At 73.2% G+C, this 115,343-nt stretch carries 93 protein-coding genes and 1 pseudogene (1 of these 94 running past the window's edge); 12 read left to right on the top strand and 82 right to left on the bottom strand.

Features of this window, described 5'->3' with window-relative positions:
* From ACYQ02_RS10985 to ACYQ02_RS11265, 57 genes are all read right to left on the bottom strand, one after another.
* On the bottom strand, positions 1–710 hold the beginning of the coding sequence (locus ACYQ02_RS10985; protein WP_460040459.1) for an NADH-quinone oxidoreductase subunit N. 817 nt of this gene lie to the left of the window's left edge; only the first 710 of its 1,527 coding nucleotides appear in the window; its start codon is at positions 708–710; its stop codon lies off the left edge, out of view.
* Positions 711–712: 2 nt separating this feature from the next.
* Positions 713–2,263 carry a complex I subunit 4 family protein gene (locus ACYQ02_RS10990; RefSeq protein ID WP_460040460.1) on the bottom strand — a complete coding sequence of 517 codons (1,551 nt, stop codon included), beginning with the start codon at positions 2,261–2,263 and terminating at the stop codon, positions 713–715.
* The gene (gene nuoL / locus ACYQ02_RS10995; protein ID WP_460040461.1) at positions 2,263–4,155 is read right to left on the bottom strand and encodes an NADH-quinone oxidoreductase subunit L; all 1,893 of its coding nucleotides are present in this window, start codon (positions 4,153–4,155) and stop codon (positions 2,263–2,265) included. The genes ACYQ02_RS10990 and nuoL overlap by 1 nt, the downstream gene beginning before the upstream one ends.
* Before the next feature lie 34 nt (positions 4,156–4,189).
* On the bottom strand, positions 4,190–4,504 hold the full coding sequence (gene nuoK, locus ACYQ02_RS11000; RefSeq protein WP_460040462.1) for an NADH-quinone oxidoreductase subunit NuoK: 315 nt from the start codon (positions 4,502–4,504) through the stop codon (positions 4,190–4,192).
* Positions 4,504–5,223 carry an NADH-quinone oxidoreductase subunit J family protein gene (locus ACYQ02_RS11005; protein WP_460040463.1) on the bottom strand — a complete coding sequence of 240 codons (720 nt, stop codon included), beginning with the start codon at positions 5,221–5,223 and terminating at the stop codon, positions 4,504–4,506. Before ACYQ02_RS11005 ends, nuoK begins: the two co-directional genes overlap by 1 nt.
* A complete protein-coding gene (locus ACYQ02_RS11010; RefSeq protein ID WP_460040464.1) occupies positions 5,220–5,699 on the bottom strand; it encodes a NuoI/complex I 23 kDa subunit family protein in 480 nt (159 codons plus the stop codon). Before ACYQ02_RS11010 ends, ACYQ02_RS11005 begins: the two co-directional genes overlap by 4 nt.
* Before the next feature lie 16 nt (positions 5,700–5,715).
* The gene (gene nuoH, locus ACYQ02_RS11015) at positions 5,716–6,678 is read right to left on the bottom strand and encodes an NADH-quinone oxidoreductase subunit NuoH (protein ID WP_460040465.1); all 963 of its coding nucleotides are present in this window, start codon (positions 6,676–6,678) and stop codon (positions 5,716–5,718) included.
* Positions 6,678–7,853 (bottom strand): NADH-quinone oxidoreductase subunit D, encoded by a 1,176-nt coding sequence (locus ACYQ02_RS11020; RefSeq protein ID WP_460040466.1) that lies wholly within the window; start codon positions 7,851–7,853, stop codon positions 6,678–6,680. Before ACYQ02_RS11020 ends, nuoH begins: the two co-directional genes overlap by 1 nt.
* Before the next feature lie 64 nt (positions 7,854–7,917).
* Complete coding sequence (locus tag ACYQ02_RS11025; RefSeq protein WP_460040467.1) at positions 7,918–8,577, bottom strand: NADH-quinone oxidoreductase subunit C; 660 nt, start codon at positions 8,575–8,577, stop codon at positions 7,918–7,920.
* A 295-nt stretch (positions 8,578–8,872) separates the two neighbouring features.
* Entirely contained in the window at positions 8,873–9,454 is a 582-nt protein-coding gene (locus tag ACYQ02_RS11030; RefSeq protein ID WP_460040468.1) for an NADH-quinone oxidoreductase subunit B, read from the bottom strand.
* Positions 9,445–9,813: an NADH-quinone oxidoreductase subunit A gene (locus tag ACYQ02_RS11035; protein ID WP_460040469.1), complete on the bottom strand. Its 369-nt coding sequence runs from the start codon at positions 9,811–9,813 to the stop codon at positions 9,445–9,447. The genes ACYQ02_RS11030 and ACYQ02_RS11035 overlap by 10 nt, the downstream gene beginning before the upstream one ends.
* A gap of 174 nt (positions 9,814–9,987) precedes the next feature.
* Positions 9,988–11,817, bottom strand: a complete 1,830-nt coding sequence (locus ACYQ02_RS11040) for an ABC transporter substrate-binding protein (RefSeq protein WP_460040470.1) — start codon at positions 11,815–11,817, stop codon at positions 9,988–9,990.
* Between the two features lie 61 nt (positions 11,818–11,878).
* Entirely contained in the window at positions 11,879–12,403 is a 525-nt protein-coding gene (locus tag ACYQ02_RS11045; RefSeq protein WP_460040471.1) for a metallophosphoesterase family protein, read from the bottom strand.
* A gap of 49 nt (positions 12,404–12,452) precedes the next feature.
* On the bottom strand, positions 12,453–13,331 hold the full coding sequence (dat, locus tag ACYQ02_RS11050) for a D-amino-acid transaminase (protein WP_460040472.1): 879 nt from the start codon (positions 13,329–13,331) through the stop codon (positions 12,453–12,455).
* On the bottom strand, positions 13,306–14,061 hold the full coding sequence (locus ACYQ02_RS11055; RefSeq protein ID WP_460040473.1) for a geranylgeranylglyceryl/heptaprenylglyceryl phosphate synthase: 756 nt from the start codon (positions 14,059–14,061) through the stop codon (positions 13,306–13,308). The genes dat and ACYQ02_RS11055 overlap by 26 nt, the downstream gene beginning before the upstream one ends.
* Before the next feature lie 188 nt (positions 14,062–14,249).
* Entirely contained in the window at positions 14,250–18,011 is a 3,762-nt protein-coding gene (locus ACYQ02_RS11060) for an efflux RND transporter permease subunit (RefSeq protein WP_460040474.1), read from the bottom strand.
* Positions 18,012–18,163: 152 nt separating this feature from the next.
* Positions 18,164–19,762 (bottom strand): Asp-tRNA(Asn)/Glu-tRNA(Gln) amidotransferase subunit GatB, encoded by a 1,599-nt coding sequence (gatB, locus tag ACYQ02_RS11065; protein WP_460040475.1) that lies wholly within the window; start codon positions 19,760–19,762, stop codon positions 18,164–18,166.
* Positions 19,759–21,225 carry an Asp-tRNA(Asn)/Glu-tRNA(Gln) amidotransferase subunit GatA gene (gene gatA, locus ACYQ02_RS11070; protein WP_460040476.1) on the bottom strand — a complete coding sequence of 489 codons (1,467 nt, stop codon included), beginning with the start codon at positions 21,223–21,225 and terminating at the stop codon, positions 19,759–19,761. Before gatA ends, gatB begins: the two co-directional genes overlap by 4 nt.
* Complete coding sequence (gene gatC / locus ACYQ02_RS11075) at positions 21,225–21,518, bottom strand: Asp-tRNA(Asn)/Glu-tRNA(Gln) amidotransferase subunit GatC (protein WP_460040477.1); 294 nt, start codon at positions 21,516–21,518, stop codon at positions 21,225–21,227. The genes gatA and gatC overlap by 1 nt, the downstream gene beginning before the upstream one ends.
* Positions 21,519–21,788: 270 nt before the next feature.
* On the bottom strand, positions 21,789–22,970 hold the full coding sequence (locus ACYQ02_RS11080; RefSeq protein WP_460040478.1) for a M24 family metallopeptidase: 1,182 nt from the start codon (positions 22,968–22,970) through the stop codon (positions 21,789–21,791).
* Between the two features lie 93 nt (positions 22,971–23,063).
* The gene (locus ACYQ02_RS11085) at positions 23,064–24,428 is read right to left on the bottom strand and encodes a M20/M25/M40 family metallo-hydrolase (RefSeq protein ID WP_460040479.1); all 1,365 of its coding nucleotides are present in this window, start codon (positions 24,426–24,428) and stop codon (positions 23,064–23,066) included.
* Positions 24,429–24,525: 97 nt separating this feature from the next.
* A complete protein-coding gene (locus tag ACYQ02_RS11090; protein ID WP_460040687.1) occupies positions 24,526–25,593 on the bottom strand; it encodes an ABC transporter ATP-binding protein in 1,068 nt (355 codons plus the stop codon).
* A 2-nt stretch (positions 25,594–25,595) separates the two neighbouring features.
* Positions 25,596–26,597 (bottom strand): ABC transporter ATP-binding protein, encoded by a 1,002-nt coding sequence (locus ACYQ02_RS11095; RefSeq protein WP_460040480.1) that lies wholly within the window; start codon positions 26,595–26,597, stop codon positions 25,596–25,598.
* The gene (locus tag ACYQ02_RS11100) at positions 26,594–27,109 is read right to left on the bottom strand and encodes an ABC transporter permease (protein WP_460040481.1); all 516 of its coding nucleotides are present in this window, start codon (positions 27,107–27,109) and stop codon (positions 26,594–26,596) included. The genes ACYQ02_RS11095 and ACYQ02_RS11100 overlap by 4 nt, the downstream gene beginning before the upstream one ends.
* Positions 27,110–27,424: 315 nt before the next feature.
* Positions 27,425–28,471, bottom strand: a complete 1,047-nt coding sequence (locus ACYQ02_RS11105) for an ABC transporter ATP-binding protein (protein ID WP_460040482.1) — start codon at positions 28,469–28,471, stop codon at positions 27,425–27,427.
* A gap of 3 nt (positions 28,472–28,474) precedes the next feature.
* Positions 28,475–29,485 carry an ABC transporter ATP-binding protein gene (locus ACYQ02_RS11110; RefSeq protein ID WP_460040483.1) on the bottom strand — a complete coding sequence of 337 codons (1,011 nt, stop codon included), beginning with the start codon at positions 29,483–29,485 and terminating at the stop codon, positions 28,475–28,477.
* Between the two features lie 14 nt (positions 29,486–29,499).
* Positions 29,500–30,471: an ABC transporter permease gene (locus ACYQ02_RS11115; protein WP_460040484.1), complete on the bottom strand. Its 972-nt coding sequence runs from the start codon at positions 30,469–30,471 to the stop codon at positions 29,500–29,502.
* Between the two features lie 4 nt (positions 30,472–30,475).
* Positions 30,476–31,405 (bottom strand): ABC transporter permease, encoded by a 930-nt coding sequence (locus ACYQ02_RS11120; protein ID WP_460040485.1) that lies wholly within the window; start codon positions 31,403–31,405, stop codon positions 30,476–30,478.
* Between the two features lie 244 nt (positions 31,406–31,649).
* Complete coding sequence (locus ACYQ02_RS11125) at positions 31,650–33,404, bottom strand: peptide ABC transporter substrate-binding protein (RefSeq protein WP_460040486.1); 1,755 nt, start codon at positions 33,402–33,404, stop codon at positions 31,650–31,652.
* A gap of 355 nt (positions 33,405–33,759) precedes the next feature.
* Positions 33,760–34,788 carry an ABC transporter ATP-binding protein gene (locus ACYQ02_RS11130; RefSeq protein ID WP_460040487.1) on the bottom strand — a complete coding sequence of 343 codons (1,029 nt, stop codon included), beginning with the start codon at positions 34,786–34,788 and terminating at the stop codon, positions 33,760–33,762.
* Positions 34,785–36,026 carry an ABC transporter ATP-binding protein gene (locus tag ACYQ02_RS11135; RefSeq protein WP_460040488.1) on the bottom strand — a complete coding sequence of 414 codons (1,242 nt, stop codon included), beginning with the start codon at positions 36,024–36,026 and terminating at the stop codon, positions 34,785–34,787. The genes ACYQ02_RS11130 and ACYQ02_RS11135 overlap by 4 nt, the downstream gene beginning before the upstream one ends.
* A 451-nt stretch (positions 36,027–36,477) precedes the next feature.
* On the bottom strand, positions 36,478–38,727 hold the full coding sequence (gene ligA, locus ACYQ02_RS11140) for an NAD-dependent DNA ligase LigA (protein ID WP_460040489.1): 2,250 nt from the start codon (positions 38,725–38,727) through the stop codon (positions 36,478–36,480).
* A gap of 44 nt (positions 38,728–38,771) precedes the next feature.
* Positions 38,772–41,156: an ATP-dependent helicase gene (locus tag ACYQ02_RS11145; RefSeq protein ID WP_460040490.1), complete on the bottom strand. Its 2,385-nt coding sequence runs from the start codon at positions 41,154–41,156 to the stop codon at positions 38,772–38,774.
* A gap of 37 nt (positions 41,157–41,193) precedes the next feature.
* Positions 41,194–44,181 (bottom strand): ATP-binding protein, encoded by a 2,988-nt coding sequence (locus tag ACYQ02_RS11150; RefSeq protein WP_460040491.1) that lies wholly within the window; start codon positions 44,179–44,181, stop codon positions 41,194–41,196.
* Between the two features lie 267 nt (positions 44,182–44,448).
* Complete coding sequence (locus tag ACYQ02_RS11155; RefSeq protein ID WP_460040492.1) at positions 44,449–44,622, bottom strand: hypothetical protein; 174 nt, start codon at positions 44,620–44,622, stop codon at positions 44,449–44,451.
* Positions 44,623–44,847: 225 nt separating this feature from the next.
* On the bottom strand, positions 44,848–46,422 hold the full coding sequence (gene guaA / locus ACYQ02_RS11160) for a glutamine-hydrolyzing GMP synthase (RefSeq protein WP_460040493.1): 1,575 nt from the start codon (positions 46,420–46,422) through the stop codon (positions 44,848–44,850).
* A 255-nt stretch (positions 46,423–46,677) separates the two neighbouring features.
* Positions 46,678–48,297 carry a chaperonin GroEL gene (gene groL, locus ACYQ02_RS11165; RefSeq protein WP_460040494.1) on the bottom strand — a complete coding sequence of 540 codons (1,620 nt, stop codon included), beginning with the start codon at positions 48,295–48,297 and terminating at the stop codon, positions 46,678–46,680.
* Positions 48,298–48,315: 18 nt separating this feature from the next.
* A complete protein-coding gene (groES, locus tag ACYQ02_RS11170; RefSeq protein ID WP_006904573.1) occupies positions 48,316–48,642 on the bottom strand; it encodes a co-chaperone GroES in 327 nt (108 codons plus the stop codon).
* Between the two features lie 385 nt (positions 48,643–49,027).
* On the bottom strand, positions 49,028–49,795 hold the full coding sequence (locus ACYQ02_RS11175; protein ID WP_460040495.1) for a MogA/MoaB family molybdenum cofactor biosynthesis protein: 768 nt from the start codon (positions 49,793–49,795) through the stop codon (positions 49,028–49,030).
* Positions 49,796–49,890: 95 nt separating this feature from the next.
* A complete protein-coding gene (gene moaC, locus ACYQ02_RS11180) occupies positions 49,891–50,454 on the bottom strand; it encodes a cyclic pyranopterin monophosphate synthase MoaC (RefSeq protein WP_460040688.1) in 564 nt (187 codons plus the stop codon).
* Positions 50,455–50,507: 53 nt separating this feature from the next.
* Entirely contained in the window at positions 50,508–51,866 is a 1,359-nt protein-coding gene (locus ACYQ02_RS11185) for a molybdopterin molybdotransferase MoeA (RefSeq protein WP_460040496.1), read from the bottom strand.
* 18 nt (positions 51,867–51,884) lie between these two features.
* A complete protein-coding gene (locus tag ACYQ02_RS11190) occupies positions 51,885–53,069 on the bottom strand; it encodes an acetyl-CoA C-acetyltransferase (protein ID WP_460040497.1) in 1,185 nt (394 codons plus the stop codon).
* Positions 53,070–53,229: 160 nt separating this feature from the next.
* Positions 53,230–54,729, bottom strand: a complete 1,500-nt coding sequence (locus ACYQ02_RS11195) for a bifunctional folylpolyglutamate synthase/dihydrofolate synthase (RefSeq protein WP_460040498.1) — start codon at positions 54,727–54,729, stop codon at positions 53,230–53,232.
* A 50-nt stretch (positions 54,730–54,779) separates the two neighbouring features.
* Positions 54,780–56,321, bottom strand: coding sequence for an IMP dehydrogenase (guaB, locus tag ACYQ02_RS11200; RefSeq protein ID WP_460040499.1), 1,542 nt, complete (start codon positions 56,319–56,321; stop codon positions 54,780–54,782).
* Between the two features lie 188 nt (positions 56,322–56,509).
* Complete coding sequence (gene murC, locus ACYQ02_RS11205; RefSeq protein WP_460040500.1) at positions 56,510–57,943, bottom strand: UDP-N-acetylmuramate--L-alanine ligase; 1,434 nt, start codon at positions 57,941–57,943, stop codon at positions 56,510–56,512.
* A gap of 398 nt (positions 57,944–58,341) precedes the next feature.
* On the bottom strand, positions 58,342–59,049 hold the full coding sequence (locus tag ACYQ02_RS11210) for an acyltransferase (protein WP_460040501.1): 708 nt from the start codon (positions 59,047–59,049) through the stop codon (positions 58,342–58,344).
* A gap of 196 nt (positions 59,050–59,245) precedes the next feature.
* Positions 59,246–60,307 (bottom strand): tRNA (adenosine(37)-N6)-threonylcarbamoyltransferase complex transferase subunit TsaD, encoded by a 1,062-nt coding sequence (gene tsaD / locus ACYQ02_RS11215; protein ID WP_460040502.1) that lies wholly within the window; start codon positions 60,305–60,307, stop codon positions 59,246–59,248.
* Positions 60,304–61,008: a ribosomal protein S18-alanine N-acetyltransferase gene (rimI, locus tag ACYQ02_RS11220; RefSeq protein ID WP_460040503.1), complete on the bottom strand. Its 705-nt coding sequence runs from the start codon at positions 61,006–61,008 to the stop codon at positions 60,304–60,306. Before rimI ends, tsaD begins: the two co-directional genes overlap by 4 nt.
* Positions 61,009–61,112: 104 nt before the next feature.
* Positions 61,113–62,144, bottom strand: a complete 1,032-nt coding sequence (gene tsaB, locus ACYQ02_RS11225) for a tRNA (adenosine(37)-N6)-threonylcarbamoyltransferase complex dimerization subunit type 1 TsaB (protein WP_460040504.1) — start codon at positions 62,142–62,144, stop codon at positions 61,113–61,115.
* On the bottom strand, positions 62,141–62,659 hold the full coding sequence (gene tsaE, locus ACYQ02_RS11230; protein WP_460040505.1) for a tRNA (adenosine(37)-N6)-threonylcarbamoyltransferase complex ATPase subunit type 1 TsaE: 519 nt from the start codon (positions 62,657–62,659) through the stop codon (positions 62,141–62,143). Before tsaE ends, tsaB begins: the two co-directional genes overlap by 4 nt.
* Entirely contained in the window at positions 62,656–63,819 is a 1,164-nt protein-coding gene (locus ACYQ02_RS11235) for a uracil-DNA glycosylase (protein WP_460040506.1), read from the bottom strand. The genes tsaE and ACYQ02_RS11235 overlap by 4 nt, the downstream gene beginning before the upstream one ends.
* A gap of 126 nt (positions 63,820–63,945) precedes the next feature.
* Positions 63,946–64,971, bottom strand: coding sequence for an asparaginase (locus ACYQ02_RS11240; RefSeq protein ID WP_460040507.1), 1,026 nt, complete (start codon positions 64,969–64,971; stop codon positions 63,946–63,948).
* A 99-nt stretch (positions 64,972–65,070) separates the two neighbouring features.
* The gene (locus tag ACYQ02_RS11245; protein ID WP_460040508.1) at positions 65,071–65,421 is read right to left on the bottom strand and encodes a type II toxin-antitoxin system PemK/MazF family toxin; all 351 of its coding nucleotides are present in this window, start codon (positions 65,419–65,421) and stop codon (positions 65,071–65,073) included.
* Position 65,422: 1 nt separating this feature from the next.
* Positions 65,423–65,698, bottom strand: a complete 276-nt coding sequence (locus ACYQ02_RS11250; RefSeq protein ID WP_460040509.1) for a DEAD/DEAH box helicase — start codon at positions 65,696–65,698, stop codon at positions 65,423–65,425.
* Positions 65,699–65,855: 157 nt separating this feature from the next.
* Positions 65,856–67,040 (bottom strand): alanine racemase, encoded by a 1,185-nt coding sequence (gene alr, locus ACYQ02_RS11255; protein ID WP_460040510.1) that lies wholly within the window; start codon positions 67,038–67,040, stop codon positions 65,856–65,858.
* Between the two features lie 158 nt (positions 67,041–67,198).
* Positions 67,199–69,430 (bottom strand): bifunctional ADP-dependent NAD(P)H-hydrate dehydratase/NAD(P)H-hydrate epimerase, encoded by a 2,232-nt coding sequence (locus tag ACYQ02_RS11260; RefSeq protein WP_460040511.1) that lies wholly within the window; start codon positions 69,428–69,430, stop codon positions 67,199–67,201.
* On the bottom strand, positions 69,427–69,822 hold the full coding sequence (locus tag ACYQ02_RS11265) for a holo-ACP synthase (RefSeq protein WP_460040512.1): 396 nt from the start codon (positions 69,820–69,822) through the stop codon (positions 69,427–69,429). Before ACYQ02_RS11265 ends, ACYQ02_RS11260 begins: the two co-directional genes overlap by 4 nt.
* Positions 69,823–69,952: 130 nt before the next feature.
* Here ACYQ02_RS11265 and ACYQ02_RS11270 point away from each other — a divergent pair, with 130 nt between their 5' ends.
* Both ACYQ02_RS11270 and ACYQ02_RS11275 read left to right on the top strand, forming a co-directional pair.
* Complete coding sequence (locus ACYQ02_RS11270) at positions 69,953–71,692, top strand: flavin monoamine oxidase family protein (RefSeq protein ID WP_460040513.1); 1,740 nt, start codon at positions 69,953–69,955, stop codon at positions 71,690–71,692.
* An 11-nt stretch (positions 71,693–71,703) separates the two neighbouring features.
* On the top strand, positions 71,704–75,813 hold the full coding sequence (locus ACYQ02_RS11275; RefSeq protein WP_460040514.1) for a hypothetical protein: 4,110 nt from the start codon (positions 71,704–71,706) through the stop codon (positions 75,811–75,813).
* Between the two features lie 43 nt (positions 75,814–75,856).
* Here the strand turns inward: ACYQ02_RS11275 and ACYQ02_RS11280 are convergent, their stop codons facing one another.
* The 6 genes from ACYQ02_RS11280 to ACYQ02_RS11305 all read right to left on the bottom strand — a co-directional run bounded on the left by ACYQ02_RS11280 (position 75,857) and on the right by ACYQ02_RS11305 (position 81,298).
* A complete protein-coding gene (locus tag ACYQ02_RS11280) occupies positions 75,857–77,326 on the bottom strand; it encodes a YVTN family beta-propeller repeat protein (RefSeq protein WP_460040515.1) in 1,470 nt (489 codons plus the stop codon).
* A 417-nt stretch (positions 77,327–77,743) separates the two neighbouring features.
* Positions 77,744–78,517, bottom strand: a complete 774-nt coding sequence (locus ACYQ02_RS11285; RefSeq protein WP_460040516.1) for a sulfite exporter TauE/SafE family protein — start codon at positions 78,515–78,517, stop codon at positions 77,744–77,746.
* A gap of 115 nt (positions 78,518–78,632) precedes the next feature.
* On the bottom strand, positions 78,633–79,031 hold the full coding sequence (locus tag ACYQ02_RS11290; RefSeq protein WP_460040517.1) for a DsrE/DsrF/DrsH-like family protein: 399 nt from the start codon (positions 79,029–79,031) through the stop codon (positions 78,633–78,635).
* A 75-nt stretch (positions 79,032–79,106) separates the two neighbouring features.
* Positions 79,107–79,715, bottom strand: a complete 609-nt coding sequence (locus ACYQ02_RS11295) for a sulfurtransferase TusA family protein (protein ID WP_460040518.1) — start codon at positions 79,713–79,715, stop codon at positions 79,107–79,109.
* A 15-nt stretch (positions 79,716–79,730) separates the two neighbouring features.
* A complete protein-coding gene (locus tag ACYQ02_RS11300; RefSeq protein ID WP_460040519.1) occupies positions 79,731–80,942 on the bottom strand; it encodes an MBL fold metallo-hydrolase in 1,212 nt (403 codons plus the stop codon).
* 14 nt (positions 80,943–80,956) lie between these two features.
* A complete protein-coding gene (locus ACYQ02_RS11305) occupies positions 80,957–81,298 on the bottom strand; it encodes a rhodanese-like domain-containing protein (RefSeq protein WP_460040520.1) in 342 nt (113 codons plus the stop codon).
* Between the two features lie 344 nt (positions 81,299–81,642).
* On the opposite strand from ACYQ02_RS11305, the gene ACYQ02_RS11310 reads away from it, so the two are divergent.
* The 4 genes from ACYQ02_RS11310 (at position 81,643) to pdo (ending at position 84,932) form a co-directional block, all read left to right on the top strand.
* Entirely contained in the window at positions 81,643–82,008 is a 366-nt protein-coding gene (locus ACYQ02_RS11310) for an ArsR/SmtB family transcription factor (RefSeq protein ID WP_460040521.1), read from the top strand.
* Positions 82,009–82,174: 166 nt separating this feature from the next.
* Positions 82,175–82,576, top strand: coding sequence for a DUF302 domain-containing protein (locus tag ACYQ02_RS11315; RefSeq protein WP_460040522.1), 402 nt, complete (start codon positions 82,175–82,177; stop codon positions 82,574–82,576).
* 113 nt (positions 82,577–82,689) lie between these two features.
* The gene (locus tag ACYQ02_RS11320) at positions 82,690–84,069 is read left to right on the top strand and encodes an FAD-dependent oxidoreductase (protein WP_460040523.1); all 1,380 of its coding nucleotides are present in this window, start codon (positions 82,690–82,692) and stop codon (positions 84,067–84,069) included.
* A 212-nt stretch (positions 84,070–84,281) separates the two neighbouring features.
* Positions 84,282–84,932 carry a protein disulfide oxidoreductase gene (pdo, locus tag ACYQ02_RS11325; protein ID WP_460040524.1) on the top strand — a complete coding sequence of 217 codons (651 nt, stop codon included), beginning with the start codon at positions 84,282–84,284 and terminating at the stop codon, positions 84,930–84,932.
* A 124-nt stretch (positions 84,933–85,056) separates the two neighbouring features.
* Here pdo and ACYQ02_RS11330 read toward each other — a convergent pair whose 3' ends face one another.
* Entirely contained in the window at positions 85,057–85,698 is a 642-nt protein-coding gene (locus tag ACYQ02_RS11330; protein WP_460040525.1) for a class I SAM-dependent methyltransferase, read from the bottom strand.
* A 218-nt stretch (positions 85,699–85,916) separates the two neighbouring features.
* Here ACYQ02_RS11330 and ACYQ02_RS11335 point away from each other — a divergent pair, with 218 nt between their 5' ends.
* Positions 85,917–87,023 carry an aminopeptidase gene (locus ACYQ02_RS11335; RefSeq protein WP_460040526.1) on the top strand — a complete coding sequence of 369 codons (1,107 nt, stop codon included), beginning with the start codon at positions 85,917–85,919 and terminating at the stop codon, positions 87,021–87,023.
* Positions 87,024–87,208: 185 nt separating this feature from the next.
* On the opposite strand, the gene ACYQ02_RS11340 is transcribed toward ACYQ02_RS11335, so the two are convergent.
* The 5 genes from ACYQ02_RS11340 to ACYQ02_RS11360 all read right to left on the bottom strand — a co-directional run bounded on the left by ACYQ02_RS11340 (position 87,209) and on the right by ACYQ02_RS11360 (position 92,251).
* A complete protein-coding gene (locus tag ACYQ02_RS11340; protein ID WP_460040527.1) occupies positions 87,209–88,111 on the bottom strand; it encodes an MBL fold metallo-hydrolase in 903 nt (300 codons plus the stop codon).
* Between the two features lie 252 nt (positions 88,112–88,363).
* Positions 88,364–89,281 carry a deoxyribose-phosphate aldolase gene (deoC, locus tag ACYQ02_RS11345; protein WP_460040528.1) on the bottom strand — a complete coding sequence of 306 codons (918 nt, stop codon included), beginning with the start codon at positions 89,279–89,281 and terminating at the stop codon, positions 88,364–88,366.
* 25 nt (positions 89,282–89,306) lie between these two features.
* Positions 89,307–90,260, bottom strand: coding sequence for a nucleoside hydrolase (locus ACYQ02_RS11350; protein ID WP_460040529.1), 954 nt, complete (start codon positions 90,258–90,260; stop codon positions 89,307–89,309).
* A 66-nt stretch (positions 90,261–90,326) separates the two neighbouring features.
* A complete protein-coding gene (locus ACYQ02_RS11355; RefSeq protein WP_460040530.1) occupies positions 90,327–91,271 on the bottom strand; it encodes a ribokinase in 945 nt (314 codons plus the stop codon).
* A gap of 107 nt (positions 91,272–91,378) precedes the next feature.
* Positions 91,379–92,251, bottom strand: coding sequence for a GntR family transcriptional regulator (locus ACYQ02_RS11360; protein ID WP_460040531.1), 873 nt, complete (start codon positions 92,249–92,251; stop codon positions 91,379–91,381).
* A gap of 422 nt (positions 92,252–92,673) precedes the next feature.
* Here ACYQ02_RS11360 and ACYQ02_RS11365 point away from each other — a divergent pair, with 422 nt between their 5' ends.
* Together ACYQ02_RS11365 and ACYQ02_RS11370 are read left to right on the top strand one after the other, a co-directional pair.
* Positions 92,674–94,470, top strand: a complete 1,797-nt coding sequence (locus ACYQ02_RS11365; RefSeq protein ID WP_460040532.1) for an ABC transporter ATP-binding protein/permease — start codon at positions 92,674–92,676, stop codon at positions 94,468–94,470.
* A gap of 97 nt (positions 94,471–94,567) precedes the next feature.
* Positions 94,568–95,875, top strand: coding sequence for a chromate transporter (locus ACYQ02_RS11370; RefSeq protein WP_460040533.1), 1,308 nt, complete (start codon positions 94,568–94,570; stop codon positions 95,873–95,875).
* 24 nt (positions 95,876–95,899) lie between these two features.
* On the opposite strand, the pseudogene ACYQ02_RS11375 reads toward ACYQ02_RS11370, so the two are convergent.
* From ACYQ02_RS11375 to ACYQ02_RS11435, 13 genes and pseudogenes are all read right to left on the bottom strand, one after another.
* Positions 95,900–96,283, bottom strand: a pseudogene (locus tag ACYQ02_RS11375) (HXXEE domain-containing protein); the annotation flags it as partial.
* Between the two features lie 152 nt (positions 96,284–96,435).
* Positions 96,436–98,265, bottom strand: a complete 1,830-nt coding sequence (gene glmS, locus ACYQ02_RS11380) for a glutamine--fructose-6-phosphate transaminase (isomerizing) (RefSeq protein WP_460040535.1) — start codon at positions 98,263–98,265, stop codon at positions 96,436–96,438.
* Between the two features lie 848 nt (positions 98,266–99,113).
* A complete protein-coding gene (glmM, locus tag ACYQ02_RS11385) occupies positions 99,114–100,478 on the bottom strand; it encodes a phosphoglucosamine mutase (protein WP_460040536.1) in 1,365 nt (454 codons plus the stop codon).
* Positions 100,479–100,514: 36 nt separating this feature from the next.
* Positions 100,515–101,600 carry a CdaR family protein gene (locus ACYQ02_RS11390; RefSeq protein WP_460040537.1) on the bottom strand — a complete coding sequence of 362 codons (1,086 nt, stop codon included), beginning with the start codon at positions 101,598–101,600 and terminating at the stop codon, positions 100,515–100,517.
* A complete protein-coding gene (cdaA, locus tag ACYQ02_RS11395) occupies positions 101,600–102,424 on the bottom strand; it encodes a diadenylate cyclase CdaA (RefSeq protein ID WP_460040538.1) in 825 nt (274 codons plus the stop codon). The genes ACYQ02_RS11390 and cdaA overlap by 1 nt, the downstream gene beginning before the upstream one ends.
* A 153-nt stretch (positions 102,425–102,577) precedes the next feature.
* The gene (locus ACYQ02_RS11400) at positions 102,578–103,333 is read right to left on the bottom strand and encodes a redox-sensing transcriptional repressor Rex (RefSeq protein ID WP_460040539.1); all 756 of its coding nucleotides are present in this window, start codon (positions 103,331–103,333) and stop codon (positions 102,578–102,580) included.
* A gap of 105 nt (positions 103,334–103,438) precedes the next feature.
* Positions 103,439–104,434 (bottom strand): polyprenyl synthetase family protein, encoded by a 996-nt coding sequence (locus tag ACYQ02_RS11405; RefSeq protein ID WP_460040540.1) that lies wholly within the window; start codon positions 104,432–104,434, stop codon positions 103,439–103,441.
* An 82-nt stretch (positions 104,435–104,516) separates the two neighbouring features.
* On the bottom strand, positions 104,517–105,533 hold the full coding sequence (gene whiA, locus ACYQ02_RS11410; protein ID WP_460040541.1) for a DNA-binding protein WhiA: 1,017 nt from the start codon (positions 105,531–105,533) through the stop codon (positions 104,517–104,519).
* A 32-nt stretch (positions 105,534–105,565) separates the two neighbouring features.
* Positions 105,566–106,954 carry a gluconeogenesis factor YvcK family protein gene (locus ACYQ02_RS11415; protein ID WP_460040542.1) on the bottom strand — a complete coding sequence of 463 codons (1,389 nt, stop codon included), beginning with the start codon at positions 106,952–106,954 and terminating at the stop codon, positions 105,566–105,568.
* A gap of 3 nt (positions 106,955–106,957) precedes the next feature.
* Positions 106,958–107,842, bottom strand: coding sequence for an RNase adapter RapZ (rapZ, locus tag ACYQ02_RS11420; RefSeq protein ID WP_460040689.1), 885 nt, complete (start codon positions 107,840–107,842; stop codon positions 106,958–106,960).
* Positions 107,843–108,179: 337 nt separating this feature from the next.
* Positions 108,180–109,121 carry an endonuclease/exonuclease/phosphatase family protein gene (locus ACYQ02_RS11425; RefSeq protein ID WP_460040690.1) on the bottom strand — a complete coding sequence of 314 codons (942 nt, stop codon included), beginning with the start codon at positions 109,119–109,121 and terminating at the stop codon, positions 108,180–108,182.
* 52 nt (positions 109,122–109,173) lie between these two features.
* Positions 109,174–109,452 carry a hypothetical protein gene (locus ACYQ02_RS11430; RefSeq protein ID WP_460040543.1) on the bottom strand — a complete coding sequence of 93 codons (279 nt, stop codon included), beginning with the start codon at positions 109,450–109,452 and terminating at the stop codon, positions 109,174–109,176.
* A 117-nt stretch (positions 109,453–109,569) separates the two neighbouring features.
* Positions 109,570–110,556 carry a 2-hydroxyacid dehydrogenase gene (locus tag ACYQ02_RS11435; protein ID WP_460040544.1) on the bottom strand — a complete coding sequence of 329 codons (987 nt, stop codon included), beginning with the start codon at positions 110,554–110,556 and terminating at the stop codon, positions 109,570–109,572.
* Between the two features lie 777 nt (positions 110,557–111,333).
* Here ACYQ02_RS11435 and mgtE point away from each other — a divergent pair.
* From mgtE to ACYQ02_RS11450, 3 genes are all read left to right on the top strand, one after another.
* The gene (gene mgtE, locus ACYQ02_RS11440) at positions 111,334–112,680 is read left to right on the top strand and encodes a magnesium transporter (protein ID WP_460040545.1); all 1,347 of its coding nucleotides are present in this window, start codon (positions 111,334–111,336) and stop codon (positions 112,678–112,680) included.
* 232 nt (positions 112,681–112,912) lie between these two features.
* A complete protein-coding gene (locus ACYQ02_RS11445; RefSeq protein ID WP_460040546.1) occupies positions 112,913–114,229 on the top strand; it encodes a hypothetical protein in 1,317 nt (438 codons plus the stop codon).
* A gap of 214 nt (positions 114,230–114,443) precedes the next feature.
* Entirely contained in the window at positions 114,444–114,887 is a 444-nt protein-coding gene (locus tag ACYQ02_RS11450) for a HutP family protein (RefSeq protein WP_460040547.1), read from the top strand.
* The last annotated feature ends 456 nt before the right edge of the window (positions 114,888–115,343 follow it).

Raw genomic sequence — 115,343 nt, forward strand, 5'->3', positions numbered from 1 at the left:
AGGCCCGCCAGGACGAAGGCGATGCCCAGGGCCAGGACCGGCGCGGGCAGCGGGCCCGCGGTGGCCCCGCCCTGCAGCGCCTGGCCCACCTGCTGGGCCAGTTCCACCAGGTCAAAGGTACCCGTGGCTCCGTAGAGCAGGGAGATGCCGAACAGGAGGATTCCCGAGCTCAGGGCGCCGTTGAGGAAGTACTTGAGCGACGCCTCCTGGGAACGGGGGTCGGTGCGCATCAGCCCCGCCAGGGCGTAGGAGCTCAGGGACAGCAGCTCCAGGCCCAGGTAGAAGGTCAGCAGGTTGGCCGCCCCGGCCATGAACAGGGCGCCCGTGGTCGCCAGGAGCAGCAGGCTGAAGTACTCGCCGGCGGCGATGCCGCGGGCCGCCACGTAGTCGATGGAGATCAGCGCGACCAGGGCCGTGGCGATCAAGAAGACCGCCTTGAAGAAGGCCGCGTAGCCGTCGCTGGCCACCATGCCGCCCAGGATTGGCCCGGGCTGGGTCAGGTCGCGCCGGATCAGGATCATGGCGACGACCACGCCCAGCACGGCCAGGTACCCGATCCAGTCCCGGCGCGTTCCCGCCGTCCCGGGGGCGCCGGCCGCCCCCTCACGCCCGCCGGCGAAGGCGTCGGCCAGGAGGAGGATCATGGCCGTGAAGGCCAGCACGATCTCGGGCAGGAGATAGACCAGCTCTCCGGCCGAAAGGACCGGCATCGTCACATCCCCCCCAACTTGGCGACGAATTGCGCGACGGGCGTGCTCAGCACCTGGGTCAGCAAGCCCGGCATCCACCCCAGCAGCAGCATGGCGGCCACCAGGGGTACGAAGGTCACCAGCTCGCGGGCCGTCACGTCAGGCAGTCCGTGCCACTCGGGCTTGGGACCGCCCATGGTCACCCGCTGCAGCATGGTCAGGTTGTACATGGCGGCCCCCACCAGGCCGACCAGCGCCACGTACACGGCCACCGGGAACACCGGCAGGGTCCCCATGAGGGTGAAGAACTCGCCGATGAAGGTGCTGAAGCCCGGCAGGCCCAGGTTGGCGAAGGCGGCGATGCCCAGGAAGGTGGCCGCCACGGGCGTGGTGCGGAACATCCCGCCCAGCCGGTCGAAGTCGCGGGTGTGGGTCCGGTCATACCAGAAGCCCACCAGCAAGAACAGCAGGGCCGACGCCAGGCCGTGGGCCACCATCATGAACACCGCCGCCATGGTGGCCGACTGGCCGGCCTCGAGGACCACCTGCGGGTCCCGGCCCGCCACCTGGGCCGCCTGGGCCGCCGCGGGTGCCGCCGCGGCCGCCGCCAGGGCCAGGACCACGAAGCCCATCTGGCTCACGGACGAATAGGCCACCAGCCGCTTGAAGTCCCGCTGGCCCAGGGCGGTGAAGGCGCCGTAGAGGATGGCGATCACCGCCAGCACCGCCAGGGTTCCCGCCAGGTCGCGGGCCACGTCGGGCAGGGTCGGCCAGGTGATCCGCATCATGCCGTAGGTCCCCATCTTCAGCAGGACCGCGGCCAGGATCACGCTGATGGGCGTCGGCGCCTCCACGTGGGCGTCGGGCAGCCAGGTATGCACCGGCCACATGGGCGTCTTGATGGCGAAGCCGGCGAAGAGCAGCAGGAACAGGGGCAGCTTCAGCGCCTGGGGCACGGCCGCCGGGGCCCGGCGCGCCAGTTCCACCATGTCGAAGGTGCTGGCGCCCGTCAGGAAGTACAGCCCCAGGATGCCCACGATCAGCACAATGCTGCCGACCAGGGTGTAGATGAAGAACTTCAGCGACGCGTAGTCCCGGCGCGGCCCGCCCCAGATCCCGATCAGGAAGTACATGGGGATCAGGGAGAGCTCGAAGAACACGTAGAACAGCAGGTAGTCCAGCGCCAGGAACACGCCGAAGATCCCGGTCACCAGGATGCCCAGCAGAACCCAGTACTCCTTGACCCGGTGCTCGATCCCCCACGAGGCCAGGGCCGCCAGCGGCGCGATCAGGGCCGTCAAGGCGACCAGGGGCAGCGAGAGCCCGTCCACGCCCAGGTAGTACCAGGCGCCCAGGGTGGGGATCCAGCGGTAGCGCTCGACGAACTGGGGCCCGCCGGCCGCGGGGTCGAACCCGGCCCAGACCGCCGCCACCAGCAGCAAGGGCAGGGCCAGGGCGATGGTGCCCAGCAGGCGGATGGCCCGGTGGTTCTCCCGGGGGATCAGGAGGGTCAGCAGCGCGCCCGCCGCCGGCACCCCCAGGATCAGGCTCAGGTAGGGCAGCGACGCGGACATCACCTCAGGCCTCCCGTCACTTCCAGGATCAGCAGCGCCAGCGCCACCACGCCGGCGAAGAGGGTCAGCATGTAACCCTGCACCAGGCCCGTGGACCAGCGCCGCACCACCTCGCCCACGCCGGCCACCAGGCGCGCCACGCCGTTGACGATCCCGTCGACCACCAGCCGGTCGAACCCGGCCGCCAGCCGCGCCACCGCGGACGAACCGGCCAGGACGACCACCTGGTACGCCCGGTCGAAGAACCACTTCTCCTGCAGGACGAAGTAGGGCGTGGCGAAGGCCGCCCGCAGGGTCTCGGGCGAGATCCAACCCAGACCGTAGACCACGACCCCCAGCAGGATCCCGCCGACGGCGAACAGCGTGCCGAGCAGCACCACCACCGACTCGGGCTCATGACCGGCCACGTGCTCGCCGAAGGTGATGAACTCGTGGACCGGCGCGCCAAAGAGGGCCGGCGCCAGGAAGCCCGCGGCGAAGGCCGGGATGGCCAGCAGCAGCAGCGGCCAGCGCAGTTCCGGCCCGCCCTCGTGGGCGTGCTCGTACTTGTGCTCGTCCCGCGGCCGGCCGAAGAAGGTCAGCACCACCGCCCGGGTCATGTAGAAAGCCGTCAGCCCCGCCGTCACGGTGCCCACCCAGAACAGCACGGGGTAGGGCGAGTGGTAGGCCGCCAGGAGGATCTCATCCTTCGAGTAGAAGCCCGAGAACGGCCAGATGCCCGCCAGCGCCAGGGTGCCGATGATGAAGGTCAGGGCCGTCCACTTCATCTTCCGGGCCAGGCCACCCATCTCCCGCATGTCCTGGGTGTGGACCGCGTGGATCACCGCGCCCGAGCCCAAGAAGAGCAGGGCCTTGAAGAAGCCGTGGGTCCAGAGGTGGAACATGGCCGCCGTGTACCCGCCGACGCCCAGGGCCATCACCATGTAGCCCAGCTGGCTGACGGTCGAGTAGGCCAGCACCTTCTTGATGTCCGTCTGCACGACGGCGATGGTGGCGGCCAGGAAGGCGGTGAAGGCCCCCAGGAAGGCCACCACCGCCAGGGCCGTGGCCGACTCGGCGAAGATGAAGTAGGTCCGGGCGACGAGGAACACGCCCGCGGCCACCATGGTGGCGGCGTGGATCAGGGCACTGACGGGCGTGGGACCGGCCATGGCGTCAGGAAGCCACACGTGCAGCGGCGCCTGGGCCGACTTCCCCACCGCGCCACCGAAGATCAGGAGGGCCGCTACGGTCATGGCCCGGGCGAAGTCCGGGGCCCCCGCCCCCGCCTGGTGCTCCACCCAGGCCTGCCAGTCGGCGAAACGCAGGCTGCCCGTCAGGTGGAACATGTACCAGAAGCCGGCCATCATCAGCACGTCGCCGATACGGGTGGTGATGAAGGCCTTGTACGCCGCCGCCTGGTTCTCCCGCTCCTCGAACCAGTGGCCGATGAGCAGGTAGGAGCAGGCGCCCATGATCTCCCACCAGATCAGCCAGAAGACGGCGTTGTCGGCGATGACCAGGCCGAGCATGCCCGCGGTGAACAGGGAGATCAGGGCGAAGTAGCGGTTGTACCGCGCGTCCCCGTGCATGTAGCCCAGGGAGAAGACGTGCACCATCAAGCTGACGAAGGAGACCATCAGCAGAAGGGTCGCTTCCAGGTTGTCGACCCGGAACCCGACCTGCAGCTCGAAGGAGCCGAACTGCAGCCACCGCCAGGCCGCCGTGTAGGCCTCCGGTCGGGCGACGGCATCCCGGAACACGCCCAGGGACAGGACCGTCGCCGCCAGCATGCCGGCGATGCCGATCCAGCCCGCCCGCTCCCCCAGCCGGCGGCCGAAGAAGACCGTCAGCACGAAGGCCGCCAGGGGCAACAGCGGGATCAACCAGGCCGACTCCACCACGCCGCTCACCTCGCAGTCCCGTCCAATGCCCGCAACCCCAACGTCAACCGCGCATCAGCCGGATCTTGTTGATGTCCACCTCGCCGCGCCGGCGGACCACCATCAGCACGATGCCGATGCCGATGGCCGCCTCGGCCGCCGCGATGGCGATGATGAACAGGCCGAAGATCTGCCCTTCCACCGAGCCGGGGTCCAGGTACCGGTTCAACGCCACCAGGTTCAGGTTGACGGCATTGAGCATCAGCTCGATGCACATCAGGATGCGGATGGCGTTGGTGCGCGTTAGCGCGCCCCAGAGGCCCAGCCCGAAGAGCAGGGTGCCGACCACCAGGTAGTCCATCAGCGGGATGCCGCCCATCAGCGACCCACCTCCCCGGCTGCACCGGCCGCGCCGGACGAACCGGCCACCGCCCGCGCCTGCCCGCCGGCCCCGGCGCCGGCCGGAGCGGCCGGCGTCGCCTCACCGGCGGCCGCCACCCGCCCGGGCGGCGTCACCGGCGCGGCACCGGCAGCCCCGTCCCGGGCAGCCCGGCCGCGTTCCTCCCCCGGCTCCCGGCGGGTCAGGCCGATGGCCCCGATCAGGGCCGCCAGCAAGGCTGCCGACGCCACCTCGAAGGGGATGGCGTAGCGGGTGAACATCTCACCGCCGATGGCCCGCAGGTCGTCGGCCACGGGCTCGCCCAGGGGCACCCGGGGCAGCTGGGCCGCGGCCAGGCCCGCCAGCACCACCGCGACCAGCAGGGCGGCCACCACCACCGGCACCCAGCCGTAGTACGGGGAGAGGAGCCGGCGCCGCAGGCGCTCGCCCGGCGGCAGGTCGCCCACCCCGCGCAGGTCCTCGGGGTCGGACAGCATGATGGCGAAGACGACCACCGTCAGGATGGCGCCCACGTACACCAGCACGTGCAGCAGGGCGAAGGTCGGCGCCTGGAGCAGGATGAACAGGCCCGCCATGCCGACGAAGGTCAGCCCCAGGAACAGGGCGCTGTGGGCGATCTGCTCGCTGGTCACCACCCGCCAGGCGCCCAGCAGCACCACCGCCGCCAGCACGGCGAAGATCACGGCCGTCCCGCTCATGGCTTCTCGCCTCCAGCCAGCCGGACGGCGTCGTACTGCTTCCAGATCTCCGCCAGCTGCTCCTTGTTGAAGATCAGATTGGGCACCGAGTAGTCGGCGATCTCGAAGTGGTTCGCCATCTCCAGGGCGTCGAAGGGACACGCCTCGACGCAGAGGTTGCAGACCATGCAGCGGGACATGTCGATGTTGAACACCTTGGGCCGGCGCAGGCGCTTGCCGTTCTCGTCGGTCTCCTCGATGACCTCGATGACGTTGACCGGGCAGGACCGGGCGCACAGGCCACAGGCCGTGCAGTTGAGGTCGCCCGTCTCCAGGTTGGTCTTCAACACCGGGATGCCGCGGTAGCCCTTGGGCAGATCGGGCCGCTCGTCAGGGTAGTTCACCGTCACCGGCGGCCGCGCCGCCGAGCGCCAGGTCACGGCATGCCCCACCGCCAGGCTCTTCGCCGCCTTCCAGATCTCGGCCAGGACGCTCATCCGTGGTCACCGCCTTTCAGACCAGGAACAGCCCGGTGATCACCAGGTTCAACAAGCCCACGGGGACGAGGAACTTCCAGCCCAGGTCCAGCAGCTGGTCGATGCGGATGCGGGGCAGGGTCCACCGGATCCACATGGCCAGCAGGACGAAGGCGTACGCCTTGATCAGGAACCACACCACCGGCGGCAGGATGGGCCCGTTCCACCCACCGAAGAACAGGCTGGCCGCGATGGCGGACATGGTGAACAGGTTCGTGTACTCGGCGAACATGAACATGCCCCAGCGGATGCCGCTGTACTCGGTGAAGTAGCCGGCCACCAGCTCCGACTCGGCCTCCGACAGGTCGAAGGGCGTCCGGTTCAGCTCCGCGATGGCGGCGATGAGGAAGACGATGAAGCCGAGGAACTGGGGGAACACGAACCAGTAGCGCTTCTGGGCCTCGACGATGTCCTGCAGGCTCAGGCTCCCCGCCAGCATGACGACCCCGAGCACCGCCAGGACCAGCGGGATCTCGTAGGCCATGAGCTGGGCGGCGGCCCGCATGGCGCCGATCAGGGAGTACTTGTTGTTCGAGCCCCAGCCGGCCATGAAGATGCCGAACAGGGTAAAGGACGACACGGCGCTCAGGAACAGCAGGCCCAGGTTGAAGTCGGGCTGGACACCGAAGTTCGGCCCCACCGGCAGGATCACGAACAGCAGCACGGCCGGGGCGAAGACCACCACCGGCGCGGCCGCCCAGACCCAGCGGTCGGCCGCCGCGGGCATGATGTCCTCCTTGGAGAACATCTTGATCGCGTCGGCGAACAGCTGCGCCCAACCGTGGGGCTTGCCCACCCGGTACGGGCCCACCCGGTACTGCATCCGGGCGGACACCTTGCGCTCCAGCCACACCAGGAACATGAAGTTCACGCCGATGAAGGCGAGGGCAATGGTGGCCTTGAGGATGGCCCACAGCACCGCCACGAGCCACTCCGGCATCAGCGGTCGACCTCCCCGAGGACGATGTCGATGCTGCCGATGATGGCCACCACGTCGGCCACCAGGTGCCCCCGCGCCAGCAGCGGCAGCAGCTGGAGGTTGACGAAGCACGGCGAGCGCCAGCGGGCCCGGTAGGCGTTGGTGTCCCCGGCGGCGACCAGGTACACGCCCACCTCACCCCGCGGGCCCTCCACCCGGTGGTAGACCTCGCCGTAGGGCCGGATGGCCCGCGGCACCTTGGCCATCACGGGGCCGTCGGGCAGCTCCTTGACCGCCTGGCGGATGATCTTGACGCTCTCCAGGATCTCGTACATCCGCACCAGGGCCCGGTCGTAGACGTCCCCGTTGGTCCCCACCGGGATGTCGAACTCGAAGCGGTCGTAGGGCAGGTAGTTGTCCGCCTTCCGCACGTCGTACTTGATGCCGGAGCCCCGCAGCACGGGCCCGCTGGCCCCGTAGGCGACGGCCACCTCCGGCTTCAGCACGCCGATGCCCCGGGTGCGGCGGATGAAGATGGCGTTATCGATGAGCAGCCGCATGAATTCCGGCCAGTAGGTGTTCTCCAGCTGGTCCAGGAAGGACAGCAGGTCCTCGATCCACCCGTCGGGCACGTCGTTGCGCAGGCCGCCGATGCGCAGGTAGGCGTAGAGGAACCGCGCCCCCGTCGCCCGCTCGAAGAGGTGGTAGCAGTACTCGCGGGCGGTGAAGGCGTGGAGGAAGGCCGTCACCGCGCCCAGGTCGAGGCCGAAGGTCCCGAACCAGAGGAGGTGGCTGGTGATCCGCTGCAGCTCCGAGAAGATCACCCGCAAGATCTGGGCGCGCTCGGGCACCTCCAGGCCCGTCAGCTTCTCCACCGCCTGCACCAGCGCCAGCTCGTTGGTGATGGCGGCCAGGTAGTCATTGCGGTCCGAGAAGGGGACCGTCATCGCATAGGTCATGTACTCGGCGATCTTTTCCCAGTTCCGGTGCAGGTAGCCGATGTCCGGCTGGGCGTCGACCACCGTCTCGCCGTCCAGGCTGAGCACGACCCGCAACACCCCGTGGGTGCTGGGGTGCTGGGGGCCCATGCTCATCGTCATGGTCTGGCGCCCGCCGTCCAGGGTCTCGATCCGCACCCGATCCCCCAGGCGCGGGTCGAGCTCCAGCGGCTGCACCGGTTCCCGCGTCAGGCTCACGGCCCTCACCTCACCTTCCATGCGCCCGTTTGCCGGCATCCCGCCCGCCCGTCCGCCGCCCCGCTCACCGCGGCCGCACCTTGCGCTCGCGCTTGGGCCGGCGGTCGACGAAGTCCTTCCGCAGCGGGAAGACGTCGTCGGGCGTCCACGGCGGCATCAGGATCCGGCGCAGGTCCGGGTGGCCGCTGAAGCGGATGCCGAACATGTCGAAGGCCTCCCGCTCGTGCCAGCCCGCGCCCGGCCAAACCTCCACCACGCTGGGCACCTCGGGGTCGTCCTTGCCCGTGTTGACCTTCACCGTCAGGCGCCGGTCGTGGCCCACGCCCCGCAGCTGGTAGACCACCTGGAGGGCGTCCTTGTAGTCGACCCCGCAGAGATCGGACAGGTAGTCGAAGCCCAGCTGGGGGTCGTCGCGGAGGAACCGCGCCACCTCAAGCCACCGCTCCTTCGGCACGGTGACGATGGGGCACCCGTCGGCGGTGGCCGCCACGGGATCGAAGCTCACGTCGGGGAACGCCTCGCGCAGGCGGGCGACCACCGGGTCGACCGCCGCACCCTCGGCGGCGGCGTCCCCGGCCGCGGCCTTCTTCTTCGCCTTGGGATCGACGAAGGTCCCCTCCGCCGGCAAGGGCAGGGCCTCCAGCAGGGGCTTGTCGTCCTGGTGGGTGTGCAGCGGGCGGTCGTCCCGGGCTTGGGCGGGCGCCGCCTCAGAGTGCTCGGCCACAGGTTCTTCCCCCCATCCTTCCGGCACACCCGGTCTTGTGGCGGGCGCCGGGACCGCCGCGGATCGCTGCGCTCGGCCGGGCCGCCGTGGGCCCCGCCGGCTCGTCCCGCCCGCCTGCACCCGTGGAACCCGGCGACCGGGCGATCCGGGCCCGGCCGGCAGGTCCGCGGCCGGCGGCCGCTGGCCCCCGGCGGGCCCGTGGCAGCGCCACCGCCCGCCACGGCACCCGCCCGGTCCGGTCACGGCGCCCAGGCAAACGCCAGCCCCGCTCCCCGCGGGGCTGCGCCGTCGGATCTCAGGCCGGCAGGTTCGCCCGGGCCACCTTGTCTTGCAACTTCATGATGGCGTAGATCAGCGCCTCGGGCCGCGGCGGGCATCCCGCCACGTAGACGTCGACGGGCACGATCTTGTCGACCCCGTCGACCACGTTGTAGCCCTGGTAATAGGGTCCGCCGTTGGAGGCGCAGGCCCCCATGGCGATCACGTACTTGGGCTCAGCCATCTGATCGTAGAGGGTCTTGATCACCGGCGCCATCTTCTCGGTGACGGTCCCCGCCACGATCATCATGTCGGCCTGCCGCGGCGAGGCCCGGAAGACGGAACCCAGGCGGTCCAGGTCGATGCGGGAGGCGCCGGCCGCCATCATCTCGATGGCACAGCAGGCGATGCCGAACAAAAGGTACCAGAGGGAGTTCTTGCGACCCCAGTTGACCAGGGTCTGCAGGTTGGTGGTGATGACCCCGGGCAGGTACTCCCACACGCCCGGCAGGCGCTCCGCCGCCCGGTCGATCAGGTGGTCGGGATCCGTCTCGTCCCAGGCCAGATCGGCCAGGGTGATGCCCGACGGCCCCGTGACCCGCGGATTGGTCACGCCCATCGTAACACCTTCTTCTTCCACGCGTAGATCAGGCCGACCGCCAGCATGACGATGAACAGGGCCATCTCCAGGAAGACGAAAGGCCCCATCTGGGCCAGCTCGCGGAACCGCACGGCCCACGGATAGAAGAACACCACTTCCACGTCGAACACGAGGAAGATCAGGGCGAAGATGTAGTAGTGGATGCTGTACCGCACGCGGGCATCGCCGTAGGGGCGAATCCCGGTCTCGTAGGTGGTCAGCTTGCTGGGCTCGCGCCAGTCGCGCCGCAGCAGCCGGCTCACCGCCACGTTGACCATGGGGAAGCTGGCCCCGGCGATGAGAAAGACCAGCACGTCGATCCAGATGCGGGAATCCAACTGGCCGACCCCCGTTTCCCCGGCAGGTCCCGCCTCCGGGAAAGAAATGCGACGGGCGGGACTTCGTGAAATTCGGAACATGAAGGAGCCCGCCCGAAAGCCATCCACATTATATGGAGAAGCGAAAAAGGGTGTCAACCAAAGCGCCATGCGGCCTGACGGCCTTCCCGGGCCTCAGCGGCCGCCCCCGCCGGCGGCCGGCGCCGGGGTGTCGCTGGCCGGCGGGGCCGCCCCGGCGGGGCCGGGTTCGTCCGCCGGATGCCAGGCCGCCACGTTCCAGAAGAACCCGCCCGGGGAGCCGGTGACCGGACCCGCGATCCCCTGCCGCACGCCCAGCACCTGGATCTCCTGCCAGAGGAACAGGGCCGGCTGGAGCTCGACCAGCCGCTCCTGCACCTGGCGATAGACCGCCCGCCGGTCGCCGCCGTGCCGCCCCTCTTCCAGCAGGCGGTCCAGCTCGGGGTCGTGGAGGCGGGTGAAGTTCAGGTGCCCCTGGGAGTGCCAGAGGGCGAAGCCGTCGGGGTCGACCCCCACCCCCACCCCCAGCAGGGCCGCCTGGTAGCGGCCCTCCCGCAGCGCGGTCACCAGGTCGGGCCAGTCGACCACCTGCACCTCGACGGCGAAGCCCACCGCCCGGAGGAACTCGGCCAGCATGGTGGCCGCCTCCTCCCGGTAGCGGTTTTCCCGGTGGGTCACCAGCCGGATGGCCAGGCGCTCCTCCCCCCTCTCCCGGACCCCGTCCCCGTCGGCGTCGTGCCAGCCGGCCGCCTCCAGCAGGGCGCGGGCGCCCTCGGGATCGTAGCGGGGCAGGGGCTGGGGCGCCGCCCACCAGGTGCCGGGCAACCCCGGTGCCGTCAGCACCTCCGCATAGCGCCCGAACAGCTCACCCACCACGGCCTGCCGGTCGACCGCCCACTCGATGGCCTGCCGCACGGCCGGGTCGGCCAGGACCGGATCGTCCAGGTTGTAGGCCAGGTAGGTGTAGCCCAGGTCGGGGAACTCCACCAGCCGCAGGGGCTCCTGGCCCGCCAGGACCTGACGGGCGGCGTCGGGCGACAGCCGGCCGGCGTCCACCTCCCCGGCCAGCACCGCCCGGTCCAGCTCCTCCTGGTCCCGGAAGAACCGCACGATGACCACCGGATAGCCCGGCTGCGCCCCGGCCGGCAGGTCGTCGCGGGCGACGAGCCGGGCCTGCACCCCCGGCACCCAGCTGTCCAGCCGGTAGGGTCCCGAGCCCACCGGCTGGCTGGTGTGGAAGGGATGCCGCGGGTCCAGGGCGTCGCGCTGGCTGGCAAAGGCGTGGGCCGGCACGATGGGCAGGGTGAAGAGCTCCAACGCCGGCGCATAGGGTTCCGAGAAGGTCACCACCACCGTCCGGGGGTCGGCCGCCCGCACCGCCCGCCGCTCCAGCCAGCGGTCGTAGGCCGCCATGGCCCGGGCCTCCCAGGTCGCCTCGTCCAGCAGCCCGGCCTGCCGGTCCCGGTCCAGCCGGTCCAGCTCGGCCAGGTAGGCCGACGCGCCGTTCAAGGCCGCCAGGTTGTAGGCCGCCAGCCGGTCGGCCCGGGGGTGGAGGCGGGTGGTCAGGGAGAAGACCACGTCGTCCGCCGTCACCGGGCGCCCGTCGGACCAGGTGGCCTCGGCCAGGTGCAGGGTGTAGATCCGCCCGTCCTCGCTGACCTCCCAGGACGCTGCCAGGTCCGGTTCCACCTCCATGCGGTCGTTGTACCGGACCAGGCTGCGGAAGATCAGGGGTTGCAGGGGATGGCGCTCGGTCAGCAGCGGGTTCCACCCCTCGAACCCACCCAGGCTCCCCAGCACCAGTTCGGGCACGGCCTCCTCGTCACCAGGAGCCGGCGCCGGGTCGCCGCCGCCGGCCGCGGGGACGGCGGGCGCGCGGGCCGTGGTGCCCGCCATGCGCCAGATCCCGGCCACGGCGGTGATCACCAGCGCCAGGATCACCGCCGCCCCCAACCGGCGACGCCAGCTCAGGGTCTGCTCGGACAACCGCGATCCTCTCCCCGTTCACGCTGCTGTAGCGGGTCGTGGCCGGGCGCCGGGCGCGCCCTTACCGCCCGCGCGGCCCCCGCGGCAGTTCGACCAGCCGCGCCCGCGCCACCCCCGCCTCCAGCTCCAGCCAGCCATAGGTCGGGGCGGGAGCCCGCCGCGGGTCGGTGGGCGAACCCGGGTTGAACAGCAGGACGTCGCCCCGCCGCTCGATCAGCGGCTGGTGGCTGTGGCCGAAGATCACCACCGCCGGCGGCGGCACGTCCGTGGCGAAGGCGGCCAGGGCCCGGTCCGGGGTCGTCGCCCCCTTCCCCAGGTGCCCGTGGGTGACGCCGATCCGCACGCCCTCCCGCTCCACCACCGCCCGCGGCGGCAGCCGGCGGTAGACCTCGGGGTCGTCCACGTTGCCGCACACGGCCACCACCGGCGCCAGCAGGGCCAGTTCATCGTACACGTCCAGGCTCACCAGGTCCCCCGCGTGGACGATCAGGTCGGCCTGGGCCGCCGCCTCCAGCACCGCGGGCGGCAGCGACCGCCCGCGGCCCGGGATGTGGGTATCCGACAGCACCAGGATGCGGGTCCCCATCGGACGGACCTCCTCGCCGGCCTGAAGCGCGGGCCACCGGGCCCGCGCTTCAGGCCGGGGCGCCCGGTTCCACCGCCGCGCCGGTCTCCTGGGCGATCCGGCGCAGGTACCCCTGCCGCAGCCGGGCGAACACCGGCCCCGGCCGGCCGTCGCCCACGGGCCGCCCGTCGACCTCCACCACGGCCAGGACCTCGCTGTTGGTCCCGGAGAGGATGACCTCCGTCGCCCGTTCAAGCCACCCCGCCGGGATCGCCTGCTCCCGCACCTCCAGCCCTGCCTCCCGGGCCACCTCCAGCACCACGGCGCGGGTCACCCCGGGCAGGATGTTGGCCAGCGGGTGGGTGTAGACGACCCCCTCCAGGACCACGAACACGTTGCTCGACGTCCCCTCGGTGAGCAGCCCATCCCGGACGAACAGGGCCTCGTAGGCGCCGGCCCGCGCCGCCTGCTGCTTGGCCAGCACGTTGGGCAGCAGGCCCGTCGTCTTGACCCAGCAGAGCCCCCAGCGGTTGTCGGGAACGGTGATCGCCTTGACGCCCCGCTCCACCGCCTCCGGCGCGGGGGTGCCGCCAGAACGGGCGATGGCGACCACCGTCGGCTGGAGCCCCTCCGCCCAGGTGTGGCTGCGGGGCGCGACGCCCCGGGTGACCTGGACGTACACCGAACCGTCCCGGACCCCGTTGCGCTGGATCAGTTCCTCGAGGACCGCCGCCCAGCGCGCCCGGTCGTAGGGCAGGGGGATGTCCAAGGCGGCGGCGCTCTGCTCCAGCCGCTGGAGGTGATCGTCCAGGCGGAAGAACCGGCCGCCGTAACAGCGGATCACCTCGTAGATGGCGTCGGCAAAGAGGAAGCCGCGGTCCTCCACGGGCACCACGGCCTGCTCGTAGGGCACAAAGGATCCGTTAAGGAAGACGACCTCCGGCGGCAAAGGGTTCCCCTCCCTCTCCGGGCCGCACCCGGCGCGCGCCCTCCACGGTGGCCCGGATGCATTCCAGCCCGTCGGGCCGGTACAGGGCGTTGCCCACCACCACGGTGTGGGCATGGGCGGCCATCTCGGCCGCCTGGTCCGCCGTCTGCAGACCGCCGCCGTAGAAGAGGCGGGCCGCCCGCAGGGCGCCGGCGGCGGCCCTGACCCACGCCGGATCCCCATACCGGCCGCTGTACTCAATGTACACGATGTCGGCGCGCAAGAGCCGTTCGGCCACCGTCACCCAGGCCGCCACCGCGCCGGGGCCCGCGGGCGGCCGGGCGGCCGCCACCCGCGCCACCGTGGCGTCGGGGTTGCAGACGATGTAGGCCACCGTCACCACCCGCTCCCAGGGCACGGGGATCCCCGGGGCGATGCGGTGCAGGTCGGCGAAGGCCTGGTGGTGGGCGCCCACCAGCCAGCGCACGTCGGCGGTGTTGAGCACCATCGGCACCAGATACCAGTCGGCGCCCGGCACCACCGCCTCCACGGAGGAGACCTCCACGGCCACGGGGAGGCCCGTCGCCCGGGCGGCGTCCAGGAGGTGGAACACGGCCTCCCGGCGGATGCCGTCGCTGCCCCCCAGGATCAGGGCATCGGTCCCCGTCTCCGGCAGCCGGCGGATCACGTCGGGATCCAGCGGGCGGGCCGGATCCAGCTTCACGGCATGGCGCCACGCGCGCCAGGTCATGCTTCGCCTCCCCCGGGCCCAAGGGGCGTCCCGGCCGGCTCCCTGGCCGGGCACCGCGCCGGCGACCCCAGCCAAGGGACTGGGGCGACCATCGCAGATGGGCTTAAAAGAGTTTCGTTCGCCAGGGGGTCGAACCGCCCCTACCCCGGCGGGTTGCCAGTTCCCGCCGGGGCGCCGGCGGCCCGCCCCTACCCCTGCGGGCTACCGGATCCCCCCGGGGCGCCGGTGGCCCGCCCCGCCGCCGGCCGCATCCCCTCCGCCGGCGGCATACCCGCCGGGGGGTGCCGGCGCCCCTCGACCAGCAGCCAGGCGCAGGGCAACACCACCAGCGTCAGGGCGGTGGACGTGAACAGGCCCCCGACCAGCACTGCCGCCAGGGGGACCTCCAGCTCGCTGCCGCGCCCGGGGACCAGCACCATGGGCAGCGAGCCCAGCAAGGTGGTGAGCGCCGTCATCAGGACGGGCCGCAGGCGGCGGCGCCAGGCCCGCCGGATCGCGGCCCCGGGCGGGTCGCCCGCCTCCCGGTGGCGGAGGGCGGCGTCGACCAGCACGATCCCGTTGTTGACGGCGATGCCCGCCAGGACGATGGCCCCCATCACCGCGGTCAGGCCGATGGCGTGGCCGGTGGCCGCCAGCGCCGCCACCGCCCCCACCAGGGCCAGGGGCAGGGTCACCATCATCAGCAGCGGGTGGACCAGGGACTCGAACTGGGCGGCCATCACCATGTAGGTCAGCAGCAGGGCGCCCAGGGCGGCCGGCACCAGGGTGGCGAAGCCCTCCTCCATGAGGACGGCGGTCCCCGCCGGTTCGACCACCGCGCCGGGCGGCAGCACGGCGGCCACCTGCCGGCGGGCCTGGGCCACCGCGGTGCCCAGGTCGATGCCCTCCGCCACCCGGGCGGTCAGGGTCGCCGAGAGCCAGCCGTCCCGGCGGACCAGGGCGGCCGCCGTTGCCCCCGGCCGGAAGAAGGCCACGTCGCCGAGCCGGGTCCAGCCCAGCCCTCCGGCCACCGGCAGGGCCGCCAATCCCTCCCGCCGTCCGGCGCCGCCTCCCGTGCCCGCGCCGGCCTGGCCGGCCGTGTCCTGGCCGGCTCCATCGCGGGGGGCTAGGCCGCCCGCAGCCGTCCCGCCCGCCCTTCCGGCAGCGTCGCGTCCCCCGGGCGCGGCGGCGGGGCGGGGATCCTCTTCCCCGGTGCGCAGGACCACGGGCAACCAGCGGCCGCCGACCCGGGCCCGGGCCACCGTCTCGCCGGCCAGGGCCAGGCGCAGCTGCTGGCCGACCTGGGCGGGGGCGAGGCCGAAGCCGGCGGCGGCCGCCCCGTCCACCCGCACCGCCAGGAGCGGCTCGGTCCGGTCCAGGTCGACCGCCACGTCGGCCAGGCCGGGGGTCGCCGCCAGGGCCCGGCGGGCCCGGGCCGCCGCCTCAGCCAGGGTGGCGGGATCCGGGGCTCGCAGGGCCAGTTCCACCACCGGCGCCCCGGCGCCCACGTCGGCCCAGAGGTTGCGCGGGCGCACCGCCACCTGGACCGGGGCCGCCCCATCCGCCGGCCGCAAGCCCGGCCCTCCGCCGGAGCCGGCTCCGCCGGCGGGGCCCGGCGCCTCGCCCAGCCCGGCCCGGGCCAGCCGGCGGCGAATCCGTTCGGTCCACTGGGCGGACGAACCGGCCCCTTCCGCCAGCTGCACCCGCACGAGCCCCTGGTTCGCCGCCCCCGCCTGCCCCGGCCAGGCGCTGCCGCCGGCCCGGGCGATCACAGCCTCCACGCCGGGCAGGCCGGCCAGGGCGGCCTCGACCCGCTTCACCGCGGCGGCCGTGGCTTCCAGGGCGGCGCCCTCGGGCAGGGTCACGGTGATGTCGACCGCCCCCTCGTCGACGGCGGGCAGGAACTCAGTCCCCAGCCCCCGGGCGGCGGGGATCGTCGCCGCGACCAGCAAGAGGGCCGCCAGCAGGGTGGTGCCCGGGCGGGAAAGGCAGGCCTCCACCACCCGCGGCAACCGCGGGACGGGCCCGCCGGGCTGGGGCGTCCGGGAATCGCCGCCGGCGCCGGACCCTTCCCCTCCCCTTCCCCTCCCGTTCGCCGCCGCGGCGGCGCTGCCGGGGCCGGGCCGGTTCTCGGCGCCGGCCGCGCCGCCGGGCAGGGCCGGCGCCCCCGCCGGTTCGTCCAGCCACCAGGCCGCCAGGGCCGGCACCACGGTCACAGCCACCAGCAGCGACGCCGCCTGGGCCAGGGCATTGGTCACCGCCAGGTCGTGGAACAGCTGGCCGGCCAGACCCCCCAGGAACAGCACGGGCAGGAAGACGATCAGGTTCGTCACGGTGGAGGCGGCGATGGCCGCGGCCACCTCGGCGGTGCCGGCGTCGGCCGCCTCCCGGGCGGGCAGGCCCTCCTGGCGCCGGTGGGCGATGCTCTCCAAAACGACGATGGCCTGGTCGACCAGCACGCCGGCGCTCAAGGCCAGGCCGCCCAGGCTCATCACGTTGAGGGTCATGCCGGCCAGGTGCATGGCCGCCAGGGTGGCGCAGGCGCTGATGGGGATCGCCGCGGCGACGATCAGCACCGCCCGGCCGCGGCGCAGGAAGAGCCAGAGGATCGCCACGGCCAGGAGGCTCCCCACCAGGAGGGACTGGCCCACCCCCCGCACGGCCCGCTCCACCATCTGGCCGCCATCGTAGGTCACGGTGGCCTCCCAGCCGGGGAGCCCGGCCAGACCGGCCGCCAGCGCCTGCCGCACCGCCCGGGTGACGGAGACGGTGTTGGCGGCCGGTTCCTGGTAGATCACCAGGCCCAGGCCGTCCCGGCCGTTGAGCCGCTCCAGGTCCGCCGGCGGATCGCGGCGCACCTGGACGGTGGCCACGTCGGCCAGCCGCACCGGCACGGCCCCGGCCGGGACGGCCGCCGCGGCGGCCTGGCTCCCCGCCCCCGCTCCCGCCGCGCCGGGCCCCGAGGCAGGCAAGAAGGCGGCGGCGAGGCGGCCGGCCAGGAGGGCCTCCCAGGGGCGTCCCGCGGAGGGCCAGCCCAGCTCCCCGGACCCAGCCTCCTCCCCGCCGCCCGCGGCGCCGGCGCCCCGCAGCAGGGCCGCCAGCCGCTGGAAGGCCCGGGACGGCCAAGCCGCCGCCCCGTCCCCGCCGGGCGAAGGGGCTCCGTGGGCGGGGTCCGCCCCGGTCCCGGGATCCCCGGGCGCCAGCGGCCGGGGCACCACCGTCACCGGCGACGAGAGGCCCACCACCACCCGCTCCAGATCCTCCAGGCGGTGGAACCCGCCCTCCACCTGCACCGGCCAGCGGCGGGCGCCCTCGCCGCCGGTGACGGCCCCCGCCGGCACGGTGGCCGCCGCGGCCGCCACGGCCGCCTGCACCTGGCCCGGCGCCAGCCCGTGGCGCCGCAGGGCCGCCGGGTCCAGCCGCACCTCCACCGCCTCCGTCGGGGCGCCGCGCAGGTGGACGGCGGCGACGCCGGGCACCGCCTCCAGGCGAGGCAGCAGGACCTCGCGCACCCGCCGGGCCTGTTCCACCGCGTCACCGGGCCCCGCCAGGCTGACCTCCAGGACCGGCAGTTGCTGGGGATCGAAGCGCCACACCTGGGGCCGCCCCGCCCCCGGCGGCAGGGGCAGGGCGTCCAGGCGCTGGTGGATCTGTTCCCGGGCCGCCTCCAGGTCGGCCCCCCAGTGGAAGCGCAGGACGACCACCGCCGCCTCGTCCCCGGAGCGGGCGGTGACGGTGTCGACGCCGCGGACGGTGCGCAGGGCCTCGGTCAAGGGCTGGCCCAGCAGCTGATCGATGGCTTCCGGGGAGGCGCCGGGGAAGGGGGTGACCACCGTCAACACCGGCGGGTTCAGGGCAGGAAGCAAACCGACGGGCAGGGTGCGCAGGGCGAAGAGCCCGGCCCAGACCAGGACCCCCATGGCCATCAGGGTGGCCACCGGCCGAGCGATGGCCCAGCGCCAGATCGCCACCGCGGACCCTCCCGAAAAGGACCGGCGGCGCCGCCGCGCCGCCGGTCTGAAGGATGGCCCGCAGGCCCCGGTTCTATCCAGGTTCCCACCAAAACCCCGGCCCGCGGCCGCCCTTGCCCCCGTGCCGCGAACCCGGTCCGCGGTGGCCGCGGCTAGCCGTCGCCCGGGGCGTCCAGCCGCTCCTTCAACAGCTCGTTGACCCGCTGGGGGTTCGCCTTGCCCTTGCTGTAGCGCATCACCTGGCCGACCAAGAAGCCCAGGGCGGTGGTCTTGCCGCCCTTGTAGTTGGCGACGGCTTCGGGGTTCTCGGCGATGGCCCGTTCCACCCACTCCACCAGCTGGCCCTCGTCGGTCACCTGGACCAGGCCCCGCTCCTGGACGATGGCTTCGGGGTCGCCGCCCGTCTCCAGCATGGCGGCGAAGACCTCCTTGGCGATCTTGCCGCTGATGGTCCCCTTCTCCACCAGCCGGAGGAGGGCGGCCAGCTGGCCCGGCCCAAAGGGCAGGTCCTGGACCGACCGGCCGGTGGCGTTGAGATGGGCCAGCACCTCGCCCATGATCCAGTTGCTGGCCGCCTTGGCGGGCACCCCCGCCGCCACCACGTCCTCGAAGAACCGGGCCAGGGCCGGGTCCGCCGTCAGGACGCCGGCGTCGTAGGCCGGTAGGCCCAGTTCTTCCATGTACCGGGCCCGGCGCCGGCGGGGCAGCTCGGGCAACTTGGCCCGCAGGCCCTCCACCCAGGCCTCGTCCAGGACCAGCCGGGGCAGGTCCGGCTCCGGGAAGTAGCGGTAGTCGTGGGCCTCCTCCTTGCCGCGGGAGGGCCGGGTCACGCCCCGCCCCTCATCCCAGTGGCGGGTCTCCCGCTGGAGCGGCCCGCCCCGCCGCACGGCCTCCAGGTGCCGGGCCACCTCGTACTCCAAGGCCCGGACCACCGAGCGGAAGGAGTTGAGGTTCTTGATCTCGGTGATGGGGGTGCGCAGGTCTGCGCCGCCCGGTCCCGCCCCGGCCACCACCACGTTGACGTTGGCGTCACAGCGCAGGGAGCCCTCCTCCATCCGCACGTCGGAGACACCGGTGTAGAGGATGGCCGTGCGCAGTTCCTGGAGGAACAGGCGCGCCTCTTCGGGCGAGGCCAGGTCGGGCTCGGTGACGATCTCGATCAGGGGCACCCCGGCCCGGTTGAAGTCCAGCAGGGTCCCCGTGGCGTCCTGGTCGTGAACCGACTTGCCGGCGTCCTCCTCCAGGTGGAGCCGGCGGATGCGGATCCGCCGCGTTCCACCGCCCAGGCCGTCCGGCCGGTCGATCTCGACCCACCCGCCCGTGGCCAGGGGCTGGTCGTACTGGGAGATCTGGTAGCCCTTGGGCAGGTCGGGGTAGGTGTAGTTCTTCCGGTCGAACTTGGTCTCCCGGGCGATGCGGCAGTTCAGGGCCAGGGCAGCCAGGGCCGCGTACTCCAGGGCCTGCTGGTTGAGCACCGGCAAGGTGCCGGGCAGGCCCATGCAGACCGGGCAGACGTGGGTGTTGGGCTCGGCGCCGAACTGGTTGGGGCAGCTGCAGAAGATCTTGGTCCGGGTGCGCAGCTCCACGTGGACTTCCAGGCCCACGATGACGCGGTAGCGCAGGCCGTCCTTCTCCTGCCAGACCGGCGCGCCGCCATCCGCCGGGGCCGGGGCCGGGGCTGCGGCCGGGGCCGCCACCGCTCCGCCGCCCGCCCCCATGGCCTTGGGTTCGGCTCCCGCCGGGGTCGTCATGCGGCAACCCTCCCCAGGGGCGGCCGCAGGTCCAGCTGCAGCCGCTGCTCGATGGCATAGGCCACCCGCAGGACCGTGTCCTCGGCAAAGGGGCGGCCGATGATCTGCAACGCCACGGGCAGCCCGCCGGCAAAGCCGCAGGGCACGGACACCGCCGGCAGGCCGGCCAGGTTGACCGGCAAGGTGCAGATGTCGGCGGCATACATGGCCAGCGGGTCCTCGGTGCGGGCCCCCAGGGGGAAGGCGACCACCGGCGAGGTGGGCGTGATCAGCACGTCGTAGGTGGCAAAGAGCCGGTCGAAGTCGTCCTTGATCAACCGGCGCACCTGCAGCGCCTTGCGGTAGTAGGCGTCGTAGTAGCCCTCCCGCAGGGCGAAGGTGCCCAGCAGGATCCGCCGCTTGACCTCGGCGCCGAAGTTCTTCCGCGTCTCCAGGTACATGGCCGCCAGGTCGGCCGCCTCGGCGCGGAAGCCGTAGCGCACCCCGTCGTAGCGGGCCAGGTTGGACGACGCCTCGGCGGTGGCGATCAGATAATAGGCCGGCAGGGCGTGCTCCGCCGACGGCAGGGACGTCTCCTCGGCCACGGCGCCGTCGGCCACCAGCCGCTCCACCGCCGCCCGAACCGCGCCGGCCACCTGGGGTTCCACCGCCTCCCCGTAGAACTCCCGGGGCAGGCCGATGCGGACCCCCTGGACCTCGGCCGTCAAGGCCTCCCGCCAGCGCTCCGCGGGCACCGGCGCCGAGGTGGCATCGGCCGGGTCGTGGCCGGCGATGGCCTCCAGCAGCAGGGCGGCGTCGGTCACGTCCCGGGTCAGAGGGCCGATCTGGTCCAGGGACGAGGCGAAGGCGATCAGCCCGTAGCGGGACACCCGGCCGTAGGTGGGCTTCAGCCCCACCACACCGCAGAAGGCGGCGGGCTGGCGGATCGACCCGCCCGTATCGGACCCCAGGGCCGCCGGCGCCTCCCCGGCCGCCACCGCCGCCGCCGAGCCGCCGCTGGAACCGCCCGGCACCCGGTCCAGGTCCCACGGGTTGCGGGTGATGCGGAAGGCCGAGTTCTCCGTCGACGAGCCCATGGCGAACTCGTCCATGTTGGTCTTGCCGAGAATCACCGCCCCGGCCCGGCGCAGCCGCTCCACGGCGGTGGCCGTATAGGGCGGGCGGTAGCCGGCCAGCAGCTTGGAGGCCGCGGTGGTGGGCACGCCCTGGATGCAGAGGTTGTCCTTGACCGCCACCGGCACGCCGGCCAGCGGCCCCGCCGCCTCGCCCCGGCGGCGCCGCTCGTCCTCCTCCTTGGCCTGGGCCAGGGCCCGCTCGGCCGTCACCGTCAGGTAGGCGCCGACGGTGCCGTCCAGCTCCTGGATCCGGTCGAGGAAGAGCCGGGTCAGCTCCCGGGAGCTCACCTGGCCCGATGCCAGGAGGTCCGCCAGCCGGTGCACGGGTTCGTAGTAGAGCTCGTCCATCACTCGATCACCCGGGGAACGCGCAGGAATGGGCCGCTGCGGTCGGGCGCGGCAGCCAGCAGGGCCTCGCGGTCGGTGCCGGGCCGGGGCTCGTCGGGCCGGGTCACGTTGCCCAGGCCAGCCAGGACGTGGGTCAGGGGCTCCGCCTCGCCGGTCTCGACCCGGCGCAGCTGGGCCATGGCCTCGACGATCCGGACCATCTGCCCGGCCAGCCGCTCCTCCTCGGCGGGATCCAGGCCCAACCGGGCCAGGGCGGCGATCCGCCGCACCTCTTCCCGCGTGATGTCGGCCATGCTCGTCCTCCTCTCGTGCGGCCATTATACACCAAGGTTTCCCGCCAGACCCTGGGCGGCGACCGCGCCCGCCGCCGGCCCCCCTGCCCGCCGCCGCCCGCCCCGGGACGGCCGCAGCCCTCCTGAAACAGCCGCCCGCTGCAGCCCTCCTCGAAGAGCCGGCCCGCTGCGGGAAGATCCTCACCCGTCCCGGGAAGGCCGCCACCCGCCCCGGGAGGGGGCGGGTGGTCCGGCGGCGGGGCGGGTGGGCCCGCAGGAAGGGTCGGCCCCCTACCCGCAGATCAGGCTCTCCAGGTCCCGCGGGTAGTAGGTCAGGATCTCGATCCCGTCCTCGGTCACCAGGACCGTGTCCGAGTGGCGGAAGCCGCCCAGGCCGGGCACGTAGAGGCCGGGTTCCACCGTGAACAGCATGCCGGGCTCGATGACGGTCTCGTCGCCGATGTCAAGGAAGGGGGCCTCGTGCCCCAGCAGCCCGATGTTGTGGCCCACGTGATGGCGCCAGTAGGGCCAGAGGTCGTGCTCGTCGTAGTAGCGGCGGACCTCCCGGTCCACGGCGGCACAGGGCACCCCCGGCTTGATGGCGGCGAAGGCCACCTCCTGCAGGGCCAGCATGTGCCGGAAGAACCGCTCCTGCTCGGCGCTGGGCTCGCCGACGAACATGGTGCGCTCCAGCTCGCTCAGGTAACCCCCGACGAAGGCGGTGGCGCCGGTGACCAGTACGTCGCCGGGCTTGAGGATCGCGTTGATGGTCACCGCGTGGGGCAGGGCGCTGTTGGGCCCGACCTGGCCGCGGAACCCGGCGAAGGCCTCCAGCCGCCCCACGGGCCGCCGCCCCCGGCCGAAGGCGCGGATCATCGCCATGGTCGCCTCGTGGGAGGCCTGGTGGCTGATCTCGACCTCGCTGGCACCCGGCACGGCGTACTCCTGGAGCAGCTCGTGGGCCAGGTTGGCCCAGCGGCAGCTCTCGCGGATCAGGGCGATCTCCTCGGGCGACTTCACCAAGCGGTGCCGCTCGATGAGCTTGCCGTCCACCGTGATCCGGGCGTCCGGCAGCAGCTCGCCCAGGGCCGGCCCCTGGTACCCCCAGGACGAGGCGTACCCCGGCGCCTCCGCCAGCAGGTGCGCCTGGCCCAGCCCCCGCTCCTTGAGCCAGCGGGCCAGATGCTCCATGGGGTGGACCTCGCCGGGGTATTCGGGATAGTCCCGCACCTCATCGACCCGGGCCACCAGCTGGGCGTGTTCCAGCTCCAGCCGCGGCACCAGCAGGCCGGCGCGGCCCGATTCCTCCACCAGCAGGGCCGCCGGCCGCTCCGTGGGGATGAAGTGGAAGTTGGTCAGGTAGAAGATCGAGGTGGGGTTGTAGGTGAGGAAGGCGGCCGCCCCGCGGGCGGCCAGTTCCTCCAAGACCCGCCGCCGGCGCCGCGCCAGTTCCCCGTCGCTGATGGACCACATGGCCGTTCCTCCCCTCATCGCCGCGTCCCTTGCCCACTCCGGCTCTGGCCACCCCGGCCCCGCGCCGGCCGCCCCCGGCCGGCGGCACCGGGCTCAGCGTCCGGGCGCCGCGGCAAACCGGTCCAGGATGCGGATGACGTGTTCGATGCCGCGGTAGTAGTCCTCGACAAAGACGTTCTCGTTGGGGGCGTGGACCAGGGAGCCGTGGTGGCCGATGCCGACGCCGTCGACCGTGGCCGTCAGGCCGATGCGGTGGAACAGGAACATGGGCCCCGTCCCCGCCGTCCGCGGCCGCACCACCGGTTCGACCCCGTAGACCTCCCGGGCGGTGTCCCGGATCACGCCGACCAGGGGGTGGTCCGGGTCGGTCTGGGCCGGGTCCTCCGGTCCCAGGACGAGGATCTCCAGGTCGCCGAAGCCGTGGCGGTCCAGGTGGGCCCGCAGCTTGGCCAGGATGTCGTCGGCCCGCTGGTCGGGCACCAGGCGGAAGTCCAGCTTGACCCGTGCCTCCCGGGGCAGCACCGTCTTGGTGCCGGGACCGGTGTAACCCGCCACGATCCCGCAGATGGTGCAGGTCGGGGCGTAGAGCAGCTTCTCCTGGAGGTCGACCCCCCGCAGCCCGCCGATGAACGACTCCAGGCCCCAGCCCGCCAGCATCTCGTCCTCTTCCAGGGGAAACCGCTCCAGCAGGGCGCGCTCGGCAGGGGTCGGGGCGCGGACGTCGTCGTAGAAGCCCTCGATCAGGACCCGGTCGGAGGGGACGTCCTTCAAGGTCGCCAGCGCCTGGACCAGCCGCCAGGCCGGGTTGGGCACGATGGCCGCCAGGCTGGAGTGCAGGTCCTGGTTGGCCGCCCGGGCCACCAGCTCGACGTACAGGATCCCCTTGCAGCCCGCCGAGATCACCGGCCGGCCCCGGGCATCCTTGCCGCCCGACTCCCACACCACGCCGTCGGCGGCCAGGCGGTCCGCGTACCGCTCCATGAACTGGTGCAGGTGGACGCTGCCGATCTCCTCCTCCCCCTCGATGACGAACTTGACGTTGACCGGCAGCCGCCCCTCGCCTCGCAGCCAGGCCTCGACGGCCTTGATGCGGGTCATCAGATTGCCCTTGTTGTCCGCCACGCCCCGGGCGATCAGCCGCCCGTCGCGGACGGTTGCGGCAAAGGGGTCGACCGCCCATTCCTCCAGCGGTTCGGGGGGCTGGACGTCGTAGTGATTGTAGAAGAGCAGGGTGCGGGGGGCGCCGGCGTCGATCTCGCCGTAGATCACCGGGTAGCCGCCCTCCAGGGGGACCCGTTCGACCCGGGCGCCCACGGCCTCCAGCATGGAGGCCACCAGATCGGCGCAAGCGTCCATGCCCAGGTCCTGGGCCGCCACCGAGGGCTGCCGCAGGAGAGCCTGGAGGTCCGCCAGCGCCTGGTCCCGGTGGGCCCGGCTGTAGGCGATGGCGCGTTCCATCGCTCGACCTCCTTCAGGGACGGAACTTGAGAAACTCGAGGCGGCCCGCGGGACGGTCGCCCCACGGGCCGCCACCGGCGTCTTCAGCCCGCCACCGTCACTGCAGGGGGTAGTGGCAGGCCACGTGATGGCCCGAGGCCAGCGGCCGCAGGACGGGCATCTCCTCCCGGCACCGCGGCTGGGCGAAGGGACAGCGCGGGTGGAACCGGCATCCCGACGGAGGATTGGCCGGCGAGGGGACGTCTCCCTGCAGGACGATCCGCTCCCGCCGCCGGCGGGGGTGGGGCACGGGGACGGCGGAGAGCAGCGCCGCCGTGTAGGGATGGGCAGGGTGGCGGAACAGCTCCTCCGTGGGCGCCACCTCCACCAGCTGGCCCAGGTACATCACCCCGACCCGGGTGGAGACGTGGCGCACCACGTTGAGGCCGTGGGCGATGAACAGGTAGGTCAGCCCCAGGCGCTCCTGCAGGTCGGCCAGCAGGTTGAGGATCTGGGCCTGCACCGACACGTCCAGGGACGAGACCGCCTCATCGGCCACCACGAAGCGGGGATTCAAGGCGATGGCCCGGGCGATGCCGATGCGTTGCCGCTGCCCGCCGGAGAACTGGTGGGGGAAGCGGTGCCGCCAGGCGGGGTTGAGCCCCACCAGCTCCATCAGCTCGGCCACCCGCGCCTCCCGCTGGGACCGCCGGCGCATGCCGTGGACCCGCAGGGGCTCGCCGATGATGTCGGCCACCGTGAAGCGCGGGTTCAGGGAGCCGAAGGGGTCCTGGAAGATGATCTGCATCTCCCGGCGCACCCGGCGCAGCTCCGGTCCCCGCAGGGCGAAGAGGTCACGGCCGGCGAACCAGACCCGGCCACCGGTGGCCGGCACCAGCCGCAAGATCACCCGGGCCAGGGTCGACTTGCCGCAGCCCGACTCGCCCACCAGGCCGAAGGTCTCCCCCTGGCGGATCTCCATCGTGACGCCGTCGACGGCCCGGACATGGCCCACCGTGCGCCCCAGCACGCCCCGGGTGATGGGGAAGTACTTCTTCACGTCCTCGACCCGCACCAGGGGCTCGCCGGCACCGGCTTCCGGCGTCGCCTGGGCCGGCCCGGCCGCGGACCCGGGGCCGGCGGGCGCCCCTCCGGTGCGGGCCCGTTCCACCGCCCGCTCGGGCATGCTCACGTTCCCAGCCCCCTCTCGGCCGCCACCTCATCGGCCAGCCAGCAGGCCGCCCGCCCCCCGGCGGCCACCGGTTGGAGCGGCGGCTCCTCTTCCCGGCAGCGGTCGATGGCATAGGGACAGCGGGGGTGGAACCGGCACCCCGCCGGCATCCGGTCGATGCTGGGCACGCTCCCCGGGATCGCCTGTAACCGCCGCTGCCGCGGGGCCTCCAGATCGGGCACCGAGGCCAGAAGGCCGATGGTGTACGGGTGGGACGGCCGCTCGAAGATCTGCTCGACGGGCCCCTCCTCGACCACCCGGCCGGCGTACAGGACCACGATCCGGTCGGCCATCTCGGCGGCCACGCCCATGTCGTGGGTGATCAGCAGAATGGACATGCCCAGCTCGGCCTTGAGCCGGCGCAGCAGGTCGAGGATCTGGGCCTGGATCGTCACGTCCAGGGCCGTGGTCGGCTCGTCGGCGATCAGCAGCCGCGGCCGGCAGGCCAGGGCCATGGCGATCATCGCCCGCTGCCGCATGCCGCCGGAGAACTCGTGGGGGTACTGGCGCACCCGCACCTCCGGTTCGGGGATCCCGACCAGGCGCAGCATCTCCACCGCCCGGGCCATGGCCTCCGCCCGGCCCTTGCCCTCGTGCAGCATGACGGCTTCGGCGATCTGGTCGCCGATGGTGAACACGGGGTTCAAGGCGGTCATCGGTTCCTGGAAGACCATGGCCACCTGCCGCCCGCGGATCCGGCGCATCTCCTCCTGGGTCTTGGCGGCCAGGTCGGTGCCGTCCAGCAGCACGTGCCCGGCGAAGATGGCGCCGTTGTCGTACTCGAGCAACCGCATGATGGCCAGGGAGGTCACGCTCTTGCCGCTGCCCGACTCCCCCACCAGGCAGACGGTCTCGCCGACCCCGACGGTGAAGGAGACTCCCTCCACGGCCACCAGGGGGCCCTGGGCGGTGAGGAACCCGGCGGTGAGGTCACGCACCTCGAGCAAGGGCCGGCTCACGGGCGTCGCCTCCTTTCCCTGGCGCCCGAGGGGGTCCCCCGGCCGCCGCCAGCGCCGGGCAGGCGCCGGCCGCCCGCCGGCCCACGCCCACGGGCGGGGGTGGCGCTGATCGCGGTGGCCGCGGCCCGCCCTTCGCCCACGGCGGCCCGCCCGAAGGCCGCGGCGACCCGCCAGCTCCGGCGCACCCGTTCCTTCTGCCGAGGGTCGAAGGCGTCGCGGATGCCGTCACCCACGAAGTTCACCGCCAGCACGGTGAGGAAGATGCAGGCGCCGGGGTAGACCGCCAGCAGCGGGTTCGTCAGCATGTACTGCTGGGCATTGTTCAGCATCTGGCCCCAGCTGGTCTGGGGCGGCTGTACGCCGAGGCCGAGGAAGGAGAGGGCCGACTCGGCCAGGATCGCCCCGCCGATCATCAGGGTGGCGTTGACGATCAGGGGGGCCGTGGCGTTGCGCAGCAGGTGGTTGATCATGATGTCCCACGCCGGGGTGCCGATGGCCCGGGCGGCCTCCACGTCTTGTATCCGTCGCCCTTCCAAAGAAAGAATATGACGGCCAGACGAGATTCCCTACTGTTTGTTGCGAAGGATCTTATTTGCATTCTTGTTTTCCATTTTCTGAATAGGCTCTAAATAGTACCTGACAGGAAGTGGATGCGGCGATGCTGCCAGGTGGTGTCGCCGTGGCAGATTAACCGGCGGGTGGGGCCAAACAAAAGAACCCGCCGCCCGGAGGGCGGCGGGTCGGACGAGCAGGCCTGGGTTGTAAGAGACCGCACGGGACCCGGCGGAGCGCCGGCCGTGGGCCGGTTCTTCCGTCGTGGGCGCCCCTCACGCCGCGCCCTTGCCCGAGACCAGGTGGCAGGCCGCCCAGTGCCCCGGCGCGATCTCCTCCATCTGGGGCCGGGCCTCGAAGCAGATCTTCTCCGCCAGGGGGCAGCGGGTGTTGAAGGGGCACCCCCGGGGCGGGTTGACCGGGCTCGGGACGTCGCCCTTGAGCACGATGCGTTCCCGCGTGCGCTCCACCGCGGGGTCCGGGATCGGCACGGCCGACAGCAGCGCCTGGGTGTAGGGGTGCTGGGGCCGGTGGTAGAGCTCGTCGCTGGGAGCCAGCTCCATGATCTGGCCCAGGTACATCACCGCCACGCGATCGCTGATGTGCTTCACCATGGACAGGTCGTGGGCGATGAAGATGTACGTCAGGCCGAACTGTTCCTGGAGATCGGTCATCAGGTTGACGATCTGGGCCTGGATCGAGACGTCCAGGGCGGAGATGGGCTCGTCCGCGACGATGAACTCGGGCTGCACCGCCAGCGCCCGGGCGATGCCGATGCGCTGGCGCTGGCCGCCGGAGAACTCGTGGGGGAACCGGTTGGCATGCTCCCGGTTGAGCCCCACCAGGCTCAGCAACTCGTGGATGCGCTCCGTGCGCTCCTTCCGGCTCTTCACCATGCCGTGCAGGTCCAGGGCCTCGCCGATGATCTCTGACACCAGCATGCGCGGGTTGAGGGAGGCGTAGGGGTCCTGGAAGATCATCTGCGCGCGGCGGCGGAAGCGCATCAGGTCCTGGCCGGACAGCTTGTGCACATCCTGGCCGTCGAAGAGTACCTGCCCCTCGGTGGGGTCGTACAGGCGAACGATGGTGCGCCCCACCGTGGACTTGCCGCAGCCCGACTCGCCCACCAGGCCGAGGACCTCACCGCGCCGGATCTGGAAGGAGACGCCGTCCACGGCCTTGAGCACCGCGCCGCGGCCCACCTCGAAGTGGCGCTTGAGGTTGCGGACCTCCAGCAGCGGGCGCTCCTGCGCCGGCTGCCCGGCGCTCGCCCCCGCGGCGTCCCGCGCCGCCACCGCCGTCGCCGTTCCACCCTTGGCCATCGCTCACGCCCCCCTTTCCTCGGCGTTGAGGCCCACCACCGGCGCGTACGGATGGTGCAGCCAGCACTTGGCGTAATGTCCGGGCCGGATCTCCTCCAGCGCGGGATCGTAGTCGTGGCAAACCCGCATCGTGTAGGGACAGCGGGCCGCGAAGGGGCAACCCGCCGGCGGCGCGAACAGGTCCGGCGGCGTCCCCGGGATGGCCTGCAGCCGGTCCCGGCGATCATCCAGGCGCGGGATGGACCGCAGCAGCGCCTCGGTGTACGGGTGCTTCGGATGGTGGAAGATCTCCTCCGCCGTCCCCTGCTCCACGATCTGGCCGGCGTACATCACGGCGATGCGGTCGGCCATGCGCGCCACCACGCCCAGATCGTGGGTGATCAGGATGATGGCCGTGCCCAGGCGCTTCTTCAGGTCCTGCATCAGCTCGAGGATCTGGGCCTGGATGGTCACGTCCAGGGCCGTGGTCGGCTCGTCGGCGATCAGCAGCGCCGGGTTGCAGGCGAGGGCGATGGCGATCATCGCCCGCTGCCGCATGCCGCCCGAGAACTGGTGGGGATACTGGCGCACCCGTTCCTCCGGATTCGGGATCCCCACCATGTGGAGCAGTTCCACGGCCCGGGCCCGCGCCTGATCCGGCCGCATGCCCTGATGCTTGATCAGCGGCTCGGCGATCTGCCGGCCGATGGTCATCGTCGGGTTGAGGGACGTCATGGGGTCCTGGAAGATCATGCCCATGGAGCGTCCCCGGATGCGCTGCATCTCCCGCTCGGAGAGCTTCGTCAGGTCCTTCCCTTGAAACCGGATGGACCCGCTGACGATCCGCCCCGGCGGCATGGGGATCAGGCGCATGATGGTCTGGGCCGTGACGGACTTGCCGCAGCCCGATTCACCCACGATGCACAGCGTCTCGCCCTTGTGCAGGTCGAAAGAGACGCCGCGGACCGCCTGGACCTCGCCGCCATGGGTGCGGAAGTGGACGCGCAGGTCGCGAACTTCCAGCAGCTTCTCCATAGGCTTCGTCCTTTCTACCGGGCCCGCAAGCGCGGATCCAGGGCGTCCCGCAGGCCGTCGCCCACAGCGTTGAAGGCAAACATGGTGATGCTCAGGGCCAGGGCCGGGAAGGCGAACTGCCACGGCCAGATCCGCATCACGGTATACGCCTCGTTGATCAACGTCCCCCAGCTGGCCCGCGGCGGCGGCACCCCCAGGCCGATGAAGCTGAGGAACGCCTCGCCGAAGATGGCGCCCGGCACGGTCAAGGTCAGGCTGACGATGATCGGCCCCATCACGTTGGGCACCAGGTGCCGCAGGATCAGGGGCAGGGTGGGCACCCCGAGGACCCGCGCCGCCAGGACGAACTCCATCTCCCGCAGCTGCAGGATCTGGCCGCGCACCAGCCGCGCCATGCCGACCCAACCCGTCATGCCCATGGCCAGGATGATGGTCGGGAGTCCCGGATCCATCACCACCAGCAGCAGGATCACCAGCAGCAGGTACGGGATGCCATAGAGCACGTCGATGATGCGCATCATGACCTCGTCGACGCGCCCGCCCAGGTAGCCCGAGATCCCGCCGTAGAGCACGCCGATGATCAGCTCGATCAGCGCGGCCACGATGCCGATGAACAGCGAGATCCGCCCGCCCATCCAGACCCGGGTGAACAGGTCGCGGCCGATCTGGTCGGTGCCGAACCAGTACTGGGCCGAGGGCGGTTTGTTGATGTTGGCGTAATCCTGATAGTCAAAGGTGTGGCCCCCGACGTGATAGGAGATCACGGGGCCCAACAGCGATCCCAGGGCCATGAAGATCAGCAGCACCAGACCAAGCATGGCCAGCCGGTTGGCGCGAAAGCGGATCCATGCGTCCTGCCAGAAGGTCAGGCTCGGCCGCACGATGGCCTCCGCCTCACCGGCGGCCATGGGCGCCGGCTTGAACAACTCCGGCGTCAGGTCCGGTGCCGTTGCCGGCGCCGGTGGCGCCGCCCGGTTCACCGCCATGGACTCACCCCCTGGCCCGGTTCGTCAGCCGAATCCGCGGGTCGATGATTCCGTAGGAGAGATCGACCAGGAAGTTGGCGACGATCAGGAAGATGAAATAGAACACCGTGGTCCCCAAGATCAAGGGATAGTCCCTCTGATATACGCTCTCAACGTAATACTTGCCAAGGCCCGGGATGCCAAAGATGGCCTCGATGACCACGGTGCCCGTCAGGATCCCCGCCACCAGCGGGCCCAGGATCGTGACGATGGGCAGGATGGCGTTGCGCAGGGCGTGGCGCCAGATGACCTCACCCTGGGACAGCCCCTTGGCGCGGGCCGTGTTGATGTAGTCCTGCCCCATCACGTCCAGCATCTGGGTGCGCATCATCCGGACCAGCGTGGCCAGCATCGTCCCGCCCAGCGCCAGGGACGGCAGGATGGACGTGACGAAGGTCCCGTTCCAGAGCACCGGCACCAGGTTGAGCTTCACCGCGAACAGCCACTGGGCGAACACGGCGATGACGAAGCTCGGCACCGAGACGCCCAGCACGGCGATGACCATGGCCGCATAGTCGGGCCAGCGGTTCCGGTTCAAGGCGGCGATGGTGCCCAGGGTGAGCCCGACGATCAGGGCGAAGACCAGCGCCTGCCCCCCGATCCAGGCCGACCACGGGAAGCCCTCGGCGATCATCCGGTTCACGCTCTGGCCGATGTTCTTCAGCGAAACGCCCAGGTCGCCCTGGAGCAGGTTCCCCCAATAGCGCACGTACTGCTCCCACAGCGGATCGTTCAGGCCGTACTTGTCCATCATCAGCGCCAGGATCTCCGGCCGCAGCCGGGGATCGGCGAAGGGATTACCCGGGATCGCGTGCATCAGCACGAAGGTCACGGTCACCACGGCCCAGATGGACACCAGCATCAGCACCAGCCGCTGGGCGATGTAACGGCGCATGCGATGTCCCCCCTTCCTCCCCCGACCAGCCTCGCCAATCCTCGGAGGAACGCGGCAGACGCACGAGATCCCGGCACGAGGCCGGGATCCCATCGTCCCAACCGGTCTCGTCGTCGGATGATCGAGCCCTGACCCGGGCCCGCCGCGGGCCCCGCCGCCGCGCTGCGCGGCCACGGGGCCCGCCGGCCGAACCCGGCCGTATCGTCTCGCTCCGGACGAACCGCGCCCGGCCGACCCTACGACCTTACTGGCCGCGGCCCTCGGTGTACGCCCACTTGAACTCGGGGCTGTAGCCGACGGCCCGCCGGATCAGGTTCTTGACGTACGGCTTCTGCGCGTACAGAACCTCCCGGTGGTAGATCGGCACGATCGGCACGTCCTTGGCGATCAGCTTCTCCAGCTCGATGGCCAGGTCGCGCTGCTTGGCAGGATCGGTCTCCTGCTCCAGCTGCTTGACCAGGTTGTCATACTCCTCGCTGCAGTACTTGCCGTCGTTGTAGGGCCCGTCGCACACCCACATGTTGAGGAAGGTCAGCGGGTGGTCGTAGTCGGGACCCCAACCGGCCATGATGATGTCGAACTTCTGGGTGCGCTGGCGCTCCAGCCGCTCCTCGAAGGGAACCTGGACGATCTGCAGGTTGATCCCCAGGTTCTGCTTCAGCTGCTGCTGGAAGAACTCCAGGCGCGTCTTGACCACGTCGCCGTTGTCGCCCACGAACTCCAGGGTCGGGACCTCGGTCAGGCCTTCCTCCTGGAGGGCCTCCTGCCACAGCTGCTTCGCCTTGGCCGGGTCGGCCTTGGCCGGGAACAGGTTCAGCGGGCGGACGTACTTCTCCTCGAAGCTGACGCCCGGCTCGCCCGGCGCCGTGATCACCGGGTTGGTGTAGCTGACGGCCGGCAGGCCGATGCCCTTGTTCAGGGCGTTGATGTAGGTCTCCCGGTCGATGGCGTAGGCGACGGCCTGGCGCGCCTTCGGGTTGTTCCACGGCTTCTTGGTCGTGTTCAGGACCAGGTAGAAGGTGGCGCCGTCGGCGTAGCGGCCCAGCTCGTCGGCGTGGGTCTGCTCGAACTGCTCCTTGAACTCGGCCGGCACGCCGGTGACGTCGAGCTCGCCAGCCTCGTACGCGTTGATGTACGCCGCCGCGTCGCTGACCATCACGAAGTCGACGTAGTCAAGCTTGACGTTGGCGGCATCCCAGTAATTGGGGTTCTTCTCGATGCGCAGCGAGTTGTTGTGGTTCCATTCCTTGACGATGAAGGGACCGTTGTACACGGCCTTGTCGGCGTCGGTGGCGAACTGGTCGCCGTACTGCTCGACGATGTCCTGGCGCACGGGCTGCCAGGTGCCGAAGGTCAGCAGGTTCAGGAAGTACGGGACGTTCTGGCTCAGCGTGACCTTCAGCGTCTTCTCGTCGACGACCTCGATGCCCACCTTGCTGAGGGCCTCTTCGATCTTGGCGTCGTCGCCGTCGCAGGACCCGTCGTCGCCGCAGGCGTTGGCCACATCATTGCCGCCCTTGATGTACGGGGCGATGATGTAGGAGTACTGCGAGGCCAGCCGCGGGTCCATGGCCCGCTTCCAGGCATAGGCGAAGTCGTTGGCCGTGACGGGCTTGCCGTCGCTCCACTGCGCGTCACGCAGGTGGAAGGTCCAGGTCAGCCCGTCCTCGGAAACCTCCCAGCTCTCCGCCATGCCGCTGCCCTGCTTGATCTCGCCGTTGGGGTCCTGGCGCACCAGGCCCTCATAGGTGGCGCCGATGATCTCAAACGAGATGGTGTCGGTCGCCAGCTGCGGGTCCAGGCTCGGCGGCTCGTCGAGCAGATTCAGCTTGAGGTAGTTGGGGCTGTCGGGCCCGCCGGCCTGCTGCTGAGGCTGCTCCTGCTGCTGGCCCTCGCTGCTCTGACCGCCACCGCCGCCGCTGCCGCAGGCGGACAGGACGAGCGCCGCGACCACCAGCAGGCTGAAGAGCGCGAACAACTTGCGATTGCGCTTCAACATGGGTACCCCCCTGATGCTGGTTTGCGCCTTTCTTGGCGCAAGACCGGCTCGAATGGGGATTCACCTCCTTTCGCCGGTCATTTTTCGACAGGCAGCATACACCGTAGGAATGTTCTCGCAAGCCACGCAATTTCCTTCTTCGATACGGTGCGGTTGACAGGGAATAACCGGCGCGCCTCCCAGACCGGCGCCACCACGGGGCAACACCCCTGTCGGGAACCAGCGGCGCGCCGGGGACAAGGCGCCGCCCGGGCTGGGGACCATCCCGCCCGCACCCCTCGCCAAGCCCCGGCCAGGATTCCGCCGGCAGCGCCCGTTGCCACGGGGCCCCATGCCACGCCGGGCGCCGGCCCCATCACGCCCCACCGGCCATGCCGGCCAGGGCCTCCCAGGCGCCGGCGGTGGGAAGCCGCTCGGCCAGGTGGCAGGCTACCAGGTGGCCGCCCTCCAAGGGGCGCAGGGCCGGTTCCACCTCCCGGCAGATGGCCTCGGCGAAGGGGCAGCGGGTGTGGAAGCGGCAGCCCGCGGGCGGGTTGGCCGGCGACGGCACGTCGCCCTGCAACACGATGCGCTCCCGCTGCCGCTGGCGCGGCGGGTCGGGCAGGGGCACCGCCGACAGCAGGGCCTGGGTGTAGGGGTGCAGCGGACGGCGGTACAGGTCCTCGGTGGGAGCCAGTTCGACCAGCTTGCCCAGGTACATCACGCCCACCCGGTCGCTGATGTGGCGGACCACCGACAGGTCGTGGGCGATGAAGAGGTAGGTGAGGCCGAAGCGGCTCTGCAGGTCTTCCAGCAGGTTGATGACCTGGGACTGGATCGAGACGTCCAGGGCCGAGACCGGCTCGTCGCAGACGACGAAGCGCGGGTTCAGCGCCAGGGCGCGGGCGATGCCGATGCGCTGGCGCTGGCCCCCGGAGAACTCGTGGGGATAGCGGCGGGCGTGCTCCGGCGACAGGCCGACGACCTCCAGCAGCTCGGCCACCCGCTGCCGCAACGCCTCGCCCCGCGCCAGGCCGTGGACGGCCAGCGCTTCCCCGATGATCTCGCCCACCGTCAGCCTTGGGTTGAGGGACCCGAAGGGGTCCTGGAAGATGATCTGCATGTCCCGCCGCAGCCGCCGCAGCGCGGCGCCCTCCAGCCGGTAGATGTCCTGGCCGTCGAATCGGACCGACCCGGCCGTTGGCTCCAGGAGGCGCAGGATCAGCCGCCCCGTGGTCGTCTTGCCGCAGCCGGACTCCCCCACTAGGCCCAGGGTCTCGCCCTCATGGATGTCCAGGTCGACCCCGTCGACGGCGCGCACCCAGCCCCGCGGGCGCCCCAGCCAGCCGCCGCCGATGGGGAAGTGCTTGGTGAGTCCCCGGACCTCCACCAGCACCCGGCTCATCCCGCCACCTCCTCTCCGGCCCCGGTTGCGCCGGTCGAACCGGCGCCCGCAGGCCCCGCCCCCGCGACGGCTGCGGGCCCGCCACCCTTCCCCGCAGCCACAGGCCCACCACCGGGCTCCGCTGGCGCGGGCCCACCGCCGGCCGCCGTTCCGCCACCCGCCGCCACCCCGGCGCCTGGCCCCGTCCGCGCCACCGCGCCGTCGCCCGGCAGCGTCCCTGGCGCCATCCCGGCGTCGCCGGCCCCGCCCGCGCCGGCCGGTTCCTCCCGCAGCCAGCAGGCGACCCAGCGGCCTTCACCGGCGGGCGCTAGGACCGGCTCTTGTTGCCGGCAGATGTCGATGGCGTAGGGACATCGGGGGTGGAACCGGCAGCCCGTGGGCAGCCGCGCGGGGTTGGGCACCTGCCCGGGGATGACGTGGAGCCGCTCCTGGCGGCGGTGGAGCTGGGGCATGGAAGCCAGCAGGCCCTCGCTGTAGGGGTGCAGCGGCCGGGCGAAGAGATCGTCCACCGGAGCCGATTCCACGATCCGGCCGGCGTACATCACCAGCACCCGGTCCGCCATGTCGGCCACCACGCCCAGGTCGTGGGTGATCAGCAGGATCGCCGTGCCCAGCCGGCGCCGCAGGTCCTTCATCAGGTCGAGGATCTGGGCCTGTACGGTGACGTCCAGGGCGGTGGTGGGCTCGTCGGCGATGAGCAGTTGCGGTTCGCAGGCCACCGCCATGGCGATCATCACCCGCTGGCGCATGCCGCCCGACATCTGGTGGGGGTACTGGCGCGCCCGCGCCGCCGGATCGGGGATGCCCACCAGCCGCAAGAGCTCCACCGCCCGCTCCCAGGCCGCGCGCCGGGAGAGGCCCCGGTGCCACTGGAGGGCCTCGGCGATCTGCTTGCCCACGGGGAATACCGGGTTGAGGGACGTCATTGGCTCCTGAAAGATCATGCTGATCCGGTTGCCGCGGATGCGCCGCATCGCCGCCTCGCTGAGCCGCAGCAGATCCTGGCCTTCGAAGAGGATCGAGCCGGCGGTGATGCGCCCGGGGGGCGAGGGGACGAGCCGCAGGATGGACAGGGAGGTCACGCTCTTCCCCGACCCCGACTCGCCCACCAGGCCGACGGTCTCGCCGCGGGCGATGGTGAAGCTGACGTCGTCGACGGCGGCGAAGCGGCCTTCGCCGGTGTGGAACTCGGTGCGCAGGCCGCGCACCTCAAGCAAGGGCTCGGCTGGCTGGACCAACGGACCGTTCCTCCCGATGGCGGGCGCTGCCAGGGCGGCACCCCGGTGCCCAAGGGGCAGGAGGGGGACGGCGCCAGGAAGCCCCAACCCAAGGCACCCTCCCCCGGCCCGAGGGACCCACCCCGGCCTGAGCGAACACGGCGCCGCCGGCGGTGCCGGCGGCGACCGGTGCCCATGGTGAAGCGCGCTGGAAAATCGGCTGCCAAAGCGCGTTTCGCTGGCTTTTCCCACGCGAAGGCGTCTCGTTTTAGCCTTCGACACGGGGAAATCGTCTCCTGCTCCGCCACCGAACCGCCCGCCTCGGCCGGTCCGGCCGGAGGCCACCACCGTGCCAACGCGGACGGGAAAGCCCATCAGCCCCCTCGCCCGACCCGCCCGGACGCCCCCACCGTCGGCGCCCGGACGCCACCACCGTGCCGGTGCGCGCAGCAAAGCCACCGGCGACCGGAGCTCACGACGGGGCGCGCCCCACCAGCCGGAGGAACGCGGCCTCGTCCAGAACGGGGATCCCCAGCTCCCGCGCCCGGGCCAGCTTGGAGCCCGCCCCCTCCCCCGCCACCACGTAGTCGGTCTTGCGGCTGACACTGCCCGTGGCCCGGCCCCCCAGGGCCTCCACCAGCGCCTGGGCCTCGTCCCGGGTCATGCTGCTGAGGCCGCCGGTGAAGACGAAGGTCTTGCCGGCCACCCGCGCCCGCACCTCCGCCGGCACCCCGGCGATCCCAAGGTCGCCCTCGCCAGCGCCTGGGCCGCCCGCCGTGGCGTCCGCTGCAACGCCGACCGGGGCGCGCCCCCCGTCCCGGCCGGGCGCCGCCACCGGCCCCGCCGCCCGGGCCGCCGCCGCGCTGCCGGGCTCGGGCTCCCCCGCCGCCGCCCGCACCCCCGCCTCCGCCAGCCGGCGGATCAGGTCGCGGTTGTGGGCATCGCGGAAGAAGGCGGCGACGCTCTCGGCGATGCGCGGGCCGATCTCGGGCACGGCCGTCAGTTCGTCGGGCCCCGCCTCCATCAGGCGGTCGATCGTCCCGAAGTGGCGGGCCAGCACCCCCGCCACCCGCTCGCCGACGAAGCGGATGCCGAGCCCGTACAGCAGCCGTCGCAGGGGCCGCGCCCGCGAGGCGTCGATGGCGGCGATCAGGTTGGCCGCCGACTTGGGTCCCATGCGCTCGAGCTGGGCGACGGGCTCCGCCTCCAGCCGGTACAGGTCCGCCACGTCCCGAACCAGGCCCCGTTCCACCAGCTGCTCGATGAGGGCCGGTCCCAGGCCCTCGATGTCCATGGCGTCCCGGGAGGCGAAGTGGCGGATCCGCTCCAGCTGCTGGGCAGGGCAGGCGGCGTTGGGGCAGCGGGTGGCCGCCTCCCCCTCCACCCGCACCACGGGGCTGCCGCAGGCGGGGCAGCGCTCGGGCATGGTGAAGGGGCGCTCGGCGCCGGTGCGCGCCTCCTTCACCACCTCCACCACCTCGGGGATGATCTCGCCCGCCTTGTGGACCACCACCAGGTCGCCGACCCGCACGTCCTTCTCCCGGATGTAGTCGGCGTTGTGCAGGCTGGCGCGGCTGACGGTGGTCCCCGCCAGGAGCACCGGGTCCAGCACGGCCACCGGGGTCAGGGCGCCGGTTCGACCCACGCTGACCAGGATGTCCCGCACCCGGGTGCGGGCCTTCTCGGCGGGGAACTTGTAGGCAATGGCCCAGCGGGGGCTGCGGGCCGTGGTCCCCAGGGCCCGCTGCTGGGCCAGGTCGTCGACCTTGATCACGATGCCGTCGATCAAGTAGGGCAGCTCGTGGCGGCGCTCCGCCCACCCGTCGATGTAGGCGAAGAGCTCGTCCAGGCTGGTGCACCGCCGGGCATGGGGGTTGACGGGCAGCCCCCACCGGCGCAGGGTCTGGAGCACCTCCCACTGGCTGCGGGGGGCGGCCCCGGCGGCGGCCCCGGCGTCCTCGGGGTCGTCCTCCCAGCCGGCCAGGGCGTAGACCCACAGGTTCAGGGACCGGGAGGCCGTGACCGCCGGGTCCAGCTGGCGCACCGACCCGGCAGCGGCGTTGCGCGGGTTGGCGAAGGGCGGCAACCCGCGGGCCTCCTGCTCCTGGTTGAGGCGGCGGAAGGCCTCGAAGGTCATGTAGACCTCGCCGCGGACCTCCACCCGCCGCGGCACCGGCGCCTCGGCCGCCCGCAGCCGCAAGGGCAGGCTGCGGATGGTGCGCAGGTTGGCCGTCACGTCCTCCCCCGCCTCGCCGTCGCCCCGGGTCGCCCCGCGGACGAACCGGCCCTCCTCATACGTCAGGGCGATGGACAGGCCGTCGATCTTGAGCTCGGCCACGTAGGCGACGTCGTCGCCCACCACCCGCCGCACCCGCTGGTCGAAGGCCTCCAGCTCCTCCCGGCTGAAGGCGTTGTCCAGGCTGAGCATCGGCTCGGCGTGTTCCACCCGGGCGAAGGGCGCCGCGGGCTTGCCGCTCACCCGCTGGGTGGGCGAATCCGGCGTGACGATGGCGGGGAAGCGGGCCTCCAGCTCCCGCAGCTCCCGCATCAGGGCGTCGTAGGCGGCGTCGTCGATCTCCGGCCGGTCGAGCACGTAATAAAGGTAGTCGTGGTGCCGGATCTGCTCCCGCAGGGCCTCGGCCCGGGCCCGGGCCGCCTCCAGGTCGCCGGGCTCGTCGCCGGCACCGGCTGCGGCCCCCGCCACCGGCTGGCGCTGGTCCACGCTGATCCCCCCTGCCCCTGGACGAAGCGGAATGGCGCCGGGGCTCACGCCCGCCGCAGGTTGGCGTAGCGGACGATAAAGGTCTTCAGACCGGCATCGGGGAAGGCGATGGTCACCTCGGCATCGTCGCCCTCACCCCGGCGCATCACGATGGTGCCCTCCCCAAAGCGGGGATGGACCACCCGCTGGCCGGGCCGCAGCCCGCCGGCGTCGGTCCCGGACCCGGCGGGGGTGCCGGTCGCAGGCCCTCCGGCGGGCCCATCGCCGGAGGTGCGGCCCTCCGCGGCCCGCCCGGCCCACCCAACCGGCCCGCCCCGCCCGGCCAGCCCGGCCGGCCCCGCCGGCCACCGGCCCGCCTCGCGGCCGCTCCGGGTCCCGTTCCAGCCTCCCCGGGCGGCTGCGCGCCATCCGGACCCCAGGGCCGCGCCGCGCCAGGCCGGCTCCGCGCCCCAGCCGCCGGCCTCGCCGGGGGCCGGTTCGTCCCCGTCGGGCAGCAACCCCTGCCACTCCAGATAGCGCTCGTCGGCCTCCTCCAGGAAGCGGGAGGGCACCTGCCGGCGGGTGGCGCCGAAGAGGGTGCGCTGGCGGGTGAAACAAAGGTAGAGCCGCCGGCGCGCCCGGGTCATGCCCACGTAGCAGAGGCGCCGCTCCTCCTCCAGCTCCTGGGGGTCGTCCAGGGACCGGCTGTGGGGGAAGACCCCCTCCTCCATCCCCGTGATGAACACCACGTCGAACTCCAGGCCCTTGGCGCTGTGGAGGGTCATCAGGGAGACGGCCCGGGCCCCCTCCTCCAGCTGGTCCACGTCGCTGACCAGGGCCACCTCGGCCAGGAAGTCCACCAGCGGCGCGTCGCCCGGACCCCGCTGGCGCTCGAAGTCCCGGGCCACCGACAGGAGCTCCTTGAGGTTCTCCAGCCGGGTGGCGGCGTCGGGCGTCCCCTCCTGCTCCAGCATGGCCCGGTACCCCGTCCGCTCCAGGGCCAGGGCGATCACGTCGTAGGCGGGCCCGTGCTCGGCCGCCGCCCGCAGGTCGGCGATCACCCCGCCGAAGGCCATCAGGGCGGCCGCCTGGGGCCGGGTGACGCCAGGAATGTCCTCCGCCCGCGCCAGGGCGTCCAGCAGGCCCACGCCCTCCCGGTCCATGTACGCCTCCAGCCTTGCCAGGGTCGCCTCGCCGATGCCCCGCCGGGGGACGTTGACCACCCGTCGCAGGCTGATCCGGTCGTCGGGGTTCACCGCCAGGCGCAGGTAGGCCAGGATGTCCTTGACCTCCTTGCGCTCGTAGAACTTCAGCCCGCCCACGATCCGGTAGGGGATGCCCCGGCGCAGCAGGGTCTCCTCCACCACCCGCGACTGGGCGTGGGTGCGGTAGAGAACCGCCATGTCGCCGTACCCGTACCCCTCGGCGTGGAGCCGCTCCATCTCCCGGGCGACGAACCAGGCCTCGTCGTGCTCGTCGGCGGCGCCGAAGACCACCACCCGCGCCCCCTCGCCGTGGATCGAGCGCAGCTGCTTCTCCTTGCGCTGGGTGTTGTGCTCGATCACCGCCTGGGCCGCCGCCAGGATGGAGGCGGTCGACCGGTAGTTCAGCTCCAGCCGCACCACCCGGGCGTCGGGATAGTCTTCCTCAAAGCGCAGGATGTTGGTGATGTCCGCCCCGCGCCAGCGGTAGACGCTCTGGTCCGGGTCGCCCACCACGAACAGGTTGCGGTGCCCGGCTGCCAGCAGGCGCAGCAGCCGGTACTGGGCATGGTTGGTGTCCTGGTACTCGTCTACCAGGATATGGACGAACCGGCGCTGGTAGGAGGCCAGCACGTCGGGGGCCTCCTCCAGCAGCCGCACCGCCTGCATCAGCAAATCGTCGAAGTCCATGGCGCCGTTGCGCTGCAGGCGCTCCTGGTAGGCGGCGTAGACCATGGCCACCTGCTGCCGGTAGAAGTCCCGGTGCCGGGAGGCAAAGGCCTCCGGGTCCAGCAGCTGGTTCTTCGCCGCCGAGATCAGGGCGCCCACCGCCTGGGGCGGGTAGCGGGTCTCGCTCAGGTTCCGCTCCTTGAGGACCTCCCGCAGGACGGAGCGGCGGTCGTCTTCGTCCAGGATGATGAAGTTCCGGTCGTACCCGATGCGATAGCCGTCCCGGCGCAGGATCCGGACGCAGCTGGCGTGGAAGGTGCCGATCCACATGTCCCGCGCCTGGGCGCCGACCAGCTGCTCCACCCGCTCCCGCATCTCCCGGGCCGCCTTGTTGGTGAAGGTGATGGCCAGGATCTGGTGGGGCGCCACCCCTTGCCGGAGCAGGTAGGCCACCCGCCGGGTCAGCACCCGGGTCTTGCCGCTGCCCGCCCCGGCCAGCACCAGCACCGGGCCCCCGGGGTGGGTCACCGCCTCCCGCTGGGCGGGGTTGAGATCCTCCAGCAAATCCGTCAACACCATGACCTCCCGCCGTCCCTGCCTCCCGCGTCCCGGCCGCTTAAGGGCGGGGCCCGCCGGCCAGTCCCGTCGGCGCCCCGGGCCGGTCCCACCCCTGGCCCCAGAGGGGCTCAGGTTCCTCCAGCGCCGGCGGGCCGTCGACGGGCAGCACGACCCGCATCCGGGTGCCGCGCCCCGGCTCGCTGTCGACGTCGATGTGGCCGCCGTGGCTGCGGACGATGCCGTAGCTCACCGCCAGCCCCAGGCCGGTGCCCCCGTCCTTGGTGGTGAAGAAGGGGTCGAAAATCCGGCCCAGGTGTTCGGGCGGGATGCCAGGGCCGGTGTCCTCCACCTCGACGACCACCCGGCCCGGCTCGGCGCCGGCAAAGGCCCGCACCTTCAGCCGCCCGCCGCCCGCCATCGCTTCCAGCCCGTTGCGGATCAGGTTGAGGAAGACCTGGCGCAGCTGCCCCTCGTCGGCCACCACCGGCGGCAGGGGCTCGGTGACGATCAGCTCGATCAGGCAGCCCCGGGCCGTCTCGGCCATGCGCAACATGTCGACCAGCCGCCGCAAGAGGGCGGCCAGGTCGACCGGACGCAACCGCAGCCGGGGCTGGCGCGCCAGCAGCAGGAGATCGTTGACGATGCCCTCGATCCGTTCGATCTCCTGCAGGACGATGGCGATGTAGCCCGCCGTCTCCCCCTCCAGCCGGCGGCCGATGAGCTGGATGAACCCCTTGATGGCGGTGAGGGGGTTGCGGATCTCGTGGGCGGCCCCCGCCGCCAGCTGGCCCACCGCCGCCAGGCGCTCCGAGCGCCGGGCCCGCAGCTCCAGCTCCCGCTGCTGGGTGACATCCTGCAACAAGACGACGGCCCCGGCCCGTTCCCCCTCCGGTCCCACCAGGGGAAAGGCTTGGGCCGCCACCGCCAGGGGCGCCCCGTCCCGCCCCTCCAGCTCCAGCACGCGGGGCGGCAGGGGTTCCGCCGCCGCCAGCTGCTCCAGCAGCATGCTATCACAGGGGTTGTCGCCGCCCAAGGGACGGGGCGGCCGCATCGCCTCCGCCGCCCCACCGGCCCGCTCCAGGATGGCCGCGGCGGCGCGGTTGACCAGGGTGACGGTCCCCGTGGCGTCGACGGCCACGATCCCCGTGCCCACCTGCTCGAAGACCAGGTCCTGGAACCGCTGCAGCGCCTCCAGCTCCTGCAGCCGGGCCTGAACCTGTTCGAAGAGCCGGGCGTTGTCCAGGCTGAGGGCGGCCTGGCTGGCCAGCACGGCCAGCAGGTCGTTCTGGGTCAGGGGCGGCGGCAGGGGCTCGTCCCGCACCAGCACCACCGCGGCCAGCAACTGGTCCCGGGCCACCAGCGGCATGGCCATGACCCAGCGCCGCTGGCCGCCCAGCAGCCAGTCCGGCCCGCTGCCGGGCTCCAGGCGGCCGATCCAGGGTTTCTTCCCCTCCAGCAGCCGGTGGAAGGGCGGCTGCTGGAGGTCCAGCTCCCGGCCGGCCAGGGACGGCGGCCCGCCACGGACGGCCGTCACCCGGAGGGCAGTGGGCCCGGCGGGCGCCAGCCACAGGACCCGGCCGCCCAGGATCTGCCAGAAGGTGTCCAGGACCCGTTCGACCACCTGGTCGGGGCGCAGGGTGGCGTTGATCACCCGGGCGAAGTGGGAAAGGGCCACCACCGCCCCCGACGCCTGGCGCAACCAGATCGCCTCGTCGAAGCCGCTGCCGCGACCCTTGCCGCCGGACCCGCCTTCCCGGACGAACCGGCGCAGCTGCTCGGCGGCCACCGCCAGCTCCCCGGCCACGCTCAGCCCCGATTCGGGCCACGCGCCGGCGGCGGCCCGCACCCGGTCCAGCGCCGTCACCACCTGGGGGTCGAACCGGCTTCCGCTGCGGCGCCGGACCGCCTCCCAGGCGGCCGCGGCGTCCCCCCAGCGGTGGAGGGCGTAAAGGTACGTCTCGGCCACGGCCAGGATGCGGCTGCACAGGGGGATGGCGGTGCCCGCCAGCCCGTCGGGACCGCCGCTGCCATCCCAATGCTCGTGGTGGTGCCGGAGGACCCGGGCCACCGGTTCCAGGACGGCGATCCGCGCCACCTCCCGGGCCGAAGCCACGGCATGGCGGGCCAGCTGGGCCGGGGAGGGCTCGGCGTCCCCCACGCCCAGGGGGCGCGGCCCGCCGGCTTCGTGCAGGATGGCGGCCTGGCGCAGGTTGTCCACGTCCCGGCCCGCCAGGCCCAGGGCCTCGGCCAGCTCGGTGACCAGCCGGACCAGCATGTCGGCCCGCCGGACGGCCTGGGGGTCGGCCCGGAGGATCCCCAGGAAGCGGTCCACCGCCCGCTCCCGCAGGTAACGGGTCCAGAAGGAGGCCACGTAGTGGTGGAGGACGGTCAAGGCGGGAAAGGCGGCCAGGGCGGCCGGGGGGTAGGCGTAGCGGGTGAAGACCACGTACACGCCCAGCCCCAGCAGGGCGGCGGTCGCCACGTGCCAGCCGTCGGCCACCAGGTAGGTTCGCACCTGCTGCCGGAAGGGAATCCGCCGGTAAAGGGCAAAGGCCGCGGCGACCAGGGTGCCGTTGACCACGCCGAAGGCCACGGCGCTCACGAGATACGGGGTGACGGCGTCACCCGCCCCCAGCGGCATCCCCCAGCGCCCGCCCAGCAGGCGGAAGGCGCCGGCCGCCACCAGGACGGCCAGCACCGTCTGGCCGATGTTGAAGGCGGTGACCAGCCAGGGGGAGCGGCGGCGGACGGCCAGCAGGCTCCAGCCGATCACCTCGGCCCAGACGGGGACCGGCGGTCCCAGCAGCCACAAGGAGACCAGCACCACCAGCGAGCCCATGGACACGGCCTCGCCGCTGGGCGAATGGACCTGATACAGCTCCGCCACGAGCAAGGCGCAGCCCAGGACCACCACCAGGACCGACGGCGGCATCGGCCAGGCGACGGCCTGGGCGACCACCCCTGCCAGGCCCGCGGCGGCGACGGCTCCCATGTAGAGGGCCACCACACCCCTGGGCTTCATAGGAAGACCAGTTCGCTGGGCCAAGCGGCAACCCTCCCCCGTCCACCGGGGACGAACCCGCCACGCGAAAGCCGCGTCCGCGCAGGCGGACGCGGCTTTCGCGTCACCGGGTCCGGTGGCCGGGCCCCGGACCGCCCGCCAGGGCCGGGCCCTTGCAGCGTCGTGGCGCCGTCCCTTTACACCCGGTCGCAGCCCGTGTTTTGATGGTGCTGACGGGTGCGTCGGTGCGGGACGGCCGACCGCGGCGGGCCGGCCGCGGGGCCGGGTCAACCCCTTCTGCCGGACCGCGGCTCACATCGGCCAGCTGATCTGGGCGTTGACGATCACCGTCACGGCCGCCAGCACACCGGCCAGCGCCGCTGCCAGGCGGTAGAGCACGTTCCCACCTCCACCCGCGTCCGGCCGGTCCCGCCCCTCCCGCCAATCCCGGGCGGCGACCGGCCGTCTTGTGACCCGGCCCTTCACCAGCCAGGATACGACGCCCTTCCCGCGAATCCTCCCGAATCACGGAAAATTAGGACCGTCGTTCGACGGTTTTCGACAACAAGTCCGCTATGTAACATCCTTTCCCTGGATCGGCCTGGCGACTGACGCCGCCGGTGCCCCTCTCGCCCGGGCCGCTCGCAGGCCGGCCGCAACCGGCGTCGAAGGGTGACTGGGACCGGCGGGGGGCCCCGGTTCCCGGCCCCCTCACTCCCACTCGATGGTGGCCGGCGGCTTGGAGGTGATGTCGTACACCACCCGGTTCACCCCGTCCACCTCGTTGGCCAGCCGCCGGGCGATGCGGTCCAGCACCTCGTAGGGCAAGCGGGCCCAGTCGGCCGTCATCCCGTCCTCCGAGGTCACCGCCCGTACGGCCACGGCCTCCCCGTAGGTCCGCCGGTCGCCCATCACCCCCACCGTGGGCGTGCCGGTCAGCACGGCAAAGGCCTGCCAGAGCCGTCCCTCCAGGCCGGCCCGCCGGATCTCCTCGCGCACGATGCGATCGCAGGCCCGCAGCCGTTCCAGGCGCTCCGCCGTCACCGGCCCGGCCATGCGGATCGCCAGGCCCGGCCCGGGGAAGGGTTGCCGGTCGACGATGGCGGCAGGCAGCCCTAGCCGGCGCCCCACCTCCCGCACCTCGTCCTTGAACAGGTCGCGCAGGGGTTCGACCAGCTGGAAGGCCAGGTCCGGCGGCAACCCGCCCACGTTGTGGTGGCTCTTGATGGTCGCCGCGGCCCCACCCCCGCTCTCGATCACGTCGGGATAGGTCGTCCCCTGGACCAGGAAGGGGATCGGCCCCAGCTCGGCGGCCAGCCGGCGCGCCTCCGCCTCGAACACCCGGATGAAGGTCTCCCCCACGGCCTTGCGCTTGGCCTCCGGGTCCGACAGCCCCTCCAGGGCGGCGAGGAACCGGTCCCGGGCGTCGACGACCCGCAGGTCCATGCCCAGCCCCGCGAAGCTGGCCCGGACCTCTTCGACCTCCCCGGCCCGCAGCAGGCCCGTGTCGACGAAGACGCAGGTCAGCCGCGACCCGATGGCCCGGTGGACCAGGACGGCCGCCACCGCCGAGTCCACGCCGCCGCTCAGGGCACAGAGGGCCCGGGCCCCGCCCACCTGCTCCCGCAAGGCCGGCACCGCCCGCTCGACGAACCCGGCCATGCTCCAGCCGCCCCGGCAGCCGCAGATGCCGTACAGGAAGTTGGCCAGGATCTCCCGGCCCCGCGGCGTGTGGGCCACCTCCGGATGGAACTGGACCCCCAGCCAGCGCCCGCCGCCGCCCTGAACCGCCGCATAGGGCGATCCTTCCGTGCGGGCCAGGACGGTGAAGCCCGCCGGCAGGGCGGCCACCCGGTCGCCGTGGCTCATCCACACGTCGACCCGGTCCCCCAGCCCGGCCAGGAGGCGGCCCGGTTCCAGCACCTCCAGGACGGCGGGGCCGTACTCCCGGTGGTCGGCCCGTTCCACCCGGCCGCCCAGCTGGTGGACCATCAGCTGCATGCCGTAGCAGATGCCCAGCACCGGCACCCCGGCCTCCCAGAGGGCAGGGTCGCAGCGGGGGGCGCCGGGTTCGTAGACGCTGGCCGGCCCGCCCGAGAGGATCACCCCCCGGGGCCGGTGGCCCAGGATCGCCTCCAGGGGTGCGTGGTGGGGCAGGACCACCGAGTAGACGCCCAGCTCCCGCACCCGCCGGGCGATCAGGTGCCCGTACTGGGAGCCGAAGTCGAGGATCACCACCCGCTCGTCCGGTTCCACCAGGGACGTGGCGGCTTCGCTGCCGGTCACGGCCATCGCTCCTTCCTGCAGAGCGCCGTTGGGGTGCACGACGCCATTCTAGCAGGCGGGGCCGGGGAAAAAGCAGGCGGGGTCCCCGCCTGGGACGCGGGGACCCCGCCCGGATTCCGCCCACGGGTTCGGGCGCTGCGCCGCCGGTTCCGCGGTCCGCCCCAGGTTCCGGCGATCTGCCGGCGGCTGCGGCGGGCCGCACGGCCGGTGGGCCGGGCCGAACGGCCGCGGCGGACAGAGCGGGCTGCGACGGGCTCAGAAGTCCATGTCGCCCATGCCGCCGCCCGCCGCCTCCTTCTTGTCCTCGGGCAGGTCGGCCACCAGCGACTCGGTGGTCAGCACCATGGCCGCGATGCTGGCGGCGTTCTGCAGCGCCGAGCGGGTCACCTTGGCCGGGTCGACGATCCCGCGGGCGAACATGTCGCCGTACTCGCCCGTCAGCGCGTCGAAGCCCTCGTTGTCGGGCAGCTGCTTGACCCGCTCGACGACCACGGAGCCCTCCAGACCGGCGTTGGTCGCGATCTGGCGCAGCGGCTCCTCCAGGGCGCGGCGGACGATCTCGATGCCCATCCGCTCGTCCTCGTTCTTGGCCTCGACCTTGTCGAGGGCCTTGATGGCGTGCACCAGGGTGGCGCCGCCGCCGGGCACGATGCCCTCCTCCACCGCCGCCCGGGTCGCCGACAGGGCGTCCTCGATGCGGTACTTCTTCTCCTTCAGCTCCACCTCGGTGGCCGCACCGACCTTGATCACGGCCACGCCGCCGGCCAGCTTGGCCAGCCGCTCCTGCAGCTTCTCGCGGTCGAAGTCCGAGGTGGTCTCCTCGATCTGCCGCTTGATGACGTTGATGCGGGCCTTGATCTTCTGCGGGTCGCCGGCGCCCTCGACGATGGTCGTGTTCTCCTTCTCCACGACCACCTTCTTCGCCCGGCCGAACATGTCGGGGGTCACATTCTCCAGCTTGATGCCCAGGTCTTCGGAGACCACCTGGCCGCCGGTGAGGATGGCGATGTCCTCCAGCATGGCCTTGCGCCGGTCGCCGAAGCCGGGGGCCTTGACGGCGCAGGACTGCAGGGTGCCGCGGATCTTGTTCACCACCAGGGTGGCCAGGGCCTCACCCTCCACGTCCTCGGCGATGATCAGCAGCGGCTTGCCCCGCTCCACCACCCGCTGGAGGACCGGCAGCAGGTCGTTGACCGAGGAGATCTTCCGGTCGGTGATCAGGATGAAGGGATCCTCCAGCACGGCCTCCATGGCCTCGGGGTCGGTGACGAAGTACGGCGACAGGTAACCCCGGTCGAACTGCATACCCTCGACGACCTCGACGGTCGTTTCCAGGGTCTTGCTCTCCTCGACCGTGATCACGCCGTCCTTGCCGACCTTCTCCATGGCGTCGGCGATCATCTTGCCGATCTCTTCGTCATTGGCCGAGATGGAGGCCACCTGCTGGGTCGCGGCCTTGGTCTCGACGGGCTTGGCGATCCGCTTGATCTCCTCGACGACGGCGGCGACGGCCTTCTCGATGCCCCGCTTGACCAGGATCGGGTTGGCGCCGGCCGCCACCACCTTCATGCCCTCCCGGACCATGGCCTGGCCCAGGACGATGGCGGTGGTGGTGCCGTCACCGGCCACGTCGTTGGTCTTGGTCGCCACCTCCGTCAGGAGCTTGGCGCCCATGTTCTCGAAGGGGTCCTTGAGCTCGATGTCCCGGGCGATGGTCACGCCGTCGTTGGTGATGGTGGGCGAGCCGAACTTCTTCTCCAGGACCACGTTGCGCCCCTTGGGGCCCAGCGTGATCTTGACGGCGTTGGCGACGGTGTTCAGCCCCTTCTCGAGGCTGCGCCGCGCCTGCTCGTTGAAGACCAGCTGCTTCGGCATGCCGCTCTCCCTCCTCGGTCACTGCACGATGGCCAGGATGTCCCGCTCGCTGAGGATCAGCAGCTCCTCGTCGTCCAGCTTGACCTCGGTGCCGGCGTACTTGGAGAAGATCACCCGGTCACCTTCCTTGACCTCGAGGGGAACCTTCTGGCCATTCTCGAGGATGCGGCCCGTCCCCACGGCCAGGACCTCACCCTGCTGGGGCTTCTCCTTGGCCGTGTCCGGCAGGATGATCCCGCCCTTGGTCCGCTCCTCCTCCTCCAGCACCTTGACGACCACCCGGTCGCCGAGAGGGCGCAGCTTCACCGAAACGGTCCCTCCCTTGGGCTGCGGCTGAACGCTCACCGCCGTCCACCTCCCTGAAGTCCGGCAGGTTGGTCCCGGGGCGCCCGGCCACAGCGGTTGGATGATGGTTTGAGGTGTCGTTTCGGCCGGTGGGCGCAGCCCCCGGGCCGCGAGACGCCTGTCCTGTTAGCACTCCCTTGCGGGGAGTGCTAAGCCACCGACTATGGTAAGGCGGCCAGAAACGGTCGTCAAGCCCCGATTTGGCCGCCCCTCCCAATGTTGCCGCTTATCCTGTTCCCGGTTGACCCGCCGCTTATGCACCGGCATCGACCCGGCTGCACCGGCAGGCACCCGGCCGGCGCCCCCGGCGGAGCCGTTGGTCCGATTGGCGGGCCGGGATCACCCGGACCGGGACGCGCCCGCCGGCCGGTCGCCGCGGCCTTGATCAGCCGGGCTGAGCCCCGGCGCCGGGGCCCGCCAAGCCAGGGTGGGCGGGGCCGGGGCTGTGGTGACCGGAAGGACCCGGGCCGGTACCAGCGGGCCCGGGGCCGTCCCCATGCCCGTGGCCGCCCCCGTGCAGGATGGCCAGGGCATGTTCCAGCAGCGGCTCCAGGGCCTCCAGGCACTCGGCCACCCCCCGGGGGCTGCCCGGCAGGTTGACGATCAGCGTCCGGCCGCGGATCCCCGCCACCGCCCGGGACAGGTAGGCCATGGGGTTCTGCGCCCCCGTCACGGCCCGCATCCGCTCGGCCAGCCCCGGCACCACCCGTTCCACCACATCCAATGTGGCCTCGGGCGTCACATCCCGCGGCCCCAGGCCCGTGCCCCCGGTGGTCAGGATCAGGTCCGGGACGAACCCGCCGGCGGCGCCGCCCCGGCGAAGATCCGAAATGCCTCCCGGTGGCTCGCCGGCGTCCCTCCCGCCGCCCGGCGCCGCGGCCGCTCCGCCGCCCGGCGCCACGGTCGCCCCCCCACCCGGCGCCACGGCGGCCCCCCCGTCCGGCGCCACGGCGGGCCGGGCACCGGGCACCGGCCGGCCCGCTGCCACCGCCTCCAGCCAGCGGGCGATGGCCTGCCGGTCGTCGGGGACGACCCCCCGGGCCACCACGGTGGCCCCCCGCCGGGCCGCCCAGCGAGCCAGGTAGTCGCCGCTGGCGTCCTGGCGCCAGCCCTGGCTGACGCCGTCGCTGACGGTGAGGATCGCCACCTGCACGGTCTGCACCTCCGCCCCCGGCCCGATCCGCCCGGCCGGATCCCCGGGCCCGTTCGTCCGGTGGAACCCGCCGGCCCCGCCCCCCGGCGGGGTCATCAGGCCGGTCCGGCCCCGGAGCGGCCGCCGTCCGGCCCCCAAGGGCCGCTGCCCGGCCCCCCTTGGCTGGCGACCGGCCCCGCCGGGCCGGCGGCCGGCCCCACCGGATCGCCCAGGCTCTCCCAGGCCGGTTCGTCCGGGCGCACGTACTCGCCGCTGCGCCCGCCCGCCTTGCGCACCAGCCGGATGTCCTCGATCACCATGCCCTTGTCCAGGGCCTTGCACATGTCGTAGAGGGTGAGGGCGGCCACGGCCACCGCCGTCAGGGCCTCCATCTCCACCCCCGTGCGGGCGGCGGTGCGGGCGGTGGCCTGGATCTCCACCGCCTCCGGGCCCAACCGGAAGTCGACGCGCACCGCGTCCAGGGGCAGGGGGTGGCAGAGGGGAATCAGGCGGCCCGTCTCCTTGGCCGCCAGGATCCCGGCCACCCGGGCGACGGCCCAGACGTCGCCCTTGGGCACGTCGCCCGCCCGCAGCCGGGCCAGGGTGGCCGCCGCCATGCGCACCCGGCCCCGGGCCACGGCCTCCCGGACCGTCACCGCCTTGCCGCTGGTGTCGACCATGCGGGCCTGGCCGCGGGCATCCAGGTGGGTCCAGCCGGGCCCCGCCGCCTCGTTCACCAGGGGATCACCTCCACCTCGGCGCCGGCGGGCAGGCCGTCGATGTCCCGGGGCAGGTGGACGAGCCCCTGGGCACCGGCCAGGGCGGTGATCAGGCCCGACTTGCGGGGCTGGGGCCGGGCGCCGTACTCGCCGCCCCGCCAGATCAGGGCCACCGGCACGTACTCCTCCCGGTCCGGCGGCCGGCGCAGGGCCGTCTCCAGCCGTGCGCGGATCCGGGGGCCGGGACCCGGCTGGGGCTCCAGGCCCAGCCAGCGCTGGAGCAGCGGCCGGACCAGCAGGCGGTACACCACCAGGGCCGAGACCGGGTTGCCCGGCAGGCCGAACACCGGCTTGCGCCCGGCCATGGCGAAGAGGGTGGGCTTGCCGGGCTTGAGGGCGATCCCGTGGAGGATCACCCCCGGCGGCTCCAGTTCCGCCGCCAGCTGGGCGGTCAGGTCCCGCTCCCCGACGGAGCTGCCGCCGGAGATCAGCACCAGGTCGGCGGCCGCCAGGGCCTCCGCCAGGGCCCGGCGGAAGGCGGCGGGTTCGTCCGGAACGTAGACGGGGTCCAGCGGCTCGGCCCCGTCCTGGCGCAGGCTGGCGGTCAGGGCGACCCCGTTAATGTCCCGGATCTGACCGGGTCCCGGCGTCGCCTCGGGCGGCACCACCTCATCGCCGGTGAGGAGCAGTGCCACCCGCGGCCCCCGGGCCACGGTCACCCGGGTGACGCCGGCGCCGGCCAGGGCGCCCAGCTCCGCGGGCCCCAGCCGCCGTCCCGGCGCCATCAGGGCCAGGCCGGCGGCGGCATCCTCCCCCCGGGCGATCACGTTATCGCCCGGCCCGGCGAAGCGGTGCACCAGGAGCCAGGGCCCCTCCCGGGTGGTGTGCTCGAACATCACCACGCAGTCGGCGCCGGGCGGCAGCATGCCGCCGGTGGGGATCGCCACCGCCTGGCCCGGTTCCACCGCCACGGCGGCCGCCTGGCCGGCCAGGACCCGCCCCACCACCCGCAGCCGGGCCGGGCGCCCGGGCTCGATGCCCCGCAGGTCGCCGCTCCGCACCGCGTAGCCGTCCACGGTGGAGCGGTGGAAGCCGGGGACGTCCTCCGGCGCGTAGACGGGCTTGGCCAGCACCCGGCCCAGGGCCGCGGCTAAAGGCACCTCTTCCGCAGCCGCGGGCGGCCGGCCCGCGGCCCGCAGGATCCGCTCCCGGGCCTCGGCCACCGTGGGCAGCCGGTCCGTGGGGAAGGGCGGCCGGAAGGAGGGACCGGTGGGCTCGCCGGCCGGCTCCTCGCGGCCGGCACCCTCCTGGGCCGCCCGCTCCTCCCCCGGCCCCCCGGCACCGCCGGGTACCATGGCGTGAAGGTCCGACAAGGCGGGTCGCCCCCCGTCTCAGGCTTCGACCCGGATCAGCGTCGCCTCACCCTGGCCGCCGCCGCTGCAGATGGTGGCGATGCCGTAGCCGCCACCCCGTCGCCACAGCTCGTAGGCCAGGGTCAGCAGGATGCGGGCGCCGCTGGCGCCGATGGGGTGGCCCAGGGCCACGGCGCCCCCGTTGACGTTGACCTTCTCCGGGTCCCAGTTGCCGAGCTTCATGGTGGTCAGGGCGACGGCGGCGAAGGCCTCGTTGACCTCGAAGAGGGTGATGTCGTCCCAGCTCAGGCGGGCCTTCTGCAGGGCCCGCTCGGCGGCGTAGTACGGGACGGTGTGCAGGTAAGGGGGATCCAGGGAGGCCTGGCCCTGGCTCACGATGGTGGCCAGGGGTTTGAGCCCCAGGGCCCGGGCCCGCTCGCCGTCCATCAGCACCAGGGCCGCGGCGCCGTCGTTGATCCCCGGCGCGTTGCCCGCCGTCACCGTGCCGTCCTCTTCGAACACCGGCGGCAGGGCGGCCAGCTTCTCATAGCTGGTGTCCCGGCGGGGGGCCTCGTCGGCCTCCACCCGGGTGACCTCGCCCTTGCGACCCGGCACCTCCACGGGGACGATCTCCTCCGCCAGCCGGCCCGCGTCCATCGCCGCCACCGCCCGCTGGTGGCTGCGCAAGGCCCAGCGGTCCTGTTCCTCCCGGGTGATGCCGTACTCGGCGGCGACCCGGCTGCCGTAGACCCCCATGTGGCAGCCGCCGAAGGCGCAGAGCAGGCCGTCGGTCAGCAGAGCGTCCTCCAGCTCCGCGTGGCCCATCCGCGCCCCCCAGCGGGCCTTCCGCACCAGGTACGGCGCCTGGCTCATGCTCTCCATGCCGCCGGCCACCACCACGGCCGCGTCCCCCGCCCGGATCAGGGCGTCGGCCAGATTCACCGCCCGCAGGCTGGAGGCGCAAACCTTGTTGATGGTGTCCGAGGGCACCGTCACCGGCAGCCCGGCCTTGACCGCCGCCTGCCGGGAGGGGATCTGGCCCGCCCCCGCCTGGACGACCATGCCCATCAGCACGTAGTCCACCTGGCCGGCGGCCACGCCCGCCCGCTCCAGGGCGGCCCGGATCGCCACGGCGCCCAGGTCGACCGCCGGCACGTCGCGCAGCGCCCCACCGAACTTGCCAAAGGGCGTCCGCGCCCCGTCGATGATCACCGTTTCCCGCATGGCGCTCCCTCCCCAGGACCGGCCTCAACCCGCTTCGCGCCCGGCCCGCCCCCGGCCGGGGGACGAACCGGCCCCGGGCCGTGCCGCGGCCGGTCCCTACCGGGCAGTTCGGCCCCGCGGCGGCCGATCCCTTGCGGGGCGTGGGGGCCTCCCCGCCGGCCTAGGCTCCCGGCGCCGGGTGCAGGACGTGACCACGGATCGCCCCCACCAGGTACAGGCTGCCGGTCACCAGCACGGGCTGGTCCGGCCCGGCCTCCGCCACCGCCAGGGCCAGCGCGGCCAGCGGGTCCCGCCGGATGACCGCCGGCACCCCGCAGCCGGCCAGGGCCTGGGCCACCCGCTGGGCGGGCGCCGCCCGGGGCGAGGGCGGTTCCGTCACCACGGCCCGTTCGGTCACGGGAGCGAGGGCGGCCGCCGCCTCTTCCACCTGCTTGTCGTCCAGCATGCCGAGCACCACCAGGATCCGCCGGCCCGGCCAGAGGGTGGCCACCGTCCGGGCCAGGGCCGCCATGCCCGCCGGGTTGTGGGCGCCGTCCAGCCACAGCTCCCGGCCCTCCCAGCGGACGCGCTCCATGCGGCCGGGCCAGCGGGCGGCGGCCAGGCCGCGTTCCACCGCCCGGCGGTCCACGAAAAGGCCCCGGCCGCTGCCCGCGGCGGCCAGCAGGGCTGTCACCGCCACCGCCGCGTTGGCCACCTGGTGGGGGCCGACCAGGGCCAGCGGCAGGTCGTCCCAGCGGGCGGCCGCCGCCGGCCCGCGGTAATCCCAGCGGGAGCCGCCGGGTCCTGTGGACCGCAGCCGGTAGGTGGCGACGGCCGCCGGCACCCCGGTCCCGGGGAGCTCGCCGCCGGGCGCCGGCGCCGCCTCGAGGGGGGCACCCGGACCGGATGGGGCCGCCGCGGCGGCGCTGGGGGCGATCCCGATCCCCGGCGGCCCGGCGTCCTTCCCCGCTTCCGCGGCCGGCCGCACCTCCCACAGCGGTGCCCCCAGGGCGGCCGCCTCCCGCCGCAGGACGGCCAGGGCCGCCGGGTCGAGGGCCCCCGTGACCAGGGGCACCCCCGGGCGGGCGATGCCCACCTTGTCATAGGCGATGGCTTCCACCGTGGGGCCCAGCCGGTCCATGTGGTCCAGGGCCACGTTGGTCACCACCGCCACCGCCGGCTGGGGCACGGTGTTGGTGGCGTCGTAGCGGCCGCCCAGGCCCACTTCCAGCACCACGGCGTCGGGCCGCCGCGCCTGCACCAGCAGGAAGAAGACGGCCGTCGCCACCTCGAACTCCGTCGGCGGCTCGCCGCCTTGCTCGGTCATGGCCGCGGCGGCCCGCCGGGCCCGGTCCACCGCCGCGGCCAGTTCGACCCCCGGCACCGGCCGGCCGTCGAAGAGGAACCGCTCCTCGTAGTGGACCAGGTGGGGCGACGTGAACAGGGCCGTCCGGTAGCCGGCGGCCCTGAGGATCGCCTCGATCAAGCTGGCCGTGGAACCCTTGCCGTTGGTCCCGGTGATGTGGTAGACGGGCGGGAGCCCCTCCTCCGGGTGGCCGAGGCCGGCCAGCAGGCGCCGGACCCGCTCCAGGCCCAGGCGCATGCCGAACCGGCTCAAGCCCTGCAGGTAGGCGACGGCCGCCCGGCCCGCCCCCGCCTCGCCCGACGTGGTTCCCTGCAACCCCTGCGTCCCACCTTGTGCCGCCGGGCCGGTTCGTCCGCCCAGGGAGCTCAGGACCGGCCCAGCCAGTAGTTGGGGGGCTCCTTGGTCACCGTGATGTCGTGGGGGTGGCTCTCCACCAGGCTGGCGCCGGTGATGCGGACGAACCGGGCGTGGCGCCGCAGGGTCTCGATGTCCGGCGCCCCGGCGTAGCCCATCCCGGCCCGCAGGCCGCCCACCAGCTGGAAGACCGTCTCGGCCAGGGGGCCCCGGTAGGGCACCCGCCCCTCGACCCCCTCCGGCACGAACTTGGCCTCGCCCTCCTGGAAGTAGCGGTCCGCGCCCCCCTGCCGCATGGCGCCCAGGGAGCCCATGCCCCGATAGACCTTGAAGCTGCGGCCCTGGAAGATCTCCAGCTCCCCCGGCGCCTCCTCGGTGCCGGCGAACAGGCTGCCGATCATGACCGAGCTGGCGCCGGCGGCCAGGGCCTTGACGATGTCCCCCGAATACTTGATGCCCCCGTCGGCGATGACGGGCACGTCGAACTTGTCCGCCTCCCGGCTGCAGTCCAGGATGGCGCTGAGCTGGGGAAACCCGGCGCCGGTCACCACCCGGGTCGTGCAGATGGAGCCCGGCCCCACCCCGACCTTGACGGCGTCCGCCCCCGCCTCGATCAGGGCCCGCGTCCCCTCGGCCGTCACCACGTTGCCGGCGATCAGCGGGACCCGGGGATGGCGCCGCTTCAAGGCGTGCACCGTCTCCAGCACGTTGCGGGAGTGGCCGTGGGCGCTGTCGACCACCAGGACGTCGACCCCGGCCTCCACCAGGGCGTCCGCCCGCTCCAGGCCGGACGCCCCCACGCCCACCGCCGCCCCCACTAGCAGCCGGCCCTTGTCGTCCTTAGCCGCGTTGGGGTAGCGGATCGCCTTCTCGATGTCCTTGATGGTGATGAGCCCGCGCAGGCGCCCGGCCCCGTCGACCAGCGGCAGCTTCTCGATCTTGTGCTGCCGCATGATCTCCTTGGCCCGGGCCAGGGTGGTCCCCTCGGGCGCCGTGACCAGGCCGTCCCGGGTCATCACCTCGGCGATGGGCCGGTCCAGGTTCTCCTCAAAGCGGACGTCCCGGTTGGTGATGATCCCCACCAGCACGCCGCCGTCGCCGACGACGGGCACCCCGGAGATATGGTAGCGCGCCATGAGCTCCAGGGCATCCCGCACCCGGTGCTGGGGCGACAGGTAGAAGGGATCGACGATGACCCCGTGCTCGGACCGCTTGACCTTGTCGACCTCCGCCGCCTGCTGCTCGGCGGGCATGTTCTTGTGGATGATCCCGATGCCGCCCTCCCGGGCCAGGGCGATGGCCAGGCGGGCCTCGGTGACCGTGTCCATGGCGGCGGAGACCAGGGGGATGCGGATGCGCAGCTGCCGCGTCAGGCGGGTGGAGACGTCGACGTCGCGGGGAAGCACTTCCGAAGCGGCGGGAATGATCAGCACGTCGTCAAAGGTCAGGCCCTCGGTGACGATCTTGCCGGCGGCCTTGCCGGCGGCCGCGGAGCCGGTTCCTCCGGCGAGCCCGTCGCCGGTGGAACCGGCCGCGATGGGTTCGGCCCTCACGTCTCGCCCCTCCCCACCGGGGTTCCGGCCAGGCCGGGCACCGGCGCCGCCCGGCCGTCCGGCGCACCCGGGTTATTGGTTCCATAGGTAACACGGCGGGGAGGGCCTGGCAATGGGGGACGGCAGGGCGGGACGAACCGGCCGGCGGGCCGCCCGGGCCGCACCGGCGGCCGGGGCGGGCCCGCCCGTCAGGCGGGCGTCACCGCCTGCAGCCGCTGGGCCAGGTCGCGGGCCACCGTCCAGATGTCGCCGGCCCCCATGGTCAGGACCAGGTCGCCCGGCCGGACCGTCGCCAGGAGGTGCTCGATCAGGTCGTCCCGGCTGCCGATCAGCTCGACCGGCCGGCCCTCCTGGCGGGCGATGCGCTCGGCCAGGACGGCGCTGGAGACGCCGGGAATGGGCCGCTCGCCCGGCGGCGCGTAGATCTCCGTCAGGATCACCTGGTCGGCGTCGCCGAAGGCCCGGGCGAACTCGTCCATCAGGAGGCGGGTCCGGGAGTAGCGCTGGGGCTGGAAGACGGCGATCACCCGGCCGCCGGCGCCCCGCCGCTGGCGCGCCGCCCGCAGGGTGGCCCGGATCTCCGTCGGGTGGTGGGCGTAGTCGTCAACCACCAGGATGCCGTCCCGGTCGTAGATCACCTGGAAGCGCCGCTTGGCGCCGTGGAAGCCGGCCAGCGCCTGGGCCGCCGCGTCGAAGGGCACGCCGACCTCCAGGCCCACCGCCAGGGCGGCCAGGGCGTTCAACACGTTGTGCTCGCCCGGCACGGCGAGGGACACCTCGCCCAGGGGCCGGGCGCCCTGCCAGACGGTGAAGCGGGTGGCCTCCGGTCCCGCCTGCACGTCCCGGGCCCGCAGGTCGCAGTCCTCCGCCTCAGTGCCGTAGCGCACCACCCGCACCCGGGCCGGCAGGTCGGCCAGGAGGCGCCGGACCACCGGGTGGTCGCCGCAGGCCACCACCAGGCCGCCAGGCCGGACGTTGTCAAGGAAGCGGCGGAAGGCCGCCAGCAGCCGGTCGAAGTCTCCGTCGTAGTGGTCCAGGTGCTCCGGCTCCACGTTGGTCACGACGGCGATCTGCGGGAAGTAGCGCAGGAAGGTCCCGTCGCTCTCGCAGGCCTCCGCCACCACCCAGGGGCCGTCGCCCAGGCGCGCCGTGGCGGTCCCGAACTCCGGCACCTCGCCCCCCACCAGCACCGTGGGGTCGAGGCCGCCGGCCACCAGCACCAGCCCCGTCATCGCCGTGGTCGTCGTCTTGCCGTGGGTGCCCGTCACCGCCACGCCCTGCCGGTGGTTGAGGAGGTCGGCCAGCACCTGGGAGCGGTGCCAGACGGGGATGCCCGCCTCCCGGGCCGCCACCAGCTCCACGTTGTCGGCCGGCACGTCGGTGTTGTAGACCACCAGCTCCGCCCCGGCCACGTGGCGGGCGTCATGGCCGATGTGGACCTCCGCCCCGTGCTCGGCGAGCCAGCGGGTCCGGTCGGAGGGCTTGACGTCCGACCCGCTGACCCGGGCCCCCCGCGCCAGGAGCACCCGCGCCAGGCCGCTCATCCCGTAGCCGCCGATGCCGATGAAGTGAACTCGCTTGCCCGACCAGTCGACGGGGGGCGCGTACCCCGGTTCCTCCATCGCCCGTTCCACCTTCCCTGCATCTATGCCCCCATGAATTCGCATCGCCCCGCCCGTTCCCTTGTCCACCCGGCCCCGGCGGCCGGACGAAAGATCCACCAGCCACGGGCACACCGGTTCCTCCGCCGGCCGGGGCATTTCACGATGTATGCCGCAGCGCGCGCCGGTGTCACGAAGCCTGGGCCCCAGGGGGCTTGCGTCCGTCTCCCCCTAGGGGCTGCCTTCCGGCTCCCCGCAGGGGCGCGGCCGGGCTCCCCGCAGGACGCTGCCCGGCTCCCCAGGGCTAGCTTGGTGCCCCGGGCTGGAAAACATTCGCACCCCCGATGCCGGTGGAACCGCCCGGTCCCCACGCCCCCGCGCACGCCCGATGCCGGCGGGGCCGCCCGGCGCAAGGCCCCTCACGCCCGGCTGCGCAGGGGCCGCGCCGGCACGCCCCCCACCACGGCCCCCGGCGGCACGTCGGTGTTCACCAGGGAGTGGGCGGAGACGACGGCCCCGTCGCCGATCACCACCCCGGGCAGGATCGTGCAGTTGGCGCCGATCATCACGTTGCGCCCGATGATCACCGGGCCCGTGCGGTACTCGTCGATGAGGAACTCGTGGGCCAGCAGGACGGTGTTGTAGCCGATGATGCTGTTGTCGCCCACCTGGATGAGCTCGGGCCAGAAGACGTCGACCATGGCCATCAGGCCGAAGGCCACATCCCGGCCCACCCGCATGCCCAGCCGCCGGTAGAGGAAGTTCTTCAGGCCGAACCAGGGCAACACCCGGCACAGGGAGATGATGACGAAGTTCCAGGCCACCCGCGGCAGGCTCTTGGCCTCGCGCCAGTAGTGGAGGGAGTTGCGGCCCGGCGGCACCGGCCGCCGCTGCAGCCGCTGCTGGCGGGGCACCCCCAGTCCCCCGGCCTCCTCGCCGGACGAACCGGCCCCTCCGGCCCCGCCGGCCGCCCGGCCGGCCGCGACCAGGGCCTGGGACCAGGTCAGCTCGCCGCCCGGGCGGCCGGCCGGATGGCCCGCCGGATGCCCCAGGGCGTCCTGCCGGCCATGGGCCCCCCGGGCGCCTGGCACCCCCGGGGTGTCTGGGGAGGCTGGGGAGCCTGGCATCCCTTGGGCCCACCGGGGGCCCGGCGCCCCCCGGGCTTCTTGGGGCCGCCCCTGCCCGTCCGCGACCGCCACCTCGGCCATCCCTCCCCCTTCTGGCCCGGCCGGCGCCTTCGGGCCGGCGCCTTCGGACTGGCGCCCGGCCGGCCTAGGCCGCGCCCTCGCGCAGCCCAGCTCGCCGGCGCTCGCTAAAACCACGCTAAAACCATTCGTCCAGGGGTGGATCGGGATCGACGTCCAGGTCCAGGCCGTCCCGCCGGCCCCGCGTCCAGGCCGCGTAGCCGGCGGCGGCGATCATCGCCCCGTTGTCGGTGCAGAGCACGGGCGGCGGGCAGGCCAGGCCGATCCCCTCGGCGGCGGCCGCCGCCTCCAGATCCCGGCGCAGGCGGCGGTTGGCCGCCACCCCGCCGGCCAGGTAGATCTGCCGGGCGCCCACCTGGCGGGCGGCCCGCAGGGTCTTGGCCACCAGCACGTCGACCACGGCCTGCTGGAAGGAGGCGGCCAGATCGGGCAGGTGGGCCTCCAGTTCCGCCCGCCGCGCCGGGTCCCGCCAGCCGCGGCGCTCCAGCTCGTACAGGACGGCGGTCTTCAGGCCGCTGAAGCTGAAGTCCAGGGTGTCGTCATCCAGCATGGCCCGGGGGAAGGCGAAGGCCTGGGGATCGCCCTGGGCCGCTAGCCGGTCGATCACCGGCCCACCGGGATAGCCCAGCCCCAGTTCCCGGGCCACCTTGTCGAAGGCCTCGCCGGCGGCGTCGTCCCGGGTGCCCCCCAGCCACTCCAACCGGCCCCCTTCCTGCAGGTGGAACAGGTCCGTGTGGCCGCCGGAGACCACCAGCGCCACCGCCGGCAGGCGCGGCTCCGCCGGCCGCTCCGGCCCCGGCCCGGCCAGGAAGTTGGCGAAGATGTGACCGGCCAGGTGGTGGACGCCCACCAGCGGCTTGTCCAGGGCCCAGGCCAGGGCCTTGGCCAGGGACACGCCCACCAGCAGGGCGCCCACCAGGCCCGGCCCCCGGGTGACGGCGACCAGGTCGACAGCCGCCAGGTCGACGCCGGCTTCGCCCAGGGCGGCGCGCAGCAGCGGCACGGCATTGGTCACGTGGCGCCGGGAGGCCAGCTCGGGCACCACGCCCCCGTAGCGGCCGTGCTCGCCCGTCTGGCTGAGGATGACGTTGGCCAGGATCCGCCGGCCGCCGGCCACCACGGCGAAGCTGGTCTCGTCGCAGCTGGTCTCGATGCCCAGGGTCAGGTGGGGACGGCTCACGCCGGCTCGCTCCCCCTCCGGCCGGCATCCGGACGGGAGAGGCCGTCGCCCTCCCCGGCAGTCGCCGGGCCGCCGGCGTCGCCGGACGAACCGGCCGTGGCCGGCATCCCTGCGCCGCCCCCCGAGGTGCCGGCCGCACCTTGAGGGGCGGCGGCCGGGCCGGGTTCCTCCGCCGCCACGGGCCCCGGCGGGTCCAGGCGATCCCGCCACATGATGATGGCGTCCTCGCCGTTGTCGACGTAGTAGCCCCGCCGGATCCCGCAGGGGCGGAAGCCGTGGCGCAGGTAGAGGCGCTGGGCCACGTGGTTGCTGACCCGGACCTCCAGGGTCATGCGGCGGCAGCCGTAGCGCAGGGCCCGTTCCTCCAGGGCGGTCAGCAGGCGGTTGCCCACGCCGCGGCCGCGGAACTCCGGATCGACGGCGATGGTGGTCACGTGGGCCTCGTCCAGGATGCACCACATGCCGGCGTAGCCCACCAGCCGGTCGCCGTGGCGCGCCACGATGTAGTCGGCGTACAGGTTGTCCCGCAGCTCGCTGGTGAAGGCCCGCTCCGACCAGGGAGTGGGGAAGGAGCGGCGCTCGATGGCCAGCACCAGGGGCAGATCGCCCGGCGTCATGGGTTCGATGCGGATCTCGCCGGGTTCGAGCCGGACGTCGTGGGAAAGGGCCACCCCGCTCACCTCCCGCCAGGGCACCTTCATCATAGCATCCTTCCCCGCCCATCCTTGCCCGCTCCCCGCCGCACCCCGGCTCCGGATCCCGCCACGGCGCTCCGGGGCCGGGACCCGCCCCCAGGGACCGAGGTCTAGACCCCCGCACCCCCCGGGTGGGGATAGGGCCGGAAGGTGGAACCGGCCGGCAGGTACAGGGGCGCCAGCAGGGCGGGATCGTCACCGCCGGCGGCCAGCCGCGGCGCGGCCAGCCGGGCCACGGCCAGGGGCACGGCCCCCGGGTCGGCCACGACCACCGGCCCCGCCGGCCCCACCGGCCCCGGCGGCGCTACCGGCCCCGGCTGGCGATCCGCTGCCGCCCCCTCTAGGCCCAGGGCGGCGCGGTGGTCGGGGTCGACGACCACGATCCACGTGTCCCCGGCGGGCCGGGCCGGTCCGGGCTGGGCCGGCCCGCCGGCGCCGTCCGCGGCGTCCCCGGGCGGCAGGAGGGGCGGCGGCAGGACGGGCGGCCCGGCCAGCCAGGCCCGCAGGACCGCAGCGGGCAGCAGCTCCGGGCCCCAGAGCCGCTGGGGCGCCGCCGCGGCCGCCCCCCTGCCGCTCCCGCCGGCGGGGGCGTGATGGGCGGCGGGGCCGGGTTCGTCCCGGTAGGCGGCCACGTAGTACTCCCCGCGGCGGGCGGGCCGGATCACCAGCCAGACCCCGGCTCCGCCCGGGGCACCGGGCGGTCCGGGCGGCGCCCCCAGGGCCTCCGGCAGCGCCGCCCCCTCCGGGGCCGGGGTGGGCGCCGCCGGCCGGCCCGCGCCGCCAGAGGCCCCGGAAGGGACGGGGGTCGGCACCTGGGCCAGCTGCGGGACCCGGGCGGCCAGGACGACGGCGTCCAGGGTGCCGACGCCGGCCAGGGGGCGGTCCAGGGCGACGGCCAGGCCCTTGGCAGCGGCCAGGCCGATGCGCAGGCCGGTGAAGGAGCCGGGCCCCAGGGCCACGGCGACCCCGTCGAGCCCCCGGGGGCCGATGCCCGCCTGGCGGCAGAGGCGGTCGATGGCGGGCATCAGGGTCCGGTTCGTCCCGGGGGCGGCCAGCCGTTCCACGCCGGCCGGCCGGTCGCCCTGCACCAGGGCCACGCCGCAGCCGGGGCCGGAGGTATCGATGGCTAGGATCCACCTCACCGCTTGCCCTCGTCCTTTCCCGCTCCCGCCGGCTTTCCCGTTTCCGCCGGCCTTGCCGCCAGGGCCGCCAGCAGCCGCTGGGCCCGCGGCCCGGCGGCCCGGGCCGTGACCCGCCGCCCGTCGCCCCCCGGCCCGGGAGCCAGCTCCAGCCACAGGGCGTCGCCGGGGATCCACCCGGGGGCCCGGTCGGCCCATTCGACGGCCACGGCGCCCGCGGCCTCCATCTCCGCCGGGTCCACCACCTCCCGCAGGGCGCCCTCGTCCTCCAGCCGGTACAGGTCCAGGTGGTAGAGGGGCAGGCGCCCGCGGTAGACATGGACCAGGGTGAAGGTGGGGCTGGACACCCGGCCCCGGTGGCCGAGGCCGCGGGCCAGACCCCGCACCAGGGTCGTCTTCCCCGCCCCCAGGGGGCCCGTCAGCGCGATCCAATCCCCCGGCGCCAGCAGGGCGGCCAGTTCCTCACCCAGCCGTTCCATGGCCTCAGCCGAGGGGACGGCGGTGGACCAGGCCGTCACCGGCCGTCCACCTCCCGGCCGGCCTCCCGGGTCTCCCCGGCCCCGCGGGTCTCCCCAACCCCTCGGGGGTCCCCGGCCTCCTGCGTCTCCCGACCGGGGACCCGGTGGGAGCGGGCCGTCGCGGCGGGACGGCCGGGAAGGATCCCCTGGGCCGCCTTGGGGGCCGCCTCGGGGGCGGCCTCGGCGGCGTCGAAGAGGGTGAGCTGCACGCCTTCGCCATCCTTTCGCCCGGAGGGTCCGGCTTGGCCGGTTGCCGGGCCGGTGGGTGCGGCCGGATCGGCCGCGGAGCGAGCGACCGTGGACGGATCTACTGCCCGCCGGCCGGCCGCGGGCTGATCGGCCGCGGGCCGACCGGCGGCGACCGGCTCGGCGCGGGCCGGCTCGGCGGGGGCTGGCTCGGCGGCCGCCGCCGCTTCCCCTTCCGCCACCGAAGCTCCCAGCCCCAGGATGCCCCAGGGACCGGCCTCCGCCGCAGGGGCCGGTTCCTCCCCCTCCGGCGGGACGGCCGGCTGCCGGTGGCCGGCCGCCGGTTCGCCGGCCGCAGGCGGGTAGTGGGGCGCCACGTGGTCGGGGTCGACCAGCTCCCGGTACTTGTCGATCACCTTCTTGAAATCGTGCCAGCAGTCCCGCTTGAGCCCGGGGTTGCGCAACAGGGCGGCCGGGTGGTAGGTCGGCATGTACCAGACGCCGTCCCGGTAGATCCACTGCCCCCGGGCCCGGGTGATGCGGGCGGTGGGGTCGATCAGCGCCTGCAGGGCCGTGGCGCCCAGCAGCACGACGATGGCCGGGCGGACCAGGCGCATCTGGGCCCGCAGGTTGGGCAGGCACGCGGCCCGTTCCTCCGGGGTGGGGGTGCGGTTGCCCGGCGGGCGGCACTTGACCACGTTGGCGATGTAGACGTGCTTCTGGCGGTCGAACCCGCACGCCGCCAGGATGCGGTCCAGCAGCTGGCCCGCGCGGCCGACGAAGGGGCGGCCCAGGCGGTCCTCGTCGGCGCCCGGCCCCTCGCCGATCAGCATCAGCCGGGCGGCGGGGTTGCCGTCGCCGAAGACCACGCCGCGGCAACCGGCCCGCAGCCCGCAGGCGGTGCAGCCCTTGACCACCTGCTCCAGCGTCCACATGTCGGCGATGCCCATGAGCTCCGCTTCGGGTCGCGCCACCTTGCTGCCTTGCCTCCTTGACGGGTGCGCCCGCCGCCCGGTCCGGGGCCCGGCCGGGACCGGAGTCGCCGCCGCTTGCGGGAGTCCGCGCCTAAGCGGGCCGGCCGTCCCCACGTCCGGCCGGGGCTAGGGCGCCGCGGCCAGCCGCCCGGCCGGGCGGATCTCCCCCACCACCTCGCCGCGGGTGTTGGTCACCGGCACCCGGCCCCACCGCGCCTCTAGCGCCTCCGCCCCCGCGGGCAGAAGGCCCAGCCGGCCCAGCAGGGCGAGGACGGCCACCGGCCGCGCCCGGTCCTGGCCGTCGGCGACTTTGAGGGCCAAGGCATGGCCCGAGGCCAGGGCACCGGCATAGTACCCCTCGGCCCCCACCTTGCCGATCCAGGCGCCCCCGGTGGCCCGGATCACCTCGGTGTCGAACTGGCCGTCGCCGCGGATCATCGCCGGGTGGGCCACCAGGGCGCGGCGGATCCGCTCCAGCCCCGGCGCCAGGTGGGCCAGGCCGGGCGGCAGCAGGTCCGGGCGGCCCAGGTAGCGGAACATCCGGGCCACCGCCACCAGCGGCAGGGCGAAGGTGACGACCCCGCACCCATCCACCGCCTCCCCCCAGCCCGGTCCCCCGGGTGCGAGGCCGGTCAGGGCCGCCACCAGGTCCCGCACCGCCTGCTGCACCGGGTGGTCGGGCCGGTGGTACCCCTCCACGGGCCACCCGCGGTGGCGGGCCAGGGCCAGCATGCCGGCATGCTTGCCGGAACAGTTGCTGTGCAGCCGGGTCGGCTCCCCACCGGTCGCCGCCAGCGCCTGCCGGGCCACGGGGCTCGACAGGGGATGGGGGCCGCAAGCCAGATGGTCCGGCCCCAGGCCCAGCTTGGCCAGCATGGAGCGGGCCCGCTCCACGTGCGGAGGCTCCCCGGCGTGGGAGCCGCACATCAGGGCCACCTCCGCGTCGTCGAAGCCGAAGGCGTCGGCGGCGCCGGAGGCGACCACCGCCAGCGCCTGAAAGGGCTTGAGGGTCGAGCGCAGGAAGGTCACGTGCTCGGCGTCGCCCAGGGCCGCGACGACGCGGCCCTGCTTGTCCACGACCACGGCGTGCCCGTAGTGGCGGCTCTCCACCCAGCCGCCCCGGGTCACCTCGACCAGCAGTTCCGGATCCATCCCATCGTCTCCAACGGGCGGCGCCGGCCGGCGCCCACCGCCCCGGCGAGCGCCGCCCCAGGGTTCGTCCTCGTCGAATCCTGCACAGCGGAGTCGGCGTCAGATCTCCCGCAGCCCCAGGCTGATCTCTAGAGCCAGGTTGACCCGGCGCATGGCGCCCGCGTCCAGTCGCGCCACCCGCTCCAGCAGCCGCCGCTTGTCGATGGTGCGGATCTGCTCCAGCAACACCACCGAGTCCTTCTCCAGGCCGTAGCTGCCCGCCGGCAGCTCCACGTGGGTGGGCAGCTTGGCCTTGTTGATCTGGGACGTGATGGCGGCCACGATGGTGGTCGGGCTGTAGCGGTTGCCAACGTCGTTCTGGACGACCAGCACGGGCCGGATGCCGCCCTGTTCCGATCCCACCACGGGACTCAGGTCGGCGAAGAAGATGTCGCCGCGGCGGACGTCCACGTCAACCGCCCTCCCCACCCCAATCCCAGCGCCGGGGCTCCAGCTCCCCGGGCAGCCACTCCTCGGCCAGCCGCTGGTTGAGGGGGCCCATCTCCTGATAACCGCGGCGCAAACCCTCTTCCGTCAAGGCGGGTCCTGCCGCCCCCGTCCCGCTGCCCGCCGGCGGGACCGAAGGCGGCGGGGCGGCGGCCGCCACCAGCGGCCACCCGTCCTCCCCGGCCGTCGCCAGCCCCTTCCGCTCCCTGGCCCGCGCCGGCACCCGTCCGTCTTCCGCCACCGCCCATTCCTCCTCCCCGCTCCCCGGCCCCCGCTCCGGACGAACGGGCCGTCGGGCCGGTTCGTCCGGCCCGGCGCCTGGCCGGTGCCGTCCCCGGCGGGCGGCTGCCCGGCGGCGATCCCTCGCACCGGTCCTGCGCCCCCGGCCTGTTCGCGCCTCAGAGCAGGTGGGACAGCGGCGCCTGCGCCACGGGACGGCCCCCGCGTAAGTAGATGCGGGGAACCCGCCGGCCGATGCCGGTGACCACCTCGTAACCGATGGTGTCCATCCACGCCGCCATCTCGTCGGCGGTGATCCGCTCGTCCCCCTGGCGGCCGATCAGCACCACCTCGTCGCCCACGGCCACGGGGCCGGCGTCGGTGACGTCGACCATCACCTGGTCCATGCAGACCCGGCCAACGATAGGCGCCCGCCGGCCGCCCACCAGCACCTGTCCCCGGTTGGACAGGGCGCGGCGCAGGCCGTCGGCGTACCCCACGGGCAGGGTGGCGATGCGGGACCGGCGCCGGGTGACGAAGGTGGCGCCGTAGCTGATCGGGGTCCCCGGCGGCACCTCCTTGACCAGGGCGACCCGGGTCTTCCAGGCCAGGGCCGGCTGCAGCCCGAAGGCGGCCACGGCCCCCGGGAAGGGCTCCAAGCCGTAGAGGGCGATGCCAGGCCGGACCAGGTCGTAGCGGGCCCCGGGCAGCCGCAACAGGGCAGCGCTGTTCGCCACGTGGCGCAGCCCCGGCCGCAGGCCCCGCCCCTCCAGGGCCTGGAGCACCCGGGCGAAGCGGCTCAGCTGGTCTTCGGTCAGGGCGGCCTCGGGGTCGTCGGCCGTGGCCAGGTGGGTGAAGATGCCAGCCACCTCGAGCCCGCCCAGGGCCATCAACCGGGCGATGGTCTCCACCAGGCGCGGCTGGTCCCATCGCAGGCCCAGGCGGCCCATGCCGGTGTCGATCTTGACGTGGACCCGCACCTTGCGGCCCTCGCGGCGGGCGGTCTCGGCCAGGGCCCGGGCCTCGTCCTCGCTGCTGATGGCCAGCTCCAGGTCGTAGCGCAGGGCCAGGCCGTACTGCCAGGGCGGCGTCCAGCCCATTACCAGGATCGGGCAGGCGATGGCCGACTGCCGCAGGTGGACGCCCTCTTCCACCACCGCCACGGCCAGCCGGCGGGCGCCGTGGGCCAGGGCCGTGCGGGCGACCATCACCGCCCCGTGCCCGTAACCGTCGGCCTTGACCACCGCCATCAGCTGGGCGGGGGCGGCCCGTTGCGCCAGGATCCGCACGTTGTGGGCGATGGCGTCGAGGTCGACTTCCACCCAGGTGGGGCGTGGGGGACGAACCCGGCCCGGCCCTTCCACAACCATTCCTCCTCCCCCTGAAGCTTCGCCCTCCGGCCGCGGGCCCCTGTCGGCCGGCGCCGGCGCGGATCCAGGATCCGCCGGCACCGGGTCCCGTCCGGCGGGCCGGCCCGCCGGGCGGCAGGGAGCCGGAGTGGGAGGGGTTAGCTCATCTAGGGCTATCTCCCTTCCCGGGCCCGCCAGGCGCCCGCGCCGTCCAGGGACGGCCCCAGGGCCACCACGCCCGGGAGCTCCGGCTCGCCCGCCTCCGGCCCGCCCCACCGGATGAGGGCCAGGGCGTCCGCCAGCCGGTCGATCAGCTGGGTCGCCCGCACCGGCAGACCCGGCGCCGCGGCCGCCCGTTCCCCCGCCAGGGCGTGCAGGTAGACGCCCGCCAGGGCCGCCGCCAGGGGATCGAGGCCCTGGGCCAGCAGGGCCCCCACCACCCCGGCCAGGACGTCACCCATGCCGGCGCTGGCCATGCCCGGGTGGCCGCGGGTGCAGGCGTAGAGATCCCCCTCGGGGCTGGCGATGAGGGTGCCCGCTCCCTTGAGGACCGCCACGGCCCCGGCGCGCCGGGCCAGCTCCTGGGCCGCCAGGGGACGCTGCGCCTGGACCCGGCCGGTGCTCCAGCCCAGCAGCCGGGCGGCCTCGCCGGGGTGGGGCGTCAGGACCAGGGGATAGGGGCCGGGCCGCTGCCGCAACCGGTCGAGCCCCAGGGCCGCCACCAGGTTCAGGCCGTCGGCATCGAGGACCGTGGGCGGGAAGCCCGTGGGCGGTAAGCCAGCCGGGCCCGGTTGCCGTTCGCCCGGCCCCGGCCCGGCGGCCGGGCGGTCGCCGGCCGGCGGGCCGGCGGCCACCACCTCCAGGCCGAGCCAGGCTGCCACGCAGGCCGCCGCCCCCGGCCCCTGCCCGAGGCCGGGCCCGATCACCCGTACGACCCGGCCCCGGCGCTCCGCCTCCCGCGCCGGCAGGGCGGCCGCCGCCCCGGGATCCCATTCCCCGTCGGGCGTCCCCGGCAGCCCCCAGGTCATGATCTCGGGCAGGTGGACGGCAGCCTCAGAGCGCACCGGCGCAGGCACGGCCAGGGTCACCGTGCCGGCCCCCGCCTGCAGGGCCGCCCGGCCCGCCAGGACCACGGCGCCGACCTGGCCCGCCCGGCCGCCCGCCACCACCACGTGGCCGGCCCAGCCCTTGTGGGCGTCCCAGGGCCGCCGGGGCAGGAGGGCCGCCACCCCGGCGGCGTCGAGGACCTGGGCCGGCGGGAAGCCGGGCCCGCCGGCCGCCGCCGGGTCGCCGGAGGCTCCCGCCGGACCGCCCGCTCCGGCCCCTTCGCCGGGGCCCCCGGCTGCGCCCCCTGCCGGCTCCGGGGCAGGGCCCCGGCCGGCCACCCCCGGGGGCCAGCCGATGTCGGCCACGAAGACCCGGCCCGCCCGCTCCGGCCCCTGGCCCAGGAGCAGGCCCCACTTGACCGCCCCGAAGGTGACGGTCCAGCGGGCCCGGGGCACGGCGGCACCCGCCTCGCCGGTGTCGGCGTCGAGCCCCGACGGCAGGTCCAGGGCGAAAATTGGCACCCCCGAGGCGGACACCACCTCCAGGGCCCGGGCGGCCAGGGGCCGCAGGGGCCCCCGGGCCCCCACGCCCAGCAACGCATCGACGACCACCGGGGCCCGGGCGACGGCGGCGCCGAGGCGGTCGAGGAAGGCATCGGGGGGAAGGCTCCCGGCGGCCTGGGCGACCGGTTCCCGCCCGCCGGGCCCGTCCCCGCCGGCCGGTTCATCCGGCAGCTGGGCGGCCGGCCCCCGCCCGCCGAGCCCCTCCCCGCCAGCCGGTTCGTCCGCCAGGGCCGTCACCGGCACACCGGCGGCGCCCAGGAGCGACCCCTGCACCGCGGCCTCGCCCCGCAACCGGCCGGGGGACGCCAGGAGGAACACCTCTACGGCACCGGGGCCTGCCCAGCGCGCCAGCCACCGGGCGAGGACCATGCCGTCGCCGCCGTTGTTCCCGGCGCCTGCCAGGACCACCACCGGCCGCCGCGGGGTGAAGGGCCCGGCCAGCTGCCAGAGCAGCGCGGCCGCGGTGCGACCGGCCGTCTCCATCATCACCAGGCCGTCGAGGCCTAGCGCCATGGCCCGGCGGTCGGCCTGGCGGGTGGCGGCGGCCGAGAGGACCCACAGGGAGCCGCCGGGCCCGGCCCAGACCCCCGGCCGGCCGGTCTGCCCCAGGCGTCCCCGGCCCTCCGGGTCCCCCGGTGCCGGCGGGTGGCATCCCTCCCCCTCCCGCTCCGGCCGCCCCCCTCCCGGCCCGGACTCCCCGGCCGCGGGCGCCGCAGCCGCCGGATCGGGCCCCTCCGGCGCCGGCACCGGCACCGGCCCGGACCACCCGCCCGGATCCCCGGCGGTTGGCGTCACGGTCTCCCCTCCCCGGACTCGCCTTCCAGGATGACCTGGGCGACGGCCCACTGGCCGTCGTGGGACAGGCTGAGGTGGATGCGGCGGACGCCCGCCGCCTCCGCCATGGCCGCGGCCCGCCCCGACACCTCCAGCCACGGGCGGCCCGCCCCGTCCTGGCGGACCCGGATGTCCCGCCAGCCAAAGCCGCGCAGGCCGGTGCCCAGGGCCTTGGCGAAGGCCTCCTTGGCCGCCCAGCGGGCGGCCAGCCGCCGCGCCCGGTGGGGGCCGCTGCCGGCAGCGGCCAGTTCCTCCGGCGAGAAGACCCGTTCCGCCCAGCGCCAGCCCCGGCGGCGTAGGATGGCCTCGATGCGCTCCACCTGGACCAGGTCGATCCCGGCGCCCACGATCACGGCCGTCGCCCCTTTCTTCCCTCTTTCTAGCGCACAGGGACCCCGGTTGAAAGGCACCGGGCCCCGGCCGGCCGGTGCACCCGCAGAAAACCCCGGGGCCGTACGCAAAGGAAAGGGGGGGAGTCACGGGGTGGGACGCTCGGAGGGGGGCGTCGCCATGACCCATCCCGATCATCCGGAGCATCCTGCGGGGGATCCGTCCCGGGACGAACCGGCCCCGGCCCGGGCCGATCCGGCCTCCCCGGCGCCGGCGGCCGGCCGGGGGGAGCCCGCGCCGGCCGGTGCAGGCCTGAGCCGTCGCCAGTTCCTGCGCTGGGCCGGCCTGGCGGGAGGATACTGGGTGGCGGCCAGCGCCGGCGTGACCGCCTGGCTCGCCCGCCCCCGGCCAGCGGGCGCGGCGGGCGGAAGGCCGGCCGGGCCCGCGGCGGCGGGCTCCGCCGGTTCCACCGGCGACGGGGGGACGGCGGAGGCCACCCCGGCCTGGGAGGTCACCCCGGGACTGGGGGAGCCGGCCCGCGGCCGGCTGCAAGCCGACGTGGTGGTGATCGGCGCCGGCTTCGCGGGGCTGGCGGCGGCCCGCGACCTGGCCCGGGCCGGGCGGGACGTGCTGCTCCTGGAGGCTCGCCGGCGGGTGGGCGGCCGGGTCCTCAACCACCCCCTGGGCAGCGGCAAGGTGGTCGAGGTCGGCGGCCAGTGGGTCGGGCCGACCCAGGACCGGATCCTGGCCATGGCCAAGGAGGTGGGCGTGGGCACCTTCCCCACCTACAACACCGGCCAGTACGTGGACTACCGCAACGGGCGCCTGACCCGCTACGACGGCCGCATCCCCACCTCCGACCCCGCCGCCTACGCCGAGGCGGCCGCCGCCCTGGCCCTCCTCGACCGCATGGCCTGGCAGGTGCCGCTGGACAAACCCTGGACCGCCCCCCGGGCCCGGGAATGGGACGGGCAGACCTTCGCCACGTGGATGCGGGATCACCTGGCCACCCCCGGCGGCCGGGAGCTGGTGCGCCTGGCGATCCAGGCGGTCTTCGCCTGCGAGCCGGAGGACGTCTCCCTGCTCCACGTGCTGTTTTACGTCCACTCCGCCGGTAGCCTGGAGCGGCTGGTCAACACGGCCGGCGGGGCCCAGGAGCGGCGGTTCGTCGGCGGGTCCCAGCGGGTCGCCGAGCGGGTCGCCCAGCGGCTGGGCCGGCGGGTGCGGCCCGCGTCGCCGGTGCAGCGCATCCGCCAGGGCCGGTGGGGGGTGGCGGTGGAAGGCGAGGGATTTCGGGTCGAGGCCCGCCGGGTCATCGTGGCCATGGCCCCCACCCTGACCGGCCGGCTGCAGTACGACCCGCCGCTGCCCGGCTGGCGGGACCAGCTCACCCAGCGGGTCCCCCAGGGCAGCGTGATCAAGGTCCAGTGCGTCTACGACCGCCCCTTCTGGCGGGATGACGGCCTGGCAGGCCAGGCCACCAGCGACACGGGCCCCGTCAAGGTCACCTTCGACAACTCCCCGCCCGACGGCCGTCCCGGCGTCCTGATGGGATTCATCGAGGGGGACGACGCCCGGGTCGCCGCCCGCTGGGACGCCCGCACCCGCCGCCGCCGGGTCATCGAGTGCTTCGTCCGCTACTTCGGCCCCAAGGCCGCCCTGGTTCGCCAGTACATCGAACGGGACTGGTCCCAGGACCCCTGGACCCGGGGGTGTTACGCCGGCTACTTCCCGCCGGGGGTGTGGACCGCCTACGGCCACGCCCTGCGGGAGCCCATCGGCCGCATCCACTGGGCGGGGACGGAGACGGCCCTGATCTGGAACGGGTACTTCGACGGCGCCGTGCGCTCCGGCGAAGACGCCGCCCGCGCCGTCCTGCGGCTGCGGGACTAGGAGGTGGGACCATGCCCTCGACCCGGTGGAACCGGCCCCCGGCCCGGTGGAACCGGCCTCCGGCCCGGCGCCCACGGCCCCGGTGGAGGCCGGCCCTCAGCCTGGTCCTCGCCATCGCCGCCATTCTGGGGACGACCGCACCCCCGCCGGCCTACGGCACCCATCGCCCCCCGGCGGTGGAACCGGCACCCGCCGAGGCGGGCGACCCCACCGGGCGCCCTGCGGCGACGGGTGGCCCGCCCCTGAGCGGTGGGGTCCCGGACCGGACCCTGACCTTGCTGCTGGCCAACGTGGGGAACAGCAACGCCCACTGCCAGCCTTACGCCTTCAAGCTCTGCTTCCGCCGGGTGGAGGCCCGGATCGCCCGGGCCATCCAGCAGCTTCGGCCCGACCTGATCGGGCTCATTGAGGTCTGGCCCGACGACCGGTGCGCCGCCCTCTACGGGGGCGCCCCCGAACCCGACCCCCAGAAGGTCTGCTGGCGAAACCCGCTGCGGGCCGCCGGTTCGTCCGGTTCAGGGCGGCCTGCCTTCCAGGTGCAGCGGCTGGTGGGGCCGGGGTATCAGATCGCCTGCGACGCCCGCTTCGGCTGGGACTGCGTGGCGGCCCGGGACGGCCGGGTGCGCCTGGCGGCCGTCTCCCGGCCGGGCGGGTTCGTCCTGCACGGGCTGGAGACGGCGCCGCCCGTTCCGGGCTGCGATCCCGGCTTCACCGTCAACGCCGTGACCGTCACCCGCTCGCCCGTCGGGCGGTTCCGCCTGATCCTGGCCCACCCCGACTCGGGGGTGGCCGATCCAGCCCAGGGCGCCCGCTGCCGTGAAGCCCAGATCCGCCAGGCCCTGGAGCTGGCCGGGCTGGCGGAGCCGGCGCCGGGCGACGGGCCTGCGGGGCGGCGGGCGGAGGGCCACCGGCGGCCGGCCGTGCTCTGGATGGGTGACATGAACCTGGACCCCTGGCGCCAGTCGGGACCCGACGTCGACCTCTGGCACCGCTGGGTGGGTCCGGACCGGCCCTTGCGGTACCACTCGGGCATCGCCGAGCACGACCCGCCGTACATCACCCATCACGCCGGGGAATCGTCCAACCTGCTGCCCACGGGCCGGCGCCTGCCCACCGTGGAGGAACCGGCCGGCGCCTTCCCCCGCCGCACCCTGGACCACGTGACCAGCACCTTCCTGGCGGGCACCTGCCGGACCCTGGGCGAGGCGCCGGGGACGCGGCGGCTGGACGGCGGCCCCGGCGGCGGGATGGACCATCGGGCCCTCTGGTGCACCCTCACCTTGCCCAAAGCGGCCGCGAGCCCGCCCGCACCGGCCGGGTCCGGTTCGCCGGGTGGGGGTTCGACCGCCGCAGCACCCGGCCCCTCACCCGGCCACGTCGCGGGGGACGACGCCCGGCCTGCGGCGACCGGCGACCTCGAGGTGCGGGTGGTGGCGGTGGGCTACAAGCACCGGCTGGAGCACGCCGAAAGTTATGAGGACTATTACGCCCACATGCGGGCGCTGATGGAGCAGGCCCGGCCCCACCTGCGGCGTGACCGGCCGAACCTGGTGGTGTTTCCGGAGGAGACGGCCCTGGTCACCGCCTTCATCGGCCCCCGGGGCGCGGCGGCGCGGGCCCGTTCCACCACCACCGAGGCCTTCGCCGCCCTGGCCGCCGCCTACGCTCCCCAGATCGCCTACTACCGGGCCCGCTTCCCCGGCGTGCCGCCGCTGCGGCTTCTGTTCCTGGCCCTGACGGACACCCAGTGGCGGGCCTTCTTCGAGACCTTCTCCCGGCTCGCCCGGGAGTACGGGGTCTACCTGAGCGCCAACGTCAACGCCCCCGAGGTCCGCCCGGTCACCGACCCGGCCCGGGCTGCCCTCCTGGGCGACCCCCTGCGGCCTCGGGGATCACCCGCCTACGAGGCGGTCAGCCCGGAGCTGTGGAACGTGGCGGTGCTCTTCGGTCCCGACGGCCGGATCGTGGCCCGGCAGAAGAAGGTCTACCTGGTCCCGGCGGAGCGGGCCGAAATGGGGCTCAACCTGTCGGCCGAAGGCGCCGACCGGTTCCGGGTGATCCCCACCGCCCTGGGTCCCCTGGCCTTCATGACCAGCAAGGACGCCTGGATGGTCGACCTGGTCGACCGGGCCGACCTCTACGGTGCGGCGCTGGTGATCCAGCCCGAAGCCTACGATCGCTGGGCCACCCGGCCCGCCTGGGAACCCGACGGGTTCAAGGCCGGGGGCTGGGCGGCGGTGCAGCGGTACCCCGCCTTGCGCTACAACGTGACGGCGTCGCTGACGGGGAACTTCTTCGAACTGCCCTTCGACGGGCAGTCGGCGGTGCTGGCCGACGGTCCTTTGACCCGGCGCCGTTGGGGCTGGATCGGCCAGCCCGCGGACCACGGTTACCTGGCGGTGGCCCCCTGGGTCGTGGCCGACCCCGTGGGCTGGCCCCTGGACCGGCGCCGGGCATACCTGGCCGCGGTGGGGGACCGGTTGCAGCCCGGCTCCGGCGACGCCCTGGAGAACGGGTATGTGGAAAGCGTGATCGCCGCCGACGTGACGATCCCGGGCCCCTGGCCGCTGCCCGCGACGCCGGCCGGCCCGGATCGCCGCGATGCGCCGGGACCGGACCGGTCCCGTTCCTCGGGTGCCGGCCCGGCCTTTGCCCCCGCCTTCGCCCCAGCGGTGCGGGTCGGCGGGGGCCCCGACCCCGTGACCCGCTGGCGCCCGGCCCTGGCCTACGACGCGGCAACCCGCACCCTTTATGCCGTCTGGGTCGACTTCCGCCGCGGGGCGGAGAACGTATGGCTGGCCCGCAGCCGCGACGGGGGCCGGACCTGGGAAGCCGCAGCGCCCGTCTACGCTCCGCCGCCCGACCCCCACCAGTTCGACAACCAGTGGGCGCCGGCGGTGGCGGCCGGCGGCGGGCGGGTCGCGGTGGCCTGGGTCGACTTCCGGGATGAGAGCTGGGACGTGTACCTAGCGGTGAGTCGCGACGGCGGCCGCACCTTCTCGCCACCCCGGCGGGTGGACGACGCCCGGGGTCCCTACGAGCGCCTGCACACGGACCCGGTGCTGGCCCTGCTTCCACCGGGGAGCCCGCAGGCCGGCCCGCCGGCCCTGGTGGCCGCCTGGACCGACCTCCGGGACCGGCGGCCCGATACCGACGTCCGCTGGGCGGTCAGCAGGGATGGCGGATCCACATGGGACGCCCGGGGGCCCGTCCACCCTGCGGACCCCAGCCCGGTGGAGGCCGGAACGGTGGCCCCGGCCAACCAGTGGGCGCCGTCCCTGGCCGCCGACCGCCGCGGCCGGCTCTGGGTGGCGTGGCAGCAGCTGGACAAGGGCACAGGACGCAACCGGGTGATGGTGCGGCGACTGGGCAGCCGGGGATGGGGCGGGGAGGGGGACGATCCCGGCCCGCCGCTGGCGGTGAACCCCGGCCACGGGGGTAACCAGTGGCGCCCGCGGCTGGCCGCCGGCCCCGACGGCCGGCTGGCCGTGGTGTGGGAGGAGGACGGGACCGGATCGGCCCGGGGCTGGCGCCTGCGGGCGGCCCTGATCGACCCCGACCGCGACCGGGTGGGCCCCGCCACCACGGTCGATCCCTCCGGACCGGCGTGGGCCCGCCAGCAGCGGGCGTCCGCGGCCTGGACGGCGGCGGGGCTGGTCGTCGCCTGGCAGGACGACCGCAACGGCACGCCGCGGGTGCACGTCACCATCGGATGGCCGGAGGGGGCGCGGCTCCGGTTTGCGCCGCCGGCGGTCGTACCGTCCGGGCAGGCGCCGGCTCATCCCGCCACCGGTACCGCCGCCGGCCGGATGGCGCCGCAGGAAGCCGGTTCCTCCGCGGGCGACGGCGGCCGGCCGGACCTGGGACCCGCCCTGGAACCCGCCCTGGTGGCCTGGGCCGACCCCGGGCCGTCCCACGCCGTCTGGGTAGGCATCGCCTGGCAGGGTCCCACCACCGCGGGGGGAAGCGGGGTGTGGTTCACCCGCTTCCGCCTCACGGGCGTCCTTCACCCGCCCAGCGCCGGCCCCCACCGTTGCAACGAAGGCACCAGCCGGGTGAATCGCCAGCCAACGGTTCCTGGGGAGGATCCAGCCGGCCGACGCCGGCCACCGGGATGCTGACCCAGGGGCACCCCTCCATCATGACGTGGCGGCAGGACCTTGTCTACGGCATCACCGAGTCGTCGTCATACCCCTTGGCCGGGTCCAACGGCTCTTCGATCTGGAGTTCGGTCTTGATGTCGAGGCTGCGGTGCTGATCGCTCTTGAGATATTCGGCGATGATCTTCGCCTCCTGATCGTTGATGGGAGCCCCGTTGCCCCGCATCTTCTCCACGATGGCGTCCCACTGGTCACCCTTGGCGTTGTTACGGATGATACGGCCCACGTCGTGGCAGATCGTACACTTCTGGAAGAACAACGCCTCCGCCTCCGAGCGCGGCTCCGGCATCACCAGCTTGGTGGCCTTGGCGATGACCGCCTTGGCCTGGTCCTTGTTCTCCTGCCACCGGGAGATGACGTCCGGCGGGACGTTGGACTTCAGCGCCAAGCCGTTGGGGTTGAGGCCCACCGTCACGTTCTTGACGCGCTCCATCTTCTCCACATCGACGATGGAGATCGAGTTGCTCCCCCAGTTGGTGACGTAGGCGGTCTTCCCGTTCGGAGAGAAGTAGATCCAGTGCGGGTTCTGGACGACCGGGATCTCCTTGATGACCTCGAAGGTGTCGAAGTCCAACACGCTGATGTGCTGGGCACCGTTGTGATCCACCCACACGTTGCCGTCGGGGCCGTAGTAAGCGATGTTGGCCCCGCCGCCCGTCTTGACAGTCTTGATCAACTGGCCCTTGTCCGCATCGATGAAGGAGAAGGAGCCGTCGGAACGGTTACCGGTGGAGACGATGTGGGTCTTGCCCAGGAACTCCACGTTCACCGGCTTCGGCACGTTCCCGACCCGGTGGACGATCTGGTCCGTCGCCGTGTCAATGATGATCACTTCGTTGTCCAGCGTGTTGGCGACGGCCACGTACTTGCCGTCGGCCGACATCCCCAGGCCGCTGCCGGAGCCGCTGCCGTAGTCCGTGTTCGTCCGGTTGATGTGGTGGACCTGCCAGTTCTCCAAGTGGATGACCGCCACCCGGGTGTCGGCCTGCAGGCTCACGTACGCTTTCTTGCTGTCGGGGGTGACCACCACGTCACGCGGCTTCTTCCCGACCTCCACCACGCGCAAGAGCCGAGGGTCCTTGGCATCCAGAACGGCCACGGCGCCCGAGCCGTTCAGCGTGACCAGCACGTACCCGCCATCCGGCGTCATGCCCATGTGCAGCGGCCCCGCCGGCTTGCCGTCGGCCGACTTCGGCAGGTCGATGCGGCGTACCTTGTTGCCGTTGTCCGTGTCGATGGCCGCCACCCAGTCGCCGTAACGGATGGTCACCAGCACCCAGCGCTGATCCTTGGTGATATACGGGTGGTGCGGCACGCCGCCCTCGGTGCGGATGAACTGCACCGGCTCGCCTGTGGCCAGGTCGACCACGGTGACACCCTGGCTCACCTCGTCGGCGACGTAGAGCCAGCCGTTACCGTCCCACTTGGGCTCGAGTTCCGGCCCGGCGGCGTTTTGGGACTCGTACCAGCGCACATCGTAGTCGGGATCGAAGCTCGCCGCCGGGGTCATCACCCCGCCGCACGCGGCGAGAAAGAGCGATGCGGCCACCAGCCCGGTCAGGCCAAGGCGGGTGGCCCCGTGCGAGCCGGGACGTACGCGAGCACGGCACGGCTCCACGGACACTTGACGCTGCCCTCCCATGATCGACGGCCCCCTTTGAGGAACGGTACTGGCGCAGAGAACCAGCGCCTTTCAACGTCTCACACACAGGCCGGAGACGATCAGGGCATCACCGGCCCGGATGCCGCCGGTCGCCGGTCGCCACGGCATCGAAGCTCCGCCTCAATTGCACTTCGGTATCACTTGCATTGGGACATCATATTGGGACCGGGTTCGATTCTGGCCACCGACAACCTCTTCCGCTGCGACCTACCCGGCCGGCACCATCTGTTACCCGGAGACGGCCTGGCGCCACAGTTGGACCACGGACCCCCAGACCACGACGGCAACCATCCAGCGCAGTGCACCGGCACGGACCCTTTTCGACAGATACCCCCCTGCCTGGGCTCCGGGGACGGAACCCAACACCAGGGCCAGAGCCAGCGACCAGTCGACCTGTCCCGTCGCCACCTTGCCCAACATGCCGAAGGCCGCGGTGAAGAGGACGATGGCCAGGGTCGAGCCCAGGGTGACCCGCGTCGGGATCTTGAGCACGTACATCATCAGGGGCACGTAGATGAAGGCGCCGGGCGCCCCGACGAGCCCGCCCACCAACCCCACCGCCAGGGCGATGGCCACCGCCAGCGGCCGATTGAAGCGGACGTGGTCCGCCGTCGCGTCCGGGTCGTCTTCACGGCGGGGCAGGAACATCAACACGCCCGCGGCCGTAGCAACGCCGGCGAAGAGGAGAAGTAACGTCCGGGGGTTCACCAGATCGGACAGCAGGCCGCCCGCCAGGGCGGCGAGGGCGCTGGCTCCCCCCATGCTCAGGACTAGATCCTTGTGGACGAACCGGTTGCGCCAGTGGACCACCATGCCGGAGAACGCTGCGAAGAACACCTGCACGATGGTGATGGCCGCCACCTGCTTCATGTCCAGGGCCGGGAAACCGAACAACGGCGGAACGAACAGGAGCAGTGGAACCATCAGGATCGCACCGCCGAGCCCCAGCAATCCCGAGAAGAACCCGCCGGCCAGGCCGATCAGGAACAGGAGGGCGCTCATCCGGCCTTCCTCCCCTTGTCCCATGTCCTCAGATTCCTAAAGCGCCCCGTTACCGCACGTGGCCGCGGGGTGCACCGGGCGCCCGGATCCGGTCCCGGGCGCCCGGTCCCACCGTTCAAAAGGTGACGTTGACGTCCGCCTCAGCGGCGAAGGCCAGGAAAGTGGCCGCGCCGCCGGGCTCCACCCCGTCCACCAGCTGGTCGAGGCCGATGCCCATGACGTCCATGGTCATCTGGCAGCCGATCAGCTTGACTCCCGATTCCCTGGCGATCTCCAGCAGCTCGGGCACCGAAGGCACGTTGTTCTTCTTGAAGCCCTCCAGCGCTGGCTGCAGGTGCGCCGGCACCGGCAACTGGCGGTTCGCTTCCCTGTGGATGATCTTCAGGCCATCGAAGGTGAAGAAGACCTGGACCTCCGCCCCCATGGCGGCGGCCGCCGTGGCGATGTTCAGGACCTTGTAAGCATCGTCGATGTTGCCGTGGCTGGCGATAATGGCAACACGACGAACGGACACCGTAGACTCCTCCCCTTTGGATGCGCCGTCCCTGAAGCCCGTTTTGACTTGTGGTAACCGATTGCCGGCGTGACATCAGCGGGATGCCGGTGCCGGGCCGTCCCCGGCACCGCCGCGCTCGACCGGCCCGGACCAAGCGGACATACCCGGCACCACGTTGACCACCTTCTCGAAGCCGGCCTGTTCCAAGATGCGGCAGGCGTAGGCGCTGCGGCGACCGCTGCGGCAGACCACGGCGACCTCCGCCGTGCGGTCGAGCCTGGCGGCAAACTCGGACAGCGTCTCGATGGGTACGGATAGGGCACCGGGGATATGCGCAGCTTCGTACTCTTCAGGTTCCCGGACGTCGAGAACGGTCAGCGTGTCTCCGGCCTCGAGGCGCCGGGCCAGTTCCTCGTTGCTGATCACACGATCGAAGAGTGGTCCCTTCTCCTTGGTTTCAGGGACCAGCTTCTTGACATACAGCCGGAGGAAACCGTCGTCCTCCACCACGCCCAGGAACTTGTGCTCCGTCTGCTCACACCAGCCCCGGAAATCGGCCGGTGCGCCCTTGTCGGTCGCCAGTACCTCGAGGATCTCCCCGACCTGCAGGGCATCGATCGCCTTGCGCGCCCGCACGATCGGCAACGGGCAGGAAAGACCACGGGCGTCCACGGTGGCGCTCGGCTTGAACGTAGCGTTCACGGACGGATCCCTCCCTCAGGCTGCATCTTCCGCCAGCGCGCAGACGTTGCGCCCCAGTTCGAGCTCGGACGCCTGCTCCTCGCTCGGCTGCAGCAACCCGGTGTTCACCCGCTTGATGTCCACGTACTGCTGCGGGAACTCCGGCAAGCGGCCCATGATGAAGTCGACGAAGGCCCGCTCGCCCGCTGCCAGGGCCTTCAGGCCCTCGTTCGACTGCTTGAGGTCGCCGAGCCTACCGGCGACGCGGCCGCGGGCGTCCGCCTCCTGCGGCCGGCTGAAGTGCCCGGGAAGAACGAGCGTCTCGTCCGGCAGTTCCATCAGGCGGAGAAGGGACCGGTAATAAAGGGGCGTCCAGGTCTCGGCCCGGCCACCCAGGTCCGGTCGGGCGATGGACTCCACGAAGATGGTGTCACCGCTGAACAGGTAGCGACCGTCCAGCAGGTAGACCACCTGGCCCAGGGTGTGGCCGGGCACATGGATCGCCCGCAAGGTGGCACGGCCCACCCGGAACTCCTGCCCGTCGTACACCGGATGGTAGCGGAAGGTAGCGGGTAACACGTCCATGGGGTGAATGGCGTCGTAGGGGTGCAGGTGATAGGGCACTCCCAGTTGTTCTGCCAGCTCCGCGCCGCTGCTGATGTGGTCGGCGTGGGCGTGGGTGTCCAGGACCCGCGTGATGGTCAGGCCGTGCTGGCGCGCGAACTCCAGGTAGCGCTCGGCGTGGCGCAGGGGGTCGATGATCACCGCCTCCCCCTCCGAGGCCACCAGATAGCTCAGGCAGCCCCGGGCCGGGCGGTTGATCTGGTAAACGGCAAGGTCCTCCTCCTCCACCACCCGGACAAATTCGTAATGGTCACCCCAGGCGATCATGCCGCCGCGCAAGCTGACGGCGTCATAGCCCAGCTCGCGGAGCCCCTGGGCCACATACCCGGAGGTGCCGCCGTGGGCGCACACGACCACGATCCGCCTTTCCCGGGGCAGGTGGTCGACCCAGTGCCGGCGCGCGTAGGTCTTGGCGGATGCGACGAGGTCGTCTTCCTCGGCCTCGGCCAGGATCTCGTAGTACGGCACGTGGATCACCTGCAGGGGCTGGCGGCCTTCGATCCGCCAGCGCCGAAACTCCTCGTCGTTGCGCAGATCGATCAGGAACGGGGTTTCGCCCCGGTCCAGCATCTGCTTGAGCTCAGCGGCATCGATTTCCGAGGGGGTGCGCGTCTTTGGATCCACCTCTGTCCCTCCCCTCAACGTCCTCGCCCGGGGCCGTATTCCACCGGGCCCTTCCACCGCTGCATCCCGCCCACCAGGTTGCGGACGTTGCGGAAGCCCATCCCCTGCAGCCATCGCTGGGCCAGGCCGGAGCGGTTCCCGCTCCGGCAGACGAGGACCATCTCTTGATCGGCCGGCAACTCCCGGTACCGGACGGGTACCTGGCTCAGCGGGAGCAACCGGGCACCCGGGATGTGCCCGCCGGCGTACTCGTCGGGCTCACGCACGTCGATGATTAGCGGGGTATTGCCCGCCTCGAGTCGCCGGCGCAGCTCCTCGGGTGTGATGGTGTCCGGCCACGGAGCGCGCATCGCCATGATGTTCCCCCCTTGGTCCCGGCCGGACCGGCGGTCCGGAACGCGTGCGGGCCGCCTGCCGGACTCGGCCGGATGTTGCCGAATCCATTTTTAGATTAAGAAACTGCTGAAACTAGAAATTAGTTTACGAGGCACCTCCCCCTCGTGCAAGCCCCACGCGAATTCGTGCCGGCCGTTCCGGCCGGACCGGGCGCCGGGTTGGGCCGGAGGCACGCGTGCGCCTGCCGTGATCCGGATGGCGCCCCGGGGCGCCATAGAAGGCCGACTTGACAGCGGGCCCATGGGGGATCATATTGGGAGTAGTTTAGAAGTTACTTAGCGAGGAGCCGGGGAAGCGGTAGCCCATGACTGCGGAGCGGACGGATACGGAGAAGCAGTTGCTGGAGCTGCAGGCGCGGCTATGCCATGTGCTGGCCAGCCCCAAACGCCTGGAGATCCTCTACACCCTGGCCAGCGGTGAGATGACGGCCGGTGAGCTGGCACGGGCCGTCGACACCACCACCGCCAACCTCTCCCAGCACCTCGCTCTCATGCGCCAGTACGGGCTTGTGGAGTCGCGGAAGGAAGGGCTCAACGTGTATTACCGGCTCGCCTCACGCGAGATCCTGGAAGCGTGCCAGGCTGTGCGCCGCGTGCTCCTCGAGCACTTGCGGCGCAATGCGATGCTGGCCGCTCAGGGCGGCACCGGTGCGCAACCCGGGCAACTGTGACGAGGCGAGGCCGTACGCTGCTTTGCGGGGCGGCCCCCAGGTGCGAAGGCACCCCAGACCGGGCAGTTAACGGGTCACAACCCCCACCGAGCTTGCCGGCCCGGTGACGCATGAGACCAACGGGGCAGAGCCTAGCCCAGGTGGGAAGCGCAGGGAGGGATCGGCGATGGCGGAGCTGGACTATACGGTGGCGACGGACAAGCCGGTGGACGAAGCCATCCAAGCGCTGCAGTCCGCGCTGGCCGAACGGAAGTTCAGCGCCCTCTGGCACCTGCACGTCAACGCGAAGCTACGGGAGAAGGGTTTCGACCTGGAACCCGACTTCCACATCTTCGAGGTCTGCAACCCGGCCAAGGCCAAGCAGGCCCTGGAGACCGATCAGAAGGTTGGTTACCTGCTGCCTTGCAAGATCGTGGTGTACGCCGACCGTAACGACGGCAACCGCACGAAGATCGGCCTGCTGCGCCCGCAGACGCTGATCGGTCTGCTAGGCGACCAGCGGTTTCGTGACCTGGCGACCGAGGTGGAAGAGGAGCTGCGCGCGGCGGTGGATGCGGCGGCCCGCTGAGGCCGCCGCATCCTGTTCCGGGGCGGCCAGGCCGCTCCGGCGGGGACCGGTGCGGTGCAAGCGACCCGGCTCACCCGCCGCCGCCTCCCCGCCCCCGCAGGAGATGGTGCACCATGTCCCGGAGAAAGCGCCTGGTGGTGGTCGGGGGCGTCGCGGCCGGCATGAGCGCCGCCTCCCGGGCGCGGCGCCTCGATCCTGACCTGGAGATCGAGGTGTTCGAGCGCAGCGGCTTCGTCTCGTACGGGTCTTGCGGTCTCCCCTACTTCGTCGGCGGCCTGATCCGTGAACCCAGCGAGCTGGTGATCTACACGCCGCAGTTCTTCCGCCAGAAACGCGACATCGCCGTTCACGTCCAGCACGAGGTCACGGCCATTCATCCGGACGAACACTACCTGGAGGTACGCGACCTGGTGACCGGGCGCCAGCGGCAGGTGGAGTTCGACACCTTGATCTTGGCCACGGGCGCCCGGCCCGTCGAGCCGCCCATCCCCGGCCTCGACCTGAAGGGTGTCCACTTCCTCCGGCTGATCGAGGACGGCATCGCCGTCCGCGAGCACGCCCGGGCCCTGGTGGCCCAGGGGCGACGCAAGGCGGTGGTCGTCGGCGGCGGCTACATCGGGCTTGAAATGGCCGAGGCCCTGGTCAGCGTCGGGATGGAGGTGGCCATCGTCGAGCGCCTCCCCCAGGTCATGCCGAACCTGGACCCGGAGATGGCCGAGCTGGTCCACGATGAATTGCGCCGCCACGGCGTGGCGCTGTATCTGGGTGAGGGGGCGCGGGCCGTGCTGGGCGACGGTGGCCGCGTGCGGGCGCTGGACACCGACGCCCGCACCCTGCCGGCCGATCTGGTCCTGGTGGCCGTGGGCGTCCGGCCCAATTCCGAGCTGGCCAAGGCGGCCGGCATCGAGCTGGGTGCCGGGCGGGCGATCAAGGTGGACGAGTTCATGCGCACGTCGCACCCGGCGGTCTATGCCGCCGGCGACTGCGCCGACACCGTCCACCGCGTCAGCGGTCGGCGCGCCTACATTCCCCTCGGCACCACGGCCAACAAGCAGGGGCGTGTTGCCGGCGAGAACGCCGCTGGCGGCCACGCCCGCTTCCCCGGGGTACTGGGTACGGCCATCGTCAAGGTCTTCGACTTGGGCGTCGCCCGGACGGGCCTGACCGCCCGCGAGGCCGTGCTGGCGGGCCTGGAGGCCGCGGCCACGACGATCCGCCACGGCTCCCGCGCCCACTACTACCCCGGTGCCGACAAGCTGCACGTAAGGCTGGTCCACGGGCCTGACGGCCGCCTGCTGGGCGCCCAGATGGCAGGGCCGGTCGACGCCGTCTTGCGCATCGACACGCTGGTGGCGGCCCTCCATGCAGGCATGACGGTGGACCAGCTCTACGAACTGGACCTGGCCTACGCGCCCCCCTTCGCACCCGTGTGGGACCCGGTGCTGATCGCCGCACGCCAGGCCATGAACGCCATCCGGGGCGTGTCGGACTAGAGGCGTCTCCGATGGTGCATGCAGCCGGTCGCCCCGGCAGGCGGGAACACTGTTCCCGAGAGAGCGCTGGTTTCAATGGTTTTGCAGGTTGGTTTTGCAGGTTTTCGGTCGGGCGGTGCGTGGTCGGCTGCAGCCGGCGACCAGCGCGCCGCCCGGCCGGGACTCCCGGGATCCGCACAGAGAGGGATCCCCGAGAGGAGGTGACGAAAGGGATGAAGATCTCCGAGCAGGACCGGCGGGAGATCCAGCGGCGCTTTGAGGCGATGGAATCACCGGTGGTCCTCAAGCTGTTCATCCGCGCGGACAAAGACGAGTGCCCCTACTGCGAGGACACCCGCCAGCTGCTGGAAGCGGTGGCGGAGCTCGACGACCGCATCACCCTCGAGGTCCACGATGTCGAACTGGAACCCGAGCTGGCCGAGCGCCACGGCGTCGACATGGTCCCGGCCATCCTGTTCGCCCGGGCGGACGGCAGCGACACCGGGATGCGGTTTTACGGCATTCCGGCCGGTTACGAGTTCGGGACGCTGATCGACGACATCGTCGACGTCTCCCGCGGTGTCACGGGGCTGTCCCCGGAAACCGAGGCATACCTGCGGTCGCTGGACACCCACGTCCACCTGCAGGTATTCGTCACGCCGACGTGCCCGTACTGTCCCCGGGCGGTCCGCCTGGCTCACAAGATGGCCCTCGCCAGCGACCGGGTGCGGGCCGACGCCATCGAGGCCATGGAGTTCCCCGATCTGGCCAACCGGTTCGCGGTGTTCGGTGTTCCCAAGACCGTGGTGAACGGGTCGGCTGCCGTCGAAGGCGCGGCACCGGAACCGCACCTACTGGCGTTGATCAAGGAGGCCCTTTCCTGACAGGGTTCCCTCGGCCGTGACAACCCGCCGGTCTCCCAGGGGAGGCCGGCGGGTTGTCGTGGCACCCCGCCGGCAGGGCGGCGGGCAAGAACGGCCGACAGAAGCGTAAGGAGGCCCACCCCGGTCAAGCCGGCTCGACCAGGATGGCGTACTGCTCATGCTCCGGATGGTGCTTGCGACCCAGGATCTTGAAACCCTCCCCGGTCAACCATCCGGCCAGGTCCGCCTCGGCAATGCGCTCCTCCCGGGGCGGGCCCACCTCACCGGCCCCCTCCGGATCGAACTCCGCCACCACCATGCGGGCGCCCGGCAACAGCCAGCGGTGAAGGTGACCCAGGACCGCCCTCGGATCCGGAACATGGTGGAGCACATGGGCCAGGACCACCTTGCGGGCATGGTGGGGCGGGATGACCCTGGCCAGGTCGTCCTGGGCGATGTCCGCCTGGACGGCGTGCACGTTGCCGAGTCCCTCTCCCTCCACCTGCCGGCGCAGAAAGCGCAGGGCCTCCGGCCAGTGGTCCACCGCGTACACGCGGCCGTGGGGCCGCACCCGGCGGGCGGCCAAAAGGCTGGTGAGCCCCGGGCCCGCACCCAGGTCCACCAGGTGATCCCCGGGCCGGAGATCCAGCCACTTCAACCATTCCTCCACCAGGGCTTGACGCCGTTTCTGGTGCTCGAAGATCTCCGCCCAGGAGACCTGGGCCTCCCACGGTTCGTGGTGCCCAGCCCCGTGATCCCTGCGCCCGTGGCGCGCAGCCTCCGGCACAGGGTGGTTGGCCCCACCGTTGTGGTTCGGCGCCAACGGCGGGCATGCCATACCCCCACCTCCCCTTCATTCCGACCCCGAACGGGGACCCGGCTCCCCGGTCACCAGGAAGAAGGGCAGGACGGGTCGTGGCCCGTGCTCCTGAACCGGTCGTTGGTCGCCGGGAGGAACCCCGCGCTCCCGCGTCGCAATCCTAAGACCGGAAAGGAGCGACCACGGTGACCGATCCCCGCATCCAGAGGTTCGCCCAGGTCCTGGTGCGCTACTCCCTGGGCCTGGAGCCCGGCGATCACCTGCTGATCCAGACCTCTGACCTGGCGACACCCCTGGTCCAGGCGATCTACCGGGAGGCCCTTCGGGCCGGGGCCCTGCCGCAGGTGCTGGCCCAGCTGGAGGGTCTCGGCGAGATCTATTTCAAGGAGGCCTCGGAGGACCAGCTCCGGGTGCTGACCCCCCTGGACCGGGTGGCCTACGAGGAGTACCGCAACTCCCTGGTCATCCACGCGCCCCACAACGTCAAGGCCCTGAGCGGCGTCGACCCGCGGCGGCTGGCCATCGCCCAGGAGGCCCGGCGGCCGCTGACCGAGAAGCTCATGGCCCGCATCGGCCGGGACGGCAAGTACTGCGTCACCCTCTTCCCCACCCAGGCCCTGGCCCAGGAGGCCGGCATGTCCCTGGCCGATTACCAAGAGTTCGTCTTCGCCGCCTGCCGCCTGGACGAGGACGACCCCGTCGCCGCCTGGCAGGCGGTCAGCCGGCGGCAGCAACGGCTGGTGGAGTTCCTCAACGGCGTCCGGGAGATCCGGGTGGTGGGGGACGGCACTGATCTCACCCTGTCGGTGGCCGGCCGCACCTGGATCAACGCCGACGGCCACATCAACTTCCCCGACGGCGAGGTGTTCACCGGTCCGGTGGAAGCCAGCGTCCGCGGCACCATCCGCTTCAGCTTCCCGGGGATCTTCCAGGGGCAGGAGATCGAGGACATCCGGCTGCGCTTCGAGGACGGCCGGGTCGTCCACGCTGAGGCCGCCCGCGGCCAGGCGCTGCTCGACGCCCTGCTGGCCACGGACGGCGGCGCCCGCTACGTGGGCGAGTTCGCCATCGGCACCAACGACCGGATCACCCGCTTCAGCCGCAACCTGCTCTTCGACGAGAAGATCGGCGGCACCGTGCACCTGGCCCTGGGCGCCAGCTACCCCATCACCGGCGGCCGGAACCAGTCCTCGATCCACTGGGACATGATCTGCGACCTGCGCCAGGGCGGGGAGATCTACGCCGACGGCGAGCGGATCTTCGCCGACGGCCGGTTCCTCATCGCCGTGTAGCCTGATCGCGGTGAAAGGGCGGCCGCCAGCCCCCATGGCGTGCCGCCCGTCACCACGGCTTGGGCACCACCCACCACCGCGGCGACCGCGAGGCGCCACCACCACGCGACGGGGCCACCCCCCACGCGACAGGGCCACCCACCACGCGCCGGGGTCCCCACCACGCGACGGTGCCACCCACCGCGTTACGGCGCCACCCACCACCACCGCCCGTCCCGCACCTCCACCCGCGCCGCCCCCTGGCGCTCCAGGGTCGCCAGCACACCCAGGAGAGCCGTTCGGTTCAAGGCATAGGCGGCCGGGTCAGCCATGACGACGCCTAAATGGGCGCCCAGCTCGGCCAGCAGGTCCTCCGTCCCCGCCGGCCCCCGCCGGAGCCGCTCCGCCGCCCAGTCCAGCAGGCGCCGGACGGCCGCGGCGTTGGCGTCCAGCACCGCCTCCAGCGCCGGCCCCGCCTGCACGGCCGGCCCGTGGCCGGGGACGAACCAGGCCGCATCCACCCGCCGTACCCGTTCCAGGGAATCCAGCACCCCGCCGGCGTCCACCAGGTAGGGGATGGAGTGCTTGGCCAGGGGCTCTAGGCCCAGGAAGCTGTCGGCAGCGAAGAGGACCCCGTCCACCCGGTAGCCCACCTGGCCCAGGCTGTGGCCGGCCAGGTCGACCACCTCCACCTGCACCCCGCCCAGCTCCAGGACCTGGCCCGGCTCGACCTCGTGATCCACCGGCGATGCCTCCGCCAGGAGGAACCGGCTGCGCAGGGCGGCGATGGGGGCCGCACCGCCGAAGAGGTAGACCGGCTCGTAGAGGGGCTGGCGGATCACCGCGGCCTCGACCGCCGGCGCGTAGACGGGCACCGCCGTCTTGCGCAGGATCTGGGCGTTGCCGCCGAAGTGGTCGGCGTGGGCATGGGTGTTCAGGATCGCCCGCACCGGCTCGCCCAGGGCCTCCGCCGCCCGCAGGATCTTGTTGGCGGCCGAACGGTCGAGCCCGGTGTCCACGATCACCACGCCATCGCCGGTCCGGATCAGCCCGGCGTTCACCGCTCCCTGGAGGAACACCACCCGGTCCGTCAGCGGCCGGGGTTCCATCGCTCTCCCCCCTGTCGGCCCCCCGTCCCCGGTGTCCGCGCAGCCAGACCGCCGCGGGAACGAAAACGGCCGGAGTGCCCGCCCTCCGGCCGTTTTTCGGTACCCCGACTGCCGATCCTTCCCGACCGAATCGCCCGCCTGCCCCCGCCGGTCCGCCCCCGCTCGCCGGCGGCGACGGGTTGCGCCGGGGGCGGCACAGGCCCCGCATCCGCCCGCCCGGCCCGGGACGCCGGCGGGCCCGGCTCATCCCGCCTAGTAGGCGAACCGGGGGTTGGCCGCAGCCCCCGGGCGGGCCGGTTCGTCCGCCCGGGCGTCGCCGCCAGGACCCGCAGGCCCCTGGCTCCCGCGCCCCTGGGGCCCGGCCCCGGTGGCAGCCGGCGCACCGGCGCCCGCCCCGGCATCTCCCGTCACCAGGGCGACGGCGGAACTGGTCCCCAGAAGCTCCGCCCCCGCCTCGATCAGGGCCCAGGCCTGGGCCGCCGTCTTGATGCCGCCCGAGGCCTTGACGCCGACGCCCGCCGGCACCCGCTGCCGGAGGAAGCGGATGTCGTCCGGCGTCGCCACCCCCACGGCGCCGCCGCTGGCGTTCTTCAGCCAGTCGAAGCCCACGGCCAGGGCCAGCTCGACCATCGTCTCGCGCTCGGCGGGGTCCAGCAGCGGCAGCTCCAGCATGGCCTTGGTCGCCGCCGGCCGGGCCGCCCGGACCACCGCCTCCAGGTCGGCGCGGAACTCGTCCAGCCGGCCGCTCTTGAAGAGGCCCAGCGGGACCATGATGTCGATCTCGTCCACGCCCGCCTCGGCCAGGTCCCGGGCCTGGGCGACCCGCGCCGCCGTCGTCATGCAGCCCAGGGGGAAGTCGACGAAGGACGCCACCCGCACCGCCGACCCGGCCAGAACCCGCCGGGCCAGGGGCACCCAGAGGGGCGGCACCATGGCGGCGTGAAAGCCGTACTCCAGGCAGGCCCGGCAGTGGGCGATCACCTGCGCTTCGGTAACGTCACTGGCGATCAGGGTCGACTGGACGAACCGGGCCAGGCGCGCCCCGCTGCGCCCCGCCCGGCCGGCATCGGCCGCCGGCCCGCCGCTCTCCCTGCCGCCATCCTTGTGCGCCGGTGCCGCGCCCACCGCGGTCGCGGCCCAGGTATTGCCGTCCTTGCCATCGCCCTGCAACGGTCGCCCGCCTCCTCCCTTTCGTTCAGCGCCGGGAGAGGATGTCCATCAGCAGCGCCTTGAACCGCGCCGTGTCCGCCCCCAGGCAGACGTGGGCGTTGACCTGCTCGACCCGCTTCTCCACCCCCGCGTACGCCGCCGGGGTGACGACGGAGGCGCCCCGGGTCAGCTCGCCCCGGGTCTCGATGTCCACGTGGCAGGGCTGCCAGCCCCGGGCCACGGCCGGGTCGGCGATCATCGCCGCCACGATGGAGTCGGGATGGGTCACCCCGCGGATGCCCACCGTCTCGTTGAACCGCCGCACCACCCGGTTGACCTGGAGGTAGAACCGGCTGAGCTGGGTCCCCAGGCGGTCGATGTCCTCCAGATCCTCGTCGGTCAGCACCGCATCCCGCACGCACAGCCCCCAGTCGACCATGTAGATGGGGAACCCGGCCTTGAAGACGATCCGGGCCGCCTCCGGGTCGACGTAGAAGTTGTACTCCGCCGCCGGCGTGATGTTCCCCGGCGCGAAGTAGGTCCCGCCCATGATGTACAGGGCTTTGACCTTGGTGGCGATGGAGGGGTCGCGGATCACCGCCGCGGCGATGTTCGTCAGCGGCGCCTGGGCCAGGATGGTCAGCTCGCCCGGGGCCGCGTGGATCCGCTCGATCAGGGCGTCCACGGCGTGCTTGGGCTCCGGCCGCTGCCGGGCCTTGGGGAAGAAGGAGTCGCCCATGCCGTCGCGGCCGTGGACGTAATCCGCCGCCACCCACTCGTTGACCAGGGGCACCGCGCAACCCGGATAGACCGGCACCTCCCCGCTGCGACCGGCCATCTCGATGGTATAGAGGGCGTTCTCGATCTGCTGCTCGAAGCCCACGTTGCCCACCGAGATGGTGACGGCCTCCAGCTGGATGTTGGGGTGCAGGAGGGCGATCAGCAGCGAGTTGACGTCGTCCCCTGCGGTGTCGGTGTCGATGATCAGACGAACCGGCAAGCCCGATTCCTCCTTCGTCCGCCCGGCGGGCGTCCGCCCGGCGGGGCGCCCCTCCCCCGGGGGCCGTCAGCCCCCGTGGGCCGCCAGCAGTTCCTCGAGCCGCTCCCGGTGGGGCAGGGCCGGGATCACGCCCAGGGCCGTGCAGGCCAGGGCCCCGGCGGCGGCTGCCCGGCGGGCGGCCTCGACCAGCGGCCGCCCCTCGGCCAGCGAGACGGCCAGGGTGGCGCTGAAGGCGTCGCCGGCCCCGGTGGTGTCCACCACGGTCACCGGGAAGGCAGGGATCGCCGTCACGCCGCCGGGTTCCACCACCAGCGCACCCTGGGCGCCGCGGGTCAGGACCACCGTCCGCACCCCCGCCTCCAGAAGGCGCCGGCAGAGGACCAGAGAGTCCGTCGGGTCGTCGGGCGCCAGCCCCAGCAGGATGCGGAGCTCGGTCTCGTTGGGCGTGACGACATCGGCCAACGCCAGGTCATCGAGCGCGAGGGGCCGCGCCGGCGCCGGGTTGAGCACCGCCGCCACCCCCGCGGCCCGGGCCAGGCGCAAGGCGTGGACCGCCGCCTCCACCGGGATCTCCAGCTGGGTCAGGACCACGTCGCTGGCCGCCAGCCGCTCCCGGGCCCGTTCCACCTGCGCGGGTCCGAGCAGGCTGTTGGCCCCCGGATCCAGCACGATGAAGTTCTCGCCCTCGGCGTTGAGGACGATGAAGCCGACCCCGGTGTTCCGCCCCTGCACCACGCCCAGATAGCGGGTGCCGACCCCTTCCCGGCGGTAGAGTTCCCAGGCCACCGCGGCCAGGTCGTCGTCCCCCACCAGCCCGACGAACTCCACGTCCGCCCCCAGGCGGGCGGCCTGCACCGCCTGGTTGCTGCCCTTCCCCCCGGGACCCCGGTCGAAGTCCCGCCCGACCACCGTCTCCCCGGCGACGGGGAAGCGCTCGGCCCTCAACGTGAGGCCGACGGCGAAGCTCCCCACCACCGTCACCACCGGCCGGCCCTGCCGATCCCCACCCATCCTGTCACGCCCCCTGGGCAACCTGACGACGTCGCAGCCCGACGCCCGGAATCAACGCCTTTCCCACTTTCCCGTGAGAAGACAGCGCTTGACGGTGCTCGACGGCGCTAGAAGGACAGCTTCGCCCCGGCCGGTCCCGGCCAGCCGCCGCCGGCCAGCGGGTCCCCCATCTCGGGAAGAACCGGCCCCCGCCGCCCGGCCGGCCCGACGCTCGCCGGCTCCCGCCCGCGGCCTTCCCGCGGCCGGCGGACCACCGCCGAGAGGCGGAACCGATCGCCGCGCAGCCACACGTCGGAGTACTCCACCGGGCGGCCGTCCTCCAGATAGACAACCTGCTGGATGTAGAACAACGGAGCGCCTTCGGGAAGGTCCAGGTGCCGCGCCACCGCCCCCTCGGCGCCCAGGGCCTCGAAGGTTCGCTGGCCCCAGGCCAGGCGGAGGCCGTAGTCCTGCTCCAGGGTGCGGAACAGGCCGTGGCGGGTGAAGTCGACCCGCTCCAGGCCCGGCGCCAGGCCGGCGGGGACGTAGTTCTCCATGTAGGCCACGGGACGCCCTTCCACCAGGCGGACCCGGGCCAGGTGGACCACCCGCTCCCCAGGGTCCAGCCGCAACAGGGAGGCCACCCGGGCCGCCGGTTCCTCCAGGCCCTGGTGCAGGACCCGGGTACTGTAGGCGATGCCGCGCTCTTCGAGGAGTTCGGAGAAGGCGGAAAGCCGCTGGGCCAGGGGCTGCTCGATCCCCCCGGTGGTGACGAAGGTCCCCTTGCCGTGGATCTGGTCCAGGACGCCCTCGCGGACCAGCTCGGCGATCGCCTTGCGCAGGGTGCCGCGGCTGACGCCGATGGCCGGGGCCAGGTCCTCCTCCGCCGGCAGCTTGAACCGCTGGGGCCAGCGGCCCGAACGGATCTGTTCCAGCATCCAGCCCTTGATCTGCAGGTAGAGCGGGACAGGGCTCGACCGGTCGAGCTGCGGTCCCTCCACGCCCATCCCCCCAAACCTTTCAGGAACGGAACCCCAGAACCCCAGCCAGGTGACATTTCCACCGATCGACCATTGGCCCCGAAGGCCCGTGGGCACCGGAACCCCACCACTCCGGCAGGGCGCCGGTGCCCTCGGACGTACCCATGTGCCCCAGCAGAGGCGAAGTAGAGGTCTATAGACGTACATGCCCCGCAAACAACGTACCATGGGCCTTTCGAGCATGTCAACCAGTGGCTGGCGAATTTTTTGTCGCGTCACCCTGGCACTCCCGTGAAGTCACCTTCGTGACTCGCCGTGACACCGGATCCCTGCGCGACCCCGTGGCGCCGTCACCCTTGGCATGGGCCGGGACGCACCGGAAGGCCTGGGGCGCCCCGCAGACCCCAACAGGACCCATCGTCCGGGCGACGAAAGAAGCCCGCATGAGCGAGCACGGTCCGGCCCCCCTGCTGGTCGTCGAGGGTCTGGTCAAGCGCTATCCCGGCGGCCCCGTGGCTCTGGCCGGCGTCACCCTGCAGGTTTGCCCCGGTGAACGGGTGGTCTTGCTCGGCCGCAACGGCGCCGGGAAGACGACCCTGATCCGTTGCATTCTCGGCCTTCTGGTACCCGACGCCGGCCGCGTCCGCGGCCCCGGGGATGGGACCAGCCATGCCGGCGGCCATGGAGCCGGGAACGGCGGGGGGTGTTGCCGCACCCCGATCGGGACCCAGGTTGGGGTGATATTCGAAGATGCAAACAACAGCTATCCCTACCTGACCGTCCTTGAAAACGTGATGTACTTCGGCCTGCTAAACGGCTGGCCCCCGGCCACCGCCCGGCGCCGGGCGGTGGAGCTGTTAGACCAGGTCGGCTTGAGCGCCCAGGCTCGGAACCTGACCCAATCCCTGTCGCGGGGAATGCGACAGAAGCTGGCCATGGCCGTGGCGATGACGAAGGACGCGCCTTTGCTCCTGCTGGACGAACCGACCTTGGGCCTGGACATCGAAGCTCAGCACGCCTTGCGCCGGTTCCTCCGCCATGGTCTGCCGCCGGGATGCGGGGCGCTGATCGCCACCCACGATGCCGGCTTCGCCCACGCCGTCGGTACCCGTTTCGTGATCCTGGACGGGGGCCGTCTGGTGTGGCAGGGCACCCCGGACCAGGTCACCGGACCCGAGACCCTGGAAGCCCTATTTCTTAAGGTCATCCGACGGGCGGCAGTGTTCTCCCAAGGGCGCGCCACGCCACCTGAAGCCGGCCTTTCGTGGCCGCGGGATCCAGGGACATCGGGGGCCAACCCGGATCACGAGATAACCCGGGTGGTCGAACCGGCAACGGGCGGCGGTCCGGACGGCGACGGCCCGTCGTCCGGGGCCGGCGTTGAGCCCAGCGATCACGCCTCCGCGACCCGATGCTCAGGGCTCGCGCTGAGGCAAGCACCTACCACCGCCGGCGCGCCGGGCTTTGGCAACGTCCTGCGGGCCGCCTGGATCAAGAAACGTGCCGAGTATCGTCGGTACTGGCTCGACTTCGTCATCGGGCTGGCCATCAAGTGCATCTTCTTTCTGGGTGCCCTCTTTGCCGTCCCTGACGCACCGCCCCCGGAGGCCGCTCTACGGGTGCTGGGGTTCGGCCTCTGGTACCTCAGCGCCCATGGGGTGGCGAAACTGGGCAACATGGCCCTGGAGGAGGCGTATATGGGGACGGCCGAGCAGGTCTTGGTCACGCGCACCCGCCCGTCAACTTGGCTCGCGGGAACGTTGGGTATGGAGTTGCTCCTTTCGATCATCTGGGTCGGACTGTTCAGCGGGGTGGCAGCGCTGCTGATCGGCCCCAACAACTTCCTGCAGGGGCTCGCCGCCATCGCGTCGCCGGGATTCCTTCTTGCGCCGGCAGGTGTGGCCGGGATGGTCGGGATCGGCCTGGCCGCTCTGGGCCTCTCCCTCCGGTTCAAACAAGTCGGTTCGGTGGTTGAGATCCTGCTGTACTACCTGCTGGTGTTCTCCGGGTTCTTCCTTCCACCGGGCCCCCTGCCGGCCGTGCTGGATGTTCTCAACGCCGCCTCACCCCTAGCCCGCGTTGTTGAGGGCATCCGCGGGATCGGACACGGTACGTCGGTCTGGCAGGCGGTCGTGGTCGCCTGGGCCGTCGCCCTGGCCTGGATCGCCGTGGGCTGCGCCGTGCTGCGCAAGCAGTGGCTGTGGGCGCGCCGGGCCGGCCGGCTCGGCAGCATCGCGTGAGCCGTCATGGACCGGTTCCCGTTCCTCGACCGGTTCGGGTTCCTCCGGCGGGCGGCATGCAGGGTTTGGGCACTGGCCACGGAAGGGGAGGGTTCCCATGGCCCGCAGCAACCTGCGTGAGGTAGCGGCCGTGTTCCTGCGGCTGGGTGTCCTGGCCTTCGGCGGACCGGCCGCCCACATCGCCATGATGCAGGACGAACTGGTCCGGCGCCGGCGCTGGCTGGACGAGCAACGCTTCCTTGACCTTCTGAGCATCACCCACCTGATCCCCGGGCCGAACTCCACGGAGCTGGCCATGCACCTGGGGATGGAACGGGCGGGCTGGCGGGGATGGCTGGCCGCGGGCGCCTGTTTCATCCTGCCGGCCGCGGTGATGGTCGGGATCCTGGCCCACGTCTACACGGTCTACGGCCGGACGCCCGTGGCCGAGCGGCTCTTGGAGGGCGTGCTGCCGGTGGTCCTGGCCATCGTCGTCCAGGCGCTGTGGAGCCTGGGACGAACCGTGTTCCGCCCGCCGGCCCGGCCTAAGGCAGCGTCCTCCGGCGGCGCCCGGCCAGGACCTGGCGACGGGCGTGGGGCCCAGGCCCCCACCGCCCGGGGACAGGCAGCCGCCGCAGCGCGGGCCGGCACGGCCTGGGCCGGCGTGGCCCGCGCCGCGCTGGCCCTGGTCACCCTGACCCTCTACCTGGCGGGCGTCCACGAGCTGCTCCTGCTGCTCGCGGCCGCCGCGCTGTGGGGCGGGGCCGCCGCCCTTAGCCGGCAGCCCCGTCACCGGCCCCGCCGGCGGCCGCCGCAGCCTGCCCTGGGGATCGGCGTGCTGGGCGCGGCCGGCGGTCCCGGCGTGGGTCGCCTCCTGCTGGCGGCTGCGGGGACGTCCCCGGTGCCCTTCAGCCTGAGCACCCTATTCCTCACCTTCTTGAAGATCGGGTCGGTCCTGTACGGCAGCGGGTATGTCCTGCTGGCCTTCCTGCAGCGGGACTTCGTCCAGCGGCTAGGGTGGCTCACCGAGCGGCAGCTGCTGGACGCCATCGCCGCCGGCCAGTTCACCCCGGGGCCCGTCTTCACCACCGCCACCTTCGTCGGTTACGTCACCGGCGGCTGGGCCGGCGCGGCGGTGGCCACCCTGGCTATCTTTTTGCCGGCGTTCGCCTTCGTCGCGGCCATCCGCCCCCTGACCGACCGGCTGCGGCGCTCGCCGGTCCTGGCCTCGGCCCTGGACGGGCTCAACGTGGCCTCCCTGGCCCTGATGGCGGGGGTCACCTGGCAGCTGGCCCGCACCGCCGTGTTCAACCTCTGGACGGCCGGGCTGTTCGCCGCCGCCCTGCTCCTCCTGGGACGAACCCGGCTCAACTCGGCCTGGCTCATTGCGGCGGGTGCGGCCACCGGACTGTTCCTCCCCCGCTAGCTCGGCCAAGGTCAGGCACCGCCGTTAAACAACCATCATCAGCCCGAAGATGACAGCTAGCATGGCAGCGGACATCAAAGGAGCGACTCGCCATGTCTCGCTCGTCAACAGCTGATGGGCTCTTAGTGTTTGGAATGCGCTCACGGTATACGGCAGGACGACTAGTCCGGCCGTCACCACCCCAGGAGTATACATTCCCAACACCACAGTCTGACCCACATGCGTAAATACGTTGACAAACAGGATCAGGACCGTTGAAACGTATAAGTTCATGCTAGGGCCTGCCTGAATCGTGCGGGTTGCGAAGTAGGCGATAAGGGTATACATGACGGCAACCAGCAGGACGACCAGTCCAAACTCGGCGGGTTGATATGCCATGCGCCCCAGGATGGGCAAAAAATGAAGCCGAGCGGGTGGTTCCGAGAAACCGTCAGCCTGCTCGGCTTCAGCGTCGCTTTCGCTTCGCGGCGACCATCCCGTGCAATCTGCTCAGGACGGTGGATCTTCGCGTTCTACCGTTTCTCCTTTATCCTGGCACAGGTGCGCCATCTGGTGACGGTTTACTCCACGGTGACGCTCTTGGCCAGGTTGCGCGGCTTGTCGACGTCGGTGCCCTTGGCCACCGCCGCGTAGTAGGCCAGCAGCTGCAGGGGCACCGCGGCCACCACCGGCATCAGCAAGGGGTGAACCACGGGCAGCTTCACCGTGCGCCGGGCGTACCGCTCGATGCCGGCCAGGTCCCGCCGGATCACGGCGAAGACCGTGGCGCCCCGGGCGCGGACCTCCTCGATGTTGCTGACCATCTTCTCCCGCAGGGCGGGCTGGGTCGCCAGGGCGATGACCGGCGTACCCTGCTCGATCAGCGCCAGGGTGCCGTGCTTGAGCTCGCCGGCGGCGTAGGCCTCGGCGTGGATGTAGGAGATCTCCTTGAGCTTGAGCTGGCCCTCCAGGGCGGTGAAGTAGTCCAGGCCCCGGCCGATGAAGAAGGCGTCGGTCCAGCCGCCGGCCTCCTCACCGATGGCCTTGACCTCCTCCTCCACCCGCAGGGCGGCCTCCACCGCCTCAGGCAGCTGGCGCAAGCTTTCCAGCAGGTTCTTCCGGCCCAGGGGCCCGGTGAAGCCCGTCAGCTCCGCCAGGTGGACGGCCAGCAGGGTCAGGGCCACGATCTGGGTCGTGTAGGCCTTGGTCGATGCCACGGCGATCTCCGGCCCCGCCCAGGTGTAGACCACGTCGTCGGCCTCGCGGGCGACGGAGCTGCCGACCACGTTGGTGATGGCCAGGACCCGGGCGCCGCGCCGCTTGGCCTCCCGCATGGCAGCTAGGGTGTCGGCGGTCTCCCCCGACTGGCTGATGGCGACGAACAGGGTGCGCTCGTCGACCAGCGGCTCGCGATAACGGAACTCCGAGGCGATCTCCGTCCAGGCCGGGATGCCGGCCAGCCGCTCGATCAGCCGGCCGCCCACCAGCCCCGCGTGATAGGCGGTGCCGCAGGCGACCAGGTAAACCGCCCGCAGCTGCCGCACCCACTGGGGGTCGAACCGGACGTCGTCCAGCACCACGCCTTCGCCGGAGCGGTGGATCCGGCCGGACAGGGTATCCCGGACCGCCCGCGGCTGCTCGTGGATCTCCTTGAGCATGAAGTGGGCGTAGCCGCCGCGCTCCGCCTGCCCGGGGTCCCAGGAGACGGTCATGGGCTCCCGCTCCACGGGCGTGCCGTCCAGGCGCAGCAGCTGGACCCCGTCGCGGGTCAGGACCGCCATCTCCCCTTCCTCCAGGGGGATGACCCGGCGCGTGTGGGGCAACAGGGCGGGGATGTCGGAGGCGAGGAAGTTCTCCCCGTCCCCGAGCCCCACGATCAGCGGCGACGCCTGCTTGACGGCCACGATCTTGCCGGGCTCCCGCCGGGTCAGCACCGCCAGGGCGTAGGCACCCTCCAGGCGGGCGGCGGCCCGCTGCACCGTGCGCACCAGGTCGCCGTCGTAAAGCTCCTCCAGCAGGTGGGCGACGACCTCCGTGTCCGTCTCGGAGGCGAAGCGGTGGCCGCGGGCGGCCAGTTCGTCCCGTAGCTCGGCGTAGTTCTCGATGATCCCGTTGTGCACCACGACGAAGGCGCCGGTGCAGTCGGTGTGGGGATGGGCGTTGGCGTCCGACGGCCGGCCGTGGGTGGCCCAGCGGGTGTGGCCGATGCCGGCGGTCCCCCGCAGGGGCCGCTGGGCCAGGACCTCCTCCAGGCCGTCGATGCGGCCCTGGCGCTTGCGCACGTCCACGGTGCCGTTGTAGCTGACGGCGATCCCCGCCGAGTCATAGCCGCGGTATTCCAGGGCGCGCAGGCCGCCGATCAGGATGGGGACGGCCTGTTTGGGTCCGACGTAACCGACGATGCCGCACATAGGCTGCCTTTCCCTCCTACGGAATCCGAAATCCGCTCCGGGGAATCCGGGGAAGCCGCCCGGGACCCTGGGGCCCCCGCGCCGAGGGCCTGCGGGCACCGCGAGGGCCCATCGGCACGGAAAACCCCCCGGCCCCGCACCCGGTGCCAGTCTCCGCGGGACGGGCACGGCCCACAGCCCCCGCCTTCCGACCCGAAGGCCTGCCACGGCCCCGCCGAACCCGCCCGTCGCGGGCCGGCGCGCCGCGTCGCAGGCCGGCGCGCCGCTGGTGGCAGGGCCGGTGGTCGCAGGACCGGCCGGGCCGGGTACGCAGCCGTCCCCCGGATTTGCCACGTTGGGATGACGCTCGCTGATCGGCCGGCGGGCCCGCTGCTCAAGGACGCACGAAGGCTGGAACGCCACCGCGCCCTCCGATCCGCCGGCCTGATTTGGCATGAGGCACGCAGAGGAGGGAGCCGGCAGGACGAACCCGCGCCGCGGCCAGGCATCCCCGGCCCGCACCGGCGGGTCCATCCGCCGTCCGTGGAGGGGTTCGTGCCACCTGGCCCGTGTTGTCCCCGGGATCGCTCCCGGGTTTTGCCGGGCCGCTCTCGGTCGTGGCCAACCGCCGGGCGATCCGCCGATCCTTCGATCCGCCCGGTCCTCGTCGACTCGCCGGCCTGCCGCCGGCGAGCCCTGGCGCTAGCAGGCATCGACCCGCTTTCGGTACCGCTGGACGAACCCGCTCCCTTGAAACCGCTGCCGGAAACCGCTCCCGTTCCCCTGCCAGGCGGCCGATGGCGCCGCCGCCGGCCCGGGCACCACCTCCTTCAGGGCATCCCATTCTATGCGTGCCGGCCCGTCCCCTGTCAACGGCCCGCCGGCGAGCCCAGGGCGCGCCGGACGGCGCCGGCCACCGCCTCGGCCAGCTCCCGCACCAGGGCCTCGTCGTCGCCCTCCACCATCACCCGGATCAGCGGTTCGGTCCCCGAGGCCCGCACCAGGATCCGCCCCGCCTCGCCGAGCCGGCGGCGGGCCGCGTCGATGGCCGCCTGGATGGCCGGATCCTCCTCCCAGCCGTCCCGCCGGGCCACGGGCACGTTGAGCAGGACCTGGGGGACGGGCTGCACCACGGCCGCCAGCTGGGAGAGGGGCTTGCCCGTGCGCACCATGACCGCCGCCAGGGCCAGGCCGGTGAGGATGCCGTCGCCCGTCACCGCGTGCCGCCGGAGGATGACGTGCCCGGACTGCTCCCCACCCAGGACGAACCCGCCCTGCTCCATGGCCTCGAAGACGTGCCGGTCGCCGACCCGGGTGCGGACCAGCCGCAGGCCCGCCGCCTTGAGGGCGCGCTCCAGGCCCAGGTTGCTCATCACCGTGGCGACCACGGTGTCGCCGGCCAGCTCGCCCCGGGCGGCCATGTCCAGGGCCAGGACGGCCAGGATGGCGTCGCCGTCGACGATCCGGCCGGTTTCGTCCACGGCGATCACCCGGTCGGCGTCGCCGTCGAAGGCCAGCCCCAGGTCGGCCCCTTCCCGCCGCACCGCCTCGGCCAGGGCCTGGGGGGCCGTCGACCCGCAGCCCACGTTGATGTTGGTCCCGTCGGGCGCGTCGTTGATCACGGTGACCCGGGCCCCCAGCGCCCGCCAGGCCGCGGGCGCCCACGGCGTAGCCGCCCCGTGGGCACAGTCCAGCACCACCCGGAGCCCGTCGAAGCGGGTCCCGGCGGCCCGGCCCAGGTGCTCCAGATAGCGGTCCCCCGCCTCCGGGGCCTCTTGCCGGCGACCCACGGCGCCCCCGACCGGCGGGACGAACCCGGCCGCCCCCGCCGGTTCCAGGACCAGGCCCTCCACCGCCTCTTCCAGCTCGTCGGGCAGCTTCCGCCCCTGGGGATCGAAGAACTTGATCCCGTTGTACTCGGGCGGGTTGTGGCTGGCCGAGATCACCGCGCCGCCCGTCGCCCCCAGGGCGCCCGTCAAATGGGAGACACCGGGCGTCGTCATGACCCCCAGGGGCACCACCATCGCGCCGGCCGACATCAGGCCCGCCGCCAGCGCCGCCTCCAGGAGCTCCCCGGACGCCCGGGTGTCGCGTCCCAGCACCACCCGGGGCGGGCCGCCCCATCGCTCGGCCAGCACCCGGGCCGCCGCCCGGCCCAGGTCCAAGGCCAGCTCCGCCGTCAGCTCCGTGTTGGCCACACCGCGGACGCCGTCGGTTCCAAACAAGCGTGCCATCCCGGTCCTCCCATCTCGCCTTCTTGCGGCTTTGGCTCAGCGGCCGCTCGCCCCGGACCCGGCACCGGAGGGCCCTTCGGCTGAGCCCTGGGTGGACCCCTCCGCCGCCCCGCCGCCATTGCCGCCCGGGCCGGCGCTGCCCTCCGGGGTGCCGGTTCCACCGCCCCCGTCGCCCTGGGCGGGGCGGATCTCCACGGTGACCCGCACCGCCCGCGGGCCGCCCGCCAGGACGATGCCCTCCGGCACGGCCAACGGCACCTCCCGGGTAACCGTCTCGTCCAGGCCGCCGATGTCCACCGGTTCGGTCTGGAGGAACTCCAGGTCCTGCAGCAGCCGTTCCTCCCGGGCCCGCACCGTGACCTCGGCCGGTTCGATGGTGATGTTCCCGATCTCGAACCCCTCGGCCGGCGTCCCCGCCAGGCGCGCCTGCACCGGCACCGTCTTGCGCGGCATGAAGACCACGGGCACCGTGACCTGGACCGTCAGGGGCTCCAGGACCAGGGCCTGGGGATAGGCCGCCTCCACCGGGCGGCCCGAGGCGTCCACCGGGACCAGGGTGACCGAGTGGGCGATGGTGCTCTGGATGCCGCCCACCGGCACCGACGCCACCACCCGGGCCACCCGTTCCACCAGGCTGCGGGCGCCGCTGACGGTCACCTGTTCCACCGAGACCGCCGGGTTCTCGATGATATAATCCGGCGCCGGTTCCCCGTTTAGCTGCAGTTCGACGGGGACGGTCTTCTCCATGCGCTGTTCGATCCGCACCGTCACGTACTGGGGGCTGACCCGCACGACCCGCAGGCGGCCGCGGGCGGGGATCACCGTCACCGGCCGGGTCGCCTCCCCCGGTCCCACCCCGCTGACGTCCACCGTCACCCGGGCGTCGCGCCCGCTCAGGTCCTCCAGGAACTCCTGGGGCCCGCTCAGGGTGACGTCCACGGCGTGGGGTTCGAGGGAGAGGACGGCCAGCCCGGGGTCCAGGCCCTCGGGCACCACCTCGACATCGTACACCGTCCGCGCCTGGTCGGGGTTCTGGCTGCTCATCACGCCGAACCACAGGATGATGGCCAGGATGACGGACAGGATCTTGAGCCGGGTCTCGTTCTCGAACAGCCGCTCCATCAGGACGACCCCCGCATCCAGGGCAGCAGCGACGGCGTCTCCTCCGGCGCCAGCAAGGACGTCAACAGCTCCTTCAGCGTCGCCTCATCCAGGTTGCGGATCAGCTTGCCGCCCTGGGCCAGGGAGACGCGGCCCGTCTCCTCCGACACCACGATGGCCACGGCGTCGGAGTGCTCGCTGATCCCGAGGGCCGCCCGGTGGCGGCTGCCCAGCTCGGGCCCGGGCCCCGCCTCCTCCGTCAGCGGCAGGAAGGTGCCGGCGGCCATCACCCGGTTGCCGCGGATGATCACCGCCCCGTCGTGCAGCGGCGTGTTGGGGATGAACACGTTGACCAGGAAGGGCGCAGAGACGATCCCGTCGATGATGATCCCCGTCTCGATGATCTCGTTCAGCCCCGTCTCCCGCTCCACGACGATGATGGCGCCGACCTTGTTGCGGGACAGCTGCTCGACCGCCCGCACCACCTCGTCGATCATCCGGGCCACGTCCTGCTGGGGCAGGGCGAAGAGGGGCCGGGCGAAGAAGCGGCCGCGGCCCAGCTGTTCCAGGGCGCGGCGCAACTCGGGCTGGAACACGATGGGCAGGGCGACGATCAGGGCCAGCTGGGCCTGGCGCAGCAACCAGTGGATGGTGTCCAGCCGCAGCCAGCCGCTGATGCTGGTGAAGACGACCAGCACCAGGATGCCGCTCAAGATGGGCACGGCCCGCGTCCCGCGGATCAAGAGGAAGAACCGGTAGAACAGGTAGGCGACCAGGGCGATGTCCACCAGGGAGATGAGCCAGTCGACCCAGGTCATCGTGAACAGGAACGCGGGCAGCGGCACCTCGGGCCTCCCTCCCGGGGCTGCCGCGGGCGCGGCAGCCGGCGCTCACCCCGGCCGGTTCCGCCCCGGCCGGACCGGACGGATTCCAGGGCGCGAGCCTGGTGGAACCGGCCCCGCGGCCACGGGCCCGCCGGCAGCGCGGCGAGCCGGTGCCTAGCCGGTGGCCGGCTCGGGCCGGATGTAATAGGCGAGGCTCTGCAGTTCCAGCGTCAGGTCGATGTTCTGCACCACCACGCCCGGCGGCACCTGCAGGGTCACCGGGGCGAAGTTCAGGATCGCCTCGACCCCCGCGGCCACCAGCCGCCGGGCCACCCCTTGGGCGGCCGGCGCCGGCACGGCGATCACCGCCAGCCGGATCCCCTCCCGGCGGATCACCGCCTCCATGGCGTCGGCGGGCTGGATCTCCAGGCCCTCGATGCGCTCCCCGATGCGGGCGGGGTCGCTGTCGAAGACGGCGACGATCCGCACGTCCCGGTGGCGCGTGCGGTTGTACCGCGCCAGGGCCGTGCCCAGGTGGCCGGCGCCCACCAGGGCGATGGGGACCTCCCGGTCCAAGCCCAGGATATGCCGCAACCGGTCCGCCAGGACATCGATGCGGTATCCCACGCCCCGGGTGCCGAAGGCGCCGAAGTAGGCCAGGTCCTTGCGGATCTGTTCCGAGGAGTAGCCGGTGCGGGCGGCCAGGTCGGCGGAGGAGACGATCTCGTGGTCCTCGGCCCGCAGTTCCTCCAGGGCCCGCAGGTAGACGGGAAGCCGCCGGATCGCCACGTCGGGCACCCGCGCCGGTGGCCCGCCGGTCGCCGGCACGGCCTCGCCCGCCGGGCCGGGTTCGTCCGCCGCCCGTTCCGCCTCGGTCGCCGGCCGCCGGCCGGTTGTCCTGCGCTCCCCGTCCCCCGATCGGACCGCCATGCCCGCCTCCCTGCATCCCCGAACCGCCGGCCGGACGCCCGTCCTTCGGGTCCCGGGCCCCGGGCCCGGTGGACCCGGCCCGGCCCCGCTCCCGGCGCCGCCGGGTCAGTGCTTCCGGTCCAGGATGAACCGGGCCAGGGCCCGCAGCTGGGGCTCCATCGGCGCCCCGGCCAGTTCGTCCAGCGCCTCCAGGGCCTCGTGGACGAATTGCTCGGCCCGCCGGCGGGCGTAGTCCAGGCCGCCCGCCGCCTCCACCCAGGCCGTCACCCGCTCGACGGTGGCGTCATCGACCTGCCGCGCCTCAAGGCGCTCCAGCAGCCACGGCTGGGGGTCCTTGGCCAGGGCGAAGAGCACCGGCAGCGTGAGCACGCCGCTGCGCAGGTCGGTCCCCCGCGGTTTGCCCAGTTCCTCCGGGTCGCCCGTCAGGTCGAGGATGTCGTCGATCACCTGGAAGCCCATGCCGATGCCGTAGCCGTAGCGGCGCAAGGCCTCGACCTGGCGGTCGGAGGCGCCGCCCATCAGGCCGCCCATCAGGCAGCAGTGGCTGATGAAGTGGGCCGTCTTCTTGAAGATCCGGCGGTAGTAGCCCTCTTCCCCGGTGCTGGGGTCGAAGAGCTGGGCCTGCTGCTCGATCTCGCCGGTGGACATCTCGTAGACGGCCTCGGCCATCACCCGCACGACCCGGTTGTCGCCGTCGGCGGCCAGCAGCGAGAAGGCCCGGGCGAAGAGGAAGTCGCCCGTCAGGACCGCGGTCCCCGTCCCCCACCGCACGTTGACCGTGGGCAGGCCGCGGCGCGCCGTGGCCCCGTCGACGATGTCGTCGTGGACCAGGGTCGCCATGTGGATCAGCTCCACGGCCGCGGCGACCGGCAGCAGCCGGTCCCGGTCGTAGTGGAAGTTGCGTGCGGTCAGGAGCAGGAGGGCGGGCCGCAAACGCTTGCCGCCGCCACGCTGAAGGTAGGTGGCCAGCTCCACGATGTGGGGATCGGGACCGTCCAGCGCCCGCCGGATCGCCACCTCGACCCCGGCCAGGTCGTGGCGGATCGGTTCGAAGACCGCTCCCGCCGACACGGTCACCGACGCTTGCCCTTCGCCTGCCATGCATCTTCCCCCGGCACACCCGCGGCGCCTGCGGCGCTCCCCGGGGCAGGAAATTTCGTCAACACGCGGGACATGATTCATTTTACCCTTCCTGGTACCGGGCCGCCAGCGCCTGGAGCCGCCGGATCCGGTGCCCCACGGCGGACTTGGAGAGGGGTGGATCCAGCATCTGGCCCAGGTCCCGCAGGCTGGCGGAGGGGTGCTCGATCCGGGCCCGGGCCACCTCCCTCAAGGAGGGCGGCAGCCCCTCCCAGCCCACTGCCTCCACCAGCCGGCGGATGGCCGCCACTTGGCGCAGGCCGGCGTCCACCGCCTTGCGCAGGTTGGCCGTCTCGGCGTTGACCAGGCGGTTGACCTGGTTCCGCACGCCCCGCACCACCCGGTGGTTCTCCAGGGCCAGGACGGCCTGGTGGGCCCCCAGCCGGCCGAGGAACTCGGCGATCTGGTCGGCCTCCTTGAGATAGAGCCCCACCCGGCCGCGGCGCCGGGCCCGTCCCGGCCGCAGGCCCCAGCGCCGCAGCTCCGCCGCCACCTGCCGGGCCACGGTCACCCCAGGCACGACCACCTCCGCGTGGTAGCCGTGCCCGGGCCCGCTGACGCTGCCGGCGCCCAGGAAGAGGCCGCGCAGGAAGGCCTCCCGGTCCGCCCGCCGCCGGGGCCGCTCCCCCGCCGCGGGGTCGGGCAGCCCCTCAAGGACCCAGGGCCGGCCGGCGCTGCGGCCCGCATCGGTGGAAGCGGTAGCCGAAGCCTCGCTGGCGCCGCCTGTGCCGCCGGGGCCGCCGGTGCCGCCGGTGTCGCGGCCATCGCCGGCCTCGCCGGGCGCCTCGTCCAGCCACAGCTCGTAGACGTTGCCCCGCCCCAGCCGGCCCCGGCGGTCCACCACCAGCCGCGGGCGGACGCCGTACCGGGCCCGCACCAGCCGCACCAGGAGGCGGGCCGTGGCGGCGCTCTCGGTGCGCCAGCGCCAGGCGCCGCCGGCCACCGGGGCCCCGCAGCCCAGGCAGAGCCCGGCCAGCTCCCAGGCCAGGGCCCCGGCATCGGCCGGCCAGAGGCGGGCCAGTTCGTCCTTCACCTGGCCCGAGAAGGTCTCCCGGATCAACGGCATCCCTCCCGGCCGCCAGCCCGGGGGCCTCAGGCGTCGCGGGCCACCCGGGCCGGTTCGTCCGCGCCCGTCTCCTCGCGCCAGAGGCGCTCGCCCAGGAGGAAGAAGTCCAGCCGCCGGCGGGGGTTCACCCGGGGGCGCGCCGCCAGCAGCACCCGCAAAAGGGCCCGGGCCAGCCGCTGGGGATCGTGGCGGACCAGGTCGTCGCCCGCCAGGAGGCGCGCCGTGTGGACCTGCAGGCCCATCTGCCGCAGCCGCTCCCGGTCCAGCCGGACGACCTCCTGGCCCTGCTGCCGGTACCGCTCCAAAAGCGCCGCCGGCGGCTGCTGGACGTTGACCAGGACGTGGTGGAACAGGCCGGGGCCCACGGCGTCGATCAGGGCCCGGGCGTGGTCGGCGGCGGTGTAGCCCGTGGTCTCGCCCGGCTGGGTCATGGCGTTGATCACCAGCACCTTGACCGCCCGGGAGCGGCGCAGCGCGTCGCGGATCCCGGGGATGAGGAGGTTCGGCAGGATGCTGGTGTACAGGCTCCCCGGCCCCAGGACGATCAGGTCCGCGCCTTCGATGGCCTCCACGGCCGCCGGCGGCGGCTCCGCCCCCGGGGGTTCCAGCCACACCTTCTCGATGGGCACGGCATCGGCGGCGATGGCCGACTCCCCGCGCACGATCCGGCCGTCGGCCATGCGGGCCACCAGGGTGACGGGCGTCAGGGTCGACGGCAGCACCTGCCCGCGCACGGCCAGCACCTTGCTGGACTCGTAGACCGCCTGTTCGAAGTCGCCCAGCAGTTCCGCCAGGGCTCCGATGAACAGGTTGCCCAGGCTGTGACCGGCCAGGGTCCCCTGGGTGAAGCGATGCTGGAAAAGCTGGGCCATCAGCGGCTCGGCGTCGGCCAGGGCGACCAGGCAGTTGCGGATGTCGCCGGGCGGCAGGATGCCCAGCTCGCCCCGCAAGCGCCCGGAGCTGCCGCCGTCATCGGCCACGGTGACGATGGCGGTGACGTTGCCGGTGTACTCCTTGAGCCCGCGCAACAGGACCGACAGGCCGGTTCCACCGCCGATGGCCACGACCCGGGGCCCCCGGTTGAGCCGCCGGCGCAGGACCAAGCGGTCCATGGCGCCGCCGTTGGCGCCGCCCGCCGGGGTCAGCAGCTCGGCCACCACCCGCAGGACGCGGTAGGTGGCGGCCATGGCCAGCAGGGCGCCGGCCACCATGACCAGCACCCCCGGCCACGGTCCGGGGACGAACCGGCCCGTGACTGCCTCCAGCTGGCGGCGCAACCACCCCTCGGCCGCCGCCCAGAGGTCGGCGCCGGCGGCCATGGCCCCGCCCAGGGCGACCAGGTAGAGGCCCGCGGCGAAGACCACCAGCCATCGCTTGATGCGCAGGCCCGGCAGGAGCCAGTATGCCAGCTTCATCCATCATCCTCGCTTCCCCTGGGCCCGCTCCGCCAGGGAGCGCTCCACGTCCCGATGTTCCACCAGCACCCGGTGCCCCTGGTTGCGCAGGTGGGCCGCCAGGGCTTCGGCGATCACCACCGAGCGGTGCTGGCCGCCGGTGCAGCCCACGGCCACGGTGAGCTGGGTCTTGCCCTCGTTGATGTACTGGGGCAACAGGAAGTCCAGCAGCTCCTGCAGCTGCTCGAGCAGCCGGCGCGCGCTGGGCCAGCGCAGCACGTACTCCCGCACCCGGTCGTCCAGGCCCGTCATGGGCTGCAGGTCGGGGACGTAGTGGGGGTTGGGCAGGAAGCGGACGTCGAAGACCAGGTCCGCGTCCGCCGGCAACCCGTAGCGGAAGCCGAAGCTCACCACGTGGGCGATCAGCCGCGGCGTCTCCGGCCCGCCCCACAGGTCGGCGATGCGCTCCCGCAGCTGCCGGGGCGTCACCTCGCTAGTATCCAGGATCACGTGGGCCCGGCCCCGCAGGGCACCCAGGCGCTGGCGCTCGGCCCGGATGCCCTCCAGCAGCCGCCCCTGGGGAGCCAGGGGGTGGCGCCGCCGGGTCTCCTTGAAACGCTTGACCAGCGCTTCGTCGGACGCCTCCAGGAACACGATCCGGTAGAACACGCCGGCCTTGTCCAGCTCCTGCAGGGCTTCCACGGCCTGGTCGAACCAGTCCCCCCCGCGCACGTCCATGACCACGGCGACCCGGCGCACCGGGCTGTCGGGCTGGCGGCACAGGGCGGCGAAGGGCGCCAGGAGGGCGGGGGGCAGGTTGTCGACGCAGAAGAACCCCAGGTCTTCCAGGGCGTGGATGGCCTGGGTCTTGCCGGCTCCCGACAGGCCGGTCACCACCACCAGCTGCAGGTCACGGCCGGCCCCGGTGCCGCCCTGGGCCTCCGCTTTGGCCTCGGGCGCCGGCGCCGGCGTCCCGTCGCGGGTCCGCCCCTCGCCGGCGTTGGCGGCCGTGTCTCCCGGCTGGGCCGCGGGCGCGCCCACGGCCGGCAGCGGGGATCCCTCCATGCCCCTCACCTCCTTGCCCGGGTCCGGCGGGCCGCGCCGGGCGCCGGCGGCTCCCGGCGCCGGCGGCCCAGCGGGTGCCCGCTCCCCGTCCCGAGCGAGCCCAGCGGCGGTCGAGCCCCGAATGGATGGTTTGGGCTCCGATACCCGGCCTGGGCTCCGATGCCCTGGGATCATTTATCCTTCAAATCTTCCGCCGGGAAAAGGAACGTTCCTCCTGCGCCTCCGGCCTCCCACCGCGGCGGGTGCCGGTGCCGGGTGCTGTCGGGGTGGGTGGCGCCCGGCGGGCTTCCCCCGGGCCTGCGGCGGGCGCGGCGGGCGCTGGTTCCGGGCGCTGCAGGATCGCCATCACCAGCCGGTGATCGGAGGCGGCGTGATCCAGCACGGCCCGCGCCCGCACCCGCCAGCCCGCCACCCAGATCAGGTCGATGGCCGCCCCCCTTGCGGCCGCCGGTTCCACCCCCACCCAGCGGGGCCGGCCCGCCTCCCCGCCGGTGGCCGGATAGGTCGGCGGGATCCGTCCGGCGCCGGCCAGCGCACAGGTCAGCACCTGCCGCAGCGGCGCCAGCTCGGGGGCATCCGCGGGGGTGTTGAAATCGCCCACCAGCACCACCGGCCCCGCCCGGCGCAAGCGGGCCGCCCGCTCCGCCAGGGCCCGGGCCTGGGCCGCCCGCTCCGCGGCGGAGAGCCCCAGGTGGGTGACCCCGAGCCAGGCCGGTTCGTCCCGGCCGTCCGGCGCGGCCACCTGGAGCCAGAGGCAGGCACGGGGCTCGCCCCGGGAGGGAAGCCGCTGGGGATCGACCCGGAGGACGGTCCCCCGGGCCCCCGGCTTGGGCTCGGTCCCGGTCGCCGGCGGTCCGAGCCAGGCCAGTCCATAGGGCCCGCCCCACTGCACGGTGGCGTGGAAGAACCAGGGCCGGCCCAGGGCCGACCCCAGCCACGCCGCCTGGTGGATGCCCCCGCTGCGCCGCCGGCCGCCGTCCACCTCCTGCAGGCCGACCCAGTGGGGATCAGCCTGCTCGAGCACGCGGCGGATCCCCTCCAGGTCGACCCGGCCGTCCAGGCCCCGGCCGTGGCGGATGTTCCAGGTGGCGACGCGCCACCCCCCGTCCAGCCGCTGCGCCAGGTCCCTGCACCTCCCCGCCGGCCAGCGGGCCCGGGGCTTCCCGCCCGGGTCCCTAGCCCGCGGCGGTACCGTCCCCTCCGTCCTCCCGGCGCGGCCGCGCCGCCCGGTGCCAGCCCCGTTCCATCAAGACGCCGGCCATGTAGGCCAAGAGGATCGTCGGGATCAGCAGCCCGGCGAAGTTGGTCCAGAAGATCCCCACCGCCAGCAGCACCGCGCACACCGTCAGGGCGGTGCGCATCTCGCCGCGCACCCCCCAGGAGATCCCGAGGGCGATGGTGGCGATGCTGATGAGGATCTTCCCGATCAGCAGAAGGATGTCCAGGATGTCCATCCCCGGCCTCCTTCCCCGTGCGGCCTGGTCAGGCCCTGCGCGGCCCTGACGGGCTGCGCTGCCCGCCGGCGCCGGCGGGCCCGCGGCCCGCGCTGGGCCTCGTGGTCCCATTTTGCCTTATCCCGTGTCCTCCGCCATCTCCGGCACGGGATGGGGCGGCCTGCGACCCTGGAGCACGGCGGCGCAGTTCTCGGCCGCCAGCCGGGCCATGCGCCAGCGGGCGCGGCCGGTGGCGCTGCCGACGTGGGGTAGGGCGATCACGTTGGGCAGCTGCAGCAGCGGGTGGTCGGGAGGAACCGGCTCCCGGTCGTAGACGTCCAGCCCCGCCATGGCCGGCCGCCCCCGGCGCAGCGCCTCCACCAGGGCCGCCTCGTCGACCACGCCGCCCCGCGCCGTGTTGACCAGGATGGCGCCCGGCTTCATCAGGGCCAGCCGGCGCCCGTCGATCAGATGCCGGGTTTCCGCCGTCAGGGGCACGTGGAGGCTGACCACATCGGCCTCGGCCAGCAGCTCGTCCAGCCCCCGGTACTGGGCCCCCAGCTCCGCCTCGGCCTCCGCATCCCGGCGGCGGCTGAAGTACAGGATGCGCATCCCGAAGGCGCGGGCCCGCCGGGCCACCGCCCGGCCGATCCGGCCCAGGCCGACGATGCCCAGGGTGGCGCCGTCCAGCTCAAGGCCAAGCCATTGCAGGGGGTGCCAGGTGGTCCAGCGGCCGGCCCGCAGGTCCGCCTCCGCCTGGGGCAACCGCCGGGCGCAGGCCAGGATCAGGGCGAAGGCCAGGTCGGCGGTGGCCTCGGTGAGCACGCCCGGCGTGTGGGTGACCAGGATGCCCCGGCGCCGCGCCGCCGCCACGTCCACGTTGTCATAGCCCACGGCGCAGTTGCTCACCACCCGCAGGCGCGGCGCGCGGGCCAGCAGCCCATCGTCAATGCGGTCGGTGACCATGGTGATCACCCCATCGACCTCGGCCAGCCGGCGGGCCAGCTCCTCCCGCGGCGGCGGGAGGAACTCGGGCCACACCACCACCTCCGCCCACCCTTCCAGGGGAGCCAGGCTGCCGTCGGGGACCTGGCGGGTGACGAAGACCCGCGGGCGCTGGTGCACGGCGATCCCTCCTCGCTGGGGCGAAGACGGGGCGCGGTCTTGAGGGGCGCGGCCTTCACCGGCGGCGTCCGTTGGCACGGCCTTCACCGGCGGCGCGGCCTGCGCGGCGCGGCGTCCGCTGGTACGGCGTCCGCGGCACGGCCTTGGCAGCCGTGGGCGCCGGCGACCCCTCGTTGCCAGGGCTCCCGCCCCGCCAGGGGCCCGAAGCCCGCCGCAGGAACCCCGGCCCGCCCCCGTCCCGGGATGGTCCCGGCGGGCCCTGGGTATGGTGGAACGACGCCCGCTCAAAAACCCGCGTGAACAAAAACCCGCGTGAAAAAGAACGCAGAAGAACGGAACCCGCCGGTACCCGGGCCCCGGCCCCTTCTCTGCTACGGCATCGGACCGCCCGTTCCTTGCACCCTTGCGGAAGAACCGGCCCGCCGCGCCGCCCCACTCGACGCCGCGCAGAACCAATCCAAGCCGCACCGAGCCGCTTCATGCCGCCCCCACCCGCTTTTGCTGCCACGAACCGCTCCAGGCTGCTGGGAAGAGCGCGTCAGCCCCACAGAAAAGCCCGGCTCCCCGCCGCAAAAGCGGCTTCCGCCTCGGATGGGACCCGAACTATAATGGGCAAGGCATCGAGGCCCGTTCAGGGAGCCGCAACCGGCCGCCGGACAGGCCCGCTGCCGCCGGATCGCCCCGGGGTCGCCGCCCGGGCGCCGGCGGCGGTGCCGGCCGCCAACGGTGAGGTGGTTCGTCCCGGAGAGAGCGCCCGGCCAAAGGGGGGATCCAGCCGTGCAGGCCGCCGAGTGGGCCCGCGACATCAGCGACATCCTCCACGGCGAGGACGAACAGGGCGCCCTGGAACGGCTGGCCCGGTTGCAGCCCTTCGACCGGGCGGAGGTCCTGACCCAACTGGAGCCGGCAGACCGCCTGCGGCTGGTCCGCAGCATGCCGGTGCCGCTGGCCGCCGAGACCCTGGAATACCTGGAGCCGGAAGCCCAGTACCGGATCCTCGACCACCTGGACGAATCCCTGGCGGCGGCCCTTTTGCGGGAGATGTCCAGCGACACGGTGGTCGACCTGCTGCTCGCCCTCCACCCCCTCCAGGCGGCGCGGCTGAAGGCGTGGCTGCCCGACGCCTACCGGGAGCGCATCGACACCCTGATGACCTTCCCGGAGAACACGGCGGGCAGCCTGGCAACCATCGAGTACATCGCCGCCCGGGAAGGCTGGACCGTCCAGCAGGCCCTGGACCACGTGCGCAAGGTGGGACACGACGCCGAGGTGGTGTCCTACGTCTACGTGGTGGACGCCCGGGGGCGGCTGGTGCGGGTCGCCTCCCTGCGCGAGCTGATCCTGGCCGATCCCCAGGCGCCCCTGGCCGCCGTCGGGCGGGACCAGGTCATCGCCGTGCGCGCCAGCGCCGACCGGGAGGAGGCGGCGCGGCTCCTGACCAACTATGACTTCGTCGCCCTGCCCGTGGTCGACGACCAGAACCGGCTCCTGGGCATCATCACCATCGACGACATCGTGGACGTGATCCACCGGGAGGCCACCGAGGACATCCAGCGCCTGGGCGGCAGCGTCCCCCTGGCGGAGTCGTACTTCAAGACGCCGGTGCCGGTGCTGTTCCGCAAGCGGGTGGGGTGGTTGCTCACCCTGTTCCTGGCCGAAGCCTACACCAGCACGGTCCTCCATCATTTCGAGGGCGTCCTCGCCCGGGTGGTGGGACTGACCTTTTTCATCCCCCTGCTGATCGGCACCGGGGGCAACACCGGCAGCCAGACGGTGGCCACCCTGGTGCGGGCCCTGGCGGTGGGCGAGGTGACCTTCCGGGACATGTTGCGGGTCCTGGCCCGGGAGGTGGCCACGGGGGCCCTGCTGGGCGCCGTGATGGCCGGCGCCGCCCTGGTCCGCGCCTACATGCTGGGCGTGGGGAACCCCTTGGGGCCGGTGGTGGCGGTGACGGCGTTGTTCATCGTCGTCTGGGCGTCCATGGTGTCGGCGGTGCTGCCCCTCCTGCTCCACCGCCTGCGGGTCGACCCGGCGGTGGTGTCGGGCCCCTTCATCACCACCCTGGTCGACGGTACGGGCCTGTTCATCTACTTTTCCGTCGCCCGGGCCCTGCTCGATCTCTGACGACGCCGCGGCGGTCGCGGACCGGGGCGCGCCGGTGGGTTCGGGAACGCCGGCGGGTGACGGGGTGCGCCGGCGGGAACCACCCTTAGCGTGCGGAGCGAATGCGGCCATGCACCATCGCCACACCACACCCCATCCCGGCGGGACGAACCGGCCCCGGCCGCCCGCGATCCCCGGCCTCCCGGCGGCCCCCGGTGCAGTCCCGGCCTCTGGCCAAGGGGCGGTTTCCGGGTTGCCGGGTGCGCCGGCCCTCGCTGGCCGCCCCCGGGTCCCCGGGGCCATCCTTCTCGCCGGCCACGTGACCGGCGCCCTCCCCCTCCGCCTGGCGGGGGCCCGGCCCAAAGGCGCGGCCCCCCTGCCCGCCGCAACTCCCCTGGGGCTCGGCCTGGCCGTGGCCGTCCGTCCCTGGCGCATGCCGCCCGGGTCCGGCCCCTGGCCGGCCGCAGGACGACCGGCCCCCGGTTTCCCCGCCGACCCGCTGCAAGGTCGGCTGGCCCGGGGCCTGGTCGCCGCCCTTCACGGAGGTCCCCTGCTCCCGCCCCTGGTCCTGGCCCGGGATGCCGCCTTGGAGCTGGGCGCCTGGCCGCGGGCGGCCGCCATGGCCCTAGGCGGCTTGCGCTGGGCCGGCCCGCCGCCGGGATGGGAGGTGTTGGGTCCCGCTTCGGCCCCGGAGGACGCGGGAGAGGGTGCCCCGCCCGCCGGGGATGGCGGGTGGCCGACCCCCGCGGCCGCCGCCCGGGCCGCCGCCTTTGCCGCCCTGCCGCCGGACTGGCTCGCCCCCCTGGCCCGGGGCCTGTTGCTGGTGGCTTCCGGTGACATCGCCGCCCGCGGAGCCTGGCCCCCACCCCCCGAGTGGGAGTGGGCTGCCCGGTGGAACCGCAGCAGCGATGGGGCCCTGGCCCGCGCCCTGGACCGGGAGGCCCGCTGGCTGGCCTGCTGGCGGCAACGGCTGCCGGTGGACCTGCCCGTGGACCCGCGCCCCCGCCGCCGGCCGGCAGCGGAGGAAGGGCGCGTAGCGGGGGACGGGAGCGCAGCGGGGGACGGGCGGGATGAAGCCGGCCTCGCCGGTACCCCAGCTGCCACCGCGGGGATCGTCGTCGCCCGGGCGGCGCCGGGCGGGGCGGGCCCTGGGGGCGGACGGGGAGCCGCCGCGGCGGGCGATGATGCCGGCCCGAGCCTGGCTGCGCTACTGCGGGAGGCGGCCGCGGGGTGCCGGTTCCTCCGGGAAGAGGGGCTGGTGCCGGCGGAGGTGGCCGGTGCGTGGATCCAACTGGAGACCCACCTCCGGGACCTGGGATGGGATCCCGAAGGGGCCGGTGCCCCGCCCCTCTGGCCCGCCTGGCACGTGGGGTGGCCGGTCTGGGCGCTGTGGCTCGAGCCGGCCGGCGCGGGAGACGGGGCCGGCACCCGGCGGGTCGCGGCCGAACTGGTCCGCCGGGGCTGGCGGGTGACCCGGCTCCACCCGGTGGTGGTGGGCGCCCACCTGCGGTTGGACGTCCCGGGGCCCCAGCCGCGGCCGGCCGCGGGAGACGACCCGCCCCCGGGGTAGGCGCCTCGGCGGAAAAGAGTGGCCGGCCAGCCGGCGAGAAGGATCGGCGCGTCCGCAGCCGAAGGCCTGCACGGATCCGGTCCCGCCGGCAGGCCGCCGAGGTGGCCGTGCGGGCCGCCGGGCCGGGCGGCAGGGGTTGGCCGGGAGAGGACGGCCGGAGGGGGCGGCCGGAAGGCAGCTGGCCCGAGGGGAAGGAAGGGAAGGACGGTCGAGGATGACCCAGACAGGAGAAGCGCCCAACCTGGCGGTGGCCCGGGCCGCCCTGCGGCTGGCCACGTCGGCCAGCCGGACCGACGAGGCCCGCATCAAGGACGAACTGGCCCGCCACGGCATCCGGGGCGTGGCCGTGGACTTCGGGGGACCCTACGTGGAGTCCATCGGCAGCATGGTCCAGCGGGCCATCGTCGCCGCCCGCCGGGAAGGGGTGATCGCCCCCATCCACCCCCACGAGGGGGCCGTGGCCGGGGCGGCCCGGGAAGCGCTGGCCCAGCTGGCGGGGCGGGCCCTGGGGTTCAACGTGGGCGGCAAGGTGGCCATCGCCCGCCTGGGCGAGCACCTGGCCTGCGCGGTCTTCGTCGGCGTGGGGCTGGTCCACCTGGACGACGTGGCCGTGGGCCTGGCCCACCGGGCGGTGCCCGACGTGACAGCCCGGGACTGACGGCCGGCGGCCTGCAGCGGCTCCACCCGGCCCCCGGCCCCCAGCCCCGCGGAGCGCGGGGCGGCCTGCGCCACCGCGCCCGCCGCTCCGCCGCCGCGCCCGCGGAATCTTCTTTGGCAACCTTCGGGGTCTTCCGTGACCTTCGTGGTCGTCCGCGGGCCGTGGTGCGGTGGTGTGAGCGTACCGCCGCCGCTCCCGGCACCTGGCCCGGGATCCGCCCATCCAGGACTGCAAGGTCTTGCCGGCGCGCCAGGACCGTTGTATATTCCCCATTAACAACCGGGCAGGCCGCCCCGGCGGCAGGCTGCAGCGCCGGTTCACCCCGGCAGGGCAGGGCGCCGGTTCGTCCGGTTCGGCCGTTTCGACTGGTTCGACCGGAGACGACCCCTGGCGCCGGTCCCCCGGGCGGGATCGCCCCAGCAGGACACCGGCAGGGTGAAGGACGGTAGGCAAGGG

Source organism: Thermaerobacter litoralis, assembly GCF_054654595.1.

What these genes read in the sequence shown, in the direction of transcription:
- ACYQ02_RS10990 (WP_460040460.1), bottom strand. Translation starts at nt 2,263, where the DNA reads ATGTCCGCGTCGCTGCCCTACCTGAGCCTGATCCTGGGGGTGCCGGCG.
- nuoK (WP_460040462.1), bottom strand. Translation starts at nt 4,504, where the DNA reads ATGGGCGGCATCCCGCTGATGGACTACCTGGTGGTCGGCACCCTGCTC.
- ACYQ02_RS11005 (WP_460040463.1), bottom strand. Translation starts at nt 5,223, where the DNA reads ATGAGCGGGACGGCCGTGATCTTCGCCGTGCTGGCGGCGGTGGTGCTG.
- ACYQ02_RS11010 (WP_460040464.1), bottom strand. Translation starts at nt 5,699, where the DNA reads ATGAGCGTCCTGGCCGAGATCTGGAAGGCGGCGAAGAGCCTGGCGGTG.
- nuoH (WP_460040465.1), bottom strand. Translation starts at nt 6,678, where the DNA reads ATGCCGGAGTGGCTCGTGGCGGTGCTGTGGGCCATCCTCAAGGCCACC.
- ACYQ02_RS11030 (WP_460040468.1), bottom strand. Translation starts at nt 9,454, where the DNA reads ATGGGCGTGACCAATCCGCGGGTCACGGGGCCGTCGGGCATCACCCTG.
- ACYQ02_RS11045 (WP_460040471.1), bottom strand. Translation starts at nt 12,403, where the DNA reads ATGGGGACCCGCATCCTGGTGCTGTCGGATACCCACATCCCGGGCCGC.
- ACYQ02_RS11055 (WP_460040473.1), bottom strand. Translation starts at nt 14,061, where the DNA reads ATGACCTGGCGCGCGTGGCGCCATGCCGTGAAGCTGGATCCGGCCCGC.
- gatB (WP_460040475.1), bottom strand. Translation starts at nt 19,762, where the DNA reads ATGACGACCCCGGCGGGAGCCGAACCCAAGGCCATGGGGGCGGGCGGC.
- gatA (WP_460040476.1), bottom strand. Translation starts at nt 21,225, where the DNA reads ATGGACGAGCTCTACTACGAACCCGTGCACCGGCTGGCGGACCTCCTG.
- gatC (WP_460040477.1), bottom strand. Translation starts at nt 21,518, where the DNA reads ATGGCCGACATCACGCGGGAAGAGGTGCGGCGGATCGCCGCCCTGGCC.
- ACYQ02_RS11080 (WP_460040478.1), bottom strand. Translation starts at nt 22,970, where the DNA reads ATGTGGTCCATCAGCGACGGGGAACTGGCGCGGCGCCGGCGGCGGGTC.
- ACYQ02_RS11085 (WP_460040479.1), bottom strand. Translation starts at nt 24,428, where the DNA reads ATGGAACGCGCCATCGCCTACAGCCGGGCCCACCGGGACCAGGCGCTG.
- ACYQ02_RS11090 (WP_460040687.1), bottom strand. Translation starts at nt 25,593, where the DNA reads ATGCCCGAGCGGGCGGTGGAACGGGCCCGCACCGGAGGGGCGCCCGCC.
- ACYQ02_RS11105 (WP_460040482.1), bottom strand. Translation starts at nt 28,471, where the DNA reads ATGGCCAAGGGTGGAACGGCGACGGCGGTGGCGGCGCGGGACGCCGCG.
- ACYQ02_RS11110 (WP_460040483.1), bottom strand. Translation starts at nt 29,485, where the DNA reads ATGGAGAAGCTGCTGGAAGTTCGCGACCTGCGCGTCCACTTCCGCACC.
- ACYQ02_RS11115 (WP_460040484.1), bottom strand. Translation starts at nt 30,471, where the DNA reads ATGGCGGTGAACCGGGCGGCGCCACCGGCGCCGGCAACGGCACCGGAC.
- ACYQ02_RS11120 (WP_460040485.1), bottom strand. Translation starts at nt 31,405, where the DNA reads ATGCGCCGTTACATCGCCCAGCGGCTGGTGCTGATGCTGGTGTCCATC.
- ACYQ02_RS11125 (WP_460040486.1), bottom strand. Translation starts at nt 33,404, where the DNA reads ATGTTGAAGCGCAATCGCAAGTTGTTCGCGCTCTTCAGCCTGCTGGTG.
- ACYQ02_RS11130 (WP_460040487.1), bottom strand. Translation starts at nt 34,788, where the DNA reads ATGAGCCGGGTGCTGGTGGAGGTCCGGGGACTCACCAAGCACTTCCCC.
- ACYQ02_RS11145 (WP_460040490.1), bottom strand. Translation starts at nt 41,156, where the DNA reads ATGGTGTTGACGGATTTGCTGGAGGATCTCAACCCCGCCCAGCGGGAG.
- groL (WP_460040494.1), bottom strand. Translation starts at nt 48,297, where the DNA reads ATGCCGAAGCAGCTGGTCTTCAACGAGCAGGCGCGGCGCAGCCTCGAG.
- moaC (WP_460040688.1), bottom strand. Translation starts at nt 50,454, where the DNA reads ATGGTCGACACCAGCGGCAAGGCGGTGACGGTCCGGGAGGCCGTGGCC.
- ACYQ02_RS11190 (WP_460040497.1), bottom strand. Translation starts at nt 53,069, where the DNA reads ATGCGGGAAACGGTGATCATCGACGGGGCGCGGACGCCCTTTGGCAAG.
- murC (WP_460040500.1), bottom strand. Translation starts at nt 57,943, where the DNA reads ATGGAGGAACCGGGGTACGCGCCCCCCGTCGACTGGTCGGGCAAGCGA.
- ACYQ02_RS11210 (WP_460040501.1), bottom strand. Translation starts at nt 59,049, where the DNA reads ATGCCAGGCTCCCCAGCCTCCCCAGACACCCCGGGGGTGCCAGGCGCC.
- rimI (WP_460040503.1), bottom strand. Translation starts at nt 61,008, where the DNA reads ATGAAGGTGCCCTGGCGGGAGGTGAGCGGGGTGGCCCTTTCCCACGAC.
- ACYQ02_RS11240 (WP_460040507.1), bottom strand. Translation starts at nt 64,971, where the DNA reads ATGGATCCGGAACTGCTGGTCGAGGTGACCCGGGGCGGCTGGGTGGAG.
- ACYQ02_RS11275 (WP_460040514.1), top strand. Translation starts at nt 71,704, where the DNA reads ATGCCCTCGACCCGGTGGAACCGGCCCCCGGCCCGGTGGAACCGGCCT.
- ACYQ02_RS11285 (WP_460040516.1), bottom strand. Translation starts at nt 78,517, where the DNA reads ATGAGCGCCCTCCTGTTCCTGATCGGCCTGGCCGGCGGGTTCTTCTCG.
- ACYQ02_RS11305 (WP_460040520.1), bottom strand. Translation starts at nt 81,298, where the DNA reads ATGGCGATGCGCGCTCCGTGGCCGGACACCATCACACCCGAGGAGCTG.
- ACYQ02_RS11310 (WP_460040521.1), top strand. Translation starts at nt 81,643, where the DNA reads ATGACTGCGGAGCGGACGGATACGGAGAAGCAGTTGCTGGAGCTGCAG.
- ACYQ02_RS11315 (WP_460040522.1), top strand. Translation starts at nt 82,175, where the DNA reads ATGGCGGAGCTGGACTATACGGTGGCGACGGACAAGCCGGTGGACGAA.
- ACYQ02_RS11320 (WP_460040523.1), top strand. Translation starts at nt 82,690, where the DNA reads ATGTCCCGGAGAAAGCGCCTGGTGGTGGTCGGGGGCGTCGCGGCCGGC.
- pdo (WP_460040524.1), top strand. Translation starts at nt 84,282, where the DNA reads ATGAAGATCTCCGAGCAGGACCGGCGGGAGATCCAGCGGCGCTTTGAG.
- ACYQ02_RS11340 (WP_460040527.1), bottom strand. Translation starts at nt 88,111, where the DNA reads ATGGAACCCCGGCCGCTGACGGACCGGGTGGTGTTCCTCCAGGGAGCG.
- ACYQ02_RS11355 (WP_460040530.1), bottom strand. Translation starts at nt 91,271, where the DNA reads ATGGGTGGGGATCGGCAGGGCCGGCCGGTGGTGACGGTGGTGGGGAGC.
- ACYQ02_RS11365 (WP_460040532.1), top strand. Translation starts at nt 92,674, where the DNA reads ATGAGCGAGCACGGTCCGGCCCCCCTGCTGGTCGTCGAGGGTCTGGTC.
- ACYQ02_RS11370 (WP_460040533.1), top strand. Translation starts at nt 94,568, where the DNA reads ATGGCCCGCAGCAACCTGCGTGAGGTAGCGGCCGTGTTCCTGCGGCTG.
- glmS (WP_460040535.1), bottom strand. Translation starts at nt 98,265, where the DNA reads ATGTGCGGCATCGTCGGTTACGTCGGACCCAAACAGGCCGTCCCCATC.
- glmM (WP_460040536.1), bottom strand. Translation starts at nt 100,478, where the DNA reads ATGGCACGCTTGTTTGGAACCGACGGCGTCCGCGGTGTGGCCAACACG.
- ACYQ02_RS11390 (WP_460040537.1), bottom strand. Translation starts at nt 101,600, where the DNA reads ATGGAGCGGCTGTTCGAGAACGAGACCCGGCTCAAGATCCTGTCCGTC.
- ACYQ02_RS11400 (WP_460040539.1), bottom strand. Translation starts at nt 103,333, where the DNA reads ATGGCGGTCCGATCGGGGGACGGGGAGCGCAGGACAACCGGCCGGCGG.
- ACYQ02_RS11405 (WP_460040540.1), bottom strand. Translation starts at nt 104,434, where the DNA reads ATGGCAGGCGAAGGGCAAGCGTCGGTGACCGTGTCGGCGGGAGCGGTC.
- ACYQ02_RS11415 (WP_460040542.1), bottom strand. Translation starts at nt 106,954, where the DNA reads ATGAAGCTGGCATACTGGCTCCTGCCGGGCCTGCGCATCAAGCGATGG.
- ACYQ02_RS11430 (WP_460040543.1), bottom strand. Translation starts at nt 109,452, where the DNA reads ATGGACATCCTGGACATCCTTCTGCTGATCGGGAAGATCCTCATCAGC.
- ACYQ02_RS11450 (WP_460040547.1), top strand. Translation starts at nt 114,444, where the DNA reads ATGACCCAGACAGGAGAAGCGCCCAACCTGGCGGTGGCCCGGGCCGCC.